Source organism: Streptomyces uncialis, assembly GCF_001905345.1.
Lineage (GTDB): Bacteria > Actinomycetota > Actinomycetes > Streptomycetales > Streptomycetaceae > Streptomyces > Streptomyces uncialis.
Window position 1 is genome coordinate 1 of the sequence record NZ_LFBV01000011.1, and the last position, 112537, is coordinate 112537.

At 73.3% G+C, this 112537-nt stretch carries 104 protein-coding genes and 1 pseudogene (1 of these 105 cut by a window edge); 63 read left to right on the top strand and 42 right to left on the bottom strand.

Annotated elements, in window-relative coordinates; genetic code table 11:
* Positions 1-276 precede the first annotated feature (276 nt).
* Positions 277-630: a TlpA family protein disulfide reductase gene (locus AB852_RS33895; RefSeq protein ID WP_073794491.1), complete on the bottom strand. Its 354-nt coding sequence runs from the start codon at positions 628-630 to the stop codon at positions 277-279.
* A gap of 332 nt (positions 631-962) precedes the next feature.
* Between AB852_RS33895 and AB852_RS33900 the strand changes: the two genes are divergently transcribed.
* Positions 963-1691 carry a lysophospholipid acyltransferase family protein gene (locus AB852_RS33900; RefSeq protein WP_073794493.1) on the top strand — a complete coding sequence of 243 codons (729 nt, stop codon included), beginning with the start codon at positions 963-965 and terminating at the stop codon, positions 1689-1691.
* A gap of 112 nt (positions 1692-1803) precedes the next feature.
* On the opposite strand, the gene AB852_RS33905 is transcribed toward AB852_RS33900, so the two are convergent.
* The 5 genes from AB852_RS33905 to AB852_RS33925 all read right to left on the bottom strand — a co-directional run bounded on the left by AB852_RS33905 (position 1804) and on the right by AB852_RS33925 (position 6576).
* Positions 1804-2502, bottom strand: a complete 699-nt coding sequence (locus AB852_RS33905; protein ID WP_073795026.1) for a B3/B4 domain-containing protein — start codon at positions 2500-2502, stop codon at positions 1804-1806.
* Between the two features lie 44 nt (positions 2503-2546).
* Complete coding sequence (locus AB852_RS33910; RefSeq protein ID WP_073794496.1) at positions 2547-3146, bottom strand: transglutaminase-like domain-containing protein; 600 nt, start codon at positions 3144-3146, stop codon at positions 2547-2549.
* A 168-nt stretch (positions 3147-3314) separates the two neighbouring features.
* A complete protein-coding gene (locus tag AB852_RS33915) occupies positions 3315-4385 on the bottom strand; it encodes a threonine aldolase family protein (protein ID WP_073794499.1) in 1071 nt (356 codons plus the stop codon).
* Positions 4382-5131 carry an SDR family NAD(P)-dependent oxidoreductase gene (locus AB852_RS33920; protein WP_073795029.1) on the bottom strand — a complete coding sequence of 250 codons (750 nt, stop codon included), beginning with the start codon at positions 5129-5131 and terminating at the stop codon, positions 4382-4384. The genes AB852_RS33915 and AB852_RS33920 overlap by 4 nt, the downstream gene beginning before the upstream one ends.
* 29 nt (positions 5132-5160) lie before the next feature.
* Positions 5161-6576, bottom strand: a complete 1416-nt coding sequence (locus AB852_RS33925) for a DUF6421 family protein (protein ID WP_073794501.1) — start codon at positions 6574-6576, stop codon at positions 5161-5163.
* A 387-nt stretch (positions 6577-6963) separates the two neighbouring features.
* On the opposite strand from AB852_RS33925, the gene AB852_RS33930 reads away from it, so the two are divergent.
* The 5 genes from AB852_RS33930 (at position 6964) to AB852_RS33950 (ending at position 11741) form a co-directional block, all read left to right on the top strand.
* Positions 6964-7647 (top strand): glycerophosphodiester phosphodiesterase, encoded by a 684-nt coding sequence (locus AB852_RS33930; RefSeq protein WP_073794504.1) that lies wholly within the window; start codon positions 6964-6966, stop codon positions 7645-7647.
* Between the two features lie 416 nt (positions 7648-8063).
* A complete protein-coding gene (locus tag AB852_RS40310) occupies positions 8064-8654 on the top strand; it encodes a WhiB family transcriptional regulator (protein WP_073794507.1) in 591 nt (196 codons plus the stop codon).
* Positions 8655-8875: 221 nt separating this feature from the next.
* Positions 8876-9475, top strand: a complete 600-nt coding sequence (locus AB852_RS33940; RefSeq protein ID WP_245877031.1) for a DUF5134 domain-containing protein — start codon at positions 8876-8878, stop codon at positions 9473-9475.
* Between the two features lie 100 nt (positions 9476-9575).
* Positions 9576-10514 (top strand): M56 family metallopeptidase, encoded by a 939-nt coding sequence (locus tag AB852_RS33945; RefSeq protein WP_073794512.1) that lies wholly within the window; start codon positions 9576-9578, stop codon positions 10512-10514.
* A 474-nt stretch (positions 10515-10988) separates the two neighbouring features.
* On the top strand, positions 10989-11741 hold the full coding sequence (locus tag AB852_RS33950; RefSeq protein ID WP_079185150.1) for a phosphatase PAP2 family protein: 753 nt from the start codon (positions 10989-10991) through the stop codon (positions 11739-11741).
* A gap of 57 nt (positions 11742-11798) precedes the next feature.
* Here AB852_RS33950 and AB852_RS33955 read toward each other — a convergent pair whose 3' ends face one another.
* Positions 11799-12044, bottom strand: a complete 246-nt coding sequence (locus tag AB852_RS33955) for a DUF2630 family protein (protein ID WP_073794519.1) — start codon at positions 12042-12044, stop codon at positions 11799-11801.
* Positions 12045-12276: 232 nt separating this feature from the next.
* Here AB852_RS33955 and AB852_RS33960 point away from each other — a divergent pair, with 232 nt between their 5' ends.
* The gene (locus AB852_RS33960) at positions 12277-12963 is read left to right on the top strand and encodes a TetR/AcrR family transcriptional regulator (protein WP_079185125.1); all 687 of its coding nucleotides are present in this window, start codon (positions 12277-12279) and stop codon (positions 12961-12963) included.
* Positions 12964-13182: 219 nt separating this feature from the next.
* Here AB852_RS33960 and AB852_RS33965 read toward each other — a convergent pair whose 3' ends face one another.
* Positions 13183-14715, bottom strand: a complete 1533-nt coding sequence (locus AB852_RS33965; RefSeq protein WP_073794522.1) for an LVIVD repeat-containing protein — start codon at positions 14713-14715, stop codon at positions 13183-13185.
* 309 nt (positions 14716-15024) lie between these two features.
* Here AB852_RS33965 and AB852_RS33970 point away from each other — a divergent pair, with 309 nt between their 5' ends.
* Positions 15025-15768 carry a DUF305 domain-containing protein gene (locus AB852_RS33970; RefSeq protein ID WP_079185151.1) on the top strand — a complete coding sequence of 248 codons (744 nt, stop codon included), beginning with the start codon at positions 15025-15027 and terminating at the stop codon, positions 15766-15768.
* Positions 15769-16107: 339 nt separating this feature from the next.
* Here AB852_RS33970 and AB852_RS33975 read toward each other — a convergent pair whose 3' ends face one another.
* Positions 16108-16455, bottom strand: a complete 348-nt coding sequence (locus tag AB852_RS33975; protein WP_073794524.1) for an ArsR/SmtB family transcription factor — start codon at positions 16453-16455, stop codon at positions 16108-16110.
* Between the two features lie 192 nt (positions 16456-16647).
* Here AB852_RS33975 and AB852_RS33980 point away from each other — a divergent pair, with 192 nt between their 5' ends.
* From AB852_RS33980 to AB852_RS34000, 5 genes are all read left to right on the top strand, one after another.
* Positions 16648-17739, top strand: coding sequence for an NADH:flavin oxidoreductase/NADH oxidase (locus AB852_RS33980; RefSeq protein WP_178391189.1), 1092 nt, complete (start codon positions 16648-16650; stop codon positions 17737-17739).
* A 57-nt stretch (positions 17740-17796) separates the two neighbouring features.
* Positions 17797-18882 (top strand): homocysteine S-methyltransferase, encoded by a 1086-nt coding sequence (gene mmuM, locus AB852_RS33985; RefSeq protein WP_079185126.1) that lies wholly within the window; start codon positions 17797-17799, stop codon positions 18880-18882.
* Between the two features lie 697 nt (positions 18883-19579).
* Positions 19580-20257 (top strand): uracil-DNA glycosylase, encoded by a 678-nt coding sequence (locus AB852_RS33990; RefSeq protein ID WP_073794525.1) that lies wholly within the window; start codon positions 19580-19582, stop codon positions 20255-20257.
* Positions 20258-20283: 26 nt separating this feature from the next.
* Entirely contained in the window at positions 20284-21255 is a 972-nt protein-coding gene (locus AB852_RS33995; RefSeq protein ID WP_073794528.1) for an N-acetylglucosamine kinase, read from the top strand.
* 115 nt (positions 21256-21370) lie between these two features.
* On the top strand, positions 21371-22291 hold the full coding sequence (locus tag AB852_RS34000) for a sirohydrochlorin chelatase (RefSeq protein WP_073794531.1): 921 nt from the start codon (positions 21371-21373) through the stop codon (positions 22289-22291).
* Between the two features lie 90 nt (positions 22292-22381).
* On the opposite strand, the gene AB852_RS34005 is transcribed toward AB852_RS34000, so the two are convergent.
* Positions 22382-23422 (bottom strand): lactonase family protein, encoded by a 1041-nt coding sequence (locus AB852_RS34005; RefSeq protein ID WP_073794534.1) that lies wholly within the window; start codon positions 23420-23422, stop codon positions 22382-22384.
* A 60-nt stretch (positions 23423-23482) separates the two neighbouring features.
* Positions 23483-24715 carry a nitric oxide synthase oxygenase gene (locus AB852_RS34010; RefSeq protein WP_245877032.1) on the bottom strand — a complete coding sequence of 411 codons (1233 nt, stop codon included), beginning with the start codon at positions 24713-24715 and terminating at the stop codon, positions 23483-23485.
* Positions 24716-25120: 405 nt separating this feature from the next.
* On the opposite strand from AB852_RS34010, the gene AB852_RS34015 reads away from it, so the two are divergent.
* Together AB852_RS34015 and AB852_RS34020 are read left to right on the top strand one after the other, a co-directional pair.
* Entirely contained in the window at positions 25121-25819 is a 699-nt protein-coding gene (locus AB852_RS34015) for an HAD family hydrolase (RefSeq protein ID WP_073795041.1), read from the top strand.
* Between the two features lie 416 nt (positions 25820-26235).
* The gene (locus AB852_RS34020) at positions 26236-27303 is read left to right on the top strand and encodes a chitinase (protein WP_178391200.1); all 1068 of its coding nucleotides are present in this window, start codon (positions 26236-26238) and stop codon (positions 27301-27303) included.
* 190 nt (positions 27304-27493) lie between these two features.
* On the opposite strand, the gene AB852_RS34025 is transcribed toward AB852_RS34020, so the two are convergent.
* A complete protein-coding gene (locus AB852_RS34025) occupies positions 27494-28192 on the bottom strand; it encodes a L,D-transpeptidase family protein (RefSeq protein ID WP_073794537.1) in 699 nt (232 codons plus the stop codon).
* 442 nt (positions 28193-28634) lie between these two features.
* Here AB852_RS34025 and AB852_RS34030 point away from each other — a divergent pair, with 442 nt between their 5' ends.
* Together AB852_RS34030 and AB852_RS34035 are read left to right on the top strand one after the other, a co-directional pair.
* Positions 28635-29174: a hypothetical protein gene (locus tag AB852_RS34030; RefSeq protein WP_073794540.1), complete on the top strand. Its 540-nt coding sequence runs from the start codon at positions 28635-28637 to the stop codon at positions 29172-29174.
* A 145-nt stretch (positions 29175-29319) separates the two neighbouring features.
* Positions 29320-31698, top strand: coding sequence for an immunoglobulin domain-containing protein (locus AB852_RS34035; protein WP_073794542.1), 2379 nt, complete (start codon positions 29320-29322; stop codon positions 31696-31698).
* Between the two features lie 209 nt (positions 31699-31907).
* Here AB852_RS34035 and AB852_RS34040 read toward each other — a convergent pair whose 3' ends face one another.
* Positions 31908-32750: a TioE family transcriptional regulator gene (locus tag AB852_RS34040; protein WP_073794545.1), complete on the bottom strand. Its 843-nt coding sequence runs from the start codon at positions 32748-32750 to the stop codon at positions 31908-31910.
* Between the two features lie 347 nt (positions 32751-33097).
* On the opposite strand from AB852_RS34040, the gene AB852_RS34045 reads away from it, so the two are divergent.
* Both AB852_RS34045 and AB852_RS34050 read left to right on the top strand, forming a co-directional pair.
* Positions 33098-34072: an aldo/keto reductase gene (locus AB852_RS34045; RefSeq protein WP_073794548.1), complete on the top strand. Its 975-nt coding sequence runs from the start codon at positions 33098-33100 to the stop codon at positions 34070-34072.
* A 458-nt stretch (positions 34073-34530) separates the two neighbouring features.
* Complete coding sequence (locus tag AB852_RS34050) at positions 34531-35370, top strand: nitroreductase/quinone reductase family protein (protein ID WP_073794551.1); 840 nt, start codon at positions 34531-34533, stop codon at positions 35368-35370.
* Positions 35371-35445: 75 nt separating this feature from the next.
* On the opposite strand, the gene AB852_RS34055 is transcribed toward AB852_RS34050, so the two are convergent.
* The 3 genes from AB852_RS34055 to AB852_RS40110 all read right to left on the bottom strand — a co-directional run bounded on the left by AB852_RS34055 (position 35446) and on the right by AB852_RS40110 (position 37857).
* Positions 35446-35730 (bottom strand): hypothetical protein, encoded by a 285-nt coding sequence (locus AB852_RS34055; RefSeq protein WP_073794552.1) that lies wholly within the window; start codon positions 35728-35730, stop codon positions 35446-35448.
* Positions 35731-35897: 167 nt separating this feature from the next.
* Positions 35898-36698 carry a hypothetical protein gene (locus tag AB852_RS40105; protein WP_178391190.1) on the bottom strand — a complete coding sequence of 267 codons (801 nt, stop codon included), beginning with the start codon at positions 36696-36698 and terminating at the stop codon, positions 35898-35900.
* A gap of 154 nt (positions 36699-36852) precedes the next feature.
* A complete protein-coding gene (locus AB852_RS40110) occupies positions 36853-37857 on the bottom strand; it encodes a DUF6777 domain-containing protein (protein WP_178391191.1) in 1005 nt (334 codons plus the stop codon).
* Between the two features lie 622 nt (positions 37858-38479).
* Here AB852_RS40110 and AB852_RS34070 point away from each other — a divergent pair.
* Entirely contained in the window at positions 38480-39775 is a 1296-nt protein-coding gene (locus AB852_RS34070) for a streptophobe family protein (protein ID WP_073794555.1), read from the top strand.
* A gap of 18 nt (positions 39776-39793) precedes the next feature.
* Here the strand turns inward: AB852_RS34070 and AB852_RS34075 are convergent, their stop codons facing one another.
* From AB852_RS34075 to AB852_RS34100, 6 genes are all read right to left on the bottom strand, one after another.
* A complete protein-coding gene (locus AB852_RS34075; protein WP_073794556.1) occupies positions 39794-40807 on the bottom strand; it encodes a serine/threonine-protein kinase in 1014 nt (337 codons plus the stop codon).
* Complete coding sequence (locus AB852_RS41175) at positions 40804-41802, bottom strand: hypothetical protein (RefSeq protein WP_245877034.1); 999 nt, start codon at positions 41800-41802, stop codon at positions 40804-40806. The genes AB852_RS34075 and AB852_RS41175 overlap by 4 nt, the downstream gene beginning before the upstream one ends.
* A 66-nt stretch (positions 41803-41868) precedes the next feature.
* Positions 41869-44376 (bottom strand): ABC transporter ATP-binding protein/permease, encoded by a 2508-nt coding sequence (locus AB852_RS34085; RefSeq protein ID WP_079185130.1) that lies wholly within the window; start codon positions 44374-44376, stop codon positions 41869-41871.
* 90 nt (positions 44377-44466) lie between these two features.
* On the bottom strand, positions 44467-45072 hold the full coding sequence (locus tag AB852_RS34090; RefSeq protein ID WP_073794557.1) for a DUF6506 family protein: 606 nt from the start codon (positions 45070-45072) through the stop codon (positions 44467-44469).
* Positions 45073-45168: 96 nt separating this feature from the next.
* Complete coding sequence (locus AB852_RS34095) at positions 45169-46425, bottom strand: glycosyltransferase (RefSeq protein ID WP_073794558.1); 1257 nt, start codon at positions 46423-46425, stop codon at positions 45169-45171.
* 194 nt (positions 46426-46619) lie between these two features.
* Positions 46620-47231 carry a DUF2165 domain-containing protein gene (locus AB852_RS34100; protein WP_079185153.1) on the bottom strand — a complete coding sequence of 204 codons (612 nt, stop codon included), beginning with the start codon at positions 47229-47231 and terminating at the stop codon, positions 46620-46622.
* A 456-nt stretch (positions 47232-47687) separates the two neighbouring features.
* On the opposite strand from AB852_RS34100, the gene AB852_RS34105 reads away from it, so the two are divergent.
* The gene (locus tag AB852_RS34105; RefSeq protein ID WP_073794559.1) at positions 47688-48962 is read left to right on the top strand and encodes an alpha-L-fucosidase; all 1275 of its coding nucleotides are present in this window, start codon (positions 47688-47690) and stop codon (positions 48960-48962) included.
* Here AB852_RS34105 and AB852_RS34110 read toward each other — a convergent pair.
* A complete protein-coding gene (locus AB852_RS34110) occupies positions 48941-49762 on the bottom strand; it encodes an AraC family transcriptional regulator (RefSeq protein WP_073794560.1) in 822 nt (273 codons plus the stop codon). The genes AB852_RS34105 and AB852_RS34110 overlap by 22 nt on opposite strands.
* 93 nt (positions 49763-49855) lie before the next feature.
* Between AB852_RS34110 and AB852_RS34115 the strand changes: the two genes are divergently transcribed.
* Positions 49856-50050, top strand: a complete 195-nt coding sequence (locus AB852_RS34115; RefSeq protein WP_073794561.1) for an antitoxin — start codon at positions 49856-49858, stop codon at positions 50048-50050.
* Between the two features lie 68 nt (positions 50051-50118).
* Here AB852_RS34115 and AB852_RS34120 read toward each other — a convergent pair whose 3' ends face one another.
* A complete protein-coding gene (locus tag AB852_RS34120; RefSeq protein ID WP_073794562.1) occupies positions 50119-50541 on the bottom strand; it encodes a hypothetical protein in 423 nt (140 codons plus the stop codon).
* Positions 50542-50884: 343 nt separating this feature from the next.
* Between AB852_RS34120 and AB852_RS40115 the strand changes: the two genes are divergently transcribed.
* Positions 50885-51058, top strand: coding sequence for a hypothetical protein (locus AB852_RS40115; protein WP_178391192.1), 174 nt, complete (start codon positions 50885-50887; stop codon positions 51056-51058).
* 10 nt (positions 51059-51068) lie between these two features.
* On the opposite strand, the gene AB852_RS34130 is transcribed toward AB852_RS40115, so the two are convergent.
* Complete coding sequence (locus tag AB852_RS34130) at positions 51069-51734, bottom strand: NAD(P)H-binding protein (RefSeq protein WP_073794566.1); 666 nt, start codon at positions 51732-51734, stop codon at positions 51069-51071.
* Between the two features lie 182 nt (positions 51735-51916).
* On the opposite strand from AB852_RS34130, the gene AB852_RS34135 reads away from it, so the two are divergent.
* Both AB852_RS34135 and AB852_RS34140 read left to right on the top strand, forming a co-directional pair.
* Entirely contained in the window at positions 51917-52405 is a 489-nt protein-coding gene (locus AB852_RS34135; protein ID WP_073794569.1) for a DUF1269 domain-containing protein, read from the top strand.
* Between the two features lie 523 nt (positions 52406-52928).
* Positions 52929-54035 carry a baeRF3 domain-containing protein gene (locus tag AB852_RS34140; protein WP_073794572.1) on the top strand — a complete coding sequence of 369 codons (1107 nt, stop codon included), beginning with the start codon at positions 52929-52931 and terminating at the stop codon, positions 54033-54035.
* A gap of 35 nt (positions 54036-54070) precedes the next feature.
* On the opposite strand, the gene AB852_RS34145 is transcribed toward AB852_RS34140, so the two are convergent.
* The 3 genes from AB852_RS34145 to AB852_RS34155 are packed head-to-tail and all read right to left on the bottom strand — an operon-like array spanning position 54071 to position 56602.
* Positions 54071-54553 (bottom strand): VOC family protein, encoded by a 483-nt coding sequence (locus AB852_RS34145; RefSeq protein WP_073794575.1) that lies wholly within the window; start codon positions 54551-54553, stop codon positions 54071-54073.
* 47 nt (positions 54554-54600) lie between these two features.
* The gene (locus tag AB852_RS34150) at positions 54601-55392 is read right to left on the bottom strand and encodes a class I SAM-dependent methyltransferase (protein ID WP_079185131.1); all 792 of its coding nucleotides are present in this window, start codon (positions 55390-55392) and stop codon (positions 54601-54603) included.
* A 37-nt stretch (positions 55393-55429) separates the two neighbouring features.
* On the bottom strand, positions 55430-56602 hold the full coding sequence (locus AB852_RS34155; RefSeq protein WP_073794577.1) for an alpha-hydroxy-acid oxidizing protein: 1173 nt from the start codon (positions 56600-56602) through the stop codon (positions 55430-55432).
* Positions 56603-57270: 668 nt separating this feature from the next.
* On the opposite strand from AB852_RS34155, the gene AB852_RS34160 reads away from it, so the two are divergent.
* The 6 genes from AB852_RS34160 to AB852_RS34185 all read left to right on the top strand — a co-directional run bounded on the left by AB852_RS34160 (position 57271) and on the right by AB852_RS34185 (position 64504).
* Entirely contained in the window at positions 57271-58539 is a 1269-nt protein-coding gene (locus AB852_RS34160) for an FUSC family protein (protein WP_079185132.1), read from the top strand.
* Between the two features lie 260 nt (positions 58540-58799).
* Positions 58800-59915 (top strand): threonine synthase, encoded by a 1116-nt coding sequence (locus AB852_RS34165; RefSeq protein ID WP_073795056.1) that lies wholly within the window; start codon positions 58800-58802, stop codon positions 59913-59915.
* 202 nt (positions 59916-60117) lie between these two features.
* Positions 60118-60321, top strand: a complete 204-nt coding sequence (locus AB852_RS34170; RefSeq protein ID WP_073794580.1) for a DUF2191 domain-containing protein — start codon at positions 60118-60120, stop codon at positions 60319-60321.
* A gap of 707 nt (positions 60322-61028) precedes the next feature.
* The gene (locus AB852_RS39025) at positions 61029-62816 is read left to right on the top strand and encodes a ricin-type beta-trefoil lectin domain protein (RefSeq protein ID WP_073794583.1); all 1788 of its coding nucleotides are present in this window, start codon (positions 61029-61031) and stop codon (positions 62814-62816) included.
* 146 nt (positions 62817-62962) lie between these two features.
* Positions 62963-63409 carry a nitroreductase family deazaflavin-dependent oxidoreductase gene (locus tag AB852_RS34180; protein WP_073794585.1) on the top strand — a complete coding sequence of 149 codons (447 nt, stop codon included), beginning with the start codon at positions 62963-62965 and terminating at the stop codon, positions 63407-63409.
* Positions 63410-63502: 93 nt separating this feature from the next.
* Positions 63503-64504 (top strand): phosphotransferase enzyme family protein, encoded by a 1002-nt coding sequence (locus AB852_RS34185; RefSeq protein WP_107499433.1) that lies wholly within the window; start codon positions 63503-63505, stop codon positions 64502-64504.
* 12 nt (positions 64505-64516) lie between these two features.
* Here AB852_RS34185 and AB852_RS34190 read toward each other — a convergent pair whose 3' ends face one another.
* A complete protein-coding gene (locus tag AB852_RS34190; protein ID WP_073794588.1) occupies positions 64517-65056 on the bottom strand; it encodes an ATP-binding protein in 540 nt (179 codons plus the stop codon).
* Positions 65057-65378: 322 nt separating this feature from the next.
* On the opposite strand from AB852_RS34190, the pseudogene AB852_RS34195 reads away from it, so the two are divergent.
* Positions 65379-65573, top strand: a pseudogene (locus tag AB852_RS34195) (DUF5133 domain-containing protein); the annotation flags it as partial.
* Between the two features lie 196 nt (positions 65574-65769).
* On the top strand, positions 65770-66687 hold the full coding sequence (locus AB852_RS34200; protein WP_079185137.1) for a putative protein N(5)-glutamine methyltransferase: 918 nt from the start codon (positions 65770-65772) through the stop codon (positions 66685-66687).
* A 173-nt stretch (positions 66688-66860) separates the two neighbouring features.
* On the opposite strand, the gene AB852_RS34205 is transcribed toward AB852_RS34200, so the two are convergent.
* Positions 66861-67313, bottom strand: a complete 453-nt coding sequence (locus AB852_RS34205; protein ID WP_073794590.1) for an SSI family serine proteinase inhibitor — start codon at positions 67311-67313, stop codon at positions 66861-66863.
* Positions 67314-67908: 595 nt separating this feature from the next.
* Between AB852_RS34205 and AB852_RS34210 the strand changes: the two genes are divergently transcribed.
* The 4 genes from AB852_RS34210 (at position 67909) to AB852_RS34225 (ending at position 72958) form a co-directional block, all read left to right on the top strand.
* A complete protein-coding gene (locus AB852_RS34210) occupies positions 67909-68625 on the top strand; it encodes a DUF2470 domain-containing protein (protein ID WP_073794592.1) in 717 nt (238 codons plus the stop codon).
* Positions 68626-68844: 219 nt separating this feature from the next.
* Positions 68845-70728, top strand: a complete 1884-nt coding sequence (locus tag AB852_RS34215) for an NAD-binding protein (protein WP_073794594.1) — start codon at positions 68845-68847, stop codon at positions 70726-70728.
* Positions 70729-70909: 181 nt separating this feature from the next.
* A complete protein-coding gene (locus tag AB852_RS34220; RefSeq protein WP_073794596.1) occupies positions 70910-71434 on the top strand; it encodes a hypothetical protein in 525 nt (174 codons plus the stop codon).
* A gap of 93 nt (positions 71435-71527) precedes the next feature.
* Positions 71528-72958, top strand: coding sequence for a flotillin family protein (locus AB852_RS34225; RefSeq protein ID WP_073794599.1), 1431 nt, complete (start codon positions 71528-71530; stop codon positions 72956-72958).
* A gap of 131 nt (positions 72959-73089) precedes the next feature.
* Here the strand turns inward: AB852_RS34225 and AB852_RS34230 are convergent, their stop codons facing one another.
* The gene (locus tag AB852_RS34230; protein WP_073794601.1) at positions 73090-73725 is read right to left on the bottom strand and encodes a hypothetical protein; all 636 of its coding nucleotides are present in this window, start codon (positions 73723-73725) and stop codon (positions 73090-73092) included.
* 86 nt (positions 73726-73811) lie between these two features.
* Positions 73812-74720 carry a Rossmann-fold NAD(P)-binding domain-containing protein gene (locus AB852_RS34235; RefSeq protein WP_245877036.1) on the bottom strand — a complete coding sequence of 303 codons (909 nt, stop codon included), beginning with the start codon at positions 74718-74720 and terminating at the stop codon, positions 73812-73814.
* A gap of 295 nt (positions 74721-75015) precedes the next feature.
* Here AB852_RS34235 and AB852_RS34240 point away from each other — a divergent pair, with 295 nt between their 5' ends.
* The 4 genes from AB852_RS34240 (at position 75016) to AB852_RS34255 (ending at position 79184) form a co-directional block, all read left to right on the top strand.
* Positions 75016-76236: a D-alanyl-D-alanine carboxypeptidase family protein gene (locus AB852_RS34240; protein ID WP_073794604.1), complete on the top strand. Its 1221-nt coding sequence runs from the start codon at positions 75016-75018 to the stop codon at positions 76234-76236.
* A 411-nt stretch (positions 76237-76647) separates the two neighbouring features.
* Positions 76648-77175 carry a DUF4232 domain-containing protein gene (locus AB852_RS34245; RefSeq protein WP_073794607.1) on the top strand — a complete coding sequence of 176 codons (528 nt, stop codon included), beginning with the start codon at positions 76648-76650 and terminating at the stop codon, positions 77173-77175.
* Positions 77176-77257: 82 nt separating this feature from the next.
* Complete coding sequence (locus AB852_RS34250) at positions 77258-77575, top strand: GNAT family N-acetyltransferase (RefSeq protein WP_073794609.1); 318 nt, start codon at positions 77258-77260, stop codon at positions 77573-77575.
* 127 nt (positions 77576-77702) lie between these two features.
* A complete protein-coding gene (locus AB852_RS34255) occupies positions 77703-79184 on the top strand; it encodes an MFS transporter (RefSeq protein WP_079185154.1) in 1482 nt (493 codons plus the stop codon).
* 122 nt (positions 79185-79306) lie between these two features.
* Here the strand turns inward: AB852_RS34255 and AB852_RS34260 are convergent, their stop codons facing one another.
* Complete coding sequence (locus tag AB852_RS34260; RefSeq protein WP_178391193.1) at positions 79307-80074, bottom strand: chaplin; 768 nt, start codon at positions 80072-80074, stop codon at positions 79307-79309.
* Positions 80075-80425: 351 nt separating this feature from the next.
* On the opposite strand from AB852_RS34260, the gene AB852_RS34265 reads away from it, so the two are divergent.
* Positions 80426-81085 (top strand): SRPBCC family protein, encoded by a 660-nt coding sequence (locus AB852_RS34265; RefSeq protein ID WP_073794618.1) that lies wholly within the window; start codon positions 80426-80428, stop codon positions 81083-81085.
* An 18-nt stretch (positions 81086-81103) separates the two neighbouring features.
* On the opposite strand, the gene AB852_RS34270 is transcribed toward AB852_RS34265, so the two are convergent.
* Positions 81104-83122: an ATP-binding protein gene (locus tag AB852_RS34270; protein WP_073795067.1), complete on the bottom strand. Its 2019-nt coding sequence runs from the start codon at positions 83120-83122 to the stop codon at positions 81104-81106.
* Between the two features lie 256 nt (positions 83123-83378).
* On the opposite strand from AB852_RS34270, the gene AB852_RS34275 reads away from it, so the two are divergent.
* Entirely contained in the window at positions 83379-83789 is a 411-nt protein-coding gene (locus AB852_RS34275; protein ID WP_073794621.1) for an ATP-binding protein, read from the top strand.
* Between the two features lie 608 nt (positions 83790-84397).
* On the opposite strand, the gene AB852_RS34280 is transcribed toward AB852_RS34275, so the two are convergent.
* Genes AB852_RS34280 through AB852_RS34290 form a run of 3 tightly spaced genes read right to left on the bottom strand, consistent with a single transcriptional unit; the run spans position 84398 to position 85964 of the window.
* The gene (locus AB852_RS34280; RefSeq protein ID WP_073794624.1) at positions 84398-84730 is read right to left on the bottom strand and encodes a hypothetical protein; all 333 of its coding nucleotides are present in this window, start codon (positions 84728-84730) and stop codon (positions 84398-84400) included.
* Positions 84727-85383 carry a hypothetical protein gene (locus AB852_RS34285; RefSeq protein WP_073794626.1) on the bottom strand — a complete coding sequence of 219 codons (657 nt, stop codon included), beginning with the start codon at positions 85381-85383 and terminating at the stop codon, positions 84727-84729. Before AB852_RS34285 ends, AB852_RS34280 begins: the two co-directional genes overlap by 4 nt.
* A complete protein-coding gene (locus tag AB852_RS34290; RefSeq protein WP_073794629.1) occupies positions 85374-85964 on the bottom strand; it encodes an RNA polymerase sigma factor in 591 nt (196 codons plus the stop codon). The genes AB852_RS34285 and AB852_RS34290 overlap by 10 nt, the downstream gene beginning before the upstream one ends.
* A 245-nt stretch (positions 85965-86209) precedes the next feature.
* Between AB852_RS34290 and AB852_RS34295 the strand changes: the two genes are divergently transcribed.
* Both AB852_RS34295 and AB852_RS34300 read left to right on the top strand, forming a co-directional pair.
* Complete coding sequence (locus tag AB852_RS34295) at positions 86210-86743, top strand: Asp23/Gls24 family envelope stress response protein (RefSeq protein ID WP_073794631.1); 534 nt, start codon at positions 86210-86212, stop codon at positions 86741-86743.
* Between the two features lie 237 nt (positions 86744-86980).
* The gene (locus tag AB852_RS34300) at positions 86981-88951 is read left to right on the top strand and encodes a hypothetical protein (protein WP_073794634.1); all 1971 of its coding nucleotides are present in this window, start codon (positions 86981-86983) and stop codon (positions 88949-88951) included.
* A gap of 48 nt (positions 88952-88999) precedes the next feature.
* On the opposite strand, the gene AB852_RS34305 is transcribed toward AB852_RS34300, so the two are convergent.
* Positions 89000-89629 (bottom strand): MBL fold metallo-hydrolase, encoded by a 630-nt coding sequence (locus AB852_RS34305; protein ID WP_073794637.1) that lies wholly within the window; start codon positions 89627-89629, stop codon positions 89000-89002.
* Positions 89629-90717 carry an S-(hydroxymethyl)mycothiol dehydrogenase gene (locus AB852_RS34310; RefSeq protein ID WP_073794639.1) on the bottom strand — a complete coding sequence of 363 codons (1089 nt, stop codon included), beginning with the start codon at positions 90715-90717 and terminating at the stop codon, positions 89629-89631. The genes AB852_RS34305 and AB852_RS34310 overlap by 1 nt, the downstream gene beginning before the upstream one ends.
* Before the next feature lie 167 nt (positions 90718-90884).
* Here AB852_RS34310 and AB852_RS34315 point away from each other — a divergent pair, with 167 nt between their 5' ends.
* The 9 genes from AB852_RS34315 (at position 90885) to AB852_RS34355 (ending at position 100441) form a co-directional block, all read left to right on the top strand.
* Entirely contained in the window at positions 90885-91715 is an 831-nt protein-coding gene (locus AB852_RS34315) for an ABC transporter permease (RefSeq protein WP_073794642.1), read from the top strand.
* Positions 91716-91772: 57 nt separating this feature from the next.
* Positions 91773-92855, top strand: a complete 1083-nt coding sequence (locus AB852_RS34320) for a hypothetical protein (RefSeq protein WP_073794644.1) — start codon at positions 91773-91775, stop codon at positions 92853-92855.
* A gap of 80 nt (positions 92856-92935) precedes the next feature.
* Positions 92936-94531, top strand: coding sequence for an ATP-dependent DNA ligase (locus tag AB852_RS34325; RefSeq protein ID WP_073794647.1), 1596 nt, complete (start codon positions 92936-92938; stop codon positions 94529-94531).
* Positions 94532-94613: 82 nt separating this feature from the next.
* Entirely contained in the window at positions 94614-95081 is a 468-nt protein-coding gene (locus AB852_RS34330) for an NUDIX hydrolase (protein ID WP_073794650.1), read from the top strand.
* Positions 95082-95278: 197 nt separating this feature from the next.
* On the top strand, positions 95279-96670 hold the full coding sequence (locus AB852_RS34335) for an NADP-dependent succinic semialdehyde dehydrogenase (protein ID WP_073794653.1): 1392 nt from the start codon (positions 95279-95281) through the stop codon (positions 96668-96670).
* 95 nt (positions 96671-96765) lie between these two features.
* A complete protein-coding gene (locus AB852_RS34340; protein ID WP_073794655.1) occupies positions 96766-97005 on the top strand; it encodes a DUF6213 family protein in 240 nt (79 codons plus the stop codon).
* 317 nt (positions 97006-97322) lie between these two features.
* Positions 97323-98432 carry a type III polyketide synthase gene (locus tag AB852_RS34345; protein WP_073794658.1) on the top strand — a complete coding sequence of 370 codons (1110 nt, stop codon included), beginning with the start codon at positions 97323-97325 and terminating at the stop codon, positions 98430-98432.
* Positions 98433-98634: 202 nt separating this feature from the next.
* Complete coding sequence (locus AB852_RS34350; RefSeq protein ID WP_073794661.1) at positions 98635-99849, top strand: cytochrome P450; 1215 nt, start codon at positions 98635-98637, stop codon at positions 99847-99849.
* A 19-nt stretch (positions 99850-99868) separates the two neighbouring features.
* On the top strand, positions 99869-100441 hold the full coding sequence (locus AB852_RS34355; protein WP_073794664.1) for a cupin domain-containing protein: 573 nt from the start codon (positions 99869-99871) through the stop codon (positions 100439-100441).
* A gap of 92 nt (positions 100442-100533) precedes the next feature.
* On the opposite strand, the gene AB852_RS34360 is transcribed toward AB852_RS34355, so the two are convergent.
* Complete coding sequence (locus AB852_RS34360) at positions 100534-101760, bottom strand: acyl-CoA dehydrogenase family protein (RefSeq protein ID WP_073794667.1); 1227 nt, start codon at positions 101758-101760, stop codon at positions 100534-100536.
* A gap of 208 nt (positions 101761-101968) precedes the next feature.
* Between AB852_RS34360 and AB852_RS34365 the strand changes: the two genes are divergently transcribed.
* Positions 101969-102613, top strand: coding sequence for a TetR/AcrR family transcriptional regulator (locus AB852_RS34365; RefSeq protein ID WP_073794670.1), 645 nt, complete (start codon positions 101969-101971; stop codon positions 102611-102613).
* Positions 102614-102878: 265 nt separating this feature from the next.
* On the opposite strand, the gene def is transcribed toward AB852_RS34365, so the two are convergent.
* Entirely contained in the window at positions 102879-103418 is a 540-nt protein-coding gene (def, locus tag AB852_RS34370) for a peptide deformylase (RefSeq protein WP_073794673.1), read from the bottom strand.
* Between the two features lie 138 nt (positions 103419-103556).
* Between def and AB852_RS34375 the strand changes: the two genes are divergently transcribed.
* The 8 genes from AB852_RS34375 (at position 103557) to AB852_RS34405 (ending at position 111605) form a co-directional block, all read left to right on the top strand.
* Positions 103557-104795 (top strand): MurT ligase domain-containing protein, encoded by a 1239-nt coding sequence (locus AB852_RS34375; protein WP_073794675.1) that lies wholly within the window; start codon positions 103557-103559, stop codon positions 104793-104795.
* Between the two features lie 69 nt (positions 104796-104864).
* Entirely contained in the window at positions 104865-105593 is a 729-nt protein-coding gene (locus AB852_RS34380) for a type 1 glutamine amidotransferase (RefSeq protein ID WP_073794678.1), read from the top strand.
* A gap of 210 nt (positions 105594-105803) precedes the next feature.
* Entirely contained in the window at positions 105804-106829 is a 1026-nt protein-coding gene (locus AB852_RS34385; RefSeq protein WP_073794681.1) for a 6-phosphofructokinase, read from the top strand.
* A gap of 126 nt (positions 106830-106955) precedes the next feature.
* The gene (locus tag AB852_RS34390; protein WP_073794683.1) at positions 106956-107906 is read left to right on the top strand and encodes a cytochrome c oxidase assembly protein; all 951 of its coding nucleotides are present in this window, start codon (positions 106956-106958) and stop codon (positions 107904-107906) included.
* 141 nt (positions 107907-108047) lie between these two features.
* A complete protein-coding gene (locus AB852_RS40120; RefSeq protein WP_178391187.1) occupies positions 108048-108221 on the top strand; it encodes a hypothetical protein in 174 nt (57 codons plus the stop codon).
* Positions 108222-108267: 46 nt separating this feature from the next.
* The gene (locus tag AB852_RS34395; RefSeq protein WP_073794686.1) at positions 108268-109095 is read left to right on the top strand and encodes an arylamine N-acetyltransferase family protein; all 828 of its coding nucleotides are present in this window, start codon (positions 108268-108270) and stop codon (positions 109093-109095) included.
* A gap of 200 nt (positions 109096-109295) precedes the next feature.
* On the top strand, positions 109296-110531 hold the full coding sequence (locus AB852_RS34400; RefSeq protein WP_073794689.1) for an MFS transporter: 1236 nt from the start codon (positions 109296-109298) through the stop codon (positions 110529-110531).
* Between the two features lie 390 nt (positions 110532-110921).
* The gene (locus tag AB852_RS34405; protein WP_073794692.1) at positions 110922-111605 is read left to right on the top strand and encodes a lysophospholipid acyltransferase family protein; all 684 of its coding nucleotides are present in this window, start codon (positions 110922-110924) and stop codon (positions 111603-111605) included.
* A 184-nt stretch (positions 111606-111789) separates the two neighbouring features.
* On the opposite strand, the gene AB852_RS34410 is transcribed toward AB852_RS34405, so the two are convergent.
* Positions 111790-112537, bottom strand: the end of a protein-coding gene (locus AB852_RS34410) for an alpha/beta hydrolase (protein ID WP_178391203.1). Its footprint extends 818 nt past the window's final position; 748 of the gene's 1566 nt are visible here — the last part of the coding sequence; its start codon lies off the right edge, out of view; its stop codon occupies positions 111790-111792.

Genomic DNA, 112537 nt, shown 5'->3' on the forward strand with positions numbered 1-112537 from the left:
ATCCCCCGAAAACCCCCGCTCACCCGAAGCATCCGGCACATACTTCACACACACGACAATCTTCAGGGTCATACCGAACTCCTTGTTCGTCGTCAGTTCCGGGGCATCGCCCCGCAGGTGCGCAGGCGCGCGGAGCCGCCCGTTCCGGCCGCCTCCGGGTGCACCCGGAGGCGATATTACCGATCAGTAGACTCCTGTCGTCCTGCCTGAGCAAGCGCTCGGCCTTGTGACCTTCGCAACGCTCCGTAGTCGCAGCCTTCCCCGGTCGCACGGCCTTCAGACAGCCTCACCGAGCGCGGCGATCACATCGGCGGTACGGGGCTGTCCGGCGGCCCGGCGCACCACACGGCCGTCCGCGTCCAGGACGAGGACCGTCGGTGTCTTGAGGATGCCGAGGGAGCGGACCAGCGCGAGGTGGTCCTCGGCGTCGATCTCGATGTGCCGGACACCCGGCACCATGTCCGCGACCTGTGCGAGCACCCGGCGGGTGGCGTGGCAGGGCCGGCAGAAGGCGCTGGAGAACTGGACGAGTGTGGCCCGCTCCCCGAGGTCCGCACCGAGCGCGGCCGCGTCGAGCCGCGTGCCGTCCCCGGGCCCGCGCGTCCACTCCTGCCCGTGTGCACCGTCCACCGTCCACCGTCCTTCCGTTCGGGGGTGTCCGGTGCCGGACACCCCGCCTTCCCCAGGAAGAGCGTGCACCGGTTCGCGGTGATTCCTGACCCGCCTGGTTCCGGACGGAACTTCCGCCGGACGGCGGGTCGCGACGGGGCGGCATACGCCCGCCCGGCGGGGGGAACGGTACATGTCTCCGACGTGACGAGGATCTCGCGCTGCGGGGGCGCCAGGACTGGCCCCCGGTTCGTTCTTCGGGCACGATCTGCGCAGGCCGGAAAACCTACGGCTGCGTAACTTCCCGCCCGGGTTCCCCCTCCCGAGGCAGACAGAAGGGCCTTCCTCGTCCCATGGCAGAGCTTGTGTACCGCCCCGTCATCGGCGTGGCCCTGACGATGTTCAAGGCGCTCGATCTGAAGATCGAGTGCAAGGGTTCGGAGAACATCCCGCGCACCGGTGGCGCGGTTCTGGTCAGCAATCACATCAGCTATCTGGACTTCATCTTCTCGGGGCTCACGGCGCTCCCGCAGAAGCGGCTGGTCCGCTTCATGGCCAAGGACGCCGTCTTCCGGCACAAGGTGTCGGGCCCGCTGATGCGCGGGATGAAGCACATCCCGGTGGACCGCGAGAGCGGCGAGGCCGCGTACCAGCACGCGCTGGAGTCGCTGCGGTCCGGGGAGATCATCGGGGTGTTCCCCGAGGCGACCATCTCGCAGTCGTTCACGCTCAAGAGCTTCAAGTCGGGTGCCGCGCGGCTCGCGCAGGAGGCGGGCGTCCCGCTGGTGCCGATGGCGCTGTGGGGGACGCAGCGGCTGTGGACCAAGGGGCGGCCGCGCAACTTCCGGCGGCACCACATCCCGGTCACGATGCGGGTCGGTGAGCCGATGGAGGCCCCCCGCGACCAGTACGCGGGAGCCATCACCCGGCGGGTGCGGGACCAGGTGCAGGAGCTTCTTGAGGCGGCGCAGCGCGCGTACCCGGTACGGCCCAAGGGTGTCGACGACACCTGGTGGATGCCCGCGCACCTCGGTGGCACGGCGCCGACCCCGGAGGCCGTGAAGGCGGCGGAAGCGGGCTGAGAACGCCCCGCCCGCCCCGCCGAACCCCGGCCGACCGACCAGCCGGCCGGCCAGCCGACTCCACCATTCCCCGCCCGGTCCGCCCGCCGCCGGGGCCGACTCCCAGGTGGGTTCAGGCACCGACCGGCGCGTTGACGGTGATACGGGCGCCGGGGCTGAACTTCTCGATCAGTTCGGCGAGTTCCGCTCCCGCCGCCGCGACCTCGCCGGCCCGCATCGGCGCCAGCCCCTCCAGCAGGAAGAGCGCCGAACGCGACTCCTCGGTGAGCCGGGTACGCGTTCCCTGCCGCCAGTTCCAGCGGCGGCAGGTGACCCCGCTGTCGTCGCACCAGACGACCTCACCCCGCTCCGGGTGCTCGATCACCCGCTCCCCCTCGGCCGCGGTGGGGAACTCCTCGTCGCCCTTCGCGCGGACGAGTCGCATGCCCCCGTGGATACGGTCCGCGTCCTCGCCTCCCACCGGGATCAGATGGGCGACGCTGACGGCGTTGTAGACATCGACGAGCGCGTTGATCCGGGGCAGTCCGGCGTACGAGAGGGCGCGCTTGGCGAGGGCCTCGGCGGAGTTGCGGGTCCGGGCGGGCTTGGCGCCGAACGCGGTGTACGCGGCACGCCAGGCGGCCATGTGCGGGTCCTCGTGCGGCGCGCGGCCTTCGAGACGGACCGCGAGGCGCCGGGCGGCGTCGTCCAGCAGGGCCGAAGTGCCTTCGCTGCTGGGGGTGTTGACGAGCCCTTCGGCCTCGACGGTGACATGGGTGAAGCCGGGCGCGAGTGCGCGCACCTCGTCGGACACGGTGAGCGGAATGGTCATCTTCTGCCTTGCCTGCCGTGGGTCGTTGCCGGTGGCGGTGCGGGTCAGAGCGAGCTGGGCAGGGACTGCCACAGCGCGGCCCGGTCCGGTGCGCTCCTCAGGGCGTCCATCACCGCCGGATGCGGTGCAGCATACAATACCGGATAGTCCACCTCACTGAACTCCGCCCGGACGGGAAAGGCCAGCCGTTCACCCTCCGTCGAGAACCGCGCGTCGATGCCCGAGGTGTTGCCCCGGGCATCCTGACGCCTCCAGCGCGGGCGCCCGGGGAGCGCGATCGCCACGAGCCCATGGAGGACCGGGGCGCTGCCGTCGTCCTCCGTGAGGCGCTGGTAGCAGAAGCCCGTCGGGATGCCGCGCGCCCTGAGCAGGGCGGCCAGGGCATGGGACTTGGCGTAGCAGATCCCGGTACGCAGCTCCAGCACGTCCGAGGCGCGCCAGGTGACCCTCATGTCGCCGCTGTCCCGTGAGTGGGGGATCTCGTCCCGGATGTACTCGAAGGCGGCCCGCGCATACTCATACGGCGACAGCGACCCGCCACCCAAGGCGGTCACCGTCTCGCGCACCAGAGGATGCCCATGGTCGACCACCTCATCGGCGGCGAGATAGGCGGACCGGGGCACGTCCTGCTCGATCAGCTGCATACATTGAGCATAGATATACGCTCGACGGAACTTCAATGCATTTGCTGAGCCGTTCCGGGAGCGGGAAGAACACGGACAACGGAAAGGGGCGCGGGGATCTGCTCACCCGCGCCCCTTCCGGGACCTCGCGCCCGCCGCCGCGGACGGCGCGGCGCACCGCGCTTCGCGCTACCGCGCCATCTCCTCCTTGAGCGCCGCGAGGAATCCGTCGACGTCCTCCTCACGGGTGTCGAACGAGCACATCCAGCGGACGTCGCCGGCCGTCTCGTCCCAGAAGTAGAAGCGGTACCGCTTCTGGAGCCGCTCGCTGACGTCGTGCGGCAGCCTCGCGAACACGGCGTTGGCCTGCACGGGGTACAGGATCTCCACCCCGTGCACCGAGCGGACGCCCTCGGCCAGCCGCTGCGCCATCTCGTTGGCGTGGCGGGCGTTGCGCAGCCACAGGTCCTTGGCGAGCAGCGCTTCGAGCTGCACCGACACGAAGCGCATCTTCGAGGCGAGCTGCATGGACAGCTTGCGCAGATGCTTCATCCTGCGGACCACGTCCGGGTTGAGGACGACGACGGCCTCCCCGAACAGGGCGCCGTTCTTCGTCCCGCCCAGCGACAGCAGATCGACCCCGGCCGCGTTGGTGAAGGTCCGCATCGAGACGTCCAGCGACGCGGCGGCGTTGGCTATCCGGGCGCCGTCGAGGTGGACGACCATGCCCAGATCGTGGGCGTGGTCGCAGATCGCGCGGATCTCGTCGGGTGTGTAGACGGTGCCCAGCTCGGTGTTCTGGGTGATCGAGACGACCTGCGGCATGGCCCGGTGCTCGTCCTCGAAGCCCCAGGCCTGCCGGTCGATCAGCTCGGGGGTGAGCTTGCCGTCCGGGGTGGGGACGGTGAGCAGCTTGAGCCCGCCGACGCGTTCCGGCGCGCCGCCCTCGTCGACGTTGATGTGGGCGCTCTCGGCGCTGATCACCGCGCCCCAGCGGTCGGTGACGGCCTGGAGCGCGACGACGTTGGCGCCGGTCCCGTTGAAGACGGGGAACGCCTCGGCACGGGCGCCGAAGTGGCCGCGGATGATCCGCTGGAGGTTCTCGGTGTAGTCGTCCTCGCCGTAGGCGACCTGATGGCCGCCGTTGGCGAGGGTGATGGCCGCGAGGACCTCCGGGTGGGCGCCCGCGTAGTTGTCGCTGGCGAAGCCGCGCACGTCCGGGTCGTGGTGACGTCGCGCGTCGGTCCTGGGAGGGTTCACGGCTTCTCGGTGAGCCACAGACGGTTTCCGTTCACATCGCCGGCGGGTCGCTCCCAGACTCCGGCGGCGGCCTCGGCCAGGTCCGCCACGTCGGTGAAGCCCGCGAACTTCGCGCTCGGTCGCTCGGCGCGCATCGCGTCGTGGACCAGCGCCTTGACCACCAGGATCGCAGCCGCCGCGGCGGGGCCGTCGTCGCCCCCGGCCTTGCGGAAGTCGTCGGCGAGGGCGAGCGTCCATGCCTCGGCGGCGGCCTTGGACGCCGCGTAGGCGGCGTTCCCGGCGGTCGGCTTGCTCGCGCCGGCCGCGCTGATGAGCAGATAGCGGCCCCGATCGCTGCGCTTCAGGGGCTCCGCGAAGGCCAGCGAGGTGTGCTGGACGGTGCGGATGAGGAGCTTTTCGAGCAGGTCCCAGTCGGCGAGGTCGGTGTCCGCGAAGGAGGGACTGCCGCGCCAGCCGCCGACCAGGTGGATCAGGCCGTCGACACGTCCGAAGTCCTTCTCGATCCGGTCGGCCCACTCCCGGGTCGCCCGCAGGTCGAGGAGGTCGACGGTGTCGCCGATGACGGTGGACCCGCCGTGCGCGTAGCGCGCCGCGTCGACCGCTTCGGCGAGCCGCTCGGCGTCGGCGTCGGAACCGATCACCGTGGCTCCGGCCTCGGCCAGGCGCAGCAGTGTCGCCCGGCCCGCCGGGCCGGCCGCGCCGGCGACCGCGATCACCGCACCGTTCAGCGTGTCCTTGCCGTCCATCGTGCTCACCTCCGGGCTGCCCTCGGGGCTCACGCGGCCACCTCGGTGGAGTCGGTGCCCGTGCCGGGCGTGGCCGCGGTGATGCCCTTGGTCGAGGCGATCACGTTCTTGAGCTTCTTGGCAAGCGCCTCATAGAACATGCTCAGGGGAAACTCGTCCGGAAGCACGTCGTCCACGAGTTTGCGGGGCGGCAGCGTCAGATCGAGGGCGTCGGGACCCTTGGCCCAGCGGGAGCCGGGGTGCGGGGCGAGGTAGGTCGACACCAGCTCGTACCCGGCGAACCAGTGGACGAGCTTGGGGCGGTCGATCCCGTCGCGGTACAGCCGCTCGATGTCGGCGCAGAGCTGGTTGGTGACCTGCGGGGCGCGGTCCCAGTCGATGTGGAGCTTGTTGTCGGTCCAGCGGACGACGTCGTGCTTGTGCAGGTAGGCGAAGAGGAGCTGGCCGCCGAGCCCGTCGTAGTTGCGTACGCGCTCACCGGTGACCGGGAAGCGGAACATCCGGTCGAACAGCACGGCGAACTGCACGTCACGGCCCTGCGGGAAGCCGTCGGCCTCCAGCTTCACGGCCTCCTTGAAGGCGGTGAGGTCGCAGCGCAGCTCCTCCAGGCCGTACATCCAGAACGGCTGGCGCTGCTTGATCATGAACGGGTCGAAGGGCAGGTCGCCGTGGCTGTGGGTGCGGTCGTGGACCATGTCCCACAGGACGAAGGCCTGCTCGCAACGGTCCTGGTCGCCGACCATCTGCTGGATGTCGTCGGGCAGCTCCAGGCCGAGGATGCCGACGGAGGCGTCGGTGACACGCCGGAACCGGGCGGCCTCGCGGTCGCAGAAGATCCCGCCCCAGGTGAACCGCTCGGGGGCCTCGCGGACGGCGATCGTCTCGGGGAAGAGGACCGCGGAGTTGGTGTCGTACCCGGGGGTGAAGTCCTCGAAGGTGATCCCGCAGAACAGCGGGTTGTCGTACCGGGTGCGCTCCAGCTCGGCGAGCCAGTCGGGCCACACCATGCGCAGGACGACCGCTTCGAGATTGCGGTCCAGATTGCCGTTCTGCGTGTACATGGGGAAGACGACCAGGTGCTGGAGTCCGTCCTCGCGGTGCGCGGCGGGCTGGAAGGCCAGCAGCGAGTCGAGGAAGTCCGGGACCTCGAAGCCGTCGGCGGCCCAGCGGCGCAGATCGGCCGCGAGGGCCGTGTGGTACGCGGCGTTGTGGGGCAGCAGCGGGGCGAGGTCGCCGAGGGCGTCCACGACGCGCTCCACGACGGCGGTGGCCCGGGCGAGGTCGGGGGTGTGGTCGGCGCCGAGGTCGATCGAGCCGTCCTTGGACTGCCAGGGCCTGATCTCTTCCACGGCAGCCTTGAGCAGGGGCCAGGAAGGGTGGTCGATCACCCGCTCCGACGGAGAAACCCGCCCCCCGGAACCCATCCGCACAAGAACATCCGTCATTTCTCACCCTCCACGGGAAAACCTTGCGTTATGCCACCGTAAGCGGGCAAGGATCTCTACAGCAAGACGAGGGGCCGGAAAATCTCCTGCCCCACTCCACCCACACCGCTCTTTTTCCCGTGAAAGCCCGTCCGAACCCGGGATGAACATCACACGGACGAACCGGGGCAGCCTCCCGTCCAGGGGGCGGGACCACCGACCAGGGGGCGTGAAAGGAGGCGCACCGGCCTCGGGAGCCGCCGGGCGGAGGAACACAACCAGCCGCGCCCGCCCACGGCCCTTCCCACATCCCAGGAGACGATTAGGCTGCGCCCTGCCCGCGCGGGGCACGCGGACACCGCCCGGCGACCCGTACGGGGACCCGCTGTCGACGGAAGCGAGTACACGTTGAACTTCCTCACCATCGGCCATCGCGGAATCATGGGCGTCGAGCCCGAGAACACCCTCAGGTCCTTCGTCGCCGCCGAGCTCGCGGGCCTCGACGTCATCGAACTGGACCTCCACCTCAGCAAGGACGGCGCGCTCGTCGTCATGCACGACGCCGATGTCGACCGGACCACCGACGGCAGCGGTCCCATCGCGGACCGGACCCTCGCCCAGATCCGCACCCTCGACGCCGGACGCGGCGAACGCGTCCCGGTGTTCGAGGAGGTCCTGGACGCGGTACGGGCCCCCCTCCAGGCCGAGATCAAGGACATCGCGGCGGCCCGCGCGCTCGCCGATGTGATGCACGCCCGCAACCTGGTCCCGCGCGTGGAGGTGCTGTCCTTCCACGACGCGGCCCTCGCGGAGATCTCCCGGCTGGTGCCGGACGCGCGCACCGCCCTGGTGGCCAGCCGCTACGGCCTCGACGTGGTGGACCGGGCGACCGCCGTCGGCGCCGGGACCCTGGTGCTGAACATCCGCCGGCTCACCCTCGAACTGGTGGAACGCGCGCGCAAGGCCGATCTGCGGATCATCGGGTGGGTCGTCAACACCCAGGACCAGCTGCGGCTGGTACGCGCCCTCGGGCTCGACGGCGCGACGACGGACCATCCGGAGATCAAGCGGACCGCCCGCTTCACCGCCTGACCCGCCCGCCCTGCCCGACCCGCCCTGCCTGACCCACCCCGTCCACCACCGCGTCCGGCCCGTCCACCGCCGCGCCCCACCCGGTCCGCGGCGCCCGGCACGTCCCGCCCGCCCGTCCGTCCCACCGGGCCCGGCGCCCCGTCCCCGCGCCCGTCCCCGGCGGTCCCGCGGGCTCTCCGCCGCGTCCCGTGAACACCCCGGCCGGGGGGTGTGACGAGTTCCCCCGCGCCGCGCTGAACACGTGCGCCCCGGCATCCGTTGTTGGGGACGAAGGCTCGGTGCGGAAGCGGTCGCACGGTCCCCAGGGGCCGGGCCCGCGTCCCGCACCGGCCACCCGGCCCCGGGCTGCGCACCCCCGCAGCCGGTCCGACCCCGGGCCGGGCGGAAGAACCGCATGCCCGAAGGGACACAGCCACATGACCGCATCCCGGCCGCCCCGCGACCGCGTTCTCGTCCGTGACACCGCCTTTCCGGGTGCCGCGTGCATCGGCCACGAACCCGAGCTGTTCTTCCCCCGTGGGGAGTCGGAACGCTGGGAGCACTCCATCGAGCAGGCGAAACGCATCTGCGGCGGCTGCGCCGTACGCGTCGACTGTCTGCGGCACGCTGTCGACAACTGCGAGTCCGACGGGGTGTGGGGCGGTCTCACACCGTCGGAACGCCGTCGGTTCCGGCGCGCCCTGCGCACCCTGTACGGCGCGGACGACTCCCTGGTGCGGCGGCTGCTGACCGGTGAGCGGCTGGTCGTCACACCGGAGCATCTGGGTTCGGTGGTCTGGCAGTTGGCCTGGCACGGCTGGCGCGTCGAACGGATCTGTCTGGCGACGGCGGTGCCCCGCCCCCGGGTCCGCCGGTCCCTCGCGGCGGCCCAGTCCGCCGCCGACTTCCTGCGGGCCGCCGGTATCGACCCCCGCCCCCGCTCCACCCGGATCACCCTCACGGAGACCCCCGGCCGGGGCGCGGACCGCGCGGGCCCGCGCCCGGAGGGCAGCCGGCAGGTGGCCTGATCCACCTTGCGTGAGCTGCCGCACTCGGGCCGCGAGCTGCCGCCCGCGCGGGCCATGGAGCGGGCCTCCTGGCTGTTCCCGCTGACCGCGCCTGGCTGTTCCCGCTGACCGCGCGCCCCCGCGCACTCCCCCTCGCACATCTGTGCGCTCACCCCCGCCCGCTTCCCCCGCCGGACCGGTGGGCAGCCATGCCCCGGGGGCACCGGACAGGGAGGTGGGCGGTGCACACACCGGGGGCGGCCGGATGGCTGCTGGTCGTGCTCTGCGCGCTGAGCGGGGGCTACTGCCTGTTACGGATGCGGAGCGGGGTCGAGGCACAGCGCCGGGCGGCGGGGGGCGAGGCGCTGATGGGGTTCGGGATGGCCGCCATGGCCCTGCCCGCCGCGCTGGTGCCCGCGCAGCGGGCCGTGTGGCTGGCCGGGGCTGCGCTCTTCACCGTGGCGGGGGCCCGGGCCCTGTGGGAGTCCAGAGCGGGCGCCCACCATCTGCATCATCTGGTGGGCGCGGTCGCGATGGTCCATATGTCGGTGGCGATGGCGTCGGCGGACGGGCACGGCACGGCGGGCACCTCGCCGCTGACCGCCGTACTGTTCGGCTACTTCACCGGGTACGTGCTGTGGGCGGGCGCGCAGCTGATACCGGCCGGGGCGGCCGTACCGGTCCCGGCGGCAGGCCACCCGGCCGGGCGGCCGACGGCTCCGGCGGGCGCGGCGGGGCCGCCCGGCGGGGCACGGATCGGCTGGGGCGACCGGCCCGAGCTGACGCGGGCGTGCAGACTCTCGATGGGGGTCGCGATGGTCGCGATGCTGCTGACCGTCTGACTCCCGCGGGGCCACCGGGCGGGGAGCCGTAAACGTGGCCTGCGTCACTTGCGGCGATCACCGGTATCGCGGGGTCCCGCACCCCTCATAAGCTGGGGTGATGACGGTATCCGTGGCACTGCTGCTGCTCGGCGCGCTTACCGCTGTGCTCGCCCCGCGACTGCTCGCGCGAGCGGACTGGCCCGAACGCGAACCTGTCGTCGCGCTCTGGCTCTGGCAGTGCGTGGTGGCGGCGGTCCTGCTGTGCTGCGCGCTGTCGATGGCGCTGAGCGCGGCGGCGGCCTGGCAGGCGGTACGCGGGCGGCTGTTCGCCCCGGCGCCGGCCCGGGTCATCGAGGCGTACGCGTTCGGTCCCTCGGGCCCCTGGGCGGCGACGACCGCGCTGCTGCTGGCGTGCGGCGGGGTGTGGACCGCGGCGATGCTGGCCCGGGAGATCCGTCTCACCCGCGCGGCCCGCCGGACACGCCGCGCCGAACTCCAGGTCCGCGCACCGCTGCTGCCCGGCGAGGAGCCCGGCAGCGACCGGCTCGTCGTCCTGGAGGGCGAGCGGCCCGACGCCTGGTGGCTGCCCGGGGCCGCACCGCGGCTGGTCATCACCACGGCCGCGCTGCGCCGTCTCAAGGGCAGGCAGCTGGACGCCGTCCTCGCCCATGAGCAGGGTCACGCCGAGGCGCGCCACGACTGGCTGCTGCACTCGTCGGCCGCGCTCGCCAACGGCTTCCCGCAGGTGCCGGTGTTCGCCGCGTTCCGTGCCCAGATGCACCGGCTGGTGGAGCTGGCCGCCGACGATGTCGCCTCCCGCCGCTTCGGACGGCTGACGATCGCCCTCGCCCTGGTCGAACTCAACGAGGACCGCGGGGTGTTCGGCCGCCCCTGCCCCACCCCGCACGGCCATGTCCCGCAGCGGGTGCACCGGCTGCTCGCCCCACCGCGCCGTCTCACCCCGGCCCGCCGGCTCCGGCTGACCGCGGCGGCCGCGTTCGTCCCGGTGGTCCCGGTCCTGATCGCCTTCGTCCCGGGCCTGCACGCCCTGCGCTGACACCGGGGGCCCGCACCCTGCGGCGGCACCCGGGGGCCCGCATGGCTCGCGCCGACCAACGGAGGACTGGACCACCCTGCGCTCACACCGGGGCCGCACACCCCGCGTCGGCCATCGGGGCCCGCGCCCCCGCCGACCACCGGAGGCCCGCGCACCCCGCGCCGCCACCGGACCCGCCCCACCCGTCCCGCCCCACCCGTCCCGCCACGCCTGCGCGTCCCGCCGAGCCCCGCGACCGCCCCGGACGCCGGACTCACCGCCCCCCGGACCCCGGGCTCACCGTCCACCCGGGCCGTCGTACCCGGGCCGTCGCCCCCGGCCACCGCACCCCACCACGGCGTCCCGCCACCGCCACCGCCGGGGGAGCGCCGAACCAGCCGCCGCAGGGCCGTCCACCGGCCTAACACGGACCCGACCGCTGTGGATCTCCTCACCCGGATGGCTGCGACCGGCCAGGTCGGGAAGGATCACCCCATGCAAACGGTGTCCCCCTCCTCCCCACCCCGCCCCCCGCGTCCGGCGGGCGCGCGCGCCCCACGCGCCGCGCTCGTCCTCTTCGGCCTCGCGGCGCTGCTGCTGGCCCTGGTGGCGGCCCGCTGGAGTCCGCTCATGGACCTCGACGGCCGTATCGCCCGCACGACCCACCGCTGGGCGGTCGCCGAACCGGGCCTCACCCACGCCAACCGCATCCTGACCGACTGGATCTGGGACCCCTGGGCGATGCGCCTGCTGCTCGCCGTCGTGGTGCTGTGGCTGCTGCGGCGCCGGGAGGTGCGGCTCGCGTGCTGGCTGGTGGCGACCAGCCTCGTCGGGACGCTGCTCCAGCAGTCCCTCAAGGCGGCGGTCGGCCGGGAGCGCCCCAGCTGGCCCGACCCGGTCGACTCCGCCCACTTCAACGCGTTCCCGTCGGGCCACGCCCTGACGGCGACCGTCGTCAGCGGACTGGTGCTGTGGGTACTGCTCCGGCACGGCGTGGCACCCGCTCTGTGGCGTACGGCGGTGGCCCTGGCGGTGGTGTCGGTGCTCGGCGCGGGGCTGACCCGGATCTGGCTCGGTGTGCACTGGCCGTCGGACGTACTGGAGGGCTGGCTGCTGGGCGCCCTGATGGTCACCCTCGCGATCGTGTCGTACGAGCGGACAGGCGGGCGTCCTGGCCGCGACCGGACGGACACGGCAGAGGCAGACACGGCCCGGCGGGACACCGCCCGGCCGGACACGGCTCCCTGAGCCGGACGGACCCGGCCCACGCGGCTTCCCGGGCGGTGCCGTCGGCACCGCCGCGGGTCAGGACTGGTAGCCCTCGACCTGCGAGGAGGGGCGGACCGCCGCCTCGTCGGGGTTCTCCCCGAACTCCGTCTTGGCCCGCCGCTGGCGCAGCAGGTCCCAGCACTGGTCCAGCTCGCGTTCGAGCGCGGAGAGGCGGGAACGTTCCGTGTCGCCGTCGGTGCCGGTGCTCGCGAGGGAGTCCCGCAGCCGCCGTTCGTCCTCGACCATCGCCGTGATCCGCGTCAGGATCTCTCGCTGATCCATGTCGTCGCCTCCTCGGCCTCGTCCCCACTGTAGGGACCGGCCGGACGTCCCGCGAGAAGAAGACCGACGGCCGGACCCCGTGGGGTCCGGCCGGATGGTGCGGGCACCGTGCGCATGGACGCTCCCCCGCTGCGCCCATGCGCACGGCGGCAGCGGCACAGATCCCACGAAGGGTTCCGTGCCGACCGCTCTGAGTATATTGGCTTGGAGCCAGTCAACGCAGGAGTACAGGATGTCCCCGCGCAGCCCATCGGTCAATGAAGAGTTGCGCCGACGCAGTCGTGAGCGACTGTTGCGGGCCACTGTGGAGCTGGTCGGCGAGCGGGGGTACGAGGCGACGAAGCTCTCCGACATCGCCGATCGCGCGGGTACGGCGCGGGGGCTGGTGTCGTACTACTTCCCGGGCAAGCGCCAGCTGCTCCAGTCCGCGGTGCACCGGCTGATGCATCTGACGCTCGCGCAGGCCCTGGAGCGGGAGCCCCGGACGGACGACGGACAGGAGCGGATGGCCCGTGCGATCGACGCGGTCCTCGGGCTCGCCCGGGACCGTCCGGTGCTGATGCGCACCCATATGGCGGGCATTCTCCAGGCGGAGGGCTTCGTCCGCTGCGAGGAGCAGCAGCGGCTGGCGGAACTCCTGCGGGACACCGTCGAGCGGTACGGGTCGCCCGCGCCGGACGTGGACTATCCGCTGTTGCGGGCGCAGCTCATGGGTTCGGTCTTCGCGGTGCTGCTGCCCGGCGCCGGGATGTCGGCCGAGGTGCTGCGGGCGGAGCTGTTCCACCGTTACGAGCTGGCGTGGGAACTCGGTGTGCCGCCCGCCGGGGGTCCGCCGCGGGTGGGCGCCGGGCGTCCGGAGAGCTTCTCCCCGCTGTTCGGGCCGGGTCGGTGCGGGCAGGACGAGACGTCGCGGCCGTGATCCGGCCGTAGCCCGTACGCGGGCCCCGTGCACAGCCGTGACCGGGCGTGGTCCGGTCGCGGGGCGGGCGGTCCGGGCGCAGAGGTGCCCCCGCCCGTGGCACAGGTCGTGCGGGGCGGGGGCGTTGTCGTGCGGGTGGTGCCCGGACGGGTCACCGGTGGTGGGCGGGCGGGCCGCTCACCGTGGCCGGTGGATCGGCCGGGCACCTGGGGGGACGGGTCAGTCGTCCCAGCGGTCGTCGTCCCGGTCGTCGTCGAAGTAGTCGGGCTGGGTCTGGACGTTCAGTTCGTGCAGCCGGACCTTCTTGGCGGGATCGGTGCGGCGGTCGTTGAGCTTCAGTACGTCGAAGCCCTTGGCCATGTCGTTCGAGTAGATGTAGCCGTTGTAGTAGTACGCCGACCACGATCCGCCGCCGACCAGGGTGGTCGTGCTGATCGGACCGCGCTCGAAGTAGCCGATCTCCTTGGGGCGCGAGGAGTTGGTGAAGTCCCAGACGGAGATACCGCCCTGGTACCACGCCTGGACCATCAGGTCCTTGCCGCGGACCGGGATGACCGAGCCGTTGTGGGCGACGCAGTTCTCGGTGCTGGCCTGGTGGCGCGGGATCTTGAAGTAGCTGCGGAACTCAAGCTTGCTCTTGTCGCCGCGGCCGACGATGTCGTAGATGCCGTTGGCGCCGCGGTTCGGGCCGACCTCGGCGTTGCAGGTCGCGGAGCCGCCGCCACCGAGCTCGTCGGTGAAGACGATCTTCTTGGCGCCCTGGTTGAAGGTCGCGGAGTGCCAGAACGCGAAGTTCACGTTGTCCTGGACCCTGTCGATGACCTTCGGGCGTTCCGGGTCCTTGATCGAGAACAGGATGCCGTCGCCCATGCACGCGCCGGCGGCCAGGTCCTTCGAGGGCAGGACGGTGATGTCGTGGCAGCCGGTCGTCTTGGAGACACCCGGGTTGGTGGGCCCGCCCGGGTTGCCGCCGCCGTCGGGACCCTCACCGGGGAAGAGCACGGGGAAGCCCACGACCGCCGCGTTCTGCGGGGCCTTCTTGGGCACCTTGATGACCGAGATGCCGTCGTGCGGCGGCTGGCAGTCGGGGAACGCCGCGAGCGGCGAGTACGAGGAGACGTACACGTAGACGTTCTTGCGGTCCGGCACCAGGGTGTGGGTGTGCGAACCGCAGGCCGTCTCCACCGCGGACACGTACTTCGGGTTGCGCTTGTCGCTGATGTCGAAGACCTTCATGCCCTCCCACGAGTCCTTGTTGGTCGCGGACTGGGAGGTGCTGGCACAGGAGTTGTCGCTGCGGGACGAGTCGGTCGACAGGAACAGCAGGTTCCCGGAGACCGAGATGTCGTTCTGGGAACCCGGGCACAGCACCTGGGAGACGGTCTTCGGCGCCTTCGGGTTGCTGATGTCGAAGATGCGGAAGCCGTCGTAGTTGCCGGCGAACGCGTACTTGCCCTGGAAGGCGAGGTCCGAGTTGGTGCCGGGCAGGGCGTCCTTGGGGATGTTCGCCAGGTGCTCGATGTTGTCCGAGTGGACGATCTCGTCCTGGCCGGGTATCTCCCCGTTGGCTATGGCCCGCTTGGCGTCGCGGACCTCGCTCTGGGAGACCCGTTCGGGGCTCGCCGGGTTGTCCCCGGGGTCGGGGGTCGCCCCGGCGGGTCCGGCGGTGATCAGTGCGGCGAGCAGACCGGCCGCCGCGGCGGCGACTCCCAGGCGTCTGCGCCGTGTTCGGGGGTTGTTCGACAGGGTCACTGCGTCCTCCCTCTGCGCCGTTCACGGTTGGAACGGTTCACGGACACCCGAAGTATCGTCTTCCTCATGCTCATATCAATAGAGGGCAACGTAATCGTCATAAAGGTTTTTGATCACCGGTCCATGAAGGGGTGCTAAGACGGACACCGGCACATCCGTCACATCCGCCCCACCGTCCGGCCCGGGGACGACGCGCTCCGGCGGGTCCCCCGTCCATTGTCCGCGCACGCCCCGTACCGGGCTCCCTCAACTCCCGTGCACCCGCTGGAGGATGCCTTGTTCCGTCGCCGTACCGCCGCAACCGGTGTGATCCGCCGTCCGGCCGCCGACCGTCCCGGCCACCGGGACGCCGCCGTTCCCCGTGCCCTGCGCGCGGGTCCCGCGCTGCTGTGCGCGGCGCTCGTCCTGACGTTGTCCGCCTGCGATTCCGGCGGTTCGAAGGACGAGGGGAAGGCCGCGTCCGGCCCTTCGGTGATCGCCCCGGGCAAGCCGGGCGAGGCGGCGCGGACCCTGTCGGCGGAGGATGTCCAGGAGCAGGCCGCCGACGACTCCCCCAACTCGGCGGACTTCACCTATGCCCGGATGATGATCGAGCACCACGGCCAGGCCCTGGTGATGACCGAACTCGTGCCCTCGCGGGCCGATTCGACGCAGGTGAAGCGGGTGGCCGCCCGGATCACCGCCGCACAGAAGCCCGAGATCGGCGCCATGCAGGGCTGGCTGGACAACAACACGGACCCGAAGAAGCCGTCCGGGTCGGGCCATGACCACGGCGAGGGCGGGCACGGCGGGGAGACGCCCGATCCGGGTTCCCACGACCACGGCTCGATGCCGGGCATGGCCACCGAGGCGCAGCTGGCGAAGCTCCGGGCGGCGGACGGGAAGGCGTTCGACCAGCTGTTCCTGAAGCTGATGATCACGCATCACGAGGGCGCGATCACGATGGCCACCGAGGCGCTCTCCGACGGCAACAACGTCCTCGTCGAGGAGATGGCCACCGATGTGGTCGCCCAGCAGACGGCGGAGATCGGCCGGATGCGCGACATGCTCTGACCCGGCACGGCCGGTCCACCGGTCCGGTCAGCTCGGACGGGCCGCACCGATGGGCCCGGGCGGGCCGTCCGGCGGAAAGGCCGGAAGGTCGGGCGACGGCCCGTCCGGGTGGCCGACCCGGCACTCTCAGGGCCCCGTTCGAGTGACGGTCATGGCGCCCACGTTGACCGCCGGGGCCGTCACCCGGCGCGGGCCGCACCGGCCCCGCGCCGGGGCGTGACGGCCCCCTGGAGCGCACGCGGGGGCGCGCGGGCAGCTTCGGGCGCCCTGGGGACGCCAGGCGCCCGGAGGTGCCACGTGTCACTTCATACGAGGACGCCCGCGCGGAGGCGTCCGGGGTCAGCCGTCCGTCCGTCGCGCGGACTGCGCCGCCGAGGCCCGCAGGATCGCGGCGAGCAGCCCGGGGAACAGCGCGTCCAGCTCCTCGCCGCGCAGCCGGTTGTACTTGGCCGTGCCCCGGTACCACTGCTGGATGACACCGGACTCGCGCAGCACCCGGAAGTGGTGGGTGGTCGTGGACTTGGTGACGGGAAGCGGGAAGTGCGAGCAGGGGAACTCCCCGCCGGTCGAAGCCAGTTCGATGACGACGCTCAGCCGCAGCGGATCGGAGAGCGCGTGCAGCACTCCCTCCAGGGCGATGTCCTCGCTGCGCGGGTGGGCGAGTTCGCGACTGCTGGCGGCGGTCATACGGCGGCTCCCTGCGGTCTGACGGGTGGCGACATGACGTGACGTGACGCCGCTGCTGACCATCCTACGAGACTGGTTCGACATCCTTCGTAGTTTGACATCTCCCGTACTACGAGGTCTATCGTACTACCAGGCCGACGGGCCCTGGTCCTGCGACCGGGCACCGGGGCGGCCACCCGCCATGGAACACGGATGGAGTCCGTCTTGAGCGCGCTGTTCGAACCCCTCACCCTTCGCTCGCTGACCGTCCCGAACAGGGCCTGGATGGCACCCATGTGCCAGTACTCGGCCGATCCCACCGGGCCGTGCGCCGGGGTTCCCGGCGACTGGCACTTCGCCCACTACGCCGCCCGCGCCACGGGAGGCACCGGGCTGATCCTGGTCGAGTCGACCGCCGTGAGCCCCGAGGGCCGTATCTCCCCCGCCGACCTGGGCATCTGGAACGACACCCAGACCCGGGCCTTCCGCCGGATCACCTCCTTCCTGACCGCCCAGGGCACGGTGCCGGGCCTCCAGATCGGGCACGCCGGACGGAAGGCCTCCACCGACCGGCCCTGGCGGGGCGGCGGCCCGGTCGGACCCGGGGCCGACGGCTGGCAGCCTCTCGCGCCCAGCCCGGTCCCGTTCGACACCGGGCATCCCGTACCGACGGAGCTGACGACCGGGGGGATCGCGCGGATCACCGGGCAGTTCGCCGACGCCGCCCGCCGGGCCCTCGACGCCGGGTTCCGGGTCGTCGAGATCCATGGCGCGCACGGCTACCTCCTCGGGGAGTTCCTGTCCCCGTACTCCAACAAGCGCACGGACGCGTACGGGGGTTCCTTCACGAACCGGACCCGCTTCGCGCTGGAGGTCGTGGACGCCGTCCGCGCGGTGTGGCCCGACGATCTGCCACTGTTCTTCCGGATATCCGCGACGGACTGGCTGGGCGCGGACGGCTGGACCGCCGACGAGACCGTCCGGTTCGCCGGGCTGCTCAAGGAGCACGGGGTGGATCTGCTGGACGTGTCGTCGGGAGGCAACGCGCCCCGCGCGGACATCCCGACCGGCCCCGGCTACCAGGTGCCGTTCGCGAGCCGGGTCCGGTCCGGGGCCGGGCTGTCCGTGGCCGCGGTGGGGCTGATCACGGAGGCCGGACAGGCCGACAAGATCGTCGCCAACGGCGAGGCCGACGCGGTGCTGCTGGGACGGGAACTGCTGCGCAACCCGTCCTGGGCCCGGCACGCGGCCCGTGAACTGGGCGCGGCGGTGCGGGTCCCGGACCCGTATCTGCGCTCCGTCTGACGCTCGCCCCCGCGCCGGGCGGTCCGGACCGGACCGCCCGCCGCTAGCGTCGGACCCATGCCCGACTCCCCCGGCAACCCCGACCCCGACCCGCTCCCCGGCACCCCCGACCCGGACCGGCCTCCCAGCGCCGCACGATTCGCCCGGCTCCCCGACGACGTACGGCCCCCGGAGAGCCCCGGTACCCCCGACGCGTCCACGACCGGCACCTTCGCGACCGGCACTTTCGCGGACGTGCTGCGGCGTGGTCCGCTCGTCCTGGACGGCGGGCTGTCCAATCAGCTCGAAGCGGCCGGTGAGCGGCTGGACGGCGGCCTGTGGTCCGCGCGGCTGCTCCTGGACCGGCCGGAGGCCCTTGTCGCGGCGCACCGGGCGTACTACGAGGCGGGCGCGGACATCGCCGTCACCGGGAGCTACCAGGCGACGTTCGAGGGGTTCGCCCGGCACGGGGTGGACCGGCGCGGGGCCGCCGAACTGCTGCGGTCCGCCGTGGCCCTGGCCCGGGAGGCGGCCCGTACCGCCGTCCCCGGCCGCCGGCCGCGGTGGGTGGCGGCCTCGGCGGGTCCTTACGGGGCGATGCTCGCGGACGGCTCGGAGTACCGGGGGCGGTACGGGCTGACGGTCGCGGAGCTGGAACGGTTCCACCGGCCCCGGCTGGAGGCCCTCGCCGCCGCCGCGCCCGATGTGTTCGCGCTGGAGACCGTCCCGGACACCGACGAGGCGCGCGCCCTGGTGCGCGCGGTACGGGGACTCGGGGTGCCGGCCTGGCTCTCGTACAACGTGCGCGGCGACCGCACCCGCGCGGGACAGCCGCTCGCGGAGGCGTTCGCGGTGGCCGCCGACGCGGACGAGGTGGTCGCGGTCGGCGTGAACTGCTGCACGCCCGCCGACGCGGACGCGGCCGTCGCGCTGGCGGCCCGGGTCACGGGCAAGCCGGTGGTGGTCTACCCGAACAGCGGTGAAGGCTGGGACGCGGTACGCGGCGTCTGGACGGGTCCGCGGCGTTTCACGGCCCGCCGGGTGGACGGCTGGCTGGCGTCGGGCGCGCGGCTGGTCGGGGGGTGCTGCCGGGTGGGACCCGCCGCGATCGCGGAGACGGCTGCCCGGGTACGGAACGCCACCGGCCCCCTGGGACCGCGCTGACCGCCGCCCGTCCGTACCGGCACGCGGCCGATCCGATCGCCGCCGGTCCGTTACCGGGCCACGCTGTCGCGCCGATCGCCGCCGGTCCGTTACCGGACCGGGCCGCTCCGGCCGTGCGGGCCCGTGCGGATCGCGATCCGGCGGGTCATGGGTGTGGGACCGGGCATCCGGTGCAGACTGACGAGGGTGAGGACAACGCTGTCCGGAGGTGACCGGGTGTGCGCTTCGGCGATCGCAGCGGCGAATTGTACGTCTCCCAGAGCGACGTCGATTCCTGGCGGACGTTCCTCGCTCCCCTCCCGGACATTGCTCGTGTGCGCGCCGCAGTCGCCCCATAACACGGAGCAACAGAGCGCAACTTCAGCCACGTCGGCCGAAAACCGACGTGACGAAAAACATCACGAGGTCTTCATTCCCTTTCGAAACCTGCACACGCTCCAACCCGTTTCTCTAAGGGAGGGATAAAGAACCGACATCCCCTGTCAAGGAAGGAGACCAACCGTGGTCCCCGTATGCCCGTACTGCAAACGCGTGGAGTGCATCTGCCGGGCCCTCGGGGGCGTCACGCCGGGGGAAACGCGTGGCTGTCCCGGGGGAAGGGCGACCGTCGTACGGCGGTACCCTTCGAGCCGCGGAGACGTACACCACTCCGCTTGGTTCACATCGCACACTTGAGCACTCCGGGGGGCGCGGCCGCGTGGCAGCACGACCTTTGCACGAGATCGTCGAAGCGGGCTGGGCCAAGGCCCTGGAGCCCGTGGCCGGACAGGTCTCCCGGATGGGGGACTTCCTCCGCGCCGAGATCGCCGCGGGCCGTACGTACCTGCCGGCCGGACCGAATGTGCTGCGCGCCTTCCAGCAGCCCTTCGACGAGGTACGGGTCCTGATCGTCGGTCAGGACCCGTACCCGACTCCGGGGCACGCCGTGGGACTGTCGTTCTCGGTGGCCCCGGAGGTCCGTCCGCTGCCCGGCAGCCTCCTCAACATCTTCCGTGAGCTGACCAGCGACCTCGGTGTACCGCCGCCGGGCAACGGGGACCTCACCCCCTGGACCCGGCAGGGCGTGCTCCTGCTGAACAAGTCGCTCACCACCGCCCCGCGCAAGCCCGGGGCGCACCGCGGCAAGGGCTGGGAGCAGGTCACCGAGCAGGCGATCCGGGCGCTGGCCGCCCGTGGCACGCCCCTGGTGTCGGTCCTGTGGGGGCGCGACGCCCGGAATGTACGGCCGCTGCTGGGTGATCTCCCCTCGGTCGAGTCCGTCCATCCGTCCCCCATGTCCGCGGACAACGGCTTCTTCGGCTCCCGTCCGTTCAGCCGCGCCAACGATCTGCTCGTCCGTCAGGGCGCCCAGCCCGTCGACTGGCGGCTTCCGTGACCGGCGGCCGTCCCCCGGTACCGGGCATGGCGGGCGCTGTGCTCGCCGTCGACTCGGGCGGTTCCGGGCTGCGGGCGGTGCTCGCCGTCGGCGGGCGGGCGCTGGGCGCCCCGCTGGTCTCGGCGGAGCCGGTCCGTACCGGTGCGCGGGGCATCGATCCCGGGCATCTGCTCGCGCTGCTGCTGCCGATGGCACGTCGGCTGATGGCCGACGCGGGGATCGGCGAGGTACGGGCGGCGGCGCTCGGGGCCGCCGGGATGGCCACCCTCGGGGACGCGCTGCGGGCCGAACTGCCCGAGGCGTTCGCCCGGGAGCTGGGTGTCCGGCGGCTCGCGCTGGCCGCCGACGCGGTCACCGCCTACGCCGGGGCGCTGGGCCGCCGCGCGGGCGCGGTGGTGGCGGGCGGCACCGGCATGATCGCGACGGGGACGGATCTCACCACCTGGCGGCGGGCCGACGGATGGGGTCATCTGCTGGGCGACTGCGGCGGCGGCGCGTGGATCGGACGCGCGGGACTCGACGCGGCGATGCGGGCGTTCGACGGGCGGCGCGGCGGGTCCGTGGCGCTGCTGGCCCGTGCCGAGGAGATGTTCGGCCCGGCCGGTGAGCTGCCGGGGCTGCTGTATCCCCGCACCGACCGGCCCGCCGTGCTCGCCTCGTTCGTGCCGTCGGTCGCCGCGTGCGCGGAGCGGGACCCGGTGGCACGCGGCATCCTGACGGCCGCGGCCGGGCACATCGTGGAGGCCGCGGCGGCGGTCGCGCCGAAGTCCGGCGACTGCGAGGTGGCGTTCACGGGCGGACTGTTCAAGATGGGCGATCCCCTGCTCGTCCCGCTCCAGGAGGAGCTGTCCCGGCAGTTGCCCTCGGCGCGGCGGACGGCCGCGGAGGGCGATCCGCTGCACGGCGCGGTACGGATCGCGACGGATCTGGCCGAAGAGCGTCCGGGTCTGCCCGTTGATGACCGCATGCTGCACGTACGTACCGAAAGCGGCGGCTGAGAACGGGCGTCCCACCTGCCCCACCTCCAGATCAACCGGACAAATACGGATGGATGCCGTGCAGCTACCCCCTCCCCGAACGGAGCAGGCCACAAAGCCAGTAGCATGCGGCGCCATGAGCACCCCCACTGGGCCAGCCTCCGGCCTGCCAGTACGAATGCCGCGCCCCCGTCAGTCAGGACGCCACCGCCGCCCTGAACCCGCGGTGGCCCCCGACGGCGCGCCCGCGCTCGTGCTCGCGGTCCCGGGCACCCCCGGTGCGTCCGTGCGGAGCCTCGCCGACGAGGTCGTGAGCATCGCGCGCTCCGAGCTTCCCGGCCTGGACGCCCGGATCGGATATCTCGACGGGGACGACACGGAGTTCCCCACCCTCGCCGCGGTCCTCGCGCGCACCGCGCGGGAACGTACCGCCCGTTACGAGCAGGCCAGGGCCGCCGGTGTCGAGGTCACGGAGCCCGAGGGGCCCGTCGCCGTGGTGGTCCCGCTGCTCGCCGGGCCGGACGGCGCGCTGCTGCGCCGGGTCCGCCAGGGCATCAACGACAGCAAGGTGGCGGCGGAACTGACCGATGTCCTCGGTCCGCACCCGCTGCTCGCCGAGGCCCTGCACGTACGGCTCTCGGAGTCGGGGCTCGCCCGCGCGGACCGGGCGCGGCTGTTCACGGTGGCCACCGCGGCCGACGGGATCATCATCGCGTCCGTGGGCGGCGAGGAGGCCGTGCAGGCCGCCGGGATCACCGGGATGCTGCTGGCCGCGCGGCTCGCCGTGCCGGTGATGGCCGCCGCGCTGGACAAGGAGGGGGCGATCGCGGACACCGCCGAGCAGTTGCGTTCCTCCGGTTCCGCGCAGCTCGCGCTGGCGCCGTACCTGATCGGTCCGGAGATCGACGCGACGCTGCTGGAGGCCGCCGCCAAGGAGGCAGGCTGCCCCGCCGCGGAGCCGCTCGGGGCGTACCCGGCGATCGGCAAGCTCGCGCTGTCGAAGTACGCCGCCACGCTGGGCATCCCGCAGACCGGGGCGGGCGCGCCGCTGCGCTGAGCGGCGAGCAGGCCCGGCAGCACCGCACGGTGGCCGGGCCCGGCGCGCCCGGCACAGGCCGTGCGTGCGGGCGCCGCGCCCCCGGCGGCGTCAGAAGAAGCGGACGCAGGACACCGCGGGGAACTCCAGGGAGCCCGCCCGCACCGGCAGCCCGGTGGCGCCATCCACGTCGAACCAGGTGATGTCGCCCGAGCGTTCGTTGGCCGCGTACAGCCGCCGGCCGGACGGGTCGAGCGCCAGGTCACGGGGCCAGTGCCCGCCGCAGGGCACCGTCGCGACGAGCTCCAGCCGTTCGCCCCCGTCCCCGGCGGCGAACACGGAGATGACGTCCTCGCCCCGGGTGGCCGTCCACACGAACCGGCCGTCGGGCGCGACGACCACCTCCGAGGGGTACGCGTCCCCCTCCGGGGCGCCGGGCAGGACCGGGATCTCGGTCAGCGGACGCAGCGCGCCCTCCACCGCCTCCCAGCGGCACACCGTCAGGGTCGGCGCCAGCTCGTTCAGGACGTACACCACCGTGCCCCCGGGATGGAACGCGAGATGACGCGGTCCGCTGCCGGGCCGCAGGGCGATCTCCCGGTGCTGGACGGGCTCGCCCGCCGTGTCCAGGTCGAAGACGCGTACGGAGTCCGTGCCGAGGTCCACGCTCACGGCCCGGCGTCCGCCGGGGACGGCGAGCACCTGGTGGGCGTGCGGGGCGTGCTGGCGTTGCGGGTGCGGTCCGGAACCCTTGTGGGTGAGCACGCCGGAGGGCGCGTCCCCGAGGGAGCCGTCCGCGCGCAGCGGTACGGCGCTCACGCTCCCGGAGCCGTAGTTGGCCGTCAGCACATGCCCCGCGTGCACGGCGAGATGGGTGGGGCCGGCGCCGCCCACCCGGACCGGCGCGCCCAGGGGTTCCGGCCGTGCGCCGGTCACCCGGAACGCGGCGACCGCGCCCTCGTCGGTCTCGCTCACCGCGTACAGGGTGGTCCCGTCGGCGGACAGCGCGAGGTACGACGGGTCGGCCACCGCGCCGGTGGTCCCGAGGAGGGTCAGGGCACCGGTGGCGGGGTCGACGGAGGCCGTGGCGATGCCCGGTCCCCCGGCCGCCGTGAACGATCCGATGTACGCCCGCCCGGTGTGCCCGCGCACTGCTGTCCCCTCTCGGCTGCCTGATTGCTGCGCCGACGGTAGCAGCCGGAGGCGATCGGTCTAGACCAAGTCGGGAACGTACTCCCCGCGTGCTCGGGCGAGGCCCTCCGGGTGGTGGACGAACGCGGGCCGCAGCTCGGTCTCGTCGTAGGTGCGGTGGAAGACGGGGGTCGTGCTGCCGGAGAGCGGCGGCACGATCCAGGACCAGTCGGCGCCGACCCGGCGGCCCTGGCTCTCCTCCCGGTCGAGGTGGGTCAGGAAGCGGCGGGACTCGGTGTGGTGGTCGGCGACCGTGACCCCGGCCAGGTCGAAGGAGTGCAGGACGGCGATGTTCAGCTCCACCAGCGCCCGGTCCTTCCACAGGGTGCGGTCGCTGCTGGTGTCGAGCCCGAGTCCGGCGGCGACCAGCGGCAGCAGGTCGTAGCGGTCGGTGTCGGCGAGGTTGCGGGCGCCGATCTCCGTGCCCATGTACCAGCCGTTGAAGGGCGCCGCCGAGTAGCAGACACCGCCGATCTCCAGGCACATATGGGAGATGGCCGGTACGGCGTGCCAGCGCAGTCCGAGTTCGGCGAACCAGGGATGCCCGGGGTGGGTGAGGGGCACCTCGTGGACGGCGTCCTGGGGCACCGGGAACCAGTGCGGTACGCCGTCCGGCCCCTGGGCGATCAGGGGCAGCACGTCGAAGGGGGTGCCGGGGCCGCCGGGCCAGCCGAGGCGCCGGGCGAGGGCGGTCAGGCCGGTGTTGGCCGGGTCGCCGAGGACCGTGCCGTCGGGGCGGCGGTAACCGGCGTAGCGGATGAGCTGGTCGCTCCAGATCCGGGGTCCCGGCCGGCCGGGGGTGTCGGGGGCGAACACGGTGATCAGCGGGCGTATCCGGCCGCCCCGGGTGGCCTCGCGCAGATGCCGGACGGCGGCGTCCGCGACCTCGCCGGCCGACCGCAGGTCACGGCGGTCGTCGACCCGCAGGGAGCGCCAGTACAGCCGGCCTATGCAGCGGTTGGCGTTGCGCCAGGCGACCCGGGCGCCGAAGGTGAGTTCCCGCGCGGTGTGGCGGTAGGTGCCCGTCCGTCCGATCTCGTCCTGGATCTCGGCGATCCGGGGTGCGGGGTCGCCCAGCCCCTCCTCGGTGTGGTGGAGGGTCAGGAACTCGGTGGCGGCCCGCAGCACGGCGCCGGCCTGTTCGCGGAGCGGTCTCTCAGGTCCGGCGGACCGGTCGGGCCAGGCCGCCGGATCGTCGTGGAGCACCGGGCAGCCCGCCGTCATGGACGCGGTCCGGTACGGGAGGTTCTGCATACCTATCCCCCAACGCCCCGGCCCGCTGCCTGCGGTCCGCGGGCAGCGTGTCGTCGTTGCGCCGCGGGGTCACCCCCGGACCTGATCCACCCCCGTCGGTGCCTCGCGGAACCGTTCGTGCCCGCGGACTCCTCCGTCCGCCTCACCGCGCACCCCGGTCACCGCGCTCACCTGCGGAAAGGTCCGGCTACCCAGTTTCGGGCGGGTGAGTCACGGCGGTGCGGGGCAGTGCGCGGCCCCCCGACTGGCGGAGAGTGACGGACGCACTCCGGACAGTATCTCCGGGACCCGGCGGGGCGATGCGGGGGAGGGTGCGGGGTGGGGGCGCGGGGGGATCACAGGGGGCGCACAAAGGGGCACGTGCGCCCCCTAAGGCCGCGGGCGCGTCTTGGCATGCTGGGGGGCATGACGACGGATTCAAGGGCGCGCGTGCGACAGGCCGTGCTGTTCGACCTGGACGGGACGCTGGTGGACAGCGAGACCAACTACTTCGAGGCGGGGCGGGAGCTGCTGGCCGGGCAGGGGGTGGACGGCTTCTCCTGGGAGGACCATCTGTGGTCCGTCGGGGTCAGTACCCGGGAGACCGTGACCCATTGGAAGGAGCGGTACGCACTCGGCCCGTCCGTGGACGACCTGCTGGCGGAGAAGAACCGGCGCTATCTGGAACTGGCCCGGACGAACACCCGGACCTATCCCGAGATGCGGAGGTTCGTGGAGCTGCTGCACGGGGCCGGGGTGCCGATGGCCGTCGCGTCCGGTTCGTCGCGTGCGGCGATCGACGCGATCCTCGACGGCACCGGGCTCGGCGGATTCATGACCGCGACGGTATCGGCCGACGAGGTCCCCGCGGGCAAACCCGCACCCGATGTCTTCCTGGAGGCGGCCCGCAGGCTGGGCGCGCCGGCGGCCGGCTGCGTGGTCCTGGAGGACGCCGTGCCCGGGGTGCTCGCGGCGCACGCGGCCGGGATGCGCTGCATCGCCGTGCCCTTCCTGAAGGAGCAGGCCGACGACCCCGCGTTCGTCGCGGCGGAGCTGCTGTTCCCGGGCGGTCAGGCGGAGTTCACCGCGACGGCCGCGTACTCCTGGCTCACCGGCGGCGGCTGACCTCGGGCCGTCGGCAGGTCGGGGGCGGTGCCGGTGCCGCCGGGCGACAGGCACGGCGCGGCGGTGCTCGGAGCGCCCTTCTCCGTTTTGGTCCAGACCTATTGACGACAGGTCTGGACCAACTTACGGTATGGGCTCGCACCCTCCCCCGACCCCATGTTCCAGGGCCGTACCCCCACGCACCACCACGGCCCGTCCCACCCCACCGGGACCCCGCACGACCCCCACCCCCCGCAGCACCCGCACCACCCGCACCCCCCTCCTCCCTCACCGTTCCGCGTAAGTCTCCAGGTTCCCCCCACCCAGGAGGTCAGCGTGTCCTTGAGCGATCGTTCCCTCCTGCCGACCTCTTCCGGGGCGCGCCCACCCCACACGGGCGCGTCACGGTGCGAAGGGAGTTCAGCATGATCGGCACCATCGGCCGCAAGCTGCGGCTGCTCGGTATCGGCGCGGCATTGGCGAGCGCGGTCCCCCTGCTGGGCGTCGTGGCGCCCGCGGCGAACGCCGCCCCCGAAAGCGCGGCGGCCACCACCTGTGCGGTGAAGTCGAAACCCACGGGCAAGGTCCTCCAGGGCTACTGGGAGAACTGGGACGGCGCCGCGAACGGCGTCCATCCCCCGCTCGGCTGGATACCGATCGACGACAGCAGGATCGGGCAGCACGGCTACAACGTCCTCAACGCGGCCTTCCCGGTGATCCGTTCCGACGGGACGGTCCTGTGGGAGGACGGTATGGACAACACCGTCAAGGTCCCCACCCCCGAGCAGATGTGCGCCGCGAAGGCGTCCGGGCAGACGATCCTCATGTCCATCGGCGGGGCCGCGGCGGGCATCGACCTCAGCTCCAGCTCGGTCGCGGACCGCTTCGTGGCGACGATCGTCCCGATCCTGAAGAAGTACAACTTCGACGGCATCGACATCGACATCGAGACCGGGCTGGTGGGCAGCGGCAACATCAACACCCTGTCGTCCTCGCAGTCCAACCTCATCCGCATCATCGACGGCGTACTGGCGCAGATGCCGTCCAACTTCGGTCTGACGATGGCCCCCGAGACGGCGTACGTCACCGGCGGCAGCGTGGCCTACGGCTCCATCTGGGGCTCGTACCTGCCCGTCATCAAGAAGTACGCGGACAACGGCCGCCTGTGGTGGCTGAACATGCAGTACTACAACGGCAGCATGTACGGCTGCTCCGGCGACTCGTACTCCGCGGGCACCGTCGCGGGCTTCGCCGCGCAGACGGACTGCCTGAACCGCGGACTGGTCATCCAGGGCACCACCATCCGGGTCCCGTACGACAAGCAGGTGCCCGGTCTGCCCGCACAGGTCGGCGCGGGCGGGGGCCATATGTCGCCCTCCCTGGTCGGCCAGGCGTGGAACCGGTACAACGGCGCCCTCAAGGGTCTGATGACCTGGTCGCTGAACTGGGACGGCTCCCGCAACTGGACCTTCGGCGACAACGTGAAGGCCCTGCAAGGCCGCTGACGCTTCCTCAGGTCTCTCCGGGCCGACGTCGTGGGCGGCCCGGAGAACCGGGCGGGGTCGCCGGACCGTGGAAGCGGCCACGGTCCGGTGACCCCGCCCACACAGGTACGGAACACCGGTACCCACAGCACAGGTCCCGGGGCCCTTGGCGGGCTCCCGGGACCTGTGCGTACCTGGACTTGACGGTCTGTCAGGTACCGGCCTTGCGGCCGTACACGAACACGTCGTCGCCGTTCCTCAGCATCGACCAGTACTTCTTGGCGTCCGCGGGGCGCAGGTTCACACAGCCGCGCGAGCCGGGCGCGTTCCACATGCTGACGGCCGCGGAGTGGAACGCCTGGCCGCCGTCGAAGAACTGCGCGTACGGCATGGCGACGTCGTACAGGCTGGAGTGGTGGTCGATGTTGCGCCAGGTGATCTTCTTGGCGCCGGTGCGGGTCTCGGAGCCGTTGCGGCCCGTACGGACGGGCACAGGGCCGTACTTGAGTGTGCTGCCGTCCTGGATCCAGCTGATCTGGAGCGTGAGGTTCACGCAGGCGATCCGGCCCCTGTTGGTGGGACACTTGCGGTCCCGGTTGGGCTTGTCGCCGACCGCCTTCTGCTTGTTCATCAGATCCATGACGCCCCAGGTCACCGAGCCCGCGTAGCCGGCCGCCGGGGTGATGCCGTGCTTCTTCTGGAACGCCTGGACCGCCTTGCAGTCCGCGGCCGACTGACGGCCGTCGACCGGCCGCCCGAGGAACTTCTCGACCTTCTTCTGGTACGGGCCCGCCTGTGTGGTGCACGACGCGGCCGCCGCGGCCGGAGCCGCACCGAGCGCGAGCGCCAGCGGAGCCATCAGCCCGGCGACCCCCAAGGCGACGCCGGCCCTTCTGCGCATGTCCCCCATGTGAAACTCTCCCCTCCCCGCGCGCGCCGGTCGCGCGTCGGTTCCGCACCCCGTGGCCCATGGCCACGAGCCGTGCCGCGCACCGGATCTCCCCGGCACCACGCATTGTTGGACCCGCCGCGCACGGAAGCCGTTGTACGCGACCGCCACCTGTCACAGAGCCCGGACGCTTGTCACCGATTCGGTACATATGAGCGGCACGGGCGCCGCCGTCCGGTTCGCCCCGACGGGGCGTCCCGGGGAACCGGCCCCGGCGGCCGGGACCGGCGGAGCTACCCCACAGCCTCGCGCCAACCCGGCGGGCACACATCCGCGTTGCGGTTCCTTTACCGCCTGTTGACAACTCACCCAGCATCAACTTAGGTATGCCTTACCTAAGCCGAACGGGTGAACCGGAGCCATCCGGAGCCCGATCCTCGCTGCTCAGAAAGGTGCTCACAGGATGAGTGCTGTGCTCTCCACCCGTACCGCCGCCCGCGCCGGCATCGCCGTCCTCTCGGCCGCCGCGCTGACACTCGGTCTCGCTTCCTCCGCCTCGGCGGCGACCGGAAGCCGCACGATCGTCGACGGGTCCACCACCTACAACCTGTCCATCACCGGCCCCAACACGGCGGCGGCCACCGGCGCCAACGTCACGGTGACGGGCACCGGCTACAACTCGTGGCAGGGCATCTACGTCGGCCTGTGCGCGGTGAACGGCACGCAGGGCGCCAACAAGCCGACCCCGTGTCTGGGCGGCCAGGACGAGGCCGGGACCACCGGCGCCTCGTACTGGGTGTCCAACTTCGGCGGCGGCCTCCTCCCGAACAGCTCCACCTTCGGCACGGGCGGCAAGTTCTCCGCGACCATCCACATCAAGGCCGATCTGGGCGGCGGCAATGTCTGCGGCGACACGGTCGACTGCGCCATCGTGACACGTGCCGACCACACCGACAGCAACGACCGCAAGTACGACGTCCACATCCCGGTGACCTTCTCCTAGGACCTCTTGTCCGCGTCCCGCCGGGGCCCGCTCCCGCCCGATCCGGACGAAAGACCCTGAAGGCGAAGCCCCGGGCGGGTTCCGGCACCTCCGTGCCGGGGCCCGCCCTTCGGCGCGTGCGCCGGTCCCGTACGACAAGGAAGCCATGACAGACAACTCATCCCCGCGTTCCCGCGACGGCCGCAGACGCCGCACCCCGGCCCTGATCGCGTCCACCGCGCTCGGCTCGGCGGCCGTGCTCGCGGTCTCGATCGGCGCCGGCGGCCCCGTCCTCGCCGCCGACACCCCCGGCACCGGCACGGGCTCCGGCGGCCAGAAACTCTCCGCGTCGGTCACCAAGGACCTGAACCCCGCCGGCCAGACCATCAGGATCACCGGCAAGGACTACGACGAGACCAAGGGCGTCTACGTCGCCGTCTGCAAGGACAACGGCCCCGGCCGGGCCCCCTCCCCCTGTGTGGGCGGCGTCGACATGACCGGCGGTTCGAAGTCGTCGGCCTGGATCGTGCCCAAGGGGGACTCCCACGCGGGAGAACTCGCCACGGCGTTCGGGCCGGGCGGCACCTTCGACGTCGAGCTCCAGATCGAGGCGAAGAGCACGACGGTCGACTGTGCGGAGGTCGCCTGCTCGGTGGTGACCCGGGTGGACCACCGCGGCTTGGGCGACCGTTCGCAGGACGTCCGTATCCCGGTCACCTTCGCGGCCGGACCGCCGCCCGGCGGGGAAGGCGTCGGCGTCCCCCCGGGCACCGTGTCGTACCACCGGACCGCGGAGTTCACCACCGCCGGGAAGCCGCTGGACGTGCTGCTCCACCCCGAGTCGAAGAAGCTCTACGTCGGCTCCGACAACCTCGCCGACACCGCGGACATCGACGAGCGCGGGCTGTACGTCCTCGACCCCGAGGACGGCAAGGCGCTCGCGCACCTCAACCAGGCTCCCGGCAACCTGGGCACCCCGCGCGCGTCGTCGGTCTCCCGGTTCATCGGCCCGCTCGCCGGTGACGGGGCGCGCTTCCAGTACCCGCTGCGCGGCATAGGCAGCGCCAAGCAGGGCGACACCGCCATGCGGGGCGTATGGCTGGCCGCCGGCGGGACCGTCCACGACGTGGGTCCGGGGACCTCCACCCCGACCGCGGTGCTGGTCGCCCAGGGCAGCAAACTCTCCGAGATCGACCCGAAGGACGGCGCCACCCTGCGCAGTCTCACCCTGGAGAGCGGCAGCCGGTTCGCGGTGGACACCGCCCGGGGCTCGGTGTGGTTCGCGGACTTCCCCGGCGGCAAGCTGTACCGGGTCGACACCGCGACCCTCACCCTGAAGGACACCATCGACGTACCGGACATCGCGAGCGACGCCACGGGCGTCATCGAGGTCGACCCGGAGAGCGGTGCCGTCTGGCTGGGCACCGGGGGCACGATCCTGGTCCTCGGTCCGGACGGAAAGCCCGTGAAGAAGATCACGGACTCGGACCAGGCCATCGCGGTCGCCTTCGACAAATCCAGCCGACAGGCGTTCGTGGTCCGGCAGGACCGCGGTGACCTGAACGAGCCCGGCAACGACAACAACGGCTCGCTCACCACCTACGACACCACCGACCACACGCGGACCACCGAGCCGGTGTCGCTGCCGGGCAACCACGGCCAGGTGGGCGCGGCGGCGGTCACCGTCGAGGCGGGCGGCGCGGTCGTGTACGTGACCCACCCGGCCGAGGGCAAGGTCCTCAAGCTGGTCCGGCGGGTGTCCCCGAAGGTCACCGAGGCGCCCGCCGATGTGTCGGTGGAGCCCGGCGAGAACGTCACGTTCACCGCGCGCGCCGAGGGCACCCCGGAGCCCGCGCGGCGCTGGCAGGTCAGCACGGACGGCACCACCTGGAAGGACGTCGAAGGCGCGACGTCCGCCACCCTGGCCTTCACCGCCGAGCTCGCCCAGAACGGCCACAAGTACCGGGCCGAGTTCAAGAACGACGCGGGGACGACCCGCACCTACCCGGTGACCCTGACCGTCGAGGAGGAGCAGGACACCACCACGGGCACCACCACGGGCACCGACGGCGGCAGCACCGACGGCAGCACCGACGGCGGTACGGACGGCGGTTCCACCGAGGGCGGGACCACGGACGGCGGCACGGACGGCGGCAGCACCGACGGGGGTTCGACCGACGGCGGCTCGGACAGCGGCGGCGCCGACGGTGGCGGTTCGGCCGGGGGTTCGGCCGGGGGTTCGGCCGGGGGTTCGGCCGGGGGTTCGGCCGGCGGCTGGGACAACGGCGGCACCGGTGGCTCCACCGGCGGCTCCGGCTCCGGCGGTTCGGTCGGCGGCGGCAGCGCGGGCGGCTTCACGGGCTCGGGCGGCGTCGGGACGACCGGTGGCGGTGGCGGTGTGCTCGCCTCCACCGGGACGACGGTCCTGTCGGCCGCGGCAGCGGCGGCGGCCCTGACCGCGGCCGGGGCGGTCCTCGTGAGGCGCCGCCGGACGGCCACGGCGAACGGACCGGACTCCGGGACGAGCGGCCCGGCCTCGGTCTGAGCCGACGCGGAGGCGCGCCGACCCCACCGGGCGGGCGGTCCTGCCCGGGTGACGATCCCGATCACCCGGGCGGGGCCGCCCGCTTTCCGGTGCCCGCCGAATCCGGCACAGCCCCGGTGTCCGCCGCCCCCGCCGCAAGTCCGGTGCCCGCCGTATCCGTCCTGGCCCCGGTGCCCGCCGTATCCGTCACAGGGCTCGTGTCCGCCGCGTCACCCGTTCTCCCGGGCGTCACCGCGTCCTCCGTCACCCGTATCCCGCGCGTCACCCCTGTCCCCCGCGTCCGCTCGTTCCCTGTCGCGCCCGGCGAGGTAGTCGTGCAGCCCGCTCGCCCCCGCGAGCATCGCCCGGGAGCGCAGGGACAGTTCCCGTCCGCGTTCCGCGACGGCCTCCCGCAGCGCCTCCGCGCTGCCGGTGCGCCGCAGCCCGTCGAGGACGCGCGCGATGCGCGGCAGCCGGTAGCCGCCCTGGCGCAGCATCCTGATCATGCGGGCGTCCCTTACCTCCTCGGGCCCGAACCAGCGGTATCCCGTGCCGGGTTCACGTACCGGGGAGAGCAGACCCGCCTTCTCCCACACCCGCAGCGCCGAGGTGCGCACCCCGAGCCGGGCGGCGACCTCCCCGATCCGCAGCCCGCCGCGCGGTACCGCGGCCCGCGAGCGGTCCGGGTCCTCCCCGGCGACCGCCGCGAGCGCCTCGCCCACCGCGAGCATGTCCCGGCGCTGTTCGTGCAGGGCCGCGTGTCCGGCGTCGAGGAGGCTCAGCGCCAGCGCCACGTCGTCCGCGTGGACCGCCCGCATCACCGCGCGGGCCCGGTCCGGACCGTAGCCCCGGGCGAGCGCCCGGTAGGTGAGCAGGGCGCCCCGGTGCCCCTCGTCGAAGCGCCGGTACCCGGACTCACTGCGCGGGACCGGGGGCAGTACCCCGGCGTCCTCGTAGTTGCGGATCTGCTGGGTGGAGACCCCGGCGCTGCGCGCGAGGTCCACGGACCGCAGGGCCCGCCCCGGATGTGCCCGCCCGCCGGCCGGGGAGTTCTTCACCACGCCGAACAGCATAGGCAGGGACGTCCGCCGGTCGGTGACGGCCGCTCCCCGGGACGGCGTAGGCGGGCCCGGGGCGGCTGACGACCGGGGCTGCTGACGAGCGGCGGCGGTCCGGACCGTGCTCACCACAGGCCGGGCCACGCGGGCCGTCGGGAGGCCGGGCCACAGCGGCCCGGCACCGCGCGGTCGCGCCGCCCGGCACCGGACCCGCCCCGCCTCCGCCCGCACCCACCTGCGCCGGGCCCGGTCGCCCGGTGTTGTGGCGTGTGTCAGCATTCCGGCATGTCGGGGGCACGGCCGGGCCGGGCTCTGGCACGGTGGCCCTCCCGCGCTGTCCCTCCCCTGAAAGGGCAACCCCCATGCGACACGTCTCCCTGGGCGGGCTCGACGTATCCCGGATCGGCCTCGGCTGTATGGGTATGTCGGCGTTCTACACCGGCGCCGGTACGGACGAGGCCGAGGCGGTGCGGACGATCCACCGGGCCATCGATCTCGGTGTCACCCTGCTGGACACGGCGGAGGTGTACGGGCCCTACACCAACGAGGAGTTGGTCGGACGGGCTCTCGCGGACCGGCGGGACGAGGTCGTGCTCGCCACGAAGTTCGGCATCCTGTCGCACTCGGGTCCGGGCGCGCGGCGCGGTCCCGACAGCTCGCCGCGCAACATCAGGGCGGCCGTCGAGGGGTCGCTGCGGCGGCTCGGCACGGACCGGATCGATCTCTATTACCAGCACCGCGTCGACCCGGACACCCCGATCGAGGAGACCATGGGCGCGCTGGCGGAGCTGGTCGCGGACGGCAAGATCCGGTACGTGGGGCTGTCCGAGGCGGGACCCGGGACGATCCGGCGGGCCCACGCGGCGCACCCGGTCGCCGCCCTCCAGACCGAGTACTCGCTGTGGACCCGGGACCCCGAGACGGACGTCCTGCCGCTGACCCGGGAACTGGGCATCGGCTTCGTCCCGTACTCGCCGCTCGGCCGGGGCTTCCTGACGGGGCGTATCCGCAGCCGTGACCAGCTGGACGACACCGACTTCCGCAAGGACAACCCGCGGTTCAGCGAGGCGAACTTCGAGCAGAACCTGAGGATCGCCGACGAGGTCGAGGCGATCGCGCGGGACGCGGGCGCGACACCCGCGCAGACGGCGCTCGCGTGGCTGCTGGCGCAGGGCGACACGATCGCCCCGATCCCCGGGACGAAGCGGGTGTCACGGCTGGAGGAGAACGTGGCGGCCGACACCCTCACCCTCACCCCCGAGCAGCTCACCCGCCTCGCGGCACTCTCCGCCCCCTCGGGTGACCGCTACACGGACATGTCCCCGCTGAACCGCTGAACCGCTGACCCGGCGCCGCGCTCGCCGAGCAGAAGCCCGCCCGGTCGGCCGTCTCCTGGGTCGATCGCGGGTGACGGACGGGGTACGCGGTTCCCGGCGCCGCTTCGGGGGCGCCGACCGGACCGGTCCCCGCGCCCTCGAAGGAGACCCGAATGCGCGGCGATTGTCGGGTTGTTCGACCGACGGGGTGGCCGCTAGGGTCGTCCGTATGACTGCCGGGTCGGCTTCGCGCCGCGCACGAGTAGGGCACCCGGCCTCGGAGTGACTCCGGGGCGGGCGAGAGCCCCGCCGCTCGTTTCTTCTCACGCACCGGTCAGGTGCGTTTCCCCTTCCCCTGAGCACCGCCCACCCCTGCCGGGGCAGCCGGGCGCGCCGGAATCCCGTCGCGTCCCCGCAGCCCTGCCCGGGTGGCCGTGTGCCCTGTTCAGCGGCGAGAAGAACCGAGCAGAAAGCAGCGAATGCCCAACGAGTTCAATGAGCGGATCATCGAAGAGTTCCGCGCCAACCAGGGACGTGTCGGCGGCTGGTTCGAAGGAGCGCGACTGCTCCTGCTGACGACCACCGGACGGCGCAGCGGCGTCCCCCGTACGAGCCCCGTCGGCTGTCTGCCGGACGGCGGTGGGCAGGTGGTCGTCATCGCGTCCGCCGGTGGCGCGGACCGGCATCCCGACTGGTACCACAATCTCGTGGCCGAGCCGAGGGTGACCGTGGAGGACGGGGTCTTCACCTACGAGGCCGAGGCCGAGGTGCTGACCGGCGAGGACCGTGACCGGATGTTCGCCCGCGCGGTCGAGGCGGACGACGGCTGGGCCGAGTACCAGCGCAAGACCGACCGGGTCATCCCGGTCGTGGTGCTGCGGGCGGTCGGGGGTGCGCACCGGCTGAACGCGGAGTCGTTCGCCGAGGGGATGAAGGTCGTCCATGACGGGTTCCGCCGTGAACTCGCCATGATCCGCGAGGAGATCACCTCTTCGGGCGCGGGGATCGGCGGTCAGCTCCGGATGAACTGTCTGACCGTCTGCCAGGGGCTGCGCAACCACCATCTGGGCGAGGACACGATGCTGTTCCCGCAGCTCACGCCAGGGCGTCCGGAGCTGGCGCCGGTCATGGACCGGCTCGCGCGGGAGCACGAGGAGATAGCGGAGCTGGCGGAGTCCCTGCGACTGCTGGTCTCGGCGACGGAGACGGAACCCGGGTACCTGCTCCAGGAGTTCGACCGTCTGGCGGCCGAGCTGGAGGCGCATCTGAGGTACGAGGAGGAGCAGCTGATCCCGGTGATGGCGGCGGCCGGGATCTGAGACACGGGCCGCCCCCGGACAGATCGGGTCCGTCCGGGGGCGGCGGGCGCGTGGGGGGCGGCGGGTACGGGTGGCCTAGTACTCCACGGCCGGGAGGAGCCCGGTGACGGGGGCCGCGAGGTCGGTCACCTGGCGGAGCTGGTTGAGCTGGGAGGCGCCCTGCGCGACGGTGCCGAGCTGACCGGTGACGGTCGGCATCCGGTGCGCGTGCTCGGGGGTCACCGACTGCGCGGACAGCGCGTCGAGCTGGCCCAGTACGGACGGCACCTCCATCGCGGACGCGGACGCGGCGGTGACGGTGAGTCCGGTGACGCTGGAGGCGAGGGCCACGGCGGCGAGAATACGTCGGGTTGCGGTCATGCCCGGAGCAACGGCCGAGCGGGGGGCTCGGTCACGGCCGGGCGGCCCGGCTCACCCGTGGGGCCCCACCTCGCGGGGCCGCGCGGGAACACCCGTACGACGGACGCCCCTCCCCGGGGTGACGGCCGAGGGGCCGCGGGTCGGGGAGGGGCGCGGGTTTTGGCCGGTCAGGGACAGGCGGCGATGGTGCTGCGGGCGCGCTCGGGGTTGGCGTGCTGCACCTTGCACCGGTCCTCGTCGAGACCGCCGTCGACCAGACCCCAGCCGGGTCCGGCCAGCAGGACGGTGTCCTTGGCGCCCCGGATGGTGTCCTTGCCGGGTCCGCCCTGGATGACACCGCCCGCCTCCGGGCCGACGCCCTTGGCCTCGATGACGTCGTTCTCGCTGCCGCCGAGCACCCGGCCGCCGAAGTCGATGACACCGGCCGAGATGGTGTCGGCGCCGTCGTTGCCGAAGACCTGGCCGCCGCCCCGGGCGTGCTGGCCCGGGGAGCCGGAGACCGTGCCGACGGTGATGGTGTCCGCGCCCTGGTCGCCGTAGACGGCGGCGCCGTTGTCGGTGGTGCCCATCACGGTGGGCACGATGACGGTGTCGTCGCCCGCGCCCGCCCGGATAGACGCCTGGCCCTCGCGGGGGAGCAGATGGCTGGTCTGGAGGCGGTCGTCGCCGTCGCCGCCGAGGACCTGCGAGTCGATGATGAGGCCCTTGACGCGGATGTTGTCGTTGCCCGCCCCGCCCCAGATGATGACGTTCTCGACGTCGTTCTCGCACTCGATGACATCGTCACCGGGGGTGCCGAACACCTCTTGGCCCGGGGGTACCTCCGCCCCGTTGAGGACGCAGTGGTGCGACGGGAGTCCCTCATGGGCGTGGGCCGGTGCCGTCGTCAGGGACGCGGCGGCGACGAGGGTGGCGGTGAGGGCCAGGCCGCGCACGGCTTGGCGCTGCGGACGAGGCATGAGGCGCATTCAGGTCTCCTGGTGCGAGTGCGGCACGGACGCGCCCACCCTGTCCCCCCATAACCCACCATTCCGGTACATCCTGGCCGTACATCACCCGCCTGGCCCGCTCCGGTCACCCGCCTGCGCCCGGTCTTGGACACCGGTCCTGGCCGGGTCGCGGTCACGCCGGTCCTGACGGCGGGGCCTGGGTGTCACCCGGTCCCGAGGTCAGGGGCGGCTCCTCGGTGGCGGGCGGCGGGGACCCGGCGGACGGTGAGCCGGGCTGCTCGGCGGACGGCGATCCGGTCGACGGCCCTCCGGTCCCGTCCGAAGGGGTGCCGGGTTCGTCGGTGGAACCCGTCGAGGTGTCCTCGCCGGAGGGCGAACCGTCCGGCGAGGGGGTCGCGTCCGTCGGCGGGGCGGTCTCCTGGTCGCCCGAACCCGTGCCGCCGGGGTCGCGGGTGAACCAGCCGCCGCTGTGCGGGTCGTAGATCACGAAGGTGTCCACGGGCCGGGACGCGGGCTTCACCACGACGACGTTCGACGCGCGGTACCCGGGCCAGGGCTCACCGACGACCTTCGGGGTGCCGCGCAGGGCGACCGGTTCCGTCAGCGGGTTTCCGCAGGCGCACCGGACGGTCGGCAGCCCCCGGTCGTCGACCAGGACCGCCGTGCCCGCCTCCAGGACCGCCTGGTAGGCCGTCGCGGAGCCGTTCACATAGCCGTGGTTGGTGACCCGGGTGTCGAGCCTGAGCTGTACGGGGGTCAGCGCGCGCAGCCGGCCGGGCACCTTGTCCGGGGCGATACCGAGGGCCGAGGCGAACGCCTTGTTCTTCGCCTCCTCGGCACCGAGGAACCTGATCTGCTTCTCCACATCGCAGCTCGCCGTCCTCCGGGTGCCCCCGTACAGGCCGGGTGCGGCGCCCGACACCCCCTGGGCGGCCGGCGCGGACTCCGACCGGCCGGACTCCGACCGGCCGGGCAGCGACGGGGTGTTCGGCGGCGGGCTGCTGTCCCGCGCGGTCGACTCCGTGAACGGGTCCCGGCCGGTGCTGTCCGCGGCCTGGAGGAACACCTCCCCGCCACCGCCGCCCGACGGACCGTCACCCGAGCCGGAACCGCCCGAACGTGTGAGCACCACCCCGAGGACGACCGCGGCCACGACCCCGAGCGTCAGCAGGGCCACCCGGGGGGCGCTGCGCCACCAGGGCGTACCGCCGCCCCCGCCAGGCTTCGCGGGGGGCGCGCCACCGGGCCCGGAGCCATCGCCACCCCCGCCCTGGCCACCACCTTCGCCGCCGCCCTTCCCGCCGCCCTCCCCGGTTCCGCCGTCCGTGGTCCCGCCGTCGCCTGTCCCGGGGCGCGTGCCGTCGTGTTCCGGCGGTGGGGCGGGGGCGCCGCCCGTCGTGCCGTGGGCGCCGTCGTCCGGATGGCCGTACGGCGGGCCGGACGGGTGGTCCGCGGGCGGGCCCGTGGGGCCGGAGGGCGAGCCGGGCCGGGAGGGGGCGGAGAGCGGGCCCGAAGGGGGTCCCGCGGGCGGGCCGGACGGTGGGCCCGCGGGGGCCCCCGACGGGGACGGGCCGGTGGGGCGGTCGGGCGGCGGCGGTTCGGCGCTCACGGTCACTCAGCTCCCGGTCTCGTACGACCCCCCGGGCCCCGCCGCGGATGTCCGGGCGACAGCCGAACTCCCTCGTCCGCTTCCTGCCGCGACCAGCCCATTGTGTGCCGCTTCCCGCGCCCGCCCGCAAGCCGGCGCGGTCGGCGGTGTCCGGGGAGCGCACGGGCCGGGAACTGCATAGCGTGACCGTGTGAGCCACAGGACTTCACCCGGCGGGGCAGCCGACCACTATGTGGCCGGGCCCGCGCCGCACGGCTGGTTCCAGGCCCTGCTGACCGCGCTCGCCGCGCTGGTCGTGATGACCGTCGTCGCCGCGGCGGGGCTGTGGGCGGCCGGGGCGCACACCCTGCCGGGCGCGGCGTTCCCCCGGGTGGTCGCGGCCGTCGTGCTGATGGCCGTGGGCGGGGACATCGATCTGTCGGGGGACGCCGGCGGCCTCGCGGGCGCCCAGGGCGACCTCGGCGTGCTGCCGTTGTCGGTGACCCTCGTCGGGGCGCTGGTCCTCGGGGCGGGGTTCCTCGTACCGCTGCGCCACCGCGCCGTCGTCGGGGAACGCGAGCTGGCGGGCTGGGCGGCGCGGATCGCCGTGCCGTGGGTGGTCGTGCTCGTCGCCCTCGCCCTCTTCGCCCGGCAGGAGTTCAGGGTCTCGATCGGTGACGGCGCCATCGGCGACCTCGGCGATCTGCTGGGGATCGCCCCCACCGTCGGCTTCGCCGGGGACATCGGGACGAGCGTCCTCGTCGGACTGGTGTGGCTCGCGGGGGTGCTCGTGATCACGCTGCTCGTCGCCCGCAGGACACCGGTCCCGCCGCGGCTGCTGCGGTTCCACGGGGCGGTGCGGCCCGCCGCGCACGCGATGCTGGACGTGCTGCTCACCTATGTCGTCGCGGGACTGGTCGTCGGGCTCGTCGTCGCCGCGACCCGGGGCAACGCCGCCGACACCGTCGGCGTACTGCTCCTCGGACTGCCCAACCTCGTCTGGCTCGCCTTCACGCTCGGGCTCGGCGCCACCTGGGACGGACGGATCGAGGGACCGTTCGGACTGCCGGTGCCGAAGGTGCTGGACGAGGTGCTGCGGGGTTCGGGCGGCGGCGAACTGAGCGTGCTGAACGTACGGACGCTGGCCGAACGGGACCCCCGGGCGTGGTGGCTGGTGCCGTTCGCGGCGCTGGTGCTCCTCGCGGCGGCCTTCCTGATGGCGCGGCGGTCACCGGCCGGTACGGCACTGTGGCGGCTCGCGCTGCGTATGGGGATCGCACTGGTGCTGACGGTGCTCATCGTGTGTCTCACCGGACGGGTGTCCGCCCACTTCGGGCTGTCGCTGCTCGGCATCGGGGACCTCGGGGGCGGGCTGGGTGGACAGGTGCGGCTGTCGCCCCGGTTGTGGGGGGCATTGGGGACGGCCGCGCTGTGGGGTCTGGTGACGGGGTTCCTCGGGGGCGCGGCGGCACGGGTGCACGCGCGGGCCACCGGGCGCGTGGACTGAGCGGCTCGGCGCTTGCGGTCAGCGGGGCGCGGGGCGGAAGGCCGGACGGGCCCAGCGGGGCGGGACCGGCGGCGGGCCGGGCGGCAGGTCGGCTGGCAGCGCCCCCGGATCGGTCAGGGCCGGGGCACGCGCACCGGTCGCGGCGGTGCGCAGGGCGGCCACGAAACGCAGACATGAGCCGTAACGGTCGTCGGGGCGCTTGGCGAGCGCCTTCGCCAGGACCGCGTCGAAACCGGGCGGCGCCCCGGAGCGCCGTTCGGCGAGCGGCGGCGGCTGGTCGTACTGGTGGGCCCAGAGCAGGGCCATGTCGTCGTCGCGCTGGAACGGCGGTCCCCCGGCCAGCATCTCGTACACCACGCACGCCAGGCTGTACACATCGCAGCGGCCGTCGACGGGCCGTCCGGAGATCTGCTCGGGCGCCACGTAGTCGAGGGTGCCGACGAACTGGCCGACGGTGGTGAACCCGGTCAGCGACAGGGACTTCTTGGTGAGACCGAAGTCGGTGAGGTAGACGTGCTCGGGATGGTCGCTGTCGGTGCCCTGGGCGACCAGGATGTTGCCTGGTTTGACGTCCCGGTGGACCAGTCCGTGGTCGTGCGCGGCGTCCAGCGCGGAGGCGACCTGCGCGGTGATCCGTACGACCGTCGCCGGAGGCAGCGGGTCCCCTTCGGCGCGCTGGTCGAGGAGATGGCGCAGATCCAGTCCGGCGACGTACCGCATGGCGATGTACAGCACGCCGTCCCGCTCGCCCGCCTCGAACACCGGCACGATGTGCGGATGGTCGATGGCGGCGGCGACCCGTGACTCATGGGTGAAGCGGCGCCGGAAGGTGTCGTTGCGGGCGAGTTCGGGGGCGAGCAGCTTCAGCGCCACGGTCCGGTCCAGCCGCAGATCCCTGGCCCGGTAGACGACGGCCATACCGCCGCGTCCGATCTCGCTCTCGACGCGGTACCCGGCGATCCGGCGGCCGAGGAGTCCCGAGGGACGCCCGGAGTGTTCACTCGTCCCCTCGTCGGTACCGGCCGGTCTCATGGGGTGTCACCACCGGGCCGGGCACGCGGTTCCGCCCGCGGCCCGGACGCCTGACGGGTGGCGTCCGTCCCCTCCCCCGCGGGACCGGACGCGGGCTCGGGGCCCGCGGTGTCGCCGGACACCGGACGGACGACCCGGGTGGGGGGCGGCGCGGAGCCGCGGGGCGGGGGACGGGAGGGGGGCGTGGGACGGACGGGGACGACACGGGTCGGTTCGGGGGCGGGGTCGGGTGTCGGCTCGGGTTGCGGCTCGGGTGTCGGTTCCGCTTCCGGTTCCCGCGCGGGTGCGGCTTCGGGTGGCTGTGCCTGTTCCGATGCGGGTTCGGGCTCCGGTACCTGTGTTGTCGGTATCGGTTCAGGCGCGGGGTCGGGTGCGGGTGCGGGCGGACGGGTCGGTTCCGGCGCGGGTTCGGGTACCCCGGCCTGCTCGGGTCGCGCCCCGGCCCGGTCCGGTCGTACGTCGGCCCGGTCCGGTGGTGTGCCGGTGGGGGCCTCCGGAGCCGCGCTCTCCCCCGGTGCCCGGTCCGCCGCGAATCCGCTGAGCCGTCGGCCGTCGCAGTACACCCACCGTTCGTGGTCGGCGTCGTAGAGCCACATGGACTCCCCGTCGACGACCATGCCCACCCGCAGGCCCCGGGTGCGGCGGTGGAAGGACTCCACGTCGAGGCGGCCGTCCGCGAGTTCCCCGGCAGCCGCCCGGTACCGTCCGACGGCCTCCTCGGCGCGGGCGAGCAGCGGCCGGGGGTCGGCGGTACGGGCCGTGGGGCTGCCCGCCTCGGGCGGCCGCTGGGGGACCGCGATCAGCAGCCGGCCGTCGACCCACGCGGTCCAGCCGTTCGCGCACACCACCCGGCCCCAGTCGCCCAGCCGGTCGGTGAGCTGTACGGGCAGCAGCGCGTCGAGGGGCGCGGTGGGCCGGTCGGTGTCCGGGACCTCCCAGGTGGGCAGGCCACCGGGCGGGACGACATGGGTGGGACGGAACTCGGCGGTGGTCATCGGCGGCTCCCTCGCGGTGCCGGACGGTCCGGGGCGCGGGCCCGCGCCCCGGCGGGCCGGGCGGGGTCACTCACGCATCACGGCCGGTTCCTGGCGCCGCAGCAGCCGGGACACGGCGTACAGGAAGACGAGGGACAGCACGATCAACATGCCCATGTCGAGCAGCCAGACGCCCGCCGAGTGCCGGAACAGGGCGTCGGAGCTCATGGCACCCGGCACGATCCGCCCCAGCTCGATCGTCGAGGCCATCGCGGCGAACGCCCAGCGCGCGGGCACCAGCCAGGACAGCTGCTGGATGCCCGGCACGTTCAGTTCGAGGAGGGCGCCGCAGAACACCACCTGGACGATGGCGAGCAGCACCAGCAGCGGCATCGTCACCTCCTCCTTGCGCACCAGCGCGGACACCAGCAGCCCGAGGGTCATCGCGGTGAAGGAGAGCAGCGCGACGGCGAGGACGATCTCCACCAGCGGTGGCAGGAACACCCCTTGTCCGCCGGGCGCGCCGAGATCGACTCCGAGCAGCGCCACCAGGGTCAGTACCACGGACTGGAGCACGGTGATCGTGCCGAGGACGACGACCTTCGACATCAGGTACGCCGATCTGGACAGCCCGACCGCGCGTTCCCTGCGATAGATGGCGCGTTCCTTGACGAGTTCGCGTACGGCGTTGGCGGCGCCGGTGAGGACGCCGCCGACGCAGAGGATGAGCAGGGCGTTCATCGCGGACTGCGCGGTGAGCCTGCTGCCCGCGAGCGCGCGGGCCATGGCGCCCATCACGAACGGCAGCGCGACCATGATCACCAGGAAGGTGCGGTCGGCGCTGAGCGCGGTGGCGTAACGGTGGACCAGGGTGGAGAGCTGGGCGCCCCAGCTCTGCGGTTTGGGCGGCGGCACCGGTGCGGCGACGCCGTCGGCGTTCGGTACGGGCGGGCGCGCGGTGGCGTCGGTGATGTATCCGCGGTGGAACGACGAAGCGCGGTAGTCCCCCGCCCAGTCCCGTTCGCGGTCCGTCTCGAACGCTTCGAACGCCTCGGGCCACTGGGTGAAGCCGAAGTAGCCGAGGGCGTCCTCGGGCGGTCCGTAGTAGGCGATCCGGCCGCCCGGCGCGAGGACGAGGAGCCGGTCGCAGACATCGAGGCTGAGCACGCTGTGGGTGACGACGACGATGGTCCGTCCGTCGTCGGCGAGACCGCGCAGCATATGCATCACCGAGCGGTCCATCCCGGGGTCGAGCCCCGAGGTCGGTTCGTCCAGGAAGAGCAGCGAGGGCTTGGTGAGCAGTTCCAGGGCGACGCTGACGCGTTTGCGCTGGCCGCCGGAGAGGCTGTGGATGTGCTGGTCGGCGCGCTGTTCGAGACCGAGTTCCCGGATGACCTCGTCCACCCGCGCCCGGCGTTCCGGTTCGGCGGTGTCCTGCGGGAAGCGGAGCCGGGCGGCGTACCGCAGCGCGCGGCGGACGGTGAGCTGGACGTGCAGGATGTCGTCCTGCGGGACGAGCCCGATGCGGCTGCGCAGTTCCGCGTAGTCGTGGTAGAGGTCCCGGCCGTCGTACAGCACGGTGCCGTGGTCGGCGGGCCGCAGTCCGGTGAGGGCGTTCAGCAGGGTCGACTTGCCCGCGCCGCTCGGTCCCACGACGGCGAGCAGGGATTTCTCCCCGACCGGGAACGACACCCCGTCGAGCAGCGTTTTACGGCCCCGGTCGACGGTGACCGTCAGCTCCTGGGCGTCCAGCGAGACCTCGCCGGTGTCGACGTACACCTCAAGCTTGTCGCCGACCAGGCAGAACGCCGAGTGCCCCACGCCGACGATGTCGCCGGGCAGGACGGCCGCCCGGGTCACCGGACTGCCGTTGAGATAGGTGCCGTTGTGGCTGCCGAGGTCCGCGATCTCGAAGGTCCCGTCGGTGCCCACCCGCAGTTCGGCGTGGTGACGCGAGACCACCAGGTCGTCCACGACGAGGTCGTTGTCCCGGGCCCGCCCGATCCGCACGGCCCGTACGGGGATCGGCCGGACGGTGGTGGGCCGCCGGAACGTCCCGGTGGCGGCGGGCGCGTGCACCCCGGAAAGCCGCTCGGTACCGTCGGTCGGCGCCGGGGCATAGGGCGGCTCCACGGCACCGGTCGAGGCCGGGGCATCGGGCGGCTCTGCGGCGTCGGCGTCGGCGTCGGCGTCGGCGTCGGCGTCGGCGTCGGCCGGGGCATCGTTCGGTCCCCGGGCACCGGTCGGCTCCGGACCAGGTGGGGCCGGGGGCGGCGGGGAGGCGCTGAGCAGGGCGCGGGGGCCGTCCGTCCGGCTGCCGAAACGCAGCTCGCTGCCGGGCCCGACGCCCCCTTCGTCGACCCGCCGTCCATCGGCGTACGTACCGTTGGTGCTGCCCTCGTCGGCGACCGTCCAGTGGTCCGAGTCGGCGTGCAGGACCGCGTGGTGCCAGGAGACCCGGTCGTCGTCGATGACGATGTCGCTCAGCGGGTCCCGCCCGACGTGGTAGTCGCGGTCCGGAGTCAGCACGGTGGAGCCCGAGTCCGTCTCGACGACGAGGGCGGGCGCGGTCGGGGTTCCGGACCGCTCTGCCATGTCCGAATTCTACCTATTGGTAGCTTCACCCGCTTGGTGAACTCCCCCGCCCACCCGACGGTTGCCCGGCCCCACCCGACGCCCGTGCCCCTACGGCCCCGCGAACGCCATGACCCCGACCGGAACGCCCGCCGGGGAAACGGCCTCGATGACCCGTTCCGCCGCGTCCGGCCCGCCCACCCCGTAGAACTCGATGAGCTGGAGCGCGGGGCCCAGCTCGGCGGCCACCCGGGCGGCGGTCTCTTCGTCGGGTACGGCGACGAGCGTGACCCGCCCGCCGCCGGGCTTGGCGTGGACGACACGGTCGGCGACGGGGTCGGCACCCTCGTGGACGACGAGGAACGCGTCGGACAGCACCTCGCCCGCCTCGAACCGGGCCTTGTACGCGGCGATCGGGGTCAGCGACTCGAAGCCGTAGTAGATCGCGCCGACGGGGGCCCGGCCGTCGACCGCGCGGGCGACCCGCGCGTGCCACACGGCCCCGAAGCTGCCGCACAGTTCGATCCGGTCCACGCCCTCGGCCACCAGCCGCACGGCGAGTTCGACGGCCTGGGCCGGGTCCCCTACGGCGCGGACGCGGGTCCGTCCGTGCGTGTTCCCGACCACCAGGAGATCGACGGAGGGGTCCCCGCCCTCCTCCTCGTAGATGACGACCTTGTTCCTCGCGGTGTCCCTGGTCGTGCGGGTGTCCGACATGACGCTGTCCCTCCGTCGATGGCGCCGGTCGCGCCGACAGGGAACAGCCTGCAACCTCAACCAATCTAGAGGTCAAGCGGATCGCGCGGGTGCCGGTCAGCGTCGCGCGGCGAGCCGCTCCACGGTCCGCGCCACGGGCAGCACACCGTCCTCGCCGGCGAGCCGCGCGGCCAGCGCGCGGGCGCGGGTCCGATGGGTCGAGTCCTGGGCGGTGGCGCGGACGAGCGCCGCCGTCAGCCGGTCCGCGCTCCCCGGCCGCTCGGTGAGCGTCCGCAGCGGCACGATGTCCGGCGCGACCCCGAGCGCGCGCAGCCGCGCCGACCAGAACGCGGCGTCGAACTGCACGGGCAGCGGCACCGAGGGCACCCCGGCGCGCAGCGCCGCCGCCGTGGTCCCGGCGCCCGCGTGATGGACGACCGCGGCGGTCCGCGGGAACAGCACGGAGTGCGGGAGTTCGCCGACGGTCAGCATGTCGTCGCCGTCCGCGGCGAGTCCGCTCCAGCCCCGCTGGATCACCCCGCGCAGCCCGGCGGCCCGCAGCGCCCCCACGATGGTGGCGCTCAGCCGCTCGGGGTCGGGCGCGGTCGCGCTGCCCAGCCCCACGTACACCGGGGGCGGTCCCGCGTCGATGAACTTCGCGACCTCGTCCGGGAGTTCGGCGTCCGGGGGATCGTACGACCACCAGTAGCCGTCGACGGTGAGGCCGGGCCGCCAGTCGCGGGGGCGGGGCACGAGCAGCGGGCTGAAGCCGTGGTGCACCGGCAGCAGGCGGCGGTCCCGGGCGCGGCGGGCGGCGTGGACGCCGACCGGCGGGGCGCCGAGCCGGGCCCGCAGGGCGCGGGTGGAGTCGGCGAAGAGCCGGTCGAGCCCGGCGTTCACCGCGTGGGCGCCGAGCCGGTTGCCCAGCGGCCCGAACGAGCGGGCGCCGAGCAGCGGCGGGGCGAACACCCTCGTGGGCGACTGGGGTTGGAGGTGCAGTTCGGCGGCCGGGAGTCCGAGGCCGTCCGCGACGGCGTGGCCGAGCGGGGCGATCGCGGGGGCCAGCAGCAGCACATCGCTGTGCCCGGCGGCTGCCAGGAGGTCGTCGGCGAGTGCCCCGACCTGTTCCCTGACCAGGGCGAACAGCCGGTTCATCTTGCCGATCCCGCTGCCGCTGCGGTGCAGGTCCTGGCCCTTCGCGGAGGCGAGTACGGCACGCGGGTCGAGCGGCAGCGGACGGAAGTCCAGTCCGGCGCGCGCGGCGAGCGGGGCGAACCGCGCGTGGGTCACGAGGGTCACCTCGTGACCGGCCAGCGCCAGCCCGTGGCCCAGCCCGGTGAAGGGGGCGACATCGCCCCGGGAACCCGCTGTCATGACCGCTACTCGCACGGACATCAGTATGGCGGACCCGCGATCGCGACGTGCCGGGAGGGCCGATCTTGTACGCCCACCAGGCCAGTTGCGTCTGAGACCACCGGCTTCGCCACACCTGCCGCCACCGGCTTCGTCGCCCCTACCGCTGCCCGGCCGTCGCCTCTCCACGGCCGCCCGGCCACGTCGCCTCTGCGCTACCGGGCCCGGTCGGTCTCACCCCGGCCTGCCGGGAGCCTGACGACCACCAGCGCGAGACCGGCGAGGGTGACGTTACGGCTGGCGGCGTCGAGCCCGTTCCAGTCGGACGACTGCCACATGGCGAACCACTCGCCGCCGATACCGATGAACCCGAGCCCGAAGAGCAGCAGGACCATCACCAGTCCGAGGGTGGCGACGGCGCGGGCACGTTCGAGGGCGTCGCCGTCCTGGGTACCCGGCGCGTTCCGGGCGCCGCCCGTGAGAGCCCGCAGCCACAGCCACCCGGCGGCCAGCAGGACCAGGGCCGCCAGGGTCTCCCACACGATGATGGCGACGTACGCGAGATCGGCGAGCGTAGGGGATTCGACGGCCCGCCACATCAGGTCCTCGTCCTTGAACGTCGTGTCCATCGCGAGGACATGCCGGACGAACTGCTGGTTGGTCCCGAAGTCGGTGATGTTGCCGAACGCGACGAGGGCCATGTAGACGGCGACGGTCACGGTCAGCGCGGCGGCGGCGACCGGCAGGGTGCCGAGCGCCCGCACCCGGCCGCGCCGACCACTCGTCCGGCCACCTGTCCGGTCGCCGCCCTCGTCCTTCCCCGGCATCGCCGCCTCGGCACGCGCACCCGCCGTGCCGCCGGGACCGACCGCGCTACCCACCCCGTCCCGACCGTCCGCGTCGACCCCGCCCGCACCGCCGCCCGCACCGCGCCTGTCGCGCCCGTCATCCGTCGTGCCGTCCGTCATGCCGTCCTCCGTGACCGATTCCCGCCCATGAACAAGGCGCTCTCCTGCTGAGGTTGGGGCTACGCCCCTCTCCGCAAACCGTCGCACGGACGACTCGCGGCCGTCTCGCGGCCCTCGCCCGCCGACGGACGGCCGCCGGACCGCTGGTGGACCGCTGGTGGACCGCGCCCACCGGTCCGCGCGGACGGAAGCCCCACGACCCCGTCGGAACGGCACCCCATCGCCTTCGCCAGGATCCTCCGTAGGGTGAAAATGGACCACCGATGGTGATCCGGACCCACGCGCGCGGACGGTCCGCCGATCTAGCGTTCGGGCATGTCCACACAGCCCTGGTTCCGTGACGCGAAGTTGGGCGTCTTCGTCCATTACGGCGTCTACGCCGTCGACTCGGTGGCCGAGTCCTGGTCCTTCTACAACGGCGAGGTCCCGCACGAGCGGTACATGAGTCAGCTCGGCCGTTTCACCGCGTCGCGCTACGACCCGGCCGGGTGGGCGGACCTGTTCGCGCGGGCGGGCGCCCGCTACGCGGTTCTCACCGCGCGCCACCACGACGGGGTGGCGCTCTGGGACTCCGGCCAGGGCGGACTCGACGTCGTCCGGCACACCCCGGCGGGCCGGGACCTGATCGCCGGGTACGCGCACGCGCTGCGGGAACGGGGGCTGAAGGTGGGCCTCTACTACTCGCACTCGGACTGGAACCACCCCGACTACCCGACGGTCGTCCACCCCGACCCGCCCGCGCACGACGACATCCTGGCCAGTGCGTACGTCACCCCACAGAACGGGGTGGAGGACCCGGCGGCGTGGGCGCGGTATCTGGCGTACCGGGACGGCCAGGTGGCCGAGCTGATCGAGCGGTACCGCCCGGACCTGCTGTGGTTCGACGGTGAATGGGAGCGGTCACCGGAGCAGTGGCGGATGGCCGAACTGGCGGGGCTGATCCGGGCGGCGGCCCCGGACACCATGGCGAACGCCCGGCTGACGGGACACGGCGACTACGCGACCCCGGAGCAGGGACTGCCGGTGCGGGCCCCGGACGGCCCCTGGGAACTGTGCCTGACCGTCAACGACTCCTGGGGGTACCGGCAGGGCGACGACAACCACAAGTCCGTGGCGCTGCTGGTGCGTTACCTCACGGAGACGATCGCGATGGGCGGCAATCTGCTGCTCGACGTGGGGCCCCGGGAGGACGGCACGATCTCGGCCGCGCAGACGGAGCGGCTCACCGGCCTCGGTGACTGGATACGCGCCCACGCGGACGCCGTGCACGGCACGGTCGCGGGCCTGCCGCCGGGCCACCACTACGGACCGAGCACCCTCTCGGCGGACCGCCGCACCCTGTACCTGATGTGCTTCGACGTACCGCGCGAGTCGGTGACGGTACGCGGGCTGCGGACCCCGGTGAAGCGGGTGAGCGTGCTCGGCACGGGCGCGGAGCTGGGGCACCGGGTCGTCGGCGGGCTGCACGAGGTGCCGGGGATGACCTGGATCGACGCGCCGGGGCCCGGGGACGTCGATCCGTGCGCGACCGTCCTCGCCGTGGAGCTGGACGGCGAGCTGGACCTGTATCAGGGCACCGGGCTGCGCTGATCCCCGCCGGGCGCGCGGGCGGCGGCGCGCAGCGCGCGGGGCGAGGCGCCGAACTCCCGGTGGCACGCCTTGTTGAACGCCTGGAGGTCGGCGATGCCGACGGCGTCGGCCACCGCGCGGACGGTGAGCGTCGACTCGCGCAGCAGATGCCGGGCGCGGGCCATCCGCCGCGCACGGACGTAGGCGACCACCGTACGGCCGGTCTCGGCGCGGAAGAGCCTGGTCAGGTGGTTGTGCGAGACCCCGGCGACCCGGGCCAGGTCGGGCACCGCGAGGGGGCCCGCCAGATGTGCCTCGACATGGGCGATCGCGGCGGCGACCGGGCCGGGCGCCTGGGCGGACCCGCCGGGCGCGCCGAGTTCCGCGACCCGCCACAGTGCCGTCCACACCTCGGCGGCGGCCCGTACGGGGTTGCGCGGGGCGATGGCGACGGCCTGGCGCAGCAGCCCCGTGAGGGCCGGGGTCTCGGCCCCGGCGTCCTGGAGGAGGGGGACCCGGGTGGACCCTCCGGTGCCGGGCAGGGCGAAGTGGACGAACAGGTGCTCGGAGCGGCCCCGGTAGCGGTAGCGGACCTCGGTGCCGGGCGGCACCAGGCTGACCCGGCCGGGCCGGATGGTGTGGGACAGACCGCCGACGACGAGTTCGGCGCTGTACGTGTAGAGGTGGAGCTGCCACAGGTCCGGCAGCCGGAAGACGTCGGTCGTGGTGTGGGTGCCGTGGACCCCGGTGCCGAGGCTCGCGACCCGGGGCGGGGTGTCCAGCGGGACCGCCACGGTCGGCGGCTCGGCTGCGCTGCTCATGGTGAGAAGTTACCAGCGGGGACGCGCGCGGATGCGGGAGTGGCCCGGGCGGGTGAAGCTGAAGACGGAACAACCCTCTAGGGAGGTGGGCTCATGTCCATGATGGACAAGCTCAAAAACATGCTCAAGGGGCATGAGGACCAGACGTCGAAGGGCGTCGACAAGGCGGGAGACGCCATCGACGACAGGACGCAGGGCAAGTACCAGGGCCAGGTCGACAAGGGCCAGGACGCGCTGAAGGACCGGCTCGGCGACCAGGACCGGGGCCAGCAGCCACCGCGGGCCTGACCCGTCGGCCCCGCCCGGTCCGGTGCCGCCGGCTACGGCCCTCCGGACCAGGCGGCCGGCGTGCGCGCTCACCACCGGGCCGCGCCGGCGGACATCGCGTACGGGTCGCGCATCCGGCGCATCCGCAGGGTGTCCACGGACTCCGCCATCAGCTCGTACTCCGTGGTCTCGTCCTGGGCGGAGAACCGCATCAGCCGCCCCTGGGAGAGCTCCTCCGCGACCCGGTCCTGCCGGTAGGTGTCGTGGCACCAGTCACGCAGCACGGCCGGTACATCCGCCGTGTCGGCGCCGACGGGGGTCAGCGAACCTTCCGGGAAGGCGGCGGTTTCGGGGAGGGGATCGAGGCGGGCCGCGATCCACAGGGCCCGGTCGCGCAGCCACCACAGGGCCAGTGGCAGGGTGGGGGCCCGGTAGGTACCGAGCGGCACGCCGACCCACTGGCCACCGCAGACACCGTAGGCGGTGACGTGGCACAGGAATTCGTCATGCATGGTCACCTCCGGGGGCGGTTCAGGACATGGCACATGGACGGCCGCTCGTCGCATGCGCGTCGTCGCCGTCGTGTACCCCCTCTTCTTTAGTTCACGCCATGACTGTATGTCACCACTCCGATTCGGCCAGTGTGCGGTCCCGGGCGCCCCACGAGTTGACCGAAGACTCAACTCACCCACTCCACCAGCGTGTTCGCCACTTCGCGCGGTAACTGACCCTGACCGAAAAGACTCCCGAACAGCGTTCGCCGGAGACGGGAGCCGGTCCCGCGTACCGTCGGACACAGGGCGGGTGGCGGCGACCGGCGCGCACCCGGACACGGAACGGGAGACCGGGGGACGCATGGCGGCGAACGATCACGGACAGTCCGACGCGGAGGCGGCCCGCGCCCCGGCGCCGGACATGGGCGGGGAAGCCGCGTGTCTGCTGCACCGGGTGTGCGAGGAGTGCGGACGGCTCGCCCCGGGCCGCGAGGACCGCTGCTGCGCGCGTTGCGGCGGACCGCTGCCGTCCTGATCCGGCGGGCTCAGCGCGCTTCGGAGGCGAGGACGATGTCCTCGTAGGTGAGGGCGCGGGTACCGGGCTCGGCGGTGGCGAGGGCGTTCACCATCGCGGCGGCGAGCCGTCCGGCGGCGACCGGGCGGTACGGGCGCAGCGGTCCGGCGCAGAGGGGGCCGAACACCGGGCCGAGCCGGGCGGCGAGGCGTTCGGCGGTGCGCTGTTCGGTCCGCTCCCCGAGCAGCAGGGAGGGCCGGAAGAGCAGGGTGCTGTCGTACCCGAGGGCGATGATGTCGCGTTCGACGTCCCCCTTGACCCGGAGGTAGAAGTTCCGGGAGGCGGGGTCGGCGCCGACCGACGAGCACAGGGCGATCCGACGGGCCCCGGCTCCATGGGCACGGTCGGCGACGGCGAGCGTGGCGTCATGGTCGACCGCGCGGAACGCCGTCTGCGACCCGGCCTTCCTGATGGTGGTGCCCAGCGCGCAGTACACATCGTCCACGGCGGGCACCTCGTCGGCGGTGAGCGTGGCGAAGTCCACGATCCGTACGTCGAGGCGTGGGTGTTCGCGGTCCAGGGGGCGGCGGACCAGGGCGGTGACCCGGTCGTAGCGGGGGTCGGCCAGCAGCCGGGCGAGGAGATGGCCGCCGACGAGGCCGCTGGCCCCGGCGAGCAGCGCGGTACGAGTGGGCATGACGCATCGTAACCACGCGAAGCCGGACCCGGAGACCGCACCCGCCCCGGACGGCCGACACCCCCGCACACCCGAGCCCTCCCACATCTGACCCATATGCCCGACCCCCAGAACGGACATAAGGTGCATATGTCGGTCCGGTCGCCGGTGACCGTGAACGATCACCGCCAAGGAGGCACACCATGTCCGAACTCATCGTGATCGGGTACGAGGATCCAGCGGTCGCCCATCAGGCGTACGAAGAGGTCCAGAAACTCCAGAAGGACTTCGTGGTCGATCTCTCCGGACTGGCGGTGGTCAGTGTCGACCAGGAAGGCAAGAACCACGTCGAGACGCCCAGCAAGATCGTCGGGGTCTCGGCCGCGTCCGGTGCGCTGTGGGGCACGATCTTCGGCCTGCTCTTCCTCGTCCCGGCGTTCGGCCTGCTGGCGGGTGCCGCGTTCGGCGGGCTGTTCGGGAAGCTCAGCAAGTCCGGGATCGACGAGGAGTTCCGGGGGCAGGTGCAGTCCATGCTGAAGCCGGGGGCGGCGGCCGTGGTGATCATGGCCGCGAAGATCACGGAGGACAAGTTCGCCGACGCGATGCAGCCGTTCGGCGGAAGGCTGCTGAAGACCTCGCTGAACGCGGAGGACGAGAAGGAACTGGCCGAACACCTCGGCGCGCAGAGCTGACCGAAGGAGCGCCCCTCTCCCCGCACACCCGCCCGGCCACGCAAGGGGGTGGGCGGAAATCGCGTTGGAGCGAGGACGGAAAATCCCGACCGGCCCCGCCCCGAAGAACAAACAGAACGCGCCCCAAAGGGGCGCGAGGAACTACGCGAAAACGAGGGCGACCCGCACCCGAACAACAACACCAGCCAGGCAGCGCCCCGACAGGGGCGCGGGGAACTGCGCAAACCCACCGAACGACGGCACAGGAACAAGCGCGCCCAGCACGGAGTACCCAGGGGCGCGAGGAACTGCGCACCCCACGAACGACGGCACAGCAACGAAGTACGCCCCGCCGGACAGACCTGGGAAGCGCAAGCGAAGGCGACCCGCGAGGAACCGCGAAACCACCGAGCGACGGCACTGGGAACAGTCGCGCCCAGCACCGAGTACCCAGGGGCGCGGGGAACTGCGCACCCCACGAACGACGGCACAGGGACAAGTACGCCCACCCGGACAGACCTCAAAAGCGCAAGCGAAGGCGGACATGCACCCACGGCTCGACCCCCGAACGCTGGCGCGGCTCCGGGAGCCGCGCCCCTACCCCGCGCTGTCCCTGCTGATGCCCACGCACCGGCGCGAACCCCACCACGCCCAGGACCACGTACGTCTGCGCAACCTCGTCGCGGAGGCGAAGAACCGGTTGCGGGCCGACCCCGCGGCGACCCGCGCCCGCTCCGCGGACATCGCCGACCAGCTGGACCAGGCCGTCGCCGCGACCGACCTGGCCCTCGCGGAGGACGGCCTCGCCGTGTTCGCCGCGCCGGGCGAGCACCAGGTCTGGTACCTGAACCGCGCGGTCCCCGAACGCGTCGTGCTGTCGGACACGTTCCTGACCCGGAACCTGGTCGCCGCGGACCTCGCCGACCGCCCGTACTGGGTCCTCGCGGTCTCCGCCGACCACATCTCGCTGTGGGACGGCCGCGCCGAGCGGGTCAGCGAGGTCCGCACCGGCCCGTTCCCGCTGGTCAGAAGTCTCGCGGACCCCGACGCGGAGCGTCAGGAACGCGTCGGGGACCTGCCCAGCACCTTCCGCGACGAGGCGACCCGGGCGTTTCTGCGCCGGGCGGACGAGGCCATGGCCGCCGTGCTCGCGGACCGCCCCCGCCCGTTGTACGCGGCCGGGGAGGCGGCGGCGCTGACCACCCTCGCGGAGGTCGGCGGCGCGTCGGACGGCGGTGCGGGTGAGATGTTCCGGGTGCCGCACGGGGGCCTGGCGCAGGGGCCGCCCGAGCTGGTGTGGCAGGCGGTGCTGCCGTTCCACTCCGCGCGGCAGGAGGCGGAGAACGGCGCGGTGCTGCGGGACCTCGACCGGGCGCGGGGCCGCCGGGAGTTCGCCGCCGGGGCCGACGAGGTGTGGCGCAACGCGACCGAGGGCCGGGTGGACCTGCTGGCCGTGGAGGAGAACTACCGGGTGACGGTACGCGACGACGGCCACCATCTGATGCCCGCGAGGCATGACGATCTCGACTCCCGCGAGGACCTGGTGGACGAGATCGTCGAGCGTTGCCTGACGACGGGCGCCACCGTACGTTTCCTGCCGGACGGCACCCTCGCGGACCTGGGCCGGATCGCGGGCGTACTGCGCTACTGACAGCCGCCGACCCCCGCGGCCGGTCCCGGCCGGGGCTACTCCCCCGCGTACGCGGCGCGCAGCGCGCCGATGTCGGGCTTCGTCATCGCGAACAGGGCGCGGGTCGTCCGGGCCGCCTTCTCATGGTCGGGGTCGGCGAGCAGTCCGGGCAGTTCCGTGGGGACGACCTGCCATGACACCCCGAACCTGTCCTTGAGCCAGCCGCACTGCCCGGGCCGGCCGCCGTCCTGGGTGAGCCGGTCCCAGTAGTAGTCGACCTCGTCCTGGTCGGCGCAGTGGATCTGGAACGAGACCGATTCGTTGAACGTGAACTCCGGTCCGCCGTTGAGCGCGAGGAAGTGCTGGCCGTTGAGGGTGAAGTCGACGGTGATGGCGGTCCCGGCGGGGCCGGGGCCCGCCTCGGTGTACCGGGTGACCCGGCCGGGCTCGGAGTTCTTGAACACGGACAGATAGTGGTCCGCGGCCTCCTCGGCCCGGCCGTCGAACCACAGACAGGTGGTGAATGCCTCGCTGGTCATCGGTGACGCCTCCCGCGTACGCGATCGGTTACGGCATGCTCTCTCCGTTACGACCGATGGTCCGCCGAAAACTCGTCGGCCGCGCGTCCAGGTGCCACCTGGGCGCGGGTGCGGGGCCGGGTGGCGACCACCAGACGGCAGCGCGGTCCGCCGTCCGGCCGCCGGCCCAGCTCCGGCAGCGCGTACAGGTCGGTGGTGAAGCCCGCGCGGGTCAGCTCGGCGCGGACGGCGGACAGCGGGAAGGTGCGGTAGTACATCACGAACGGCGGACGCCACAGGGCGTTGCGGAGCCGCATCACCGCGTCGAACCCGGCCGTCGCCCAGTACCCCCGCGAGCCGGGTGCGGGCGGCGCGACCACCGGGAAGGCGAACCGGCCGCCGGGGGCCAGGGCCCGGTGCACCCCGGCGAAGAGGGCGGGCCGCTGCCGGGGCAGGAAGTGGCCGAACGCCCCGAAGCTGACGACCAGGTCGAGGCTCCCGGCGAAGGGCAGGGCCAGCGCGTCGGCCCGGACCAGGTGCTCCGCCGGACGGCCGGGGCGGACCGGTGGGGCCGGGCGGGCGGCCGTCAGCATCCCGGCGCTGAGGTCGGCCCCGACGATCCGGTCCCGGCACACCCGCCGCAGCACCCGGGTACCGGCACCCGTGCCGCAGCACAGGTCCAGCCCGCGGCCGAAGGGGCCGAGTCCTTCCAGCACACGCGCGGTGGCGTCGAGGATGGCGTCCGGGGTGCGGAAGGGCGTGCGGTCGAAGGTGGGGGCGAGCAGGTCGTAGCCGTGCTCGACGGAGGACAGCGCCTGCACGGTGAGTTCGCGGAACGTGGGTCCGCCGGGGCCGAACATCACGGCCGTCCCGGGCCGTGCGGGCCGCCGGGGGCGGTCATCGGTCGCCCTCGCGCCGCAGGTCGGCCGCGGTGAACGTGGCGGGGGTGGCGTGCCCGGACAGGGCGAGGGTCAGATCGAGTTCGGCGAGCAGACAGCGGATCACATGGTCGACGCCCGCCTGGCCGTCGAGGGCGAGCCCGTAGGCGTAGGGCCGCCCGATCAGCACGGCGCGGGCGCCGAGCGCGAGGACCTTGGCGATGTCGGCGCCGGAACGGACACCGCTGTCGAACAGGATGTCGAGCCGGTCGCCGACGGCGTCGACCACGGCGGGCAGCGCGTCGGCGGCGCCGATGGCGCCCGCGACCTGGCGTCCGCCGTGGTTGGAGACGACGACACCGTCCATCCCGGCGTCGGCGGCGGCCCGGGCGTCGTCCGGGTGCAGCACCCCCTTGAGGACGATCGGACCGTCCCAGTTCTCCCGGAGGAACGCGAGATCCGGCCAGGTGTTCGAGGGATCGGAGAAGAGGCCGATGAAGTGCATGACGGCGGCGTCCGGGTCCTCGTGCACGGGCCGGGCGAGTCCCGCCTGGAACGCGGGGTCGGTGAAGTAGTTGGCGGTGCCCACCCCGCGCAGGAACGGCAGATACGCCTGGTCGAGGTCCCGGGGCCGCCACGCGAGCAGCGGGGTGTCGAGGGTGACGAACAGGACGGTGAACCCGGTGTCCCGGGCCCGGGTCAGGAAGCTGCGGGTGACCTCGCGGTCCTTGGACCAGTAGAGCTGGAACCAGCGTTCGGCGTCACCCAGGGCCTCGGCGACCTGCTCGATGGGGGTGCTGGCGGCGCTGGAGTGGATGTAGGGCACCCCGCGGGCGGCGGCGGCCCGGGCGGCGGCGCCCTCGGCTTCGGGGTGCAGGATCGACAGCACACCGATCGGGGCGAGCGCCACGGGCGCGGGCAGGGTGCGGCCCAGCACGTGCACGGACAGGTCGCGCGCATGGACGTCCCGCAGCACACGGGGCACGATCCGCAGCCGGTCGAGTGCCGCACGGTTGGCGCGGTCGGTGCTGCCGTCGCCCGCGCCGCCCGCCACATAGCCGACCGGTCCGGAACCGAGCCGCTGTTCGGTGAGTTCCGCGAGGCGGGTCAGATCGGTGGGCAGTCTGGGCACCGCCCCGGTCATACCGTTCAGATAGATCTCGTACTGGAAGTCGGCCGCATGTCCGCTCATCGTCGTGCCCGTCTCTCGTCGGTGCGCTCGCCGCGTACGCCGGAGGTTACTGACGACGGCCACGGACCGCGGGGGAACGCCCGGGACAACCCGCCCCACACCGAGCTCCCCCGAAGCCGCCCGAACAACCACCGACGGAAAGCCGACCACCCACCGCCACCACGACGGGGTGCCCCGATAGGGGCGCGGGGAACTGCGCGAAGACCGGCGACGGTCAGCCGATCGCCCCCGGCCACCACAGCGGGGTGCCCCAAAGGGGCGCGAGGAACTGCGCAAACGACCACCGACGGAAAGCCGACCCCGCACCGCCACCACGACGGGGCGCCCCGATAGGGGCGCGGGGAACTGCGCGAAGACCGGCGACGGTCAGCCGACCCCGCACGGCCACCACAGCGGGGCGCCCCGAAAGGGGCGCGGGGAACTGCGCGAAAGACCGCCAACAGTGGGCGAACCACCCACCGTTCCCCACAGCGGGTGTCCCCGAAGGGGCAGCGAACCTCCGGGACGGAAGACGACGGCGAGCCGGACACCCACCGCCCTCGCGCCCCCGCGTACCCGCGGTCCGCCGAAACCGGCCGCAGGTCGTACGGAGCGTCACCGTCCCCCCGGCACCGCTCCGTACGACAGTGGACCCGGTATCGGTTCCGTGAGGCGGGCGGTGGCTGACGATGAGCGAGGAGAACCGTGCGTCGCCGGAAGCGGCGGCCGGACGGACTGCGCACGCGCCCCGGGCGGCCGGCGTCGTCCGGCGCTGGCGCGACCCCGTGGTGGTGCAGATCCTGCGGTCCACGGCGGCGGCCACCATCTCGTACGCCGTCGCGCTCCAGCTCAGCGATGTCGAGGCGCCGCTGACCGCGCCGCTGACCGCGCTCCTGGTGGTGCAGGTGACGCTCTACGCCACGATCACCACCGGCGTCCGCCGGGTGAACTCGGTGGTCATCGGCGTACTGATCGCCGTCGGCTTCAGCTCGCTGGTGGGACTGAGCTGGTGGAGCCTCGCCCTGATCATCCTGGCGTCGCTGACGGTGGGCCAGTTCGTCCGGGTGGGCGAGTTCGTGCCCGAGGTGGCGATCAGCGCGATGCTCGTGCTCGGGGTGACCCAGGTGGGCGCGTCCGCCTGGGACCGGGTGCTGGAGACGCTGATCGGGGCGGTGGTCGGCCTGTCGTTCAACTTCCTGCTGGCGCCGCCCGTGTGGGTGGACACCGCCGGGGAGTCCATCGAGAACCTGGCGCGCCGGATGCGGCGGCTGCTGCTGCGGGGCGGTGAACAGCTCATCACCCCGACCGCGCCCGAGCAGGCCGAGCAGCGGCTCTTCGAGGCACGGCAGCTGGACGACGACGTGGCGGACGTGGACGCGGCGCTGCGGCAGGCGGAGGACAGCCTGCGGCTCAACCCCCGGGTCCGTGAGGGCCTGCTGAACCGGGTGGTGCTGCGGACCGGTCTCGACACCCTGGAGATCTGTGTGGTCGTCGTCCGGGTCCTCTCCCGGACGTTCACCGATCTGAGCAGGGAACGTCCGCACGAGCCGCTGCTGCCGCGCGGGACGGGCGCGGCGCTCCAGGAGACGCTGGACCATATCGCCGACGCCGTCGTCAGTTTCGCGGTCCTGGTGACCACTCAGGTCAGCACCAACGCGGACGCCGCCGAGGCACGGCTGGCGGAGGAGCTGAGCGCCGCGGTCGCGAGCCGGGACCGGGCGGCGCGGCTCCTGCTGGACGACGTACGGGAGGACCCGCGCGGCTGGCAGCTCCACGGGGCGCTGCTGACCGAGGTGGACCGGCTGCTGGACGAGCTGGACATGGAGCACCGCAGCAGGCGGCTGATGGAGGAACTGGACCGCAGCGCGCGTGAGCAGCGGCAGCGGTTCTCCTGGCTGGGACGGCTGAGGTCCCTGTTCCCGGGCGGGGGCGGGAGCCGGGGCAGCGAGCGGGGTTGAGGGGGGCGGCGCTGAGGCAAAAGGGCCGAGGCGGCGCTCGGCAGGCCGTGGCAGGCGCTTGGCGGAGCCAGGCGGGAGGGGCCCGGCGGCTCAGGTACGGCGCCGACACGGGGCCGACGATCACGGGTCCGGTAGGTTCCGTCCATCATCTGATGATCCGTTCGACCCCCTGTCGGAAGCCGTGCCGGAGGGCCGGGCGGACGAGGAGAGAGGCGGTCCGCGTGCCGGAACCGGAGCGGGAACCCGAGGGGCCACAGCTGATCGACGGGCGTTCGGGGCGGACGTATCCGCTGGACGCCCTGCGCTGGCGCGGGGACGACGGCGGTCCGCTGACCGTGTCGCCGCTGCCCGGCCTCGCGCCGGGGGACATCGACGGCTCGGTCCGTTCCCTGTGGCGCTACCGCGCCGCGCTGCCGCTGCCCGGCGGCCGTCCCCCGGTGAGCCTCGGGGAAGGGATGACGCCGCTGGTGGAGGGCGAGTGGGCGGGGGCCCGGGTCCGTTTCAAGCTGGAGTGGTTCAACCCGACGGGGAGCTTCAAGGACCGGGGCAGCAGTGTGATGGTCTCGGCGCTGGCCGCCCGGGGCGTACGGGAGGTCGTGGAGGACAGTTCCGGCAACGGCGGTTCGTCGGTCGCCGCCTACTGCGCGGCGGCCGGGATCGGCGCCACGGTCCTCGTCCCGGAGGGGACCTCGCCCGCCAAGGTGCTCCAGACGCGGGCGTACGGGGCGCGGATCACCCCGGTGCCGGGCGGCCGGGAGGCCACCGCGGCGGAGGCTCTGCGGCGCGCCGGGGAGGTGATGTACGCGGGGCACAACTGGCATCCGTACTTCCTCCAGGGGACGAAGACCCTCGCGTACGAGCTGTGGGAGGACCTCGGGTTCCGTGCCCCGGACGCGGTGGTGACCGTGGCGGGCGCGGGCAGCACGGTCCTCGGCTGCGATCTGGGGTTCTCGGAGCTGCTCGCCGCGGGGCGGATCGCGCGCCTTCCCCGGCTGCTGGTCGCCCAGCCCGCGGCGTGCGCCCCGCTGCACGCCGCGTTCCGGTCGGAGCCCGTACCGGAGTTCGGCCCGACGATCGCGGAGGGCACCGCGATCCGTGCACCGGTACGGCTGCCCGAGGTGGTGGCCGCGGTCCGCCGCTCCGGCGGGGACATGGCCGCGATCCCCGAGCGGGACATCGCGTCGGCGGTCCGCGCTCTCGCGAGCCGGGGGCTGTACGTGGAGCCGACCAGCGCGACGGCCGCCGCCGCGATCGACGTGTTCCGTGCCCGGGGCGCGATCCGGGACGGTGAGACGACGGTCGTGGTGCTGACCGGTTCGGGCCTCAAGGCGACGGGTGTCCTCGCCGGGCTGTTCCCGGCGGACACCGCGACCTGACCACCGCCGCCGGCGTCCCCGGGCGGTGACCGAGGACGCGGAACACCCCGGAGGGAACGGCGGTTGTCAGCCATCGGCGGCCGGGGCCGGGACACTCCGGCCAAGTACCCACCGACCGGTCGCCGTACGCCGGGCGCCCCGGTGCGCGTCCGGCGGGGGCGGTGCTACCGTCTCGGTCACTTTCGGTGCGGAGGAGCGGCACATGGCCAAGGTAACCGTCGGACTGGACGCGGAACTCGTGGTGGAGGTCATGGTGCTGTCCGGCGCCGGCTCACCGCAGGACGCGGTGGAGCTCGTCGTCCGGGACTACATCGCCCGTGGCCACCGTACCGAGGAACGGACGGAGAGCGGGGGCGGGTCCGCACGGATCTCCGCACCGCAGCCGCTCGAACCGCCGCAGGGCTGATCCGGCGCGGGCGCCTCGCGGCCCGGCCGCCCGCCTCGCCGACCGGGGCCCGCCCCCGGCGGCCTCACCGCTCCTCCCGGCCCCTGTCATATGCCCGTGACAGGGGCCGTCGGCTGTTCCCGGCCACCCGCCGTCCGGTGGGTCCCCGCCAGGCATTCGCCCGGCGCCAGTGATTCCACGGCCTTCCCCCTTCTTCCGGAACAGGACTTCCCGGGAAAGAACTCCATTCGACGTTTTGATTGTTCTGCCTTTTGGCATCGCACAGAACCGATGGACTTCCCTCTCATACACAGAGCGCCGGATGTGAACACAGGGGCGTTCCGGCACGTATCGCCGTATGGCCGCCGTACCCCGCGAGAGGCGCCGATTCACCACGTGCACCGCATACTTCCGCGCAGCTCCCAGGCGCGCGGCGGGCCGCTGCCGAATGCATCGACGAGTACCAACAGGTAACTTGCCGCATCGGATGAGAGCGCGTCTGGCGGTTCACATGACAGCGCAGGTGACTATCCACTCAACAACCCTTTACGAAAACCTTGTTACACGTGAGTTGACTGTGTCAGGGTATGCAGCGTTCCAGCACGGACCATGGCCGGTCGCCCAGAAGACGTGTTCGCCATCGGTGGTCGAGGACGTCCCCGCGTCCTTTACCTCCCCCGGCCAGAACTCCCCGCGTGCCCCAGTGCGCTCTGGAAGGAAATCCCTCTGTGCCCACCCCCCTCACACCCCATCCGAAGCAGGACCCCCACACCCCTACGGCGGATTCACGCCGTTCCGACGACGAACTCACGGTCGCGCTCCGCTCCCCCTCGGCCGAACAGGAGACCCGGGCCTTCGCGGTGCTGCTGAGCCGCCACTGGGAATCCGTCCAGGACTACGCGACCGTGTGCGCCGTGTCCGGACCCGCCGCCTCCCCCATGCTCGCCGCGGCGGCGTTCCGTGCGGTGCTCGACCCCACGCGCGACGGGGAGCCCTCGCTCGCGCTGCGCCCCCGGTTGCTGCTGACCGTGCGCGACCTGGCCCGGACCTGGGCTCTTTCCCCGGAGGCGACCCCACTCCCCCCGAGGAACACGATGGACACGATCAACCCGACGGACCCGATACGCGGTGAACCCTGGGCGTCCGGGGTCACCGTCGCGGATAACCGGCGGATCGCCGCACGTGCTTTCGGTGAGTTGCCGATATCCGCCCAGTACCTGCTCTGGCACACCGAGGTCGAGGGCGAGCCGATATCGGAACCGGCCGCTCTGCTGGCCCTGGAGAACGCCGCCGCCCAAGGTGAACTCGAAGAAGCACGGGAGGTATTCCGGACATCCTGCCTGCAAGCGCATATCGAACTTGCCACCCGTCCGGAATGCCGCTACTACAACCGTCTCCTCGACGTACCCGTCCGCCAGGGAGATCCCCTGCTGCCTGATGTGACGGAACACGTACAGGGTTGTGAGCACTGCCGGTTCACCGTCGAGCAACTGCGCTACTTCGACGGAAATGTGGGTGCGCTGCTGGCCGAGTCCGTACTCGTCCATGGAGCGGACGACTATCTCGCCATCCGTCAGCACCGCAGAATTCCCGAATTGCCCGGCCCTCCCCCGCGCTCCGTACGCCCGCCGCCACCGCCCCATCCGCTGTACTCGGCCCGGTCCGACGAGGACCGGGACCCCGTCGCCGACGCACCGCGGGCGACGGGCCGGCACCGGGTCCGCACCCCGCGTGTCCTGCGGTCGGGGCGGCAGATGCTCGCCGGGTTCGGGGCCGGGGCGGCCGTCCTGACGACGGCGGTCCTCGCCACGACCCTGTGGCCCAACGGCGGCGACGACGCCAGGGGTTCGGGGCTGCCCGGCACCTCCGTGTCCCGCCCCGAGGCGTCGCTGCCGCCCGGCTACGTGCCTCCGGCGGAGGCCGCGGGGCTGCCGCGCGGACCGGTGGGCGGCAGACTCCGCAACGCCGACGCGGGACTCTGTCTCGACGTGGCGGGGCAGCGACCGCGCGCCGGCGCGTCGGCGACGCTGATGGCCTGCTCGGAGGGGCCGAGCCAGCAGTGGACGTACGAGGACGACGGACTGCTGCGCAGCGCCGCGGACCCCGGCCTGTGCCTGGACTCGCACGCCGACGAGGGGGTGGCGGCCCTCGGTCCCTGCGCGCTGCGCGAGGAGTCCCACAGTGCCGATGTGCACTACGACCTCACGGTCCAGGGCCAGTTGATTCCCCGCTGGGCGGACGATCTGGCGCTCACCCCCACGGCGCTGGTGAAACGGGCGGACGTGGTGGTGAAACTCCGGGACAACTCGGCCCGCCAGCGCTGGCTGGTCGACCCGGCCCCGGCGTCCGCCAGGTCGGTCCCCGAGGACCCGGACGCCTGCGGCGCGGGCTGCGGGGCGCCCGCCGCCGAGGCCCATGACCGGACGCCCGTCCAGGCGCCTGGCCGGGCGTCGGAGGCCGACGACCGCGCGCCGAGCGGGCCGCAGCGCCCGGACCGGTCCCGGCGCGAGCTCTGAGTACACGGCCGCCCCCGCCCGGCGCGGAGGCGGCCGTACCCGGCAGGTCCGGACGGGTGAACGTACGGCAGCCGGGATGAACCTGCCGCCGGGCGGTGTTGAGGCACCCGGACGACGACGTGTCCACCGACGAGAGGACGAGCCGCATGCCTTTGCAGGGCCAGTACGAACCGAGCCCGACCGCCTGGGTCCGTGAGCAGGTCGAACTGTACGAACGCTCCGGCGGCACCGAGGGCACGACCCTGCGGGACATGCCCGTGGTCGTGCTGACCACCCTGGGCGCGCGCAGCGGGAAGCTCCGCAAGTCACCGGTGATGCGGGTGGAGCACGAGGGCCGCTACGCGGCGGTCGCCTCCCTCGGCGGAGCACCGAACAACCCGGTCTGGTACCACAATCTGCTGGGCGATCCCCGGCTGGAGCTCCAGGACGGCCCGGTCCGGCAGGACATGACGGCCCGTGAGGTGACCGGCGCGGAGCGGGACGAGTGGTGGGAGCGCGCGGTGGCGGCGTACCCCGACTACGCGGCGTACGAGGAGAAGACGGAGCGGGTGATCCCGGTCTTCGTCCTGGAGCCCTCCGAAGCGCCGCACTGACCGCCCTCACCCCCGGCGGTCACGGTCCCGACCGGACCGCCGCCGGGGAAAAGCGTGTGACCGGGCCGTGCGGGAGCCCCTAGCCTCGCGGCCATGAGAGAGCGCCCCACCGGTGTCACCGAGTCCGAACTGATCCGCGCGCTGCGCGACTGGGAGGTCGGGCCGGTCTCGCTCGACTACGCCCCGGTCGGCTTCGGTGACTACCACTGGAGCGCGACCGGGGAGGACGGGCGGCGCTGGTTCCTGACCCTGGCCGATCTGCCGCACAAGCCGTACTGCGGCGAGGGCGCGGACGGCGCGTTCGACGGGCTGCGCCGCGCTCTGGACACCTCGGCCGCGCTGTACGCGGCCGGGCTGGACTCCGTGGTGGCGCCGCTGCCCGCCCGGGACGGTGCGACGGTACGCCGGGTCGGCGAGCGGTACGCGCTGAGTGTGCTGCCGTGGACCGACGCGCCGTCCGGGGAGTTCGGGCAGGAGCTCACCGCCCCGGAGCGCGCCCGGATCATGCGGATGCTCGCCGCCCTGCACCGCGCCGTGCCGCCCGCCGCGGCCCGGGTGCTGCCACCGGACCTGCCCGCGCGCGCACGGCTGGAGTCGGCGCTCGCGGGGACGGACGGGCCGTGGGGTCCGGGCCCGTACGGCGGTCCGGCGCGGGAGTTGCTCCGTACCCGGGCGGCGGGGCTGCGACGGAGGCTGGCGGAGTTCGACCGGCGGGCGCGGCGACTGCGCGACCGCGGGCCGGAGTTGGTCGTCACCCATGGCGAACCGCATCCGGGCAATGTGCTGTGGCGCTCCGGCGGAGAGCCGCTGCTCGTCGACTGGGACACCGCCGGACTCGCGGTCCCCGAACGCGATCTGTGGCACGCGGCCGGGACCGGCGGGACCGACGAGGCGGCGCTGGAGACCTGGGCGCAGGCGAGCGGGCGGACGCCGGACCGGTCCGCGCTGGAGCTGTACCGGCTGCGCTGGGACCTGGACGACGTGTGCGCGTTCCTGGACATGTTCCGCGCGCCGCACGGGCGTTCGTCCGACACCGACGACGCGTGGCGGTGGATGGAGGACACGGTCACACGGCTGGTGGACGGCTCCCGATAGCGTTCCGGGTGCTCACGCGCATCGCGTGGCGAGCGGCCGGCGGGCCAGGGGCGGGCGGGCCGCGCCGCGCGCCGGAGGGCCGAGCAGGGCCGGGACGGGGCCGCTCCCCGGGCCGGGCCGTGACTCCCGCAGCACGGACACCGGGGCGGGCCACACCAGTGGCTGGCCCTCCGCGGTCTCCACCCGGCGGCAGAACCACACGACCTTGCCGCCGTCCGGTGTCCCGCAGCTCCCCCAGCCGTCGCTGAGGGCGGCCACCTTCGCCAGGCCGCCGCGCTCGGGTCCCAGCGGCCGGGGCGGCCGGTGGTCCTGGTCGGCGACAGAGGCGATCAAGTGCCGTCCCGTCCAGATGAGTTCGATGACGGCGGTGCCGTCGCCCGCGTGCTCGGCGACGTTCGCGAGCAGTTCACGGACCCCCGCGCACACCGGGGTGATCTGGCGGTCCAGCGTCCAGCGGGCGAGGTGCGCCGCGAGGATGCGGTGGACCCGGTCGATCCGCTCCGGGTGCGCTTCCACTTCCACACAGCTGTAACAGGGCAGGGGGACGGTCATGATCTGGGCTCCTCACCCGCAAAGCTCGGTCACCACCGCTTCTCGCCCGTTCGGCCGAGCCACGAACACGAAGCGTGAGCGGCGGTCGCTGCTGAGTTGCCTCCAGCGTGCGGGGATTACTCCAGTCGTGCAACACGGGAGCGTTCCCGCAGGTCATCGAGGTGCGCGGCGGCCGGTACGGAGCCGGTCGGGTCATGGCCCGGCACTCGGCGCGAGGGTGCGGCGGCCGATCTCCCGACAGGAGGACGGCGGGCGTTCGGGCGAGGATGGCCCCACCGCACGACTCCGGGCGGCGAGAATCACATCGGAGGTGAGCGGCGCCATGCTGCTGCCGGACAAACCCCAGGTCGCCTTTCTCCTGGAGCGGTATCGGGCGTGGGAACGCCTGATGCTCGCCAATCCGTCCAACGGCACCGTCCGGGGACGCTTCGAGGACACGGCGTACACCCTGTGCGTGCTGATGGGCCGGCGCAGCGCCAGGGAGGCGGCACTCGCCGCCGAGCACTACCTCGGAACGCGCAAGTCCCCCTGTACGGTCTCCGATCCGCTCGGGTAGTGTGCGGCTGTCCGCGTCGGCGTCCACCGGGGAGGTGAGACCCATTTCCGCCAGTTCAGGCAGGGTGTTCTCGTCCGCCGGTCGCACGGCGGACCGCTGCTAGCGGTTCCCGCATCCGGGAGAACGCCCTTTCGGCCCCGAAAGGCACCTTCTCCCCATGACGTTCCCGCAGCACCCGTCCGTCGCGCCCGCCACTCCCGCCGCGCCCGCGGCCGGGGCGGAAGCCGCGCCGACCGAACCCCCCGTACCGCGCGCGTCCCCCGGCGGCCCCGAAGGGTCCGGCGCGGAGCCGTCCGCCCTCGCCGCCCGGCTGCGCGCCGCCGGTTGCGTCTTCGCCGAGGACGAGGCGGCGCTGATCCTCGCCACCGCGCGCACCGCGCGCGAGGCCCTGGCGATGGCGGAGCTCCGGGCGTCCGGCCCGCCCCTCGAACACGTCCTCGGCTGGGCGGGGTTCCGGGGACTGCGGATCACCGTGCCCCCCGGGGTGTTCGTGCCGCGCCGCCGCAGCGAGTTCCTGGCCGCCGAGGCCGTCGCGCTCGCCGCGCGGCGGGCGCCGCGTCCGCCGGTCGTGGTGGATCTGTGCTGCGGATCGGGGGCGATCGGCGCCGCGCTGCTCGCGGCGCTGCCCCGGGCCGAGCTGGTCGCGGCGGACATCGACCCGGTGGCGGTGCGGTGCGCGCGCCTCAATGTCGTCCCGCGGGGCGGCGGCGTGCACGAGGGCGATCTGTTCGACGCGCTGCCCGCCGCGTTGCGCGGCCGGGTGGACGTGCTGGTCGCCAACGTCCCGTACGTACCGAGCGGTGAGGTGGCGCTGCTGCCGACCGAGGCGCGCGACCATGAGCCGCTGGTGTCGCTGGACGGGGGCGGGGACGGGCTCGGGGTACTGCGCCGGGTGACCGCCGGGGCGCTCGGCTGGCTGGCGCCGGGCGGTCATCTGCTGGTGGAGACCAGTGGACGGCAGGCGGAGCGGGCGGCGCGGGCGTTCCGGGACGGCGGGCTGACGACGGAGGTCGCGACCTGCGAGGAGCCGCCCGCGACGGTGGTGGTCGGCACCCGCCCGGACACCGGCGGCTGACCCGCGCGGCGCCGTGGCACCGGTCGGCGCACCGTACGGACGTACCGGCCCCGGAAAGTCGACCGGCCGGGCGGAGATGAATCCTCCACCCGGCCGGTCCCCCACTGGGACCCCCCACACGGGCCGTCGGATCTGCCCCCCACAGGCAGGCACCGACCGCTCCAGGTCCCGGTTCAGAAAGTGAAGACCGCCACCCCATGGGCGTTCTTCACGCAGTCGTTGCCGAAGGTGCGTTCACAGGCGATCCGCCGGCCGTCCCGTACGCCCGGCACCGTGACCACCACCGGGTCGTACCGCCGGGTGCGCCCGCCCGGCACAGTGGCGACCAGGTCCGCCGAATCGCCCTGGACACGGGCGGGTTCGGCGCAGGCCGGGCCCGCCGCGGGATGCGTCCCCGCGCTGGACGGCGCACAGGACAGGGTGACCGCGCGTTCCCGTGCCGCGTTCGCCGTGTTCACGCCATGGCCCAGGGTGAGTACCAGGGCCGAGGCGGCGTGCGGTCCGGGAGAGGCGGCGGTCGCGCCCCCGGACGGAGCGCCGGCGGCGAGCGCCGCACCGGTGAGCGGTCCGCGCACGGCCACGGTCGGCGGCGCCCCCGTCATGGCCCGGCGGGTGATGTGCGACATGGTGCGCTCCTTCCGCTGTGAGCGGCGGTCTGTGGATCGGTTACCTGTTCGGCGTCGGTGAGTCTGCCTACTCCGGCGCCGGATTTCACGTCGACCCCCTGCATTTCGGTAACCTTGCGTATTGAATCAGTGGCGAGAAGTAACGGAAATGGCCACCGCGGAAGGTCCGGATATCGCGGAACCGGAGGGCTGTCCGTTTCGTCCTGGAGGGCATGGCTGAATAGGGACGCTTCAGCAATAGGCCGGAAACCCTCCGATCGGAGGGCGCGTACGCCGACGGTCGAATGCCCCGGCGCGACCATATACGGACATAACAAATACCCTTGCCGTCTCGGGGCGTGCGTCGGCCGCGAGGGTCGACCCAGGGGTGCGTGTGCCTGGTCAAGCGGCATATGCGGGCGGCGACGCGGGCCCCCGACCCGGCCCCGGCCCGCCCGTGACCGCGAGAGGCGAACAGGCCGCCGGCGGCGGCGAACAGGCGTCCGAACGGATGATCAAAGCCGATCCCGCGCCACTCTTTCGGGCACACGCGGTAGCCCTTCCCCTCCAGGTCCGCTAGGTTAGGCAAGGCTTACCTAATACTGGAGGTACGGAGATGGGTGTCCGCCAGGCTTGCACGACCGCGCCCACCGCGGCGGAACGTGCCCGCTCGGTACTCGCAGCAGCATGGTCCTGCGCGGTGACCACGGACCATTGCCACGAGGAGTTGGTGGGGGCGCATTCCGTCACCACCGACGGCGTCGTACGACTGTGCGTCCCGGAGGACAGCGTGCTGGCCTCGGCCGCGCTCTGCTCCCCGCGCGGCGAGCCGACGGCCCTGATGGAGTTCTCCGACGCGGCGCCGGTGCCGGTACGGGACCGCATCCGGGCGCGGCTGTGGCTGTCGGGGCGGTTCACCCGGGAGGGTGAGCACCTGCTCTTCCAGCCCGCCTGCGCCGTGCTGCACGCCCCTTCCGGTCATATCGGCATCGACATCGACGACTTCGCGCGGGCCGCGCCCGACCCGCTCGCCACCGCCGAGTCCCGGCTGCTCACCCATCTGGCCGACGCCCACGCCGACGCCGTCGAATGGCTCACCCGGCTCGTCGAGCCGGAGAGCCTGAGCGAGGTGGTCCGGGTGCAGCCGTTCGCCCTCGACCGGCACGGACTGACCCTGCGCCTCGAACGGCTGCGCGGCCACGAGGACGTACGGCTGCCGTTCCACCGGCCCGCCGACGACCTCGCGCAGGTCACCGAGCGGATGCACATCCTGCTCGCGTCCGCGAGGAACGTCCGGCGGCCGACCCTGCGCCCGGTGTCGCCGGAGGAGTGAGCCACCCGCACGACCGGCCCCGCTCCGATGACAGCCCCGGCCCGCCCGCGAACCCCCGCCCGGCACCCGGCGGTTGCCCGCGTCCGGGCCGGATCGGCGCCGTCGCACGAGGGGAAAGCAGCCGCGGCCGTCCGGCCATGAAACCGCGCGACCCTCACGGCAGTCCTAGGTTTCATGTCTGCCCTGCCCACGCAATCAACTCCCCCCGCCGTGGAACACATGGTCGTCTGCGGCGACGACGCCCTCGCGCGACGGCTCGCCGCCGAACTGCGGAGCGTCTACGGCGAACCGGTCACCCTGGTGGTGCCCCCCGCCGGGCGCACCCCCGGCCCGCCCGTCGTGGGCCGGGCCCGGGCCTCCGCGCTGCTCGGCCGGGTGTCCGCCGCGGTGAACCGGGCCACCGGGAACAACGGCGACCCGGAACCCGGCCTCCCCGACCGGCAGTTGGAGGCCGAGGAGCTGACCGACGAGGTGCTCGCCGAGGCGGGGGTGGAGCGGGCCGCGGCACTCGCGCTGGTGCATGACGACGACGAGACCAACATCCGCGCGGCCCTCGCCGCCCGGCGCCTCAACCCCCGGCTGCGGCTGGTGATCCGGCTCTACAACCGACGGCTCGGCCAGTACCTGGAGGACGTCCTCGACCAGGCCGCCGCCCTCGCCGTCCCCGGCTCCGGCACCGGCGCGTTCGACGCGTCCACCACGATCCTGTCCGACGCGGACACCGCCGCGCCCGCGCTCACCGCGGCGGCCGTCGCGGGCAGCAGCAAGGTCGTCCAGGCGGAGGGCCTGCTGCTGCGGGCGGCGGAACGCCCCCCGGCCCGTACGGAGGACCCGGACGACGACGATCCGGCGCTGTGCACCCTGGCCCTGCTCACCGACACCGCCACCGACACCGAGGGACCCGGTACGGCCGTCCCCCAACTGCTGCCCGACGAGGAGAGCGTGGCGGCGGCGCGCGACCGGGGCCGGATCGTGCTGGAGACCGTGTCGTACTCCGGTCCCGCGCAGCCGGTGAGCCGCAGTGTGCCGCTCGGCTCGCTGCTGCCCGCCCGGCTGCGCTGGTCCTTCGTGGGCCTGGTGCTCGCCGTGGTCGCGCTGGCGGTCACGGCGGTCCTCACCACCGGTGAACATCCCCTGCGCGCGGTGTATCTGACCCTGCTCGACCTGTTCTCCATCAACGAGCCCGCGATCGGCGAACCGACGAGCCGTCAGGTGCTGCAACTGTTCTCCGGACTCGTCGGGTTGCTGCTGCTCCCGGTCCTGCTGGCGGCCGTCCTCGAAGTCCTCGGCACCTTCCGCAGCGGGTCCGTGACCCGGCGCCCGCCCCGCGGGGTGTCCGGACACGTGGTTCTGCTCGGTCTCGGCAAGATCGGCACCCGGGTCCTGGCCCGGCTGCGGGAACTCGACATCCCGGTCGTCTGCGTGGAGGCCGATCCCGACGCGCGGGGCATGGCACTGGCCCGCAGACTGCGGGTGCCCGTGGTCCTCGGTGATGTCACCGAGGAGGGCGTGCTGGAGGCGGCGAAGATCCACCGCGCGCACTCGCTGCTCGCCCTGACGAGCGTCGACACGACGAATCTGGAAGCCGCGCTGTACGCCCGCTCGGTCGACCCCCGGCTGCGGGTGGTGATGCGGCTGTACGACGACGACTTCGCGACCGCCGTCTACCGCACCCTGCGGGCCGCCCACCCCCGGGCGCTGACCCGCAGCCGCAGCGTCTCCTACCTCGCCGCGCCCGCGTTCGCCGGGGCGATGATGGGCCGGCAGATACTCGGGGCCGTCCCCGTCGAGCGCAAGGTGCTGCTGATCGCCGCCGTCGATGTGGCGGGCCATCTCCCGCTGGAGGGCCGTACCGTCGCCGAGGCGTTCCGCCCCGGGGCCTGGCGGGTGCTCGCCCTGGACACGGCGGCCCGGGAGCGGGACGGGGACGGCCCGCCGCCCGCCCGCGCGGACCGGGCGGCGGGCCTGGTGTGGGACCTGCACCCCGGGTACGTGCTGCGCGCCGAGGACCGGGTGGTGCTGGCGGCCACCGGACGGGGTCTCGCGGAACTGCTGGGCCGCCGCCCCCGCCGGACGGTCCCGGCGCCCGGACAGGGCGGCTGATGTGACGGCCCGGCGGGAACCGCGCGGGGGCCGGTGCCGTCCTTCCTGACGGACCAGGCATCAAGAACGCGTAAAGATTGCCGGAATCCGGAAATGAACTCGGGCGGACACGCATGGAAACATGGGCCGCACCGGCGGGCATCGCCCGTGCCGGTGCCGTGCACAAGGGGGAGGTCGCGGTATGACCTGGTTTCTCGGTCTGGGGATCGCGGGGCTCGCGCTGCTCGTCCTCGCGCTGGTCTTCGACGGGATCCTCGAAGGGCTGTTCGGCGGGATCAGCGTGCTGGACGGCCTCTTCGACGGACTGCTGTCGCTGCCGGTGGTCGCCGGATTCGTGTCCATGCTCGGCTTCACCGGCGCGATCGTGCTGGGGTCCACGGGCCTCGGGGTCGTGCCCGCGACGGCCGTCGGTGCCGCGGCCGGGGTCACCGCGGCCTGGCTGACCGCGCGGTTCAGCCGGTCCCTGATGCGGGACGACGGCCCGCCGGTGCCCCGCGGGGAGGATCTGGTAGGCAGCGCGGGAAGCGTGGTCACCCCGATCCCCGCCGGCGGCTACGGCGAGGTCATGCTCAGGCTCGCCGGTCAGCCGGCGAAGTACTCCGCCCGCAGCGCCGTCCCGATCGCCCGGGGTGCCGAGGTCTGGGTCGAGTCGGCGCCCACCGCCACCTCGGTGGTCGTCCGGCCGGTCCGTACCGGGGAGCGCTGACCCGCCGGAAGCGGTCCGCCGGTCCGTCCACCGTACGTCCGTCCATGTCAACCGTTCGAACTGCCGTCCCCGGAAGGGCAGTGGGGGGTCTCCATGAGTCCAGTCCTCATCTCCGTCATCGGAGTCGTCGTACTCCTCGTCGTACTCGCGCTGGCCGTCGTCACCCGCTACAAGGTGGCCGGACCCAGCCAGGCGTTCATCGTCACCGGCCGGCGTGGCAAGAAGTCCACCGACCCGGACACCGGCCGGATCTTCACCGACAACAGCGGCCAGAAGGTCGTGGTCGGTGGCGGTGTGTTCGTCGTGCCGTTCGTCCAGCAGAAGTTCGTGCTCGACCTGTCCAGCCGGCACATCCCCATCTCGGTGCGCGGCGCGGTGACCCTGCGCGGGGTCAAGGCCAACCTCGAAGGCGTCGCCATCGTCAAGGTCGGCGGCACCGAGGACTCGATCCGCGCCGCCGCGCAGCGGTTCCTCCAGCAGCAGGGCGGCATCGTCGGCTTCACCCAGGAGGTGCTGTCGGGCGCGCTGCGGTCCATCGTGGGCCGGATGTCCGTGGAGGACATCATCCGGGACCGGGCCGCCTTCGCGAGCCAGGTCGCCGAGGAGGCCGAGGCGAGCCTGTCGGGCCAGGGCCTGGTGCTGGACGCCTTCCAGATCCAGGACATCACCACCGAGGGCTCCTATCTGGAGGACCTCGGCCGCCCCGAGGCCGCCCGCGCCAAGCAGGAGGCCGACATCGCGGAGGCCGTGGCCAGGCGCGCGGCCGAACAGGCCCGGCTGAAGGCCGAGGAGGAGATCGCGGTCGCGCAGCGGACCCTGTACCTGAAGCAGGCCGAGATCAAGGCACAGACCGACGAGGCCGCCGCCCAGGCGAACGCGGCCGGCCCGCTGGCCGAGGCGGCCCGCCGGCAGGAAGTCCTGATGGAGCAGGAGAAGGTGGCCACGCGCCAGGCCGCGCTCACCGACCGGGAGCTCGACACCAAGATCCGCAAGCCCGCCGACGCGGCCCGCTACCAGGCCGAACAGGAGGCGGAGGCCCGCCGGATCGGTCTCGTCAAGGAGGCGGAGGCCGCGGCCGAGCGGGCACGGCTCACCGGTGAGGGCGAGAAGGCCCAGCGCTCGGCGATCGCCGACGCGGTACGGATCGAGGGTGAGGCGGAGGCCGCCGCGATCGACGCGAAGGGCGCCGCGGAAGCGGCGGCCATGCGCAAGAAGGCGGACGCCTTCGCGCAGTACGGGGACGCCGCCGTGCTCCAGATGCTGGTGCAGGTGCTGCCGGAGGTCGTCGCCAAGGCGTCCGAGCCGCTCAGCGCGGTGGAGAAGATGACCATCATCTCGACGGACGGCGCGGGTCAGCTGTCCCGGACGGTCACGGACAATGTCGCGCAGGGCGTCGAACTGCTCAGCGCGACGACCGGGGTCGATCTGGCCGCGCTGCTGAAGAACGCCGCCCGCAAGGCGGAGGGCGCGCCCCCGGCGGAGGTGTCGGCCTCCGTCAACGGGAAGATCGAGGTGAGCGACTGATCCGCCGTCCGTTCCCGGTCCGGCCGCGGGCCGGGTGACCGGGGCGGCCGACGGGGGGTGGGACGGTCATCGGAGCGATCCGGTGGCCGTCCCGTCGTTCCCGCGGTGTCAGCGCCCCGGCGGGCGGTGGGTCACAGCCGCCAGCCGCGCTGGGTGTTCACCGTCTTGGTACCGCCCCAGCGGAACCTCAGCTGCTCCGCCGAGGCGCCGTCCGGAAGGTCGAAGACCACCCAGGCGGTGACCTGTTCACCGAGGAGCAGCTCCCCGCTCCCGTCCATCGTGTCGCCGACGGTGAGCTTCTCGACCTTGGTGACAGGGCGGTGGGAACGGCCCTCGGAGTCGAGGACCGACAGGGAGTTGCCGAGGATGCCCTCGTAGGTGTCCCAGCCGGTGTTGGCGAAGGCCACCCGTACGGCCTCCCAGTGGTGGCCGGTGGCCGGGCCCGCTCCCCCGCCGGGCGCCGGGAGCGCGCCGACGAGCACGGACTTGGGGGTCACCGTGAGCTGGTACTGGGGTCCGCCGTCCTCCTCGGAGTCCGAGCCGGGGGCGCTGAAGCGGCGGCCGTCCCCGAGGAACGCGGCGCCGTAAGACCCGGCTTGTTCGCGGACCCCGGACGGCACGGCGGCGTCGGCTCCGGAGAGCGCGCCGGGGGCCCCGGCGGCGGGGCGGGGTGCGGTGTCGGCGCCCTTGCTGTCCTTCCCGCACCCCGTGCAGGTGAGAGCGATCAGGACAGCGGAGGCGCCGAACGCGGCGAGTGAGCGGTGCACGTGGGCATCATCGCCCGGCGCGGGCGCGGCGCGGCCGAGGCGCGGCTCACCCGTGCGGGTGATTCCTCCGATGGATCACACCGGGCTCACCGCTTCCAGGCGCCCCGGGCCGCGGCGTCGCGGGCGTAGTCGGCGAAGTCACGCGGCGGCCGGCCGAGCGCTTCCTGGACGCCGTGCGCGAGGTGGGCGTTGCGTCCGTCGGTCAGCAGCCCGATCAGCTCGGTGAGGTCGAGGGGCAGTCCCTCCTCGATCAGGGCGGTCCGGAAGGCGTCCATGGTGGCGGGGACGTAGCGGATCTCCCGGCCCAGGGCGCGGGTCAGGTCCGCCGCGGCGTCCGCGAAGCTGAGCAGCCGGGGGCCGGACACCTCGTAGGTGCGGCCGATGTGCCGGTCCTCGGTGAGCGCGGCGACGGCCACGTCGGCGATGTCGTCGGCGTCCACGAACGGCTCCACCGCGTCCCCGGCGGGCAGGGCGATCTCACCGGAGTGCACGGCGTCGGCGAAGAGTCCCTCGTCGAAGTTCTGGGCGAACCAGCTCGCCCGGATCACCGTCAGTTCCACACCCGACTCCCTGACCTTGTCCTCACTGTGCCGGGCGCCTTCCTCACCGCGCCCCGACAGCAGCACCACGCGTCGCACCCCGCGGGCGGCGGCCGTCCGGGCGAAGGCTCCGACGGCCTCGGCGGCACCGGGGATGCCGAGGTCGGGGTAGTAGGTGAGGTAGACGGCGCCGACACCGTCCAGCGCGGCGTCCCAGGTACGCGGCGACTCCCAGACGAACGGCGGCCGCCCGGAACGGGAGCCGATCCGGACCGGCAGGCCCCGGGCCGTCAGCCGCTCGGCGACCCGGCGGCCGGTCTTGCCGGTCCCCCCGACGACCAGGGTGACCCGGCCCGCGTCGCCGGGATTCCGGGTGGCGGCGTCGCCGGCGCTCTGAATGGTGCCGTCGCCGAGGTGCTGGGTGGCGGCGTGGTGGTGCGAGTTCCCCGTGTTCATGATGGTCCGTCCTGTCCGTGCGGCATGGCCCATCCGGGGGGCGATCCGCGCCGTCCCTTGGCCGTACGACCACTCAACCGCCCCGTGCTCCGCTCGCCCATGGCCATGGGGCTCACCCGCATACGCGAGCGTCCACCGGACGGAGGACCGGCGCGGACCGGGTGCCGGTCCGGGTCCGCGCCCTGCCCTGCCGGGCCGTGCCGACCACCGCATCGGCCCCGTGTCGACGGCGGGCGTACCCCCAGCCGGATCAAGCCGATCTGCGGGGCGCGCCGTCCGTTCCTACGGTGGCTGAATGGTCATCAGACACGTTTCGCGCGCCGTCATCGCCCGTTCCGTGGCGCTCGCGCTCGGTGCCGCGCTGCTGTTGCCCGTGCCTGGGGCGGCTGCCAGGTCCCGGGAGCCGGAGCCACCCCGCCCCCGGCCCCTGCCCGCCCGCAGCCAGCTCGACCGGCCGGGCACCCAGGCCAACCCGGGCGGCCCCGGGACCGCCGCGCCCCCGTCGGACCTGTCCGCGCTGTCGTGGATCGTCGCGGACGCCCGGTCCGGCGAGATCCTCGCGGCCCGTGACGCGCACCGCAAGCTGCCGCCCGCCTCCACCCTGAAGGCCCTGTTCGCCGTCACGGCCCTGCCGCATCTGCGGTCGGGAGGCACCCATACGGTCACCGACGGCGAACTGGAGGGCATCGGGTTCGGCAGCAGCATGGTGGGGGTGGAGGCGGGCTACCGGTACCGGGTGGACGATCTCTGGCGGGGCGTGTTCCTCAGTTCCGGCAACGACGCGGTACGGGTCCTCTCGGCGATGAACGGCGGCTTCGCCGCGACGGTCCGCCAGATGCAGGCCAAGGCCCGTTCGCTCGGCGCGCTGGACACCAAGGTCGTCTCCCCCGACGGGTACGACGCGGAGGGGCAGGTGTCGTCCGCGTACGACCTCGCGGTCTTCGGCCGGGAGGGGCTGACCGATCCGGAGTTCATCCGGTACGCGTCGACCAAGCTGGCGGACTTCCCCGGCGGCCGGGTCACCTATCCGATCCAGAACACCAACCGGCTGCTGACCGGCGCGGACGGGGTCGACGCGTACCGGGGGCTGATCGGGGTCAAGAACGGTTACACCACCAACGCGGGCAACACTCTCATCGCGGCGGCCGAGCGCGACGGCCGGACCGTGATCGCCACGGTGATGAATCCGCAGGACGGCGGACACGCCGTCTACGAGGAGGCGCGGGCGCTGCTCGACTGGGGCTTCACCGCGGTCGGCCGGGTCCGGCCGGTCGGCTCCCTGCTGCCGCCGCCCCCGCCGCCGCGACCCGCCCCGGGCGCGGTCAGCCCCTCGGCCGCGGCGCCCTCGCCCCGGCCGCTGGCCGTGTCGGTGGCGCAGCAGGGGGAGGTCGCGGAGGGGGACGGAGGGTGGTCGACGGGGTCCGTCGTGGGGACGGGTGCGGTGCTCGCGCTGGTCGGGGCGGCGGTGTTCCGCGCGCGTGCGCGGGGGCGGCGGGGTGCGAGGGGGGAGCACTGAGTCGCCCGGTGAGCCCTTGCGGTTCCTCGCGCCCCTGGGTTTCCTGTGCTGGGCGTACTTGTCCCTGTGCCGTCGCTCGTGGGGTGCGCAGTTCCCCGCGCCCCTTTGGTCTCCTGTGCTGGGCGTACTTGTGCCCGTGCGGGTCGTTCGTGGGTGCGCGGTTCCCCGCGCCCCTGGGTACTCGGGGCCGGATGTACTTGTTCCTGTGCCGTCGCCCGTGGGTTTTGCGCGGTTCCCCGCGCCTCTGGGGTCTGCGTCCGTGGCGTACTTGTTCCTGTGCGGGGTGTTGTGCAACCTCCTTGGGGTGGTGGTCGTCTGAGGGAGGACACGGGGCGGGACGTGGGCGTACGGGGGATGTTCGTCGTCGGCCGGTCGGGTCCACCCCACGATCAGGAACAGGGGAACCAAGTGATGCGTGTACGTACCGTTCTCGCGGCGTCCGCCGCGGCCACCGCTCTCGTCCTCACCCTGCCCGCGAGCCTCGCGGTCGCCGCGCCGCAGGGAGCGCAGGCGGCGCCGGTGCCCATCTGCCGGGAGGGCAAGGTGACGGTCGAGGCGAGCAGGACCGACCGCCCCCATGTCATCCATGTCCGGGTCAGGAACAACGGCGACCGCACCTGTGCGATCGACCGGATCCCGACCGTCACGTTCGGCGCCCTGGACGGTGCCGCGCAGCCGGTGCCGCCCACCGAGAGCAGGCCGTACCGCGTCGGGGCGGGCAAGGCGGCCTACGCCACGGTCCGTACCGCGCGGACCGACGACCAGGCCGCGCGCGTCGTACGGTCCGTCACCGTCGCGGCGGACCCGTCGCACCGGGGCAAGGCGTTCAGCGCGCGGTCCCTCGGCGCCCCGCACGGCGTCAAGGTGTACGAGCCGGTGACCACCTGGTGGCACACGACGCAGGGCCGGGCCGACCGCGCGCTCGACCGGGCGACCTGATCCGGACGGGCGCCGGACTCGCGTCCGGCGCCCGGACGCGCCACTCTGGTCGCAGTTGTCCGCGAGGGAAGGAACACCGCAGATGAGCCGGCCGACCGAAGCCGTCACCGTGACCGACGTACCGGAGCAGCAGCGTTACGAGGCCCGGACCGGTGACACCCTCGCGGGCTTCGCCCAGTACATCCGCACGGCGGAGCTGATCGCCTTCGTGCACACCGAGGTGGATCCGGCGTTCGAGGGCCGCGGGGTCGGTGGCGCGCTGGTGCGGGCGTCGCTCGACGCGGCGCGGGCCGCCGGGACCTCGGTCCTGGCCGTGTGCCCGTTCTACTCGGGATGGATCGCCCGGCACCCGGAGTACAAGGATCTGCTGTACTCCGGGCAGAGCAAGGTCAGCGACTGACGGCCGCGCCGGACCGGAGCGGACCGACGTGAGCGGGCACGGGAGCGGGGCCAAGGGCGGCGGGGACACCACCGGACCGGACGGCGGTCCCGGGGTCCGGCTGTCGTCGGCGCGCGGGCGCTGGGTGATGAGCTGTGTCGTCCTCGCCTCCGGGATGGCGATGCTGGACGGCACGGTCGTCAATGTCGCCCTGCCCCGGATGGGCCGGGACCTCGACGCGTCCCTGTCCGGGCTCCAGTGGGTCGTCAACGCGTACATGCTGACGCTGTCGGCGCTGCTCCTGCTGGGGGGCGCGCTGGGGGACCGGATCGGCCGCAAGCGGACGCTGGTCATCGGCGTGGTGTGGTTCGCGGTGGCGTCCGCGCTGTGCGGGATCGCCCCGGACGACGCGACGCTGATCGCCGCGCGGGCGCTCCAGGGGGTGGGCGGCGCGCTGCTGACCCCGGGTTCGCTGGCGCTGGTGCGGTCGACGTTCCATCCCGACGACCAGTCGAGGGCGGTCGGCGCGTGGTCGGGGCTGACCGGGGTGGCGGGCGCGCTGGGGCCGTTCCTCGGGGGCTGGCTGATCGACGGGCCCGGCTGGCGGTGGATCTTCCTGATCAATGTGCCGATCGCGGCGGTCGTCATCGCGATCGCGCTGCGGCACGTCCCGGAGAGCCGTGACCCGGCCGCCGCCGACCAGCGGTTCGACGTGCTGGGCGCGGTGCTCGGCGCGCTGTGCCTGGCCGGGATCAGTTACGCGCTGATCGGCGCGTCGGGCGACACCTCGGACACCGCCGTCGCGTTGTCCGCGCTGGGCGGTGTGGTGGCGGGTGCCGCGTTCGTGGTGGTGGAGCGGCGGGGGGCGGCCCCGATGCTGCCGCTGTCGTTGTTCCGTTCCCGGCTGTTCAGCGCGACCAACGCGATGACCCTGTGTCTGTACGCGGCGATCGGCGGCGTCCTGTTCCTGCTGCCGGTGCAGTTGCAGACGGGCCTCGGCTGGGACGCGCTGGAGGCGGGGACGGCGACCCTGCCGATCACGGTGCTGATGCTGCTGCTCTCGGCGCGCGCGGGTGATCTCGCCCGCCGGGTCGGGCCGACACTGCCGCTGGTGACCGGTCCGCTGATCGCGTCGGCGGGGGTGCTGCTGATGCTGCGGGTGCATCCCGGTTCGTCGTACGTGGCGGACGTGCTGCCGGCGGTGGTGGTGCTCGGCGCGGGGATGAGTCTGTTCGTGGCGCCGCTGACGGCCACGGTGCTGGCGTCGGTCGAGCCGTCGCACGCGGGGCTGGCGAGCGGGGTGAACAACACGGCGGCGCGGATCGCGCAGTTCCTGGTGGTCGCCGCGCTGCCGTTGGCGGTGGGGCTGTCGGGTGACGCGTACACCTCGGCGGACGCGGTCAACGCGTCGTTCCACCGGGCGGCGATCGGCTGCGCCGCGCTCTTCGCGCTCGGTTCGCTGACCGCCGTGCTGCTGATCCGGCCGACCGCGGTACGCGGCCGGGTACGGGACGCCCCCGAGCCGCTGTGCCGGTCGAACATGGCTGCCAACTGTCCGCCCCTGGAGCCGGGGCCGCGCGAGGCGGGGCGGACGGGGTCCGGGGAAGGACAGCGCGGGACCGGCGGCTGAGGACACCGCCGCGCGGAAAACGCCGTGGGCCCCACCGCTGGAGAAGGATGCGGTGGGACCCACGGCCGGGCGAGGAGCGGACCAAGGAGGGGGAGTTCCGCCCGCCGCCCGAGGAGGATGGCTCAGTTGTCGCGCTGCTTGCGGAAGCGGCGGTGCAGCAGGGTGCCGCCGAGCAGCGCGAGGGCGGCGGGGGCGGCGAGGGCCAGCGGGTCGGCGCCGGTCTGGGCGAGCGTGGCCGAGTCGGCGGGCGCGGCCGGGGCGGCCTTCTCGTGGTCGTTGTCCGGGAGGACGGTGGCCGGGGTCTTCGACTCCTCCTCCGGCGCGACCTTCACGGGCTCCTTCACCGGCGGCTTGGGCGCGACGGGCCGCTCCGGCGGGGTCACCGGCTTCTGCGGGGGCTTGGGTCCGGAGACGTTCTCCGAGTGGTTGCCGAACACCGGGTTGCCGATGCCGACGACGTTGACGGAGTTCCCGCTGACGTTGACCGGGAGGTCGATCGGGAGCTGCACACCGTTCCCGGAGATCACCCCGGGCGAGCCGACGGCCGCGCCCTCGGCGGTGGCGCCGCCGCCGTTCGCCGCGTTCGTGCCCGGCGTGGCCGACCCGCCGGGCTTCTCCTGCTCCCCGTATCCCTTCGCGGTGGTGCCGCCACCGCGGTTCGCGCAGGTGTTGCCCGCCGCCGGGTTCAGGAGACCGACCACATTGACGGTGTTCCCGCACGCGTTGACGGGGACGTGCACCGGCAGCTGGACCGTGTTCCCGGAGACCGCGCCGGGCGAGCCCACCGCCGCGCCGTTCGCGGTGGAGTCCGCGTGGGCCGGGCCGGCGCCGACGACGGCACCTCCGGCGACGGCCACGGCGATCAATCCATTCCGGGCAACCCGCTTCATCCGTTCCCTGCCTTCCAGACGTCGTCGCGGGCACTCACCCGCACTGGAGAAAACGCCGGAGAACGGTTCGAGTTATGGCCAAACGGGCTTTCACCCCATCGAGTGGCGGTCCGGTCGAACTGACCCACGTCGCCACGGCGAGCGAACGACCCGCCGCCCGGGGCCCGGATCCCGCGCCGCTCCCGGTGCCCGCACGGCGATCGGCGCTCCGCGCGTCACCGCGTCATATGAGCGGCGACGTCTATAGGCTGCGGTCGGCCCGGCCGGTCGCGCACGCATTCGATGTCCTGGCGACCCGGTTCGGCGCCGGACACCGCGACCGCGCACCGACGGCGACAGGGAAGAGCGGCCATGAGCGACATCGTCGACCGGATCAACGACGTCCACCGCGAGGTCGGCGGCCGGACCGTCCCCGAGGGGCGGGCCCGTACGGTGCTGCTGCGGCGCGTGTACGACTTCCCCGCCGGGGACGTCTGGGACGCCTGCGCCGACCCCGAACGGATCAGCCGCTGGTTCCTGCCGGTCAGCGGGGAGTTCTGGCTGGGCGGGGACTACCGGCTGGAGGGCAACGCGGGCGGGCGGATCCTGGCCTGCGAACCGCCCCGGCTGCTGCGGGTGAGCTGGCTGTCCGGCCCCGACCCCGGGTTCGGCGAGGTGGAACTGCGGCTCACCCCCGAGGGCACGGAACGGACCGTCCTCGCACTGGAGCACGCGGCGGTGGTCCCCGACGGGACATGGGACCGGTACGGGCCCGGCGCGACAGGCGTCGGCTGGGACCTCACCCTGCTCGGACTCGGACGGCATCTGCGGACCGGGGCGGGCGCCCTGGAGTCCGGGGAGTGGCAGGACTCCCCCGAGGCGGTGGAGTTCATGACCCGCTCCAGCGCCGCCTGGGGCGCGGCGCACCGGGCGTCCGGCGCGGAACCCGCCGCCGCCGGGGCCGCCGCGCAAGCGACCCTGGCGTTCTACGTACCCTCCGCCGGGGGCGAGGGGACCCCGGGCGCCTCCTGACCCCGGTGGGGCCTGCGCTCAGCCGCCGACGACCCGGGCGAGGGCCAGCGAGGCGTCCTCCTCGACCCCGGTACGGAACTCCCGGTCGTAACTCTCGTCGCCCAGTGCCTCGCGGGCCGCCCGCTCGCATTCCTCACGGATCGGGCCCAGCTCCGGGGTACCGCGCTGGGCGTGGCCGACCGCGCGCCAGTACGCGAGGCCGGTGCCCGCGAGCCGGGCGGCGGAGTTGTTCTCGCCGCCCGCGGCGAGCGCGGCGGCCAGCAGATCGAGGCCCAGGGCGATACCGAAGGTGTCACCCAGCCTGCGCTTGCCGTCGAGCATGGCCCGCGCGTGCTCCGCTGCCTCCTCGGGCCGGTCCTGGAACAGCGCGATCAGCGACAGCTGGTAGTAGGTGTAGTTGCGGGCCCAGTACTCGCCGCGCGACACACAGCCGCGCCGCAGCTTCTCCGCCTCGGCCGTCGCCTGGTCCAGCTGCCCCGACCCGGTCAGCGCGAAGATCCGGACGAGATGGCAGCGCAGCACCGACGCCGACGCGAACGGCCCGTCGGGCGCGGTCGCCAGGGCCCGGTCCGCGACGTTCCCGGCGGCCAGCGGACGGCCGGACAGCAGATGGGTGATGCCGAGGAGGTACGCGGCGGATCTGCGGCCCTCCAGATCGTCATCGCGCTCCGCCTCCTGGGCGCAGAGCTCACCCAGCAGCCGTGCCTTGTCGTGCTCCCCCTGGAGCAGCGCCGCGCAGCCGAGCGCCCATTGCGCGCGGGTACGCGTCGGGCCGGGCACGCCGTACAGCGCGAGCGCGGACTCCAGATAGTCGCGTGCCTCGTGCAGATGGCCGCAGCACGCCCAGAAGAAGCCGACGCGGGACGCCATCTCGGTGGCCGCGTGCGGATCGGTCGTGAGCAGATGGTCGAGGGCCGCGCACACATCGGGATGCGCGGCGGCGAGCCTACGGTACCAGCCCGCCTGGCCGGGGCCGAGCCAGCCGTCGTCGGCGCGGCGCACCAGATTGAGGAAGGCGCGGGCGTGCCGCCCCTCGGCGGCCTTCTCCTCGCCGAGTTCGGCGAGCCACATCCGGCCGTACTCCCGGACGGTGTCGAGCATCCGGAAGCCGTTGCCGCGCCGGGACACCACGGACTTGGCGACCAGTCCGGCCAGCGCGGGCGCCACCGCGTCGGCGCGCAGCGGGCCGCCCACGCAGACGGCCCGCGCGGCGGACTCGTCGAAGGTGCCGCGCAGCACCGAGAGCCGCGCCCACAGCAGCCGTTCGAGCGGGGCGCACAGCTCATGGCTCCAGCCGATGGCGGTACGCAGCGACTGGTGGCGGGCGGGGCTCACCGGTTCGACGGTGTCCAGCGCGGACAGCGCGGTACGCAGCCGCTTCTCGACCTCTTCGACGGTGCCCTCGCGCAGTTGGGCGCCCGCCAGCTCCAGGGCCAGCGGGATGCCGTCCAGGCGGCGGCAGATCGCGGCGACGGCCCTGGTCTGCTCGGGGCCGTCCAGCCGCAGACCCGGGGCGGCGGCACGGGCCCGGTCCGTGAAGAGGGTCAGCGCGTCGCCGTCGAAGGGCAGCGGACCGACCTCGAACCGCATCTCACCCGGGATACCGACGGGCTGACGGCTCGTCGCGAGGATCGTCAGTCCGGGGCAGGCCGTGAGCAGATCGCCCGCGAGATCGCGGCAGGCGTCCACCAGATGCTCGCAGGAGTCGAGGACCAGCAGCATGCGTTTGTCCGCGAGCCACGCGCACAGCGCGTCCGCGGGCATCCGGGGGGTGTGATCGGCCAGGCCGGACGCGTCGGAGACCGTCGCCGCGAGCAGCCGCTCGTCCTGGAGCGGCGAGAGATCCGCCCAGGCCACCGTGTCGGGCGGCCCGAGGACCCCCGTCGTGACGGCGTGCAGGGCAAGCCTCGACTTGCCGACACCGCCGGGGCCCGTCAGGGTCACCATTCGGTGCCCGGCGAACGCCTCGGCCAGCCGTGACAGTTCGGACCTGCGTCCGACAAAGCTCGTGGACTCGTCAGGAGTACTTCGCACCACGAGGACAGTGTGGACCAGCTCACACCGCGGCGCACCGTCCGTCGTGGAATGCAGCCGGAAACGGTCACACGCCACGCTGAGTTGACCGATACCCGCCCTGACCAGTCAAGGGCTTGCCGATCGCCCGCAGCGGGAAGGGGTTCTGGTAACGGGTGGTGGGGGCGCCGTCAACTCCCCGTTCGGGTGGGATCTTCCACCGCCCACGGGCCATAGGTCATCCGGGCCAACCGGGCCCGTAGCGAGAGGAGTGGTCAGCATGCGCGCGCAGAAGCGTTGCGGTGGTCGCACGGCACGTGTCGAATTCGTGCTGCCGGGCGGCTCCGCGTCGGCGGGCCGGGCCAGGCAGCTCACCCGGGCGTTGCTCGCGGAGGGGTGCGGCCGGCCGTCGGACCGGCTGCACGATGCCCAGCTCGTCGTGTCCGAGCTGGTTTCCAACGCCACCCGGGCCGCTCGTGGGCCCTGCCGGCTCCGGCTGCGGCTGGACGCCCACGAGTTCACGGTGGAGGTGCACGACGACAGCCCCGAGCGGCCGTCGCTGCGTCCGCCGTCGGCGTCGGCGGAGTCGGGGCGGGGGCTGGCCCTGGTCCACGCGTTGTCCCGGCACTGGTGTGTCGTGGGCGACCGGCGGGGTGGGAAGACGGTACGGGCCGTACTCGCGCTGGACTGAGTTCCTCAGCGGGTCGCCTTCGCTTGCGCCTCTGGGTCTGTCCGGGTGGACGCGCTTGTTCCTGTGCCGTCGCTCGGTGGTTTCGCGCAGTTCCCCGCGCCCCTTTGGGGCGCGTTCTGCCGGTTCTTCGGGTCGGTGCCGGTCGGGATTCTCCGTCCTCGATCCGACACGCTCGGCACGACGTCCCCTTGCCCGACTGAAGAGCATCGGAGTCTGCGGGCAGAGATTCCCGCCCACCCCCTCCCGCAGCACCGCGACTCCGCGAGGAGGGGGGTATGAACCCGGCCCCGGTTGCTGACAGCCCGCAGACTGACGGCAGCCCCAGGTGGGCGCCCCTTCAGGGGCGCGGGGAACTGCGCACCCACGGGCAACCCGCACAGGGACAAGCGCGCCCAGCCGGACAGACCTCGGAAGCGCGAGCGAAGGCGGCCTGCGGGGAACTGCGCACCCCCGTCCGACCCGGACAGGAACAAGTACGCCCAGCCGGACAGACCTCGGAAGCGCGAGCGAAGGCGGCCTGCGGGGAACTGCGCACCCAACGAACGACCCGCACAGGAACAAGTACGCCCAGCCGGACGGACCTCGGAAGGGTGAGCGAAGGCGGCCGGTCAGAGGGTGCCTGTGACTGTCACGGTGATCTCGATGGTCGGGGTGCCGTCGGGCTCCAGGAGGGTGCGGGCCGCCGTCCGCGCCACGTCCCGGACCGCGCGGCTGACGTCGACCGCGCGATGACCCCGCAGCGTCGTCAGCTTGACGTCGATCCGCCAGCCGCGCCCGTCCGGCGCGGGAACGGCGCGCACCCCGGCCGAACCGACCGGGCGGGCCACCGCGCCCCGCAGCAGATCGGTGAGCGCGGGTCGCAGATAGGCGACCCCGGGCAGCGGCCGGACCGCGTCCGCGACCGTCCCCTCCAGCGTCCGCCGGGTGTCCTGCGAGGTCATCGTCGGTCCCTCCCGTCGTCGGCGGCCAGCAGGTCCGTCACGGTGACGTCCACCCTGCCGACGGTGAGCCCGAGGCGCTCCGCGCCGGCCCGTACCGTCGCGGCGCGGACGGCCTCCGCGGCCTCCTGGAGGTTGCGGTGCGCGGACACCTCGACCTCCAGCCGCACCCGTACCGGTCCCCGGGGCACCCCGGAGCCGCTGTCGGCGGGGTCGGCCGGGTGGACCTGGCAGCTCCCGGCCCGGACCCCCGGCAGCGCGTCGACGGCCGCCCGGAAGGTCTTCGCGGCGGCCGATTCCACGATCCACAGGTCCTCGTCGAGATCGCCGAGCGGCAGCGTGCGGCCCGGACGCAGTTCGAGGCGGACGACGTCCATCACCCGCGCGGTGAACCGGGCGGCCTCGCGCGGATCGGCCGTACCCGCCTCGTCGGTGTCGCGGGCCCGCTGGACGAGCCGGTCGAGGGTGGTCAGCTCGCGCAGGGCCGCGCCGCAGTGCGGGCAGGTCCGCAGATGGGTGTCCCGCTCGGCCTCCGGGGTGCCCTGGGCGTCCCAGACGGATTCCAGGGACCGCCCGCAGGGCAGCAGTTCACCGGCGGGGCCGTCAGGGGTGCCGGGACCGTCGCCGGACGGCAGCGGGTTCACGTTCAACGCCATGCTCCCATCGACTCCGTCAGTTGGCGCCGTGCGCGGAAGATCCGCCCGCGGACGGCCTGCCGGCTGATGCCCACCGCCTCGGCGATCTCCTCGTACGACAGATCGTGCAGCTCACGCAGGACCCAGCAGGCCCGCTGCTCGGGCGACAGGCCCGTGAGCGCGACCGCCAGGTCGCGCATCGCGGCGTGCGACTCCGCCGTCCGCGCCGGGGAGCCCTCGTGCTCGGGAGCCGGGGGTTCGGCGACGGCGTCCAGGGGCGCCGAGGGACGTCTCGCGCGCAGCACGTTCAGACAGCGGTTGGTGACGATGCGGTACATCCAGGTGCGGAATGCGGCGTCACCACGGTACTCCGGCAGCCGCCGCCAAGCGCTGACGAACGCGTCCTGGACGGCGTCCTCGGCCTCCGCCCGGTCACCGAGCATGCGGGTCGCCAGATTGAGCAGCAGCGGACCGTGGCGGTGCACCAGTGTCTCGAACGCCTCCTCGTCGCCCTCCCGGGCCCGGACCGCCAGCAGGGCGTCGTCGGGCGCCCGGCCCGGGGGGTCGGGTCGGTCCGTACCGGCGATGCCGTTCCCGGGCAATCGTTCGCTCCTCTGCACCCGTACGCGGAGAACTCCGCGGACCCCTTGCGACACCGGTGGCCGTGATCCGTCACGCGGCGGCACGTGACGCGACCGCCGGGCTCCGCGTGACGTCCGGCTCCGTCCTGTGTCCAACGGATACGAGGCAGCACAGGCACGGGCCCGGCCGGGCGCGTGGCCCCGGCGCTCCGGCGCCGGGGCCCGCGGCTCCGGTGACCGGGCCCCGGACACGAGGAGCGAGCACCATGGCCACTCAGGAAGTCTCCGGTGGGAAGAAGGGCACCGCGACCGGGACCGGCCCGGCGCGCGGCGGCTCGGCCGAGCACACCACCACCCTCGGCGGCGGGGCGACCGGCCCCGGGGAACCGGCCGCCACCCGGGGCCGGACCTCGATCGCGGACGCCGTGGTCGTCAAGGTCGCGGGCACGGCCGCCCGTGAGGTGCCGGGTGTGCGTGACATGGGAGGCGGTCTCTCCCGTACGTTCGGCGCGGTACGCGACCGGGTGCCGGGCGGGCGGCCCGATGTGGGCCGGGGCGTCAAGGTCGAGGTGGGCGAGCGGCAGGCGGCCGTGGACCTGGGCCTGGTGGCCGAGTACGGGGTGCCGATCGCGGGCCTGGCGCGCGAGGTGCGGGAGAACGTCGTCGACGCGGTCGAACGGATCACCGGTCTGGAGGTCGTCGAGGTGAACATCACCGTCCACGATGTCCGGCTGCCCGACGAGGAGGACGACGAGGACGAGGACGGACGCGGGGACGGCTCCGGCTCCCGGGTCGCATGACCGATGGTGTGGCGTGACAGGTGCCTGACGGGGGGCGCGTCCTGAGGGTTCGGCGCGTCGCCATGTGGGGGCCCGGAGGGGCGGCGGCGGTGGCCGGAACGGGATGGATCCTCGGGGCCGCCGGGGGCGGCGGTGTGACCGTCACACCGATGGGTCGTTGTTCCGGGTGTCAGGGATGCCGACGCGCTCTCGTACGGCGGGTAGCGGCACACCGTCACCGCCCGGAAGGCCCTCCCCATGTCCACGTACTCGCGGCCGCGTCCCCCGGCCGACCGCTCCCGGCACCATGTCGAACGCGCCGAAGCCGCGCTGATAGGCCATTACGCGCGGCTGGTGAGACTGGCGTATCTGACGCTGCCGCCCGCGCTGGGCCGGCACCGCCGGGTGCTCGCCGCGCACGGGACGGTGCAGCGGTCCCTGCGGGGCGTGCGGCGCGGCCGCCGGGAACCGGCGCTCCCCGCGCAGCGCGGGGAGCCCTCGTCCGACTACGCGTGGGTGCGGCTGCGGGTGCTGCGGGGCGCGCTGGCCGAGGGGACACGGACCGGCTGGTGGCCACCCAGGCTGCCGGCGCGGCACGCCCTGCCGCTGCGGCTGCCCGCGGTGCTCGGGCTGCGGCTCTTCCCCCGGGCCGGGGGCGCCGGGGAACTCGCGCTGGACCAGGCGCTGTCCGAGGTGCGCCCGGAGGTCCGGGCGGCGTTCGCGCTGCTGCTGCTCGACGGTTTGCCGTCCGAGGCGGTGCGCGCCGAGCTCGCGCAGGCCGACGGCCGTGACCCGGGCGGTGCGGTACGGGCGGCCGAGCGGCTGCGGTCGGCCCATGAGGACGCCGGGGCGCTGCTGCGGTCGGAGGAGTTCGATCCGTGCACGGTGCACACCCGGCCCACCGATCTCATCCGGCGCCGCCGCCGCGCCCGGTTCGCGGCGATGACCGGGGCGCTGGCGGTGCTCACCTGCACCGCGCTCGCCGTCACCTCCGGCCCGCCGGACCAGGGCCGGACCGCCGCCCCGGTGGCCGGGCCCGGTTCCGCCGTGGTCGATCCGGCGCGTCTCGTGCGTGCGGGCCACGGCGGCTGGGCGGACTCGGCCCGGGTCGATTTCACGGTGTGGCCGGCCCGTGGTTCCCGGGCCGGGGACCGCGCGCTGCTCGGCCGGGCGCTGGGCGCCTGGGCGTCGCCCGCCGGGGACGTGACCGTGTCCGCGGCGTCCGGCACCACCGCCGTACCGCCGTCGGCGCCCGCGCGGCTCCTGTACGCGGGCGAGGCCGACGGCGACGCGGTGGTGCTGCTGCACGACGGGCAGCGGCTCGCCCGCTACACCGAGCCGGGGCCGGACGGTGGCGGCCGGGCACTGGATCTCGCGCGGGCGGACGACGCCGATGTGACGTCGGCCGCGGCCGTGGCCCTCACCCGGGGCGGCGGGTCCGTCCGGTATCTGACGGCACCGTGGATCGCGACGGCCGCGACCCGTGATCTGCTGGATCCCGACGCCCCGGCGCGGGCACTGGAGGTCGCCGCCGACGGTGTGACACCGGCCGTGCCGCGGCCGATGGCGGGCGGGGGATGCGGGGAGTCGTGGCCCGCGCTCCAGTTGCGTTCCTCCCGGCGGATCGTGGAGCGTCATTCGTTCCTCGTCACGGACCTCGGCGACCTCTCCCCCGTGCACCTCACCTACACCCCGCCGCCCGGCCGCGGGGCGCCCGCGCGGCAGCCCCGGGAGGCGACGAGCGGTCCGGCGCTGGTGAGCTGGGCGCGGTCGGTGTGTCTGCTGCGGGGGATGCGCGACACGGGCGTACGGGCCGTGAACGACTGGGCGTTCGCGGAGCAGGATCTGCCGGAGGAGGCGGGCCGGGCCGTGTGGACGTGCACCCGGGTCGACACCTGGCGCGGTCCCGGCGACATCCTGGTGCGGTTCCGGCCCCCGGCGCGTGCGCTGACCGCGCCCGGCACGGTGGTGGCCCGGCGCGCGGACACGGCGGCGTGCGGCCGGTTCGGTCAGCACATGGTGGCTCAGGCGCGCTGGCAAGCGCCGTCGGGGCGCTGGTACGTGCTGGCGGCGGGCAGCCGGGCGGTGACCCGGATCGAGACGGCCGGGTCGGTGCGGGAGACCTCGGCGGGCACGACCCTCGCGGTACCGGCGGGCCGGGAGGCCCCGGTCACGGCGTCGGGCCTGACCCGGGACGGCGACACCCTGCGGGCGCTGGGCACCGGCTGACGGCCGACGGGTCCCCCTTCCAGGAGACCCGTCGGCCGTCAGCGGCCGTCAGTGGCCCCGGCGGAGCCATTCGTCCAGCTGGGGGGCCTCGGCGGCGATCGTCGTGCTGTCGCCGTGGCCGGTGCGGACCACGGTCTCGCCGGGCAGGGTCAGCAGCTTGGCGCGGATCGACTCCACGATGGTCGGGAAGTCGCTGAAGGACCGGCCGGTCGCGCCGGGGCCGCCCGCGAACAGGGTGTCCCCGGTGAAGACCGTACCCAGCTCGGGGGCGTACAGGCTGACCGCTCCCCGGCAGTGGCCGGGGGTGTGCAGGACGCGCAGCACGGTGCCCGCGACGGTGATCTCCTGGCCGTCGGCCAGTTCGCCGTCGGGTGCCCGGTCGGGGTGGGTGAGCCGCCACAGTTCGGTGTCGGCGGGGTGCAGCAGGACGGGGGCGCCGGTGCGGTCCGCGAGGGCGGGGGCGGCGTCGACGTGGTCGTCGTGGGCGTGGGTGCACACGATCGCGACGAGCCGCCGGTCCCCGAGGGCCTCGGCGATCGCGTCGGCGTCGTGGGCGGCGTCGATGACGACCGCCTCGGAGTCGTCACCGACGATCCAGACGTTGTTGTCGACGTCCCAGGTGCCGCCGTCCAGTGAGAACGTGCCGGAGGTGACGAGGTGGTCGATGCGCGCGGCCATCAGAGGACCACCACCGAACGCAGGACGTCGCCCTGGTGCATCCGGGTGAACGCCGCCTCGACGTCGTCCAGCCCGATGGTCTCGGTGACGAACGCGTCGAGGTCGAGCCGCCCCTGGAGATAGAGGTCGATCAGCATCGGGAAGTCGCGGGACGGCAGGCAGTCGCCGTACCAGGACGACTTGAGGGAGCCGCCGCGTCCGAAGAAGTCGAGGAGCGGCAGATCGATCCGCATCTCGGGGGTGGGGACACCGACGAGGACGACCGTGCCCGCGAGATCGCGGGCGTAGAACGCCTGCTCGTACGTCTCGGGCCGGCCGACCGCCTCGATCACCACATCGGCGCCGAAGCCGCCGGTCAGTTCGCGGATCCCCTCGACGGCGTCGGTGGAGCGGGAGTTGACGGTGTGGGTGGCGCCGAGGCCGCGCGCGGTCTCCAGCTTGCGGTCGTCGATGTCGACGGCGACGATCCGTCCGGCGCCGGCGAGCCGGGCGCCGAGGACGGCTGCCGCGCCGACCCCGCCGCAGCCGATGACGGCCACCGAGTCGCCCCGGCCGACGCCCCCGGTGTTGATCGCGGCACCGATCCCGGCCATCACCCCGCAGCCGAGGAGTCCCGCGGCGGCCGGGGAGGCGGCCGGGTCGACCTTGGTGCACTGTCCGGCGGCGACCAGGGTCTTCTCCGCGAAGGCGCCGATACCGAGCGCCGGGGAGAGTTCGGTGCCGTCGGTGAGGGTCATCCGCTGACGGGCGTTGTGGGTGTCGAAGCAGTACTGGGGCCGGCCGCGCCGGCAGGCGCGACACTGACCGCAGACGGCCCGCCAGTTGAGGACGACGAAGTCGCCGGGGGCGACCTCGGTGACGCCCTCGCCGACGGACTCGACGATCCCGGCGGCCTCATGGCCGAGGAGGAAGGGGAAGTCGTCGTTGATGCCGCCCTCGCGGTAGTGGAGGTCGGTGTGGCAGACCCCGCACGTCTGGACCTTGACCACGGCCTCACCGGGTCCGGGGTCGGGCACGACGATCGTCTCGATGCGGACCGGTTCGCCCTTCGCCCGCGCGATGACGCCCCGCACCTGCTGCGCTCCCATGCCCGTCCTCATTCCTTCGGTCGTGTGGTGGCCGACGGTCGCGTCGGCCCGCCCGTGTGGAGCGTAACGTTTCCGCCGGAAGCGGGAACACCCGGACGTACCCGCCGGGCGTCGCCGGTCACCGGTGCGGGGGCAGCACCTAGGCTGGGCGGGTGCGCGGTCCTGCGATGCGTTCCCCCGGCCGGGACGAGGCCCTGCTGGCGGCCGATGTGCTGCTGCCGGTCGACATGACCCTCGGGGTGGTCCTGGTCGCCCTTCTGCTGCTGGCCGCCACGACGGCCGCCGTGTTCCGGCTGGCGCCGGACGGGTCGCGCGGCCGGGCCCGGGACATCGCGTTCGCGGGCGGCCGGGCCGCGGCGCAGCTCGCGGCCGTGTCGCTGGCCATCGGCTGGGTGGTGCGGCACCTTCCCGCCACGTTCGCCTTCCTGCTGCTGATGTTCGCCGTCGCGGTCCGGACCGCCGGGCACCGGATCACCCCGGACCGGGGCTGGTGGTGGGCGGCGGTGCCCGTCGCCGGGCCGGTGGCGCCGCTGGTCGCCGTGCTGCTGGCGATCGGGCTGCTGCCCGCGCGGGGGATCGCGATGATCCCGGTGACGGGCATCCTCATCGGCGGCGCGCTCACCGCGACGGTGCTGGCCGGCCGCCGGGCGCTGGACGAGCTGACGGCCCGTGCCGGTGAGGTGGAGGCGTGTCTGGCGCTGGGGTTCCTGGAGCGGGACGCGCGGCTGGAGATCGTCCGCCCGGCCGCCTCGGACGCGCTGCTGCCGGGCCTGGACCAGACCCGTACGGTCGGTCTGGTGACCCTGCCGGGCGCGTTCGTCGGGATGCTGCTGGGCGGCGCGTCCCCGGTCATGGCGGGCGCGGTGCAGCTCTTCGTGCTGATCGCGCTGATGGCGGTGCAGACCATGGCGGTGGCGATCACCGTGGAGCTGGTCGCGCGGGGACGGCTGCGGCGGCCCGCGCCCGGTGCGGGAACCGGGGCGCGCGTGCGTTCGTGAATACTGCCGGGAGGCTCGTCGGAGAGCCGAGCGGAGTGCGACAGAGGGGAGTCCGCCATGGCAGTCGGTGCCGCCCGGATCGAGGGGAACACCGTGGTCCTGGGAGGGGTGCGGGTCCGGTTCATCCGTACCCTGCGCCTGCCGGAGACGGGAACGCATCCGCTGCCGCCGGGGCTGGGCGAGTTCCCGGTGCGGCGGGTCGAGGACCACCTGGACACCGTGCCGTCGGAGTGGCGGGCCAGGGGCGGGGTGATGCTTCCCGTGTTTCTGCGGGAGGCCATGTGGCTGAGCTTCGCGGGCACCGACGAGCCGTCGGCCCTCCAGGTCGGGGTGGGCAAGGTGTGCGCGGTGTCCGGCGAGCGGTGGACCGGTGCGCTGGCGCGGCGCCCGCAGAACTATCTGACGCTGCCCCGCCAGCCGTGGCTCGACGGCATCAACTCCGGCCGGGGCACGGTCCGTCAGTTCGTGGCCGTGCCGCTGGGGATGGGGGCGACGGTCGAGGGCCAGGTGACGGGCGAGGAGACCGTGGGCGGTGTGCAGCTCCAGGCGTTCGGGCTCGGGGAGGCCGCGCACCGCGCGTGGCAGGCGGAGCGGGAACGGGCCCGGCTGATACGCCCGCGCGTGGAGACGGCCATGTACGGGGCCCCGCCCGGGGCGCTCGCGGCGCCGGGTGCCGTCGGGGGCGGCGCCCCGCCGCCGGCGCCGGGCGGGGCGCCGGAGGCCGCGCGGGGCGCGGCCGCCCCCCGGGCGCGGGCGGCGGCGATGGGGCTGGGCGCGGGCGGTTCGATGCGGCAGCAGGTGTTCGAGGACGACCGGCCGCTGTCGGACTGGGCCGCGGAGCCGTCGGCACGGACGTTCGTCCATCTGGTGACGGCCCCGGAGTGGCGCCGGATCACCGGCGATGCCGCGCCGCCGTCGCCGGTGGACCGGGCCGCGTACACGGCCGCGGGGCTGCCGTGGTTCGACCACTACGACGAGAGCGCCACCGATCTGGCTCCCCCGCGAGCACTCGGTGACGTCAGGCCGGTCGGGGACTGGATCGGCGACGACCACACACCGTGGCAGGCGCCGGGCGCCCATCAGGTGCGACCGCTGGGCGACCACCGGCCGGGGCGGCCCGTGCGGGACGGGGACTGGTAGACCGCGTCCGGTCCGCATATATGGGGCGCGCCCCGTCCGCGTGGGTTGCGCGCCCCGGGGGCGGGCCGGAGGCTGGGGGGATGCTGTTCGAACGGCTGGCCCGGGTGTCGCGGGAGGTGGCCGCCACCTCGGCGCGCTCCCGCAAGACCGCGCTGCTCGCGGAACTGTTCCGGGGGAGCGCGCCGGACGACGTACCGGTGGTGATCGCGTACCTCGCCGGACGGCTCCCCCAGGGGCGCATCGGCGTCGGCTGGAGCGTGCTGCGTCACCCGGTGCCGCCCGCGTCCGTGCCGACCCTCACCGTCCGCGCGGTCGACACCACGATGACCGGTCTCGCCGCGGTGTCCGGGGCCGGGACGCGGGCCGAACGGACGCGGCTGGTCGGGGGGTTGATGGCCGCGGCGACCGAGGAGGAGCAGCGGTTCCTGCTCGGGTTGCTGACCGGTGAGGTACGCCAGGGCGCGCTCGACGCGCTCGCGGTGGAGGCGTTGGCGGCGGCTTCCGGAGCCCCGGCGGACGCGGTGCGGCGCGCGGTCATGCTCTCCGGTTCGCTCCCGGAGGTGGGGCGGGCGCTGCTCGCCGACGGGCCGGCCGCGCTGGCGTCGTTCCGGCTCACGGTGGGACGGCCGGTGCTGCCGATGCTCGCGCGGAGCGCGGTCTCGGCGACGGAGGCGGTCGACGCCCTCGCGGACGGCGGGCCGTGCGCGGTGGAGGAGAAGCTGGACGGTATCCGGGTACAGGTGCACCGGGACGGCGACGAGGTGCGGGTGTACACCCGCACCCTGGACGAGATCACCGCCCGGCTCCCCGAACTGGTCGCCCTGGTCAGGGAGTTCCCGGGTGACCGGTTCATCCTGGACGGTGAGGTGCTCGCGCTGGGCGCCGACGGGCGGCCCCGGTCGTTCCAGGAGACGGCCGGACGGGTCGGTGCCCGTCTCGATGTGCCGTCGGCGGCGCGTTCGGTGCCGCTGTCCCCCGTCTTCTTCGATCTGCTGGCCCTCGACGGCCGGGAGTTGCTGGATCTGCCGCTGTCCGAGCGGCACCCGGAGCTGGCGCGGCTGGTCCCCGCCGTGTCCCGGGTGCGGCGGACGGTGGTGGACGCGGCGGACGGCCCGGGGGCGCGGGAGACGGCGGAGGTGTTCCTCGCGCGGACGTTGGAACGCGGCCATGAGGGGGTGGTCGTCAAGGGGCTCGGCGCGCCGTACAGCGCGGGCCGCCGGGGCGCGTCCTGGCTGAAGGTGAAGCCGGTGCACACCCTGGACCTGGTGGTGCTGGCCGCCGAGTGGGGTCATGGACGGCGCACCGGCAAGCTGTCGAACCTGCATCTGGGCGCCCGCGGCCCGGACGGCTCCTTCGTGATGCTGGGGAAGACGTTCAAAGGGCTCACCGACGAAACGCTGGCCTGGCAGACCGAGCGGCTGCGGGAGATCGCCACCGGTGACGACGGGTTCGTGGTGACGGTCCGGCCGGAACTGGTGGTCGAGATCGCCTTCGACGGGCTCCAGCGCTCCACCCGTTACCCGGCGGGCGTCACCCTGCGGTTCGCGCGGGTGGTGCGCTACCGGGAGGACAAGAGCGCGGCGGGGGCCGACACGCTGGACGCGGTCCTCGCGGTCGGCGCGGCGCGACACGCTCGGAGCGGCGGCCCGGACTCCGGGGGCGCTCCCGGGGGCTGACCTCGTGATCGTCGCCCGGGGGGAGCGGGGGCACAGATGTACGTGAGGACGAACCGGGCCAGGGAGGGACAGACTTGGGCCCATGACGGTCAAACGCAGCGCGGGGCTGCTGCTGTTCCAGCGGCGCTCCGGTGGCCCGGAGGTCCTGCTGGGGCATATGGGCGGGCCCTACTGGGCGCGCAAGGACGTCGGCGCGTGGGGCGTGCCGAAGGGTGAGTACGTACCGCCGGAGTCGGCGTGGGACGCGGCCCGTCGGGAGTTCGAGGAGGAGTTGGGGATCGCGCCGCCGCAGGGCGCGGCGATCCCGCTCGGTGAACACACCCAGCCCGGTGGCAAGATCGTGACGGTGTGGGCCGTCGAGGCCGATCTGGACCCGGCGTCGATGGTCCCCGGCACGTTCACCATGGAGTGGCCGCCGCGGTCCGGCCGGATCGGTACCTTCCCCGAGCTGGACCGTGTCGCCTGGTTCGGACTCGGTGCCGCGCGCGAGGCGATCGTCCGGGGCCAGACCCCGTTCCTGGACCGGCTGGCCACGCGTCTCGGGGGCTGACATCGTGGTGCGCGAGCGATGCGATCGCGCCACCGCCCGAATGGCGGCATCACGCTAATTCACCGTCACCAGGTGTAACGACCATCACACCGGGTAACGGCAATTCCCGACGTACCACCGGTCCACACCACATCGCGTTGCGGCAGTCCCCGCAGAGGGTGATGGTCGTAGGGACCGCGCACCAGGAGGTCTCAGCCATGCCCATCGCGACGGTGAACCCGGCCACCGGCGAGAAGGTCGCCACCTACGACGCACTGGACGGCCCCGGTGTGGAGCGCAAACTCGCCGCCGCGGCGGCCGCGTTCGAGAGTTTCCGGCTGCTGCCCCTGTACGAGCGCGCCCGGCTGCTGCACAGCGCCGCCGACCTGCTGGACCACGACCGGCCGGAGATCGCCCGGGTGATGACCGTGGAGATGGGCAAACCCGTCACGCAGGCCCGCGCCGAGGCCGCCAAATGCGCCAAGGCGATGCGCTGGTACGCCGAGCGCGGGGACGCGCTGCTCTCGGACGAGATCCCGGACCCGGCCGATGTGGAGGACTCGGGGGGTGTGACGGCGCGGGTGGTGTTCCGGCCGCTCGGGGTGGTCCTCGCGGTGATGCCGTGGAACTTCCCGCTGTGGCAGGTCGTGCGATTCGCCGCGCCCGCGCTGATGGCGGGCAACGTGGGACTGCTCAAGCACGCCTCGAACGTGCCGCAGACGGCGCTCTACCTGGAGGACCTGTTCCGCCGGGCGGGCTATCCGGAGGGCTGCTTCCAGACGCTGCTGATCGGTTCCGGGGCGGTGGAGGGCGTGCTGCGGGACCCCCGGGTGGCCGCCGCGACGCTCACCGGCAGTGAACCGGCGGGGCGGGCGGTCGCGGCCGTCGCGGGGGACGAGATCAAGAAGACCGTCCTGGAACTGGGCGGCAGCGATCCGTTCGTGGTGATGCCGTCGTCCGACGTGGAGCGCGCCGCACGGGTCGCGGTCACGGCCCGGACGCAGAACAACGGCCAGTCGTGCATCGCGGCCAAACGGTTCATCGTCCACGAGGACGTGTACGACGAGTTCGCGGACCGGTTCACCCAGGGCATGAGAGCGCTGCGGGTGGGGGACCCGCTGGACGAGGACACGGAGGTGGGCCCGCTGGCGACCGAGCGGGGCCGCACCGATCTGGAGGAACTGGTCGACGAGGCCGTGGAGAGCGGGGCGACCGTGATGTGCGGCGGCCGGCGACCGGCGGACCTCCCCCACGGCTGGTACTACGAGCCGACGGTCCTCGCCGATGTGACCGAAGCCATGCGTATCCACCACGAGGAGGCGTTCGGTCCGGTGGCGACGCTGTACCGGGTCGCGGACCTCGACGAGGCGGTCGCCCTGGCCAACGACACGCCGTTCGGGCTCAGCTCCAACGTGTGGACCCTGGAGGAGGCGGAGATCACCCGGTTCACCCGTGATCTGGCGGCCGGTGGAGTGTTCTTCAACGGGATGACGGCGTCGCATCCGGCGTTCCCCTTCGGGGGCGTCAAGCGCTCCGGCCACGGGCGGGAGCTGTCCGCGCACGGCATGCACGAGTTCTGCAACATCACCACCGTGTGGCAGGGCGCCTGACCGGCCTAATCCCGGGATGACGGGGAGCCGCAGGGCCGGGTTCGCGGCCCGTGGACGGATACGATCCACAGCGTCGTCGTCCCCGGGAGGAATCTGTGGGTCGGGAAGTCGTGCCCCCTGTGATCATCGACAGCCACGGCAGTCTGCATGTGGCCGCCGAGGATGTGAGCAAGCTGCTGCGCGGGATCGGGGGCCACTGGCTCCATCTGGTGGAGCACGGGCGGCGCGGGCTCGACGAGGACACGGTGGCCACGCTGACCATCGAACTGGCGAAGCTCGCCGACCGGATCGACGTGGCCTGCATCGCGCACCAGACCGCGACGACGGCGCCCTGATCACGACGGCGCCGTGAGCACGACCGTCCCGTCGTGACGGTGCCGGGTCCGGTGCTGGTCCAGGCGGATCGGTTGAGCCGTTCGGGTGACACCGCCGACGGGCCGGAGCGGACACCGGTCGGCGGCGGCGCGCGGGCGGCGGGCCGTGCCAGGCCCGGCGGGGCGGGCCGGAGCGGCGGCGCGCCGAGGGGTCCGGGCGGTCCGGGCGCGGGGGCGGTGCCTCCCCGGTCTGGAGTAGTCCGGCGCGATATCCGGGCCGCCCCGGGTCATCGTGGGTGGACCACCTTCAGCCCGGGGGTCGAGAGAAGGCACCGTTCATGGCGACATTGTGCAGACCCGCTGTATCCGTTCCGGAGCACGTCATCACCATGGAGGACACGCTGGCGCTGGCGAGCAGCCGCCACGCCGACCATCCCCAGCTGCCGCTGGCCCTGCGCCTGATCAGGAACACGGGTGTCAGGACCCGGCACATCGTGCAGCCCATCGAGGAGACCCTGAAGCACCCGGGCTTCGCCGACCGCAACAAGCTGTACGAGTCGGAGGCCAAGGCCCGGGTGCCCGCGGTGGTGCGGCGCGCGCTGGACGACGCCGACCTCCGGGCCGCCGACATCGATGTCATCATCTACGTGTCGTGCACCGGCTTCATGATGCCGTCGCTGACCGCATGGTTGATCAACAAGATGGAGTTCTCCAGCGACACCCGGCAGATACCGATCGCCCAGCTCGGCTGCGCGGCGGGCGGCGCGGCCATCAACCGGGCCCATGACTTCTGCATGGCCTACCCGGACGCGAACGCCCTGATCGTGGCGTGCGAGTTCTGCTCGCTGTGCTACCAGCCCACGGACCTGGGGATCGGCTCGCTGCTGTCCAACGGGCTCTTCGGTGACGGGGTCGCCGCCGCCGTGGTGCGGGGCAAGGGCGGTACGGGGGTGGCGCTGGAGCGCAACGGCTCGTACCTGATCCCGAAGACCGAGGACTGGATCGCCTACGACGTACGGGCGACCGGGTTCCACTTCCTGCTCGACAAGCGGGTGCCCGCGACCATGGAGCCGCTGGCCCCGGCGCTCATTCAGCTCGCCGATGTCCATGGCTGGGACGCCACCGACCTGGACTTCTACATCATCCACGCGGGCGGACCGCGCATCCTGGACGACCTGAGCAAGTACCTCAAGGTCCCGCCGGAGGCGTTCCGCTTCAGCCGGGCGACGCTCACCGAGTACGGCAACATCGCGAGCGCGGTGGTGCTGGACGCGCTGCGCAGGCTCTTCGACGAGGGCGGCGCGGAGCACCGGGCGCGGGGGCTGCTCGCGGGCTTCGGGCCCGGGATCACCGCCGAGATGGCGCTCGGGCGCTGGGTCGCCGCGGACGAGCCGCTGGAACCCGCGCTGCGCGGGTCCCGGGACGCGGTCCCGCAGGCGCTCAACTGACGCCCGCGCGCCCCCCGTCCGGTCCGCGCATCCGTCCGCGCCGCCCGTCCGCACACCGGCCCGGTACCCGGCGCCGGTCCGTCCCGTCCCGCAGGCCCGGCGTGCCGCACCGCGCGCCGGGCCCCGTACCGCCCCGGCCGGGCTCCCCCGGTCCCCGTCCGTGTCCCACCGTCCTACCGTCCCCGATGGCGAAGGCGTCACCATGACCGACGAGACGACCACGACCACCCTGCCGCCCGTGCGGTTCTGGCCCGCCCTCGATCTGACGGCGGTGGACTTCGACCCGGTGCTGGCGGAGCTGATGCGCGAGGGCCCGGTCACCCGTATCCAGCTGCCCAACGGGGAGGGCTGGGCCTGGCTGGTGACCCGCTACGACGATGTCCGCGCCGTGACCAACGACCCCCGGTTCAGCCGTGCGGCGGTGATGGAGAAACAGGTCACCCGGCTCGCCCCGCACTTCATCCCGGTGGCGGGCGCCGTGGGCTTCGCCGACCCGCCGGACCACACCCGGCTGCGGCGGGCGGTGACGGCGGCGTTCACCGCGCGCGGGGTGCAGCGCATCCGGCAGCACTCCCAGGAACTCCTCGACGAACTGGTGGACGAACTGCTGCGGGACGGACCGCCCGCGGACCTCACCGAGCGGGTGCTCGCGCCGTTCCCGATCGCCGTGATCTGCGAGCTGATGGGCGTACCGGCCGCGGATCGCAAGCGTATGCACACCTGGACCCAGCTGATCCTGTCGTCGTCGAACGGCGTCGAGGTCAGCGAACGGGCCAAGGACGAGATGGTGGCGTACTTCACGGAACTGGTGCGTTCCCGCCGCGACAGCACGACCGAGGACGTCGTCGGGCTGCTGGGGGCGGCGGTGGGGCGCGGCGAGCTGAGCGAGGAGGAGGCCGTCGGGCTCGCGGTGCTCGTCCAGATCGGCGGGGAGGCGGTCACCAACAACAGCGGGCAGCTGTTCTATCTGCTGCTGACCCGCCCCGCGCTGTGGGAGCGGCTGCGCGCCGAGCCGGAGATCCGTTCACAGGCCATCGACGAGCTGATCCGCTACATCCCGCACCGCAGCGCGGTCGGCCTGTCCCGGATCGCGCTGGAGGACATGGAGGTGCACGGCGTCCGGATCAGGGCGGGCGACGCGGTGTACGTGTCGTATCTCGCGGCCAACCGTGATCCGGACGTGTTCCCCGACCCGGACCGCGTCGACTTCGACCGCAGCCCCAACCCCCATGTGTCGTTCGGCCACGGCCCGCACTACTGCGTGGGCGGCATCCTCGCGAAGATGGAGGCCGAGCTGCTGGTGTCGACGCTGGCCGAGCGGCTGCCGGGGCTGGAGCTCGCGGTGGCGCCGGAGGAGGTCCCCTGGCGCAAGGGCGCGCTGATCCGGGGGCCGGAAGCCCTCCCGGTGCGCTGGTGAAGGGGCGGAGGGCGGCCCGATGACCGCACTGCTCCCGCCCGAGGGCCTGCGACCCGCGACCGAGGGTCTGCTGGTCCCCCCCGGACACGGCAAGCGGGTACGGACCCCGGCGCAGGACGTGACGTTCAAGGTGACCGGGGAGCACTCACGGGCCGCTTCGACCTTCGAGGTCCTGGTGCCGCCCGGTTTCGACGTGGGGGCGCATGTGCACACCCGCAGCGAGGAGTTGTTCTATGTGCTGGAGGGCGAGCTGGACGTGCTCGCCTTCGAGCCCCGGGTCCGTACCCCGGACCGCTGGCAGCGCTGGGAGTCGTCGTCGGGCAGCCGGGTGGTGCGGGCCACCCCCGGCACGCTGATCGTCGTCCCCCCGGGCTGTCCGCACGCGTTCGCGAACCCGACGGACTCCCCCGCCAAGATGTTCTTCCAGGCGTCGCCGCCGCCGGACCACGAACGCTACTTCGACGAACTGCTGGAGATCCTCTCGGCGGGCGGCACCCCGGACCACGCGGCGATCGAGGCCCTGCGCGGCCGTTACGACATCGAGCAGCTCACCCCGCTGCGCCACGGCCGGCAGGACCCGCCGGGACGGTGAACGGCGGGGAGCGCAGCCACACGGCGGGGCTGGTGGGGTGGACGGCGGAGTTGCGGGAACGTTTCCGCAGCTCCGCCGTCCGGCTGCCGGGGTCAGCGGATCGGGGTGCCGGAGAGGGTGCGGGCGATGACGAGGCGCTGGATCTCGCTGGTCCCCTCGAAGATGGTGTAGATGGCGGCGTCGCGGTGCATGCGTTCCACGGGGTACTCCCGGGTGTAGCCGTTGCCGCCGAGGATCTGGATCGCCTGGGCGGTGACGTTCCGCGCGGTCTCGCTGGCGAAGAGCTTGGACATGGAGCCCTCGGCGGAGGTGAACGGCCTGCCGTTCGCGGCCATCCAGGAGGCACGCCAGACCAGGAGACGGGCGGCGTCGATGCTGGTGCGCATATCGGCGAGCTGGAAGGCGACGCCCTGGTTGTCGATGATCGGGCGGCCGAACTGCTCGCGGGTCCGGGCGTAGTCCAGGGCCACCTCGTAGGCGGCGCGGGCCGTACCGACGGCCATCGCCCCGACGGCGGGACGGGACGCCTCGAAGGTGGCCATGGCCGCGTTCTTGAGGCGTTCGCCGCCCGCCGCAACCTTCTCCCGGGCGCGGGCCAGCCGTTCGTCCAGCTTCTCCTTGCCGCCGAGCAGACAGGAGCCGGGCAGCCGGACGTCCTCCAGGACGACCTCGGCGGTGTGGGAGGCGCGGATGCCGTGCTTCTTGAACTTCTGGCCCTGGGACAGTCCCGGGGTACCGGGCGGCACGATGAAGGACGCGTGCCCCTTGGAGCCGAGGGCGGGGTCGACCACCGCGACCACGACATGGACATCGGCGATACCGCCGTTGGTCGCCCAGGTCTTGGTGCCGTTCAGCACCCACTCGTCCTTGGCCGGGTCATGGACGGCGCGGGTGCGCATGGCGGAGACGTCCGAGCCCGCGTCCGGTTCGGAGGAGCAGAACGCCGCCACCTTCACATCGTCCGGGTCGCCGTACATCTGGGGTATCCAGGTGCCGATCTGCTCCTCGGTTCCGTTGGCGAGGACACCGACGGCCGCGAGACCTGTCCCGACGATCGACAGGGCGATGCCCGCGTCGCCCCAGAACAGTTCCTCCATCGCCATCGGTATGCCGAGGCCGGTCGGGTCGAAGTACTGCTGGGCGTAGAAGTCGAGGGAGTAGATCCCGATCTTCGCGGCCTCCTGGATCACCGGCCACGGTGTCTCCTCGCGTTCGTCCCACTCCGCGGCGGCGGGGCGGATGACATCGGCGGCGAAGCCGTGGAGCCAGTCCCGGACCTCCCGCTGCTCGTCGTTCAGCTCCATGGTGAATCCGGCCATGACTCCTCCAGCGACGTGCGCGAACGGCGGGTGTATCCGAACAGCAAGTGTTACTTGCGGTAACGAAAGTCTGTTACCGGGTGGTAGAAGCTGTCAACACCCGTCCGCCCCCGTATCACCGCGCGTAGCGTGCCCCGGGGACGCGGGGCCGGGGGTGTTACTTTTCGCTGGCGTCATCGGTTTCCAGCAGGGTGGGGAGAGGCAGACCATGGACACCACACAACGGGGCGATCAGCAGAAACCGGCCGACCGGCGTCGGCGTGAACTGCTCGAAGCCGCGGACCGGGTGGTCCTGAGGGACGGTCCGGGTGCCTCGATGAACGCGATCGCCGCCGAGGCGGGGATCACCAAACCGATCCTCTACCGCCACTTCGGTGACAAGGGCGGGCTGTACGCCGCGCTCGCCCAGCGGCACACCGACGCCCTGCTCGTCTCCCTGCGGGCGGCGCTCGACGCGCCCGCCGAGCGGCGTGAGCGGGTCGAGGCGACGCTCGACACCTATCTGTCGGCGATCGAGGCCCGGCCGCAGGTGTACCGGTTCCTGATGCACCCGGCGGAGGGCGGGGCGCCCGGGGACACGGAGTTCGACGTGGGCCGGCACTCCGCGCCGCTGCTGCGCCGGCTCGGGGAGGAGCTGGCCCGGGTCATCGAGGAGCGGCTGGACCTCGGACCCGACGGAGAGCGGGTGTCCCGGGTCTGGGGGCACGGGATCGTCGGGATGATGTACGCGGCGGGCGACTGGTGGCTGGGCGAACGGCCCTGCGACCGGGCGGAGCTGGTGCGTATCCTCGCGGATCTGCTCTGGGGCAGGCTGGCCGCCGCGGGCGACCGGGTGGGCGGACCGGGGTTCTGACCCCCGTCCTCGCTCGGGCCCCCTTCTCCGTCCGGCCCGCGCTCACCGCCAGGGTCCTGTTCCCGGCGCGGGCCCCTCTCACCGCGCGAGCCCATTTCCCCGCTAGGGCCCCGCTCACCGCCCGGTGGCCGACCACCCCGGTCGCGGTCAGGCAGGTCGGGGGCACGCGGTGGTCGGAGGCCCGGACGGTCGGGAGCCGGGCGGTCCGAGGCCGGACAGCCGGAGGCCGGACGGTCGGGAGCCGGGGCGCGGCGGTCGGTGGTGGTCAGGGGGTCCAGGGGGCGCGGGCGATGGCCCGACGGAGTCGGCGGGCACGCAGACCGGTGACCCGGTCCGGGTACAGACAGCCGTCCAGATGGTCGCTCTCGTGCTGGAGGCAGCGGGCGAAGAACCCGGTGCCGTCGACCCGGACGGGCTCACCGCGCATGTCCACACCCTCCACCACCGCGTGGTCGAAGCGCTCCGTACCCGCCTCCAGACCCGGCAGCGACAGACAGCCCTCCGGACCGCGGATCACCACCCCGTCGGTGAGCACGAGCCGCGGATTGACGACATATCCGAGATGGCGCAGATCCTCGTCGTCGGGGCAGTCGTGGACGAACACCCGCAGCGCCTCGCCGACCTGGTGCGCCGCGAGGCCCACCCCCCGGGCGGCGTACATCGTGGCGAACATGTCCTCGATCAGCCGTTCCAGCGCGGGCCCGAACTCGGTGACCTCGGCGCCGGGGGTCCGCAAGCCCGGATCGCCGTGCAGGACAAGGGGCCGAACGCGCCCGGAGGCGCCCGGGATGGTGCTTTGTCGCATGCCGGTAAGGGTACGTTCACTGAACCCGCCCGTTCCGCGACGGTGCCGCGGTTCGGGCACCTGACCGGATCTCGATAGGCTGAGGGCTATCGATGCCGGGGCAGGCGCGGCGCCGTACCGCAAGGAGGACGCAGAACGATGGCAGCAAACCCGGACCCGCTGTCGCCACGAGCCAAGCTGGCCGTGACGGCGGGCAAGGCGGCCGCGGCGGTCTCCCGCGCGGCCGGCCGTGGCAGTGGATCGGTGATCGGCGGCCGGGTGGCGCTCAAACTCGACCCGGAGTTGCTGGGGCGGCTCGCGACCCATCTGGACGTGGTGCTGGTCTCGGCCACCAACGGCAAGACGACGACGACCCGGCTCATCGCGGAGGCGCTGCGGGCGGCCGGCCCGGTGGTGTCGAACGCGCTCGGCGCGAACATGCCCGCCGGGATCACCTCGGCGCTCGCGGGCGGCTCCGACGCCCGCTTCGGCGTGATCGAGGTCGACGAGAAGTATCTCGCCGGAGTGGCCCGTGACGTGGAGCCGAAGGCGATCGCGCTGCTCAATCTCTCGCGCGACCAGCTGGACCGCGCGGCGGAGACCCGGATGCTCGCCGAGCACTGGCGGGAGGGCCTCGCCGGGTCCAAGGCCGTGGTGATCGCGAACGCCGACGACCCGCTGGTCGTCTGGGCCGCGTCGTCGTCGCCGAACGTCATCTGGGTGGCGGCGGGACAGATGTGGAAGGACGACGCCTGGTCCTGCCCGTCGTGCGGCGGTGTGATGCAGCGCCCCGGCGACGACTGGTACTGCGGCGACTGCGGCTTCCGCCGTCCCGCGCCGAGCTGGGCGCTCCAGGGCGACTACGTCCTCGACCCGCACGGCTCGGCCTGGCCGATCCACCTCCAGCTCCCGGGCCGCGCGAACAAGGCGAACGCGGCGAGCTCCGCGGCGGTCGCCGCCGTGTTCGGGGTGCCGCCCCAGGTCGCGCTGGAGCGTATGTACCAGGTGCAGGCGGTCGCCGGCCGCTACGACGTGGTCCAGTTCATGGGCCGGGACCTGCGGCTGCTGCTGGCGAAGAACCCGGCCGGCTGGCTGGAGACGTTCTCGCTGATCGACCCGCCGCCGACCCCGGTGATCCTCTCCGTGAACGCGCGCGGCGCCGACGGCACCGACACCTCGTGGCTGTGGGACGTGGACTACACCCAGCTCGGCGGGCACCCGATCTTCGTGATCGGTGACCGCAAGCTGGACCTCGCGGTGCGGCTGGAGGTCGCGGGCCAGAACTTCCAGGTGTGCGACACGGTCGACCAGGCGGTGCAGCTCGCGCCGCCCGGCCGGATCGAGGCCATCGCGAACTACACCGCGTTCCAGGACCTGCGCCGCCGGATCGGCAACTGACGGGCCGCCCCGGCCCGCGCACCCGTACGCCCGCCCGGCACACGGGCCTTCGACCCTAGGACTTCAAGGATGAGCGACAGCAGTCTGCGTCTGGTGTGGATCTACCCGGACCTGCTCAGCACCTACGGCGACCAGGGCAACGCCCTGGTCGTGGAGCGCCGGGCCCGCCAGCGGCGGCTCGACGTCACCCGGATCGACGTCCGCAGCGACCAGCCGATCCCGACCTCGGGTGACATCTATCTGATCGGCGGCGGCGAGGACCGTCCGCAGCGGCTCGCGGCCGAGCGGCTGGGCCGGGACGGCGGACTGCCCCGGGCCGTGGAGAACGGCGCGATCGTCTTCGCGGTCTGCGCGGGGTACCAGATCCTCGGCCATGAGTTCATCAACGACCTCGGGCAGCGTCAGCCGGGGCTCGGGCTGCTCGATGTGAAGACGGTGCGCGGCGAGGGCGAGCGGTGCGTCGGCGATGTCCTCGGCGACATCGACCCGCGCCTCGGCCTGCCGCCGCTGACCGGTTTCGAGAACCACCAGGGTGTGACGTATCTCGGTCCGACGGCCCGGCCGCTGGCGCGGGTGCGGCTCGGCCGGGGCAACGGCTCGGGGGACGGTACGGAGGGCGCCTACAGCGACACCGTGTTCGGGACCTACATGCACGGCCCGGTGCTCGCCCGTAACCCGCTGATCGCGGATCTGCTGCTGAAGCTGGCGCTGGACGTGAACGCGCTGCCGCCGACGGACGACCGCTGGTACGAGGCCCTGCGCAACGAGCGGATCGGCGCGGCGCAGCAGCCCGCCTGATCCGCCGCCCGCTCCTGGTCCGGCCATGGCCGGGCCGTCCGGCACACCTGAGCGCGGACCCCTTCTGAAGGGGTCCGCGCTCAGGTGTGCGGGCCTGTCCAGCAGTCGGACGTGCGGTTCGGCTGACGTGCGGTGCGCCGGTAGGGTGGCGGCGTCCCACCGGACGGCGTGGTCCGGTCGCACGTCCACGTTGCAAAGGTATTCCGAGCCATGCGTCTTGGTGTCCTCACCTCCGGCGGTGACTGCCCCGGTCTGAACGCGGTGATCCGGTCGGTCGTCCACCGCGCCGTCGTCGACCACGGTGACGAGGTCGTCGGCTTCAACGACGGCTGGCGGGGCCTGCTGGAGTGCGACTACCGCAAGCTCGACCTCGACGCGGTGGGCGGCATCCTCGCGCGGGGCGGCACCATCCTCGGCTCCTCCCGGGTCCAGCCCGCGCATCTGCGGGACGGGGTGGAGCGGGCCAAGGGCCATGTCGCCGATCTGGGTCTCGACGCGATCATCCCCATCGGCGGTGAGGGCACCCTGAAGGCGGCCAAGCTGCTGTCGGACAGCGGGCTGCCGATCGTCGGTGTGCCGAAGACCATAGACAACGACATCGCCGCCACGGATGTGACGTTCGGTTTCGACACCGCCGTGGGTGTGGCGACCGAGGCCCTGGACCGGCTGAAGACGACCGCCGAGTCCCATCAGCGGGTGCTGATCGTGGAGGTCATGGGCCGTCACACGGGCTGGATCGCGCTGCACTCGGGAATGGCGGCCGGGGCCCACGCGGTCGTGGTGCCGGAGCGCCCGTTCGATGTGGCGGAGCTCGCGGCGCGGGTCGGGGAGCGGTTCGCGGCGGGCAAGAAGTTCGCGATCGTGGTCGCCGCGGAGGGCGCCAAGCCGCGCGAGGGCTCCATGGAGTTCGACGAGGGCGGCAAGGACATGTACGGGCACGAGCGGTTCGCGGGCATCGCCCGTCAGCTGTCGGTGGAGCTGGAGCACCGTCTCGGCAAGGAGGCCCGGCCGGTGATCCTCGGCCATGTGCAGCGCGGCGGTACCCCGACGGCGTACGACAGGGTGCTGGCGACCCGTTTCGGCTGGCACGCGGTGGAGGCGGCGCACCGGGGTGAGTTCGGGCAGATGACGGCGCTGCGGGGCACGGACATCGTGATGGTGCCGCTGGCGTCGGCCGTGGAGACGCTGAAGACGGTCCCCGAGGAGCGCTACACCGAGGCCGGGGTCGTCCTGTGACCGGTCGCCGCGTCGGCGGGTGACACTTTCGCCGTCCGGGCCGCCCCCGCTCGCAGCCGCGGGCGGGGGCGGTTCTAGTCTGGTGCGGACAGACGCAGCGAACCAGTACGAAACAGGAGCCGGCGGATGGATCACAACGGCCACGGCATGTCCATGGACCTGCCGCCGTTCACGCTGGGGCGGGGGCTCGAATGGTCGCCCGACCTGTTCTTCCTGACCGGCTCGCTGCTCGCGCTCGCCCTGTACGGCTGGGGAGTGACCCGGCTGGTGCGGCGCGGCGACAAGTGGCCGGTGGGCCGGACCGTGTCGTTCGTGCTGGGTGTGCTGTCGGTGGTGCTGGTGATGTGCACCAAGCTCAACGACTACGGCATGGTCATGTTCAGCGTGCACATGGTGCAGCACATGGTGATCAGCATGCTGTCCCCGATCATGCTGCTGCTGGGCGCGCCGATCACGCTCGCGCTGCGGGCCCTGCCGGTGGCGGCCCGTGGCAGCAAGGGGCCGCGTGAGCTGCTGCTGATGCTGCTGCACAGCCGCTATCTGAAGGTGATCACCCACCCGGGGTTCACCATCCCGCTGTTCATCGCGAGCCTGTACGGGCTGTACTTCACCCCCCTGTTCGAGTTCCTGATGGAGTCGAAGCCGGGGCATCTCGCGATGATGGTGCACTTCCTCGCGACGGGTCTGGTGTTCTTCTGGCCGATCATGGGGGTGGACCCGGGTCCGCACCGGCCGGGGTACGTGATGCGGATGCTGGAGCTGTTCGCGGGGATGCCGTTCCACGCGTTCTTCGGCATCGCGCTGATGATGGCGAGCACCCCGATGATCGGCCCGTACCAGAATCCGCCGGAGTCGCTGGGGATCGACGCCCTCGCCGACCAGACGGCGGCCGGGGGTATCGCCTGGGCGTTCAGCGAGGTGCCCTCGGTGCTGGTGCTGATCGCGCTGGTGTTCCAGTGGTACGCCTCCGACCAGCGCCAGGCCCGCCGCCAGGACCGGGCCGCCGACCGGGACGGCGACAAGGAGCTGGCGGCCTACAACGCCTATCTCGCCTCGCTGAACGCCCGGGGCCGCTGACCGCTCCCGGGGCGGCCGGGAAACGCGGGGCGGTACATACGGTGTGCGTACCGCCTGGCGCCGGGCAGGCCCTCCGGGTGACTATGGACCCATGGCCATGGCCTTGGGCAGCGTTGTCCGGGCGGCCGCGAGGAGGGTGCCATGATGCCCGGATCGACTCCCGGATCGACCAGAACCATGGGAATGCTCACCGTCGGGACGCTGGTGGCCGTGTCGGCGTACTCGGTGGCGCTCGGCAGCAACGGCTGGCTGTGGTTCGGCTGGGTGCTGGTGGGGCTGATCACCGTCGGTATGGTCGTGGCCCGCGACAGTTGATCACCGAACGCCTGACCCGTACGGCCAGGGCGTCTACCGTCTTCGTATGGAACTTGATCTCGACGCGTACTTCGACCGGATCGGCTGGACGGGCAGCCGGGCGCCGACCGCCGACACCCTGCGGGCACTGAACCGGGCACATGTGCGCGGCATCCCCTTCGAGAACCTGGAACCGGTGCTGGTCTCGGCGCCGTCCATCGATCTCGCCGACATACAGACGAAGCTGGTCCGCTCACGGCGCGGCGGCTACTGCTACGAACAGAACACCCTCTTCGCCGCGGTGCTGCGGGCACTCGGCTTCTCGGTGACGGGTCTCGCCGCGCGGGTCGTCCAGGGGGCGCGGCCCGGCGCGATCCGGCCCCGGACGCATATGACGCTGCTCGTGGAGGTGCCCGACGAGCCCGGGCGGTATCTCGCGGACGTGGGCTTCGGGTCCGAGGGCGGGCTGCTGGAGGCCGTGCCGCTGGTCGTCGGCACCGTCACCGTCGGGGCGGACGGGCGGCGGCACCGGCTGGTCCAGCCGGAGCGGACCGGGCCGCTGGCCACCTGGCTGCTCCAGGCGCGGGAGGTGGGCGCGCCGGAGACGGCCGACTGGGACGGGCAGTACAGCTTCACGGAGGAGCCGTTCGAGCAGACGGACTTCGACGTGGCCAACTGGCATGTCGCGACGAACCCCCGGTCGCCGTTCAGCCGGGCGGTGCATGTCCAGCGGACGTTTGACGACCGGCATCTGCGGCTCGCCGGGAGGGAGCTGACCGAGAAGTTCGCGGACGGCCGGGAGCGGAGGGTCGTCCAGGTGGCGGACGAGGAACTGCTGACGGTCCTGGCGGACGATTTCGGGATCGAGCTGCCCGAGGGGACGAAGCTGCCCTGACCGGGCGGGGGCGGGGTGGCCCGGAGGGGCGCGGGGAACCGTGCGGACCACAGGGCCCGCGCCGGAGCTCGGTCGGCCACGCGTGGGACCCCGGGCGTGGGCCCCCGGGCGCCCGTCACCGCGAGACGGGCCGTCTCGATGGCGTTATGCTCGCCGAGGGGCCCAGCGGGCCGCGACGGCCCACGCCGGAGGCGGTGCGTATGACGGCAGGGTCGGGCGACCGGACGCACGGCGGATGGGCGATCGGCGCCACCGTGCTCGCGTTCCTCGTCACCATGATGGGAACCACCCTGCCCACCCCCCTGTACGCGATCTACGCCACCGAGCTCGGTTTCGACGATCTCACCGTCACGGTGCTGTTCGCCGTCTACGCGTTCGGTGTCGTCGTCACCCTGCTGCTGTTCGGACGGCTGTCGGACGATCTGGGGCGCCGTCCCGTACTGCTGCTCGCCGTGGGACTCGCCCTGGCCAGCGCCCTGCTGTTCCTGCTGCCGCCGACACTGCCCGGGCTCGTCGTGGCCCGGGTCCTGTCGGGGCTGGGGGCCGGGCTGATGAGCGGCGCCGGTACGGCCGCGGTCATCGATCTGTTCCCGGCCGACCGCAAGGTCACCGCCGGGACCGTGGCGATCGCCGCGAACACCGGTGGCCTCGCGCTCGGCACGCTGCTCAGCGGGGTGATCGCCGACACCGCGCCCGCGCCCCTGGTCGTCCCCTACGTGGCGCAGACCGTCCTCGCGGTGCTCGCCCTCGCCGGGCTGTGGGCCTTCACCCCGGCGCCCGGCCCGCACGGCCGGCCGCGGGTACGGCCGCACCGGCTCCATGTGCCCGCGGCCGTGCGCGGGGCGTTCACCCTGGCGGTGCTCTCCGCCGGTACCGCGTTCGCCGTGACCGGGGTGCTCACCGCCGTGAGCGCGCTGTTCCTCGAACACTCGCTGGGGCTGCGCAGCCACACCCTCGCCGGACTCGTCGTCTGCCTCGCCTTCGCGGGCATGGCGGTGGGCCAGCTGCTCGCCCGGCGGCTGCGCCCGGCGACGGCCCTCCCGATCGGCTGCGCGGGCCTGGTGCTCGCCGCGGGCGTCCTCGCGCTGGCGCTGGCGGCCACCTCGCTCGGCGCGCTGCTCACCGCCCCGGTGGTGCTGGGGGTCGCCGGCGGGCTGTGCCTGAACGCCGGGATCGCGACCACGGTCGGGCAGGTCGAACCGGCGCGCCGGGGCGAGGTCTCCTCGTCCTTCTTCGCCGGGCTGTACTGCATGCTCGCCGTACCGGCCGTCGGTGTCGGAGTGCTCTCCGAACTCACCGATCTGCGCACGGCGGGACTGGTCTTCGCGGCGGCCGTCGCCGTCCTGGCCGCGACCGTCGGAGCCGTCGCGGCCACCGGGGCGCACCGCGCCGCGACCGCCCACCCGTCCGGCGCGCCGACCGACCGGGGACGCTGACCCGACGCGGCCCGGGCCGCGTGGAGTTGCGGGGAGTTGCGGGGAGCGCCGGGCGCTGAGGCGTGCGCAGGTGGGCGGAGTCGGGCGGAGCAGCGGGTCCCGAGCGTTCCGGAGTCGTTCCGGAGTCGTTCCGGGGTCCGGGGAGGGCAGGGTCTCCACCCCGGGACGGCTCGTCGTCACCACCATGGACCCCGTCCACCATCACGGTTCCGCCTTCGTGCCCGGCGCGACACAGCCGCTCTACGGGCTGCCGCGCCGGACCGGCACGGGGTCCGGCCGCGGGGAGCGGCGACCGGAACACCACGACACCTGCGGACGCCCCTCCCGACCACCCCCTGAACTGCGAGAATGCGAGGCACTAGGTCCTCTGGTACAGGCGGGATGCACCCCATGTTCTATTACGTCCTCAAGCACGTGCTGCTGGGACCGCTGCTGCGGCTCCTCTTCCGCCCCCGGATCGAGGGGCTGGAGCGGGTGCCGGAGACGGGCGCCGCGATCATCGCGGGAAACCATCTGTCCTTCGCGGACCACTTCCTGATGCCCGCCATCCTGCGGCGGCGCATCACCTTCCTGGCCAAGGCGGAGTACTTCACCGGGCCGGGACTGAGAGGACGGCTCACCGCGGCGTTCTTCCGCAGCGCGGGCCAGATCCCGGTGGACCGCTCCGGCAAGGAGGCCGGGCAGGCGGCGATCCGGGAAGGGCTCGGGGTGCTCTCCCAGGGGGAGTTGCTCGGTATCTACCCCGAGGGGACGCGCTCGCACGACGGCAGGCTCTACAAGGGCAAGGTCGGGGTCGCCGCGATGGCCCTGAAGGCGGGTGTGCCCGTGATCCCGTGCGCGATGATCGGCACGTTCGAGGCACAGCCCCCCGGCCAGGTGCTGCCCCGGCTGCATCCGGTGCGCATCCGGTTCGGCGCGCCGCTGGAGTTCTCCCGCTACGAGGGACTGGAGAACGAGAAGTCGATCCTGCGGGCCGTCACCGACGAGATCATGTACGCCATCCTGGAACTCTCCGGCCAGGAGTACGTGGACCGTTACGCGGCGGAGGTCAAGGCGGAGGAGACCTCCCGCTGAGCGGACGGCCGGGCGGACGCCGGGAGGCGGCGGGACACCTCGGCGGGCGCGCTGTCGCACCGCAGGCTGCCGTCCGGCGCTGATCGGCACATGGTCACGCGGAAGGGGGTCCGGGCAGTTGCCCGGACCCCCTTCGTGCTCCCTCAGCGCTGTCCGGCCCCCGCGCGGGGGCCGGTACCGCGGGTCAGGGCTTGGGAGTGGCGCGCGGCGCGCACGTCACATTCTTGCTGTCGACCTTGCCGGTCAGGAGGTACGTGTCGACACGGTCGTTCACACACGGGTTGACCGCCCCGGTGACACCGTGCGACCCGGCGCCCTTCTCGACGATCAGCCGGGAGCCCTTGAACCGCTTGTGCAGTTCGAGCGCGCCCGCGTACGGCGTGGCCGCGTCCCGGTCGGCCTGGACGATCAGCACCGGCGGCAGACCCTTGCGCGTCTTCACCTCGACGGGGGTGTGCTGCTTCGACTTCCAGGTGGAGCAGGGGAGGTTCATCCACGCGTTGGACCAGGTGAGGAACGGGTAGTCCCGGTGGAGCCGGGTGTTGTCCCGGTCCCAGGTCCGCCAGTCGCGGGGCCACTTGGCGTCGGCGCACTCCACCGCGGTGTAGACGGCGTTGCCGTTCTCGGAGGAGGCGTTGCCCGCGATGTCCGTCATATCGGGACCGGCGGCGTCCACCAGCGCCTGGGTGTTCCCGGCGGCGTACTGGCTCCACACCCGGGCGACCGGCACCCAGCGGGAGTCGTAGTACGGGGCGCCCTGGAAGAAGCCGATCAGCTCGGCCGGGCCGACGACCCCGCCGATGGGGTTCTTCTTCGCGGCGGCGCGGAGCTCGCGCCACCGCTCCTCGACCGCGGCACGGGTGGTGCCGAGGTGGAAGGCGGCGTCGTTCTTGGCGACCCAGGACGTCCAGTCGTCCCAGCGCATCTGGAAG

Excerpts from the sequence above, each read along its gene's own strand:
- AB852_RS33900 (WP_073794493.1), top strand. The coding sequence starts at position 963 with ATGGCAGAGCTTGTGTACCGCCCCGTCATCGGCGTGGCCCTGACGATG.
- AB852_RS33905 (WP_073795026.1), bottom strand. The coding sequence starts at position 2,502 with ATGACCATTCCGCTCACCGTGTCCGACGAGGTGCGCGCACTCGCGCCC.
- AB852_RS33910 (WP_073794496.1), bottom strand. The coding sequence starts at position 3,146 with ATGCAGCTGATCGAGCAGGACGTGCCCCGGTCCGCCTATCTCGCCGCC.
- AB852_RS33920 (WP_073795029.1), bottom strand. The coding sequence starts at position 5,131 with ATGGACGGCAAGGACACGCTGAACGGTGCGGTGATCGCGGTCGCCGGC.
- AB852_RS33925 (WP_073794501.1), bottom strand. The coding sequence starts at position 6,576 with ATGACGGATGTTCTTGTGCGGATGGGTTCCGGGGGGCGGGTTTCTCCG.
- AB852_RS40310 (WP_073794507.1), top strand. The coding sequence starts at position 8,064 with ATGACCGCATCCCGGCCGCCCCGCGACCGCGTTCTCGTCCGTGACACC.
- AB852_RS33945 (WP_073794512.1), top strand. The coding sequence starts at position 9,576 with ATGACGGTATCCGTGGCACTGCTGCTGCTCGGCGCGCTTACCGCTGTG.
- AB852_RS33950 (WP_079185150.1), top strand. The coding sequence starts at position 10,989 with ATGCAAACGGTGTCCCCCTCCTCCCCACCCCGCCCCCCGCGTCCGGCG.
- AB852_RS33955 (WP_073794519.1), bottom strand. The coding sequence starts at position 12,044 with ATGGATCAGCGAGAGATCCTGACGCGGATCACGGCGATGGTCGAGGAC.
- AB852_RS33960 (WP_079185125.1), top strand. The coding sequence starts at position 12,277 with ATGTCCCCGCGCAGCCCATCGGTCAATGAAGAGTTGCGCCGACGCAGT.
- AB852_RS33975 (WP_073794524.1), bottom strand. The coding sequence starts at position 16,455 with ATGACCGCCGCCAGCAGTCGCGAACTCGCCCACCCGCGCAGCGAGGAC.
- AB852_RS33980 (WP_178391189.1), top strand. The coding sequence starts at position 16,648 with ATGGAGTCCGTCTTGAGCGCGCTGTTCGAACCCCTCACCCTTCGCTCG.
- mmuM (WP_079185126.1), top strand. The coding sequence starts at position 17,797 with ATGCCCGACTCCCCCGGCAACCCCGACCCCGACCCGCTCCCCGGCACC.
- AB852_RS33995 (WP_073794528.1), top strand. The coding sequence starts at position 20,284 with ATGGCGGGCGCTGTGCTCGCCGTCGACTCGGGCGGTTCCGGGCTGCGG.
- AB852_RS34000 (WP_073794531.1), top strand. The coding sequence starts at position 21,371 with ATGAGCACCCCCACTGGGCCAGCCTCCGGCCTGCCAGTACGAATGCCG.
- AB852_RS34010 (WP_245877032.1), bottom strand. The coding sequence starts at position 24,715 with ATGCAGAACCTCCCGTACCGGACCGCGTCCATGACGGCGGGCTGCCCG.
- AB852_RS34015 (WP_073795041.1), top strand. The coding sequence starts at position 25,121 with ATGACGACGGATTCAAGGGCGCGCGTGCGACAGGCCGTGCTGTTCGAC.
- AB852_RS34025 (WP_073794537.1), bottom strand. The coding sequence starts at position 28,192 with ATGGGGGACATGCGCAGAAGGGCCGGCGTCGCCTTGGGGGTCGCCGGG.
- AB852_RS34030 (WP_073794540.1), top strand. The coding sequence starts at position 28,635 with ATGAGTGCTGTGCTCTCCACCCGTACCGCCGCCCGCGCCGGCATCGCC.
- AB852_RS34035 (WP_073794542.1), top strand. The coding sequence starts at position 29,320 with ATGACAGACAACTCATCCCCGCGTTCCCGCGACGGCCGCAGACGCCGC.
- AB852_RS34040 (WP_073794545.1), bottom strand. The coding sequence starts at position 32,750 with ATGCTGTTCGGCGTGGTGAAGAACTCCCCGGCCGGCGGGCGGGCACAT.
- AB852_RS34045 (WP_073794548.1), top strand. The coding sequence starts at position 33,098 with ATGCGACACGTCTCCCTGGGCGGGCTCGACGTATCCCGGATCGGCCTC.
- AB852_RS34050 (WP_073794551.1), top strand. The coding sequence starts at position 34,531 with ATGCCCAACGAGTTCAATGAGCGGATCATCGAAGAGTTCCGCGCCAAC.
- AB852_RS34055 (WP_073794552.1), bottom strand. The coding sequence starts at position 35,730 with ATGACCGCAACCCGACGTATTCTCGCCGCCGTGGCCCTCGCCTCCAGC.
- AB852_RS40105 (WP_178391190.1), bottom strand. The coding sequence starts at position 36,698 with ATGCGCCTCATGCCTCGTCCGCAGCGCCAAGCCGTGCGCGGCCTGGCC.
- AB852_RS34075 (WP_073794556.1), bottom strand. The coding sequence starts at position 40,807 with ATGAGACCGGCCGGTACCGACGAGGGGACGAGTGAACACTCCGGGCGT.
- AB852_RS41175 (WP_245877034.1), bottom strand. The coding sequence starts at position 41,802 with ATGACCACCGCCGAGTTCCGTCCCACCCATGTCGTCCCGCCCGGTGGC.
- AB852_RS34085 (WP_079185130.1), bottom strand. The coding sequence starts at position 44,376 with ATGGCAGAGCGGTCCGGAACCCCGACCGCGCCCGCCCTCGTCGTCGAG.
- AB852_RS34090 (WP_073794557.1), bottom strand. The coding sequence starts at position 45,072 with ATGTCGGACACCCGCACGACCAGGGACACCGCGAGGAACAAGGTCGTC.
- AB852_RS34095 (WP_073794558.1), bottom strand. The coding sequence starts at position 46,425 with ATGACAGCGGGTTCCCGGGGCGATGTCGCCCCCTTCACCGGGCTGGGC.
- AB852_RS34100 (WP_079185153.1), bottom strand. The coding sequence starts at position 47,231 with ATGCCGGGGAAGGACGAGGGCGGCGACCGGACAGGTGGCCGGACGAGT.
- AB852_RS34105 (WP_073794559.1), top strand. The coding sequence starts at position 47,688 with ATGTCCACACAGCCCTGGTTCCGTGACGCGAAGTTGGGCGTCTTCGTC.
- AB852_RS34110 (WP_073794560.1), bottom strand. The coding sequence starts at position 49,762 with ATGAGCAGCGCAGCCGAGCCGCCGACCGTGGCGGTCCCGCTGGACACC.
- AB852_RS34115 (WP_073794561.1), top strand. The coding sequence starts at position 49,856 with ATGTCCATGATGGACAAGCTCAAAAACATGCTCAAGGGGCATGAGGAC.
- AB852_RS34120 (WP_073794562.1), bottom strand. The coding sequence starts at position 50,541 with ATGCATGACGAATTCCTGTGCCACGTCACCGCCTACGGTGTCTGCGGT.
- AB852_RS40115 (WP_178391192.1), top strand. The coding sequence starts at position 50,885 with ATGGCGGCGAACGATCACGGACAGTCCGACGCGGAGGCGGCCCGCGCC.
- AB852_RS34130 (WP_073794566.1), bottom strand. The coding sequence starts at position 51,734 with ATGCCCACTCGTACCGCGCTGCTCGCCGGGGCCAGCGGCCTCGTCGGC.
- AB852_RS34135 (WP_073794569.1), top strand. The coding sequence starts at position 51,917 with ATGTCCGAACTCATCGTGATCGGGTACGAGGATCCAGCGGTCGCCCAT.
- AB852_RS34140 (WP_073794572.1), top strand. The coding sequence starts at position 52,929 with ATGCACCCACGGCTCGACCCCCGAACGCTGGCGCGGCTCCGGGAGCCG.
- AB852_RS34145 (WP_073794575.1), bottom strand. The coding sequence starts at position 54,553 with ATGACCAGCGAGGCATTCACCACCTGTCTGTGGTTCGACGGCCGGGCC.
- AB852_RS34150 (WP_079185131.1), bottom strand. The coding sequence starts at position 55,392 with ATGTTCGGCCCCGGCGGACCCACGTTCCGCGAACTCACCGTGCAGGCG.
- AB852_RS34155 (WP_073794577.1), bottom strand. The coding sequence starts at position 56,602 with ATGAGCGGACATGCGGCCGACTTCCAGTACGAGATCTATCTGAACGGT.
- AB852_RS34160 (WP_079185132.1), top strand. The coding sequence starts at position 57,271 with ATGAGCGAGGAGAACCGTGCGTCGCCGGAAGCGGCGGCCGGACGGACT.
- AB852_RS34170 (WP_073794580.1), top strand. The coding sequence starts at position 60,118 with ATGGCCAAGGTAACCGTCGGACTGGACGCGGAACTCGTGGTGGAGGTC.
- AB852_RS34180 (WP_073794585.1), top strand. The coding sequence starts at position 62,963 with ATGCCTTTGCAGGGCCAGTACGAACCGAGCCCGACCGCCTGGGTCCGT.
- AB852_RS34185 (WP_107499433.1), top strand. The coding sequence starts at position 63,503 with ATGAGAGAGCGCCCCACCGGTGTCACCGAGTCCGAACTGATCCGCGCG.
- AB852_RS34190 (WP_073794588.1), bottom strand. The coding sequence starts at position 65,056 with ATGACCGTCCCCCTGCCCTGTTACAGCTGTGTGGAAGTGGAAGCGCAC.
- AB852_RS34200 (WP_079185137.1), top strand. The coding sequence starts at position 65,770 with ATGACGTTCCCGCAGCACCCGTCCGTCGCGCCCGCCACTCCCGCCGCG.
- AB852_RS34205 (WP_073794590.1), bottom strand. The coding sequence starts at position 67,313 with ATGTCGCACATCACCCGCCGGGCCATGACGGGGGCGCCGCCGACCGTG.
- AB852_RS34210 (WP_073794592.1), top strand. The coding sequence starts at position 67,909 with ATGGGTGTCCGCCAGGCTTGCACGACCGCGCCCACCGCGGCGGAACGT.
- AB852_RS34215 (WP_073794594.1), top strand. The coding sequence starts at position 68,845 with ATGGTCGTCTGCGGCGACGACGCCCTCGCGCGACGGCTCGCCGCCGAA.
- AB852_RS34220 (WP_073794596.1), top strand. The coding sequence starts at position 70,910 with ATGACCTGGTTTCTCGGTCTGGGGATCGCGGGGCTCGCGCTGCTCGTC.
- AB852_RS34225 (WP_073794599.1), top strand. The coding sequence starts at position 71,528 with ATGAGTCCAGTCCTCATCTCCGTCATCGGAGTCGTCGTACTCCTCGTC.
- AB852_RS34235 (WP_245877036.1), bottom strand. The coding sequence starts at position 74,720 with ATGAACACGGGGAACTCGCACCACCACGCCGCCACCCAGCACCTCGGC.
- AB852_RS34240 (WP_073794604.1), top strand. The coding sequence starts at position 75,016 with ATGGTCATCAGACACGTTTCGCGCGCCGTCATCGCCCGTTCCGTGGCG.
- AB852_RS34245 (WP_073794607.1), top strand. The coding sequence starts at position 76,648 with ATGCGTGTACGTACCGTTCTCGCGGCGTCCGCCGCGGCCACCGCTCTC.
- AB852_RS34250 (WP_073794609.1), top strand. The coding sequence starts at position 77,258 with ATGAGCCGGCCGACCGAAGCCGTCACCGTGACCGACGTACCGGAGCAG.
- AB852_RS34255 (WP_079185154.1), top strand. The coding sequence starts at position 77,703 with ATGAGCTGTGTCGTCCTCGCCTCCGGGATGGCGATGCTGGACGGCACG.
- AB852_RS34260 (WP_178391193.1), bottom strand. The coding sequence starts at position 80,074 with ATGAAGCGGGTTGCCCGGAATGGATTGATCGCCGTGGCCGTCGCCGGA.
- AB852_RS34265 (WP_073794618.1), top strand. The coding sequence starts at position 80,426 with ATGAGCGACATCGTCGACCGGATCAACGACGTCCACCGCGAGGTCGGC.
- AB852_RS34275 (WP_073794621.1), top strand. The coding sequence starts at position 83,379 with ATGCGCGCGCAGAAGCGTTGCGGTGGTCGCACGGCACGTGTCGAATTC.
- AB852_RS34280 (WP_073794624.1), bottom strand. The coding sequence starts at position 84,730 with ATGACCTCGCAGGACACCCGGCGGACGCTGGAGGGGACGGTCGCGGAC.
- AB852_RS34285 (WP_073794626.1), bottom strand. The coding sequence starts at position 85,383 with ATGGCGTTGAACGTGAACCCGCTGCCGTCCGGCGACGGTCCCGGCACC.
- AB852_RS34295 (WP_073794631.1), top strand. The coding sequence starts at position 86,210 with ATGGCCACTCAGGAAGTCTCCGGTGGGAAGAAGGGCACCGCGACCGGG.
- AB852_RS34300 (WP_073794634.1), top strand. The coding sequence starts at position 86,981 with ATGTCCACGTACTCGCGGCCGCGTCCCCCGGCCGACCGCTCCCGGCAC.
- AB852_RS34305 (WP_073794637.1), bottom strand. The coding sequence starts at position 89,629 with ATGGCCGCGCGCATCGACCACCTCGTCACCTCCGGCACGTTCTCACTG.
- AB852_RS34310 (WP_073794639.1), bottom strand. The coding sequence starts at position 90,717 with ATGGGAGCGCAGCAGGTGCGGGGCGTCATCGCGCGGGCGAAGGGCGAA.
- AB852_RS34315 (WP_073794642.1), top strand. The coding sequence starts at position 90,885 with ATGCGTTCCCCCGGCCGGGACGAGGCCCTGCTGGCGGCCGATGTGCTG.
- AB852_RS34320 (WP_073794644.1), top strand. The coding sequence starts at position 91,773 with ATGGCAGTCGGTGCCGCCCGGATCGAGGGGAACACCGTGGTCCTGGGA.
- AB852_RS34325 (WP_073794647.1), top strand. The coding sequence starts at position 92,936 with ATGCTGTTCGAACGGCTGGCCCGGGTGTCGCGGGAGGTGGCCGCCACC.
- AB852_RS34330 (WP_073794650.1), top strand. The coding sequence starts at position 94,614 with ATGACGGTCAAACGCAGCGCGGGGCTGCTGCTGTTCCAGCGGCGCTCC.
- AB852_RS34335 (WP_073794653.1), top strand. The coding sequence starts at position 95,279 with ATGCCCATCGCGACGGTGAACCCGGCCACCGGCGAGAAGGTCGCCACC.
- AB852_RS34345 (WP_073794658.1), top strand. The coding sequence starts at position 97,323 with ATGGCGACATTGTGCAGACCCGCTGTATCCGTTCCGGAGCACGTCATC.
- AB852_RS34350 (WP_073794661.1), top strand. The coding sequence starts at position 98,635 with ATGACCGACGAGACGACCACGACCACCCTGCCGCCCGTGCGGTTCTGG.
- AB852_RS34355 (WP_073794664.1), top strand. The coding sequence starts at position 99,869 with ATGACCGCACTGCTCCCGCCCGAGGGCCTGCGACCCGCGACCGAGGGT.
- AB852_RS34360 (WP_073794667.1), bottom strand. The coding sequence starts at position 101,760 with ATGGCCGGATTCACCATGGAGCTGAACGACGAGCAGCGGGAGGTCCGG.
- AB852_RS34365 (WP_073794670.1), top strand. The coding sequence starts at position 101,969 with ATGGACACCACACAACGGGGCGATCAGCAGAAACCGGCCGACCGGCGT.
- def (WP_073794673.1), bottom strand. The coding sequence starts at position 103,418 with ATGCGACAAAGCACCATCCCGGGCGCCTCCGGGCGCGTTCGGCCCCTT.
- AB852_RS34375 (WP_073794675.1), top strand. The coding sequence starts at position 103,557 with ATGGCAGCAAACCCGGACCCGCTGTCGCCACGAGCCAAGCTGGCCGTG.
- AB852_RS34380 (WP_073794678.1), top strand. The coding sequence starts at position 104,865 with ATGAGCGACAGCAGTCTGCGTCTGGTGTGGATCTACCCGGACCTGCTC.
- AB852_RS34385 (WP_073794681.1), top strand. The coding sequence starts at position 105,804 with ATGCGTCTTGGTGTCCTCACCTCCGGCGGTGACTGCCCCGGTCTGAAC.
- AB852_RS34390 (WP_073794683.1), top strand. The coding sequence starts at position 106,956 with ATGGATCACAACGGCCACGGCATGTCCATGGACCTGCCGCCGTTCACG.
- AB852_RS40120 (WP_178391187.1), top strand. The coding sequence starts at position 108,048 with ATGATGCCCGGATCGACTCCCGGATCGACCAGAACCATGGGAATGCTC.
- AB852_RS34395 (WP_073794686.1), top strand. The coding sequence starts at position 108,268 with ATGGAACTTGATCTCGACGCGTACTTCGACCGGATCGGCTGGACGGGC.
- AB852_RS34400 (WP_073794689.1), top strand. The coding sequence starts at position 109,296 with ATGACGGCAGGGTCGGGCGACCGGACGCACGGCGGATGGGCGATCGGC.
- AB852_RS34405 (WP_073794692.1), top strand. The coding sequence starts at position 110,922 with ATGTTCTATTACGTCCTCAAGCACGTGCTGCTGGGACCGCTGCTGCGG.